Source organism: Ralstonia sp. Ralssp110, from assembly GCF_047325135.1.
GTDB lineage: Bacteria > Pseudomonadota > Gammaproteobacteria > Burkholderiales > Burkholderiaceae > Ralstonia > Ralstonia mojiangensis.
In genome coordinates this window covers 3,273,019-3,387,274 of record NZ_CP168610.1, presented here as the reverse complement: position 1 = coordinate 3,387,274, position 114,256 = coordinate 3,273,019, and the positions used below count along the sequence as shown (strand labels likewise).

The window sequence follows — 114,256 nt, the reverse complement described above, 5'->3', positions numbered from 1 at the left end:
CTTCGTGGAGCGCATGCTGAAGAAGACCTTCCGCTACATGGTGATCTACGCTGCGCTGATCGCTGCGGTGGTGCTCCTGTTCCTGCGCCTGCCGTCTTCGTTCCTGCCGACCGAAGACCAGGGCTACATCGTGACCAACATCCAGTTGCCGCCGGGTGCATCGGCCAACCGCACGCTGGAAGTGATCAAGCAGGTCGAGAACTACTACAAGCAGGAAAAGGCGGTCGAGAACATTGTGGCCGTGCAGGGTTTCAGCTTCTCGGGTAACGGCCCGAACGCCGGTATCGTGTTCACCCCGTTCAAGGACTGGAGCGAGCGTAAGGGCAAGGATCAAACTGCTGATGCCGTGGCCGGCCGTGCCTTTGGTGCGCTGTTTGGTGGTATTCGCGATGCGATCGTGTTCCCGCTGAACCCGCCGCCGATTCCGGAACTGGGCAATGCCACCGGCTTTACCTTCCGTCTGCAGGATCGTGCCGGCCTGGGGCATGACGCTCTGATGGCCGCTCGCAATCAACTGATGGGGATGGCGGCGAAAAGCAAGATCATTACTGGCATGCGCCCGGAAGGTCTGGAAGATTCGCCGCAGTACCAGGTGGATATCGACCGCGAGAAGGCCAACGCGCTGGGTGTCTCGTTCACCGACATCAACGCTGTGCTGTCGACAGCGCTGGGTTCGGCGTACGCCAACGACTTCCCGAACTACGGTCGTCAGCAGCGTGTGATCGTGCAAGCGGACAAGATCAACCGCATGCAGCCCGAAGACATCATGAACCTGTACGTGCGCAACGCGCAGGGCAACATGGTGCCGATGTCGACGTTCGCCAAGGGCCATTGGATCGTCGGCCCGGTGCAGCTCGTGCGCTACAACGGCTATCCGGCTGTTCGCCTTTCGGGTGCGGCCGCGCCGGGTGCCAGCTCGGGTGATGCCATGGCCGAGATGGAGCGCCTGGCTGCCAAGCTGCCGGCTGGTATCGGCTACGAATGGACGGGCCAGTCGCTGCAGGAAAAGGCCTCGGGCTCGCAGGCGCCGGCGCTGTATGCGCTGTCGCTGCTGGCGGTGTTCCTGGTGCTGGCGGCGCTGTATGAAAGCTGGTCGATCCCGGCGGCGGTGATTCTGGTGGTGCCGCTGGGTGTGCTTGGCGCACTGCTGGGCGTGACGCTGCGCGCGATGCCCGATGACGTTTACTTCAAGGTCGGCCTGATCGCGGTGGTGGGCTTGTCCGCCAAGAACGCAATTCTGATCATCGAGTTTGCGAAGGACTTGCAGGCGCAAGGCAAGGGCCTGATCGAGGCGACGCTGGAAGCCGTGCACCTGCGGTTCCGCCCGATCATCATGACGTCGTTCGCCTTCATCCTTGGCGTGCTGCCGCTGGCGATTGCCACCGGCGCCAGCTCTGCCAGCCAACGCGCCATCGGTACCGGCGTGATGGGCGGGATGATCACCGCGACGGTGCTGGCCGTGGTGCTGGTGCCTGTGTTCTTCGTGGTGGTCCGCCGCATCTTCAAGGGCAGCGAGCGCCAACGCCGCCTGGATGCCGCGCACCGTCCGCTGGACGAGGAAATCTGAACATGCAGAAAACGATGACCTTTCGAACCCCCGCGCTGCTGCCGGCGCTCCTGCTGGCTGCCGGCGTACTGTCCGGCTGCTCGCTGGCGCCGACGTACGAGCGCCCGGATGCTCCGGTAACGAGCACCTATCCGCAGGCACCGGCCGGCTATGCCGTGCCGGCAGACTCTGCCAAGCCCGGCGAGAACGCCCCGCGCGCGACCGAACTGGGCTGGCGCGAGTTCTTCCCCGATGCGCGCCTGCAGAAGCTGATCGGCCTTGCGCTTGAGAACAACCGCGACCTGCGCGTGGCCATGCTCAACGTCGAGGCGGCGCGTGCGCAGTACCGCCTGCAGATCGCCGACCTGCTGCCGCCGGTCAACGCATCTGCCACGTACACGCGCAGCCATACGCCGCCGTCGATCTCAACCACCGGCGGCGACATCTACACCAAGCAGTACCAGCTTGGCGTGGGTATCAGCAACTACCAGGTGAACCTGTTCAGCGTGGGCGACGTTACGTCGTCCGCGCGTGCGAGCTATCTGGCGACGGACGAAGGCAGGCGTGCCGCGCAGATCAGCCTGATCTCGCAGGTGGCGAAGGCCTACCTGAACGAGCGCGCCTACGCCGAGCAGCTGGACCTGGCACAGCAGACCCTGAAGGGCCGCGAGGATTACTACAAGCTCGCCAAGCAGCGGTTTGACGTCGGCGCTTCGTCGGCGCTGGACCTGCGCCAGACCGAGACGTTGGTGGAGTCGGCCCGCGTGTCGGTGGCTCAGCTCACGCGCCAGTACGCCCAGGCGACCAACGCCCTGGTGGTGCTGGTCGGCGCTCCCTTGCCGGCCGACCTGCCCACGCCGACCACGGTGTCGTCGGAAAAGATCGTCGCTGACATTCCGCCCGGTGTGCCCTCGGAACTGCTGGAGCAGCGCCCGGACATTCGCCAGGCCGAGCAGAAGCTGATTGCCGCCAACGCCAACATTGGCGTGGCGCGTGCGGCGTTCTTCCCGAGCATCGGGCTGACGTCGAATATCGGTACGGCCAGCACGGCGCTGCACGATCTCTTCAAGAGCGGAACGGGGCTTTGGTCGTTCGTGCCGAACTTGACGCTGCCGATCTTCAACTGGGGCACCAACATCTTCAACCTGGACTTGACCAAGACCAACCAGAAGATCGCGGTTGCCAACTACGAGAAGACGATCCAGACCGCGTTCCGCGAGGTGTCCGATGCCCTCGTGGCGCGCGGCACGCTGGAAGAGCAGGTAGCCGCGCAGAAGCGCTTCCGCGATGCGACGGCCGATCGCCTGACGCTGTCCGACCAGCGCTATCGCAACGGCGTGTCGAGCTTCCTCGACGTGCTCGACGCACAGCGCGATCTGTTCAGCGCCGACCAGACGCTGGTGCAGACGCGCCTGGCGCGCCTGACCAACGCCATCGATCTGTACACGGCGTTGGGTGGCGGTCTGCAGGAACACAGCACCACCGTGGCCGCACAGCAGGCTCAGCCGACGGCTGCGCCGGGCGTTGCGCCCGTCACACCGGACATGACGCCGCAGCAATCGAAGTAAATTCGCGTCTGTTCGCTCGAAAGCCCGCCTTGTTCAGGCGGGCTTTTTTTCGCCCGTGCCCTTTGCGCTGGCAGTGTGTTCGAGAAATCGAAGCAGGGCCACTTCTTCGCGTCGCAGGCCCTTGCGCGCGCGGGTCGGGGGCAGTGCTTCCAGCTCGCCGGCCAGGAAGGCGTCCACCACGGCCGGATGCACATAGCACTTGCGGCAGACGGCCGGCGTGTTCCCCAGGCGTTGGGCCACGGCAGCAACGGCTTCCACCACCTGCCGGCGCGCCTCGGTAACGCTCGCCGAGGTGCGCCCGCGCAACAGATCCAGCGCGAGCACGCTGCCGGCCCAGGTGCGGTAGTCCTTTGCCGTGAAATCCGCGCCGGTAATCTCTTGTAAGTATGTATTCACATCCGTGGAATCAACCACACGGCGCTCGCCAGCTTCGTCGACGTATTGGAACAACTCCTGCCCCGGAAGATCGACGCAGCGCCGAATGATGCGCGCCAGGCGCGGGTCCGATACCGACACGTCGTGCTCCACGCCACTCTTGCCGCGAAACTGAAAGCGCACCGTGTTGCCGTGCACCTCCACGTGGCGATTGCGCAGCGTCGTGAGCCCGTATGAGCGGTTGTCGCGCGCATACGCTGCGTTGCCCACGCGCACTAGCGTCACGTCCAGCAGAAAGACCACCGTCGCCAGCATCTTCTCGCGCGACAGGCCGGGCGCCGCCAGGTGGGCGGTGATCGCCTCACGCACGCGCGGCAGCGCTGCCCCGAAGGCCAGCAGCCGCCCATATTTGTCGGCATCGCGAAAAGCGCGCCAGTCGGCGTGATAGCGATATTGCTTGCGCCCACGCGCGTCGCGCCCTGTCGCCTGCAAATGGCCGCCCGCGTGGGGGCAGATCCATACGTCGGTATAGGCCGGCGGAATCGCCAGTTTGTTGATGCGCGCAATGACCGCCGGATCGCGGATGCGCTCGCCGCGCGTATCGAAATAGACGAAGCCGCCGCGCAGCCGGCGCCGGGTGTAGCCCGGGCGCGTGTCGTCCACATAGCGCAGCCGTTCGGGCAGCGCTTCGGCAGGGGGCGGTGCGCTTGTGGCAACCAACCCAGGCGCAGACTTGGGAACGCGTTCCACGATAGAAGTCAGGAGGGATGCTCGCGCTTGAGCAAGCGGCGTTCCTCTTCCGTTCGCATTCCGATGGTTGGCCGCCCCATGGCGTAGTATCGAGGCCACGCATCTGCACAAAATTGCGGCAGGAAATGGCCTTTCCGCCACAATCGGAAGTGCCTTGCATCGGTAAACAGATTCAACTACACTGCACGCCCTCTGGGCGGTATATAATCCGCTGTTTCGCCGTCCACCCGAATATTGAGCAAGGGACCCGATGACCACCATCCGTCTGAAAGAAAACGAGCCGGTCGAAGTTGCGCTGCGCCGCTTCCGCCGTGAAATCGAGCGCACTGGCCTGATCAAGGAACTGCGCGCCCGCACCGCTTACGAAAAGCCGACGACCGAGCGCAAGCGCAAGAAGGCTGCTGCCGTGTCGCGTACGCGTAAACGCCTGCGTTCGCAAATGCTGCCGAAGAAGCTCTACTAATCGCGCGATTGTTTCGGTAGCACCAATCGGGTGCTGCCGCTGGCGGTGTGAAGTCAATCGACCTCCGTTCCGCTGAGCTTGGTTTGTAGCGCCTAGCGCGTACCGGAAGCCTTTCCGGATTCAACCAACGCTCCACTCCCCGATACAGAAGCTAGCAAGATGCGGTTGATGGCCTGTGCGCCATTGTCCGCCGCTTCGGTGCGCTCAGCGCGCCCTTCTCTGTTGCAAACGACATCCGCCAGCGGTAATTGACCGGCTGGCTGTTGGCGTTTGTTGCGCCGATTCTGCGTGGGAGTACAGTGGCATGCGTCCTTTCACACGTGCTCTCAGACAACGATGCCTACCAATTCCAACGAATACTGGTTCCCTGCCAAACGCTACGGCTGGGGATGGGGCTTGCCTTCGCGTTGGCAGGGCTGGATGGTGCTCGCCATCTATGCCGTACTGCTGGTGGCGGGCATCGTCGGGCTGCACCCAGGGCGCACGCAGTCGAGCTTTGCGTTGTACGTGCTGGGCGTGACAGCGCTGCCGGTGCTGGTTTGCTGGTGGAAGGGCGAGCCACCGCGCTGGCGTTGGGGCAAGGATTGAACGGTTTGCTTACCAATCAACTGCGCAGATACGGGCCAACCCGTTTCTCCAGCAAGGCGACGAGTTCCGGCTGCATGAACGCGTAGTCGTCGAGAATACCCAGGCACACCACGCGCTTGCCGCGTAACCGCGAACCAAACCGTTGGGACAGGCGTCGCTGGTGGCTGCGTTCCATGACAAAAATCACCTCAGCCCAGTCGAGCTGATCGGCGTCGAGTTGCACGTCTGCGTCGGGAGCCAAGCCCGCTGAATCTGTCTCGACGTTTGGCCACTTGGCGAAGACCACTTCCGCCGTCGGGCTACGCAGCCGATTGCGGCTGCAGATGAAGAGCACACGCATCGGGCTAAACCGGTGCCTCCGGCGTTGCCGCAATCGATGCCCGATAGCCCTTCGGCAAATTCATCGGCAACGCGTCGGGCGCAAACAGCCCAAGGCGCTTGTGCTCATGACTGACGATGGGTTCAAACGGGCCCGCCAGCGCGCACGCATACGTGGCAACGAACACATGCTTGCCCGGCACGACTTCAAACAGATACGTGTCGATCGGAGCGCGCACCTCCACCTGCAGGTTCAGCTCTTCAGCAATCTCACGTGCAAGGCATTCGACGGGGGATTCGCCGAGTTCAATACGGCCGCCGGGCAACTCCCATTCTTCGCGCTCATTGAGCAGCAGGACGATCTCGCCGGTGGGCGCGTGCAGGACGCCCTTGATGGAGACGGGGTAAGCAGACATGGTGCTCACTTCGATGCAGAACCTAGTGATGTTCTGTAGATGGCTTGGTTAAGCTATTCTTGGCGCCATCAGCTTCTGTTGTGTACTAACTTGTGTACTAAAAATAAGGGGCTAGCGGCAGAGGCCGATGAAAAAAGCCCGACATGTTCGTCGGGCTTGGCGTGTTCGCTTTATGTAGCTTAGGCAGTCGCGAACCGGAGAATCTCTGCTTGTTCTGCGGACGGCACGACTCGAATGTTTTCCTGCTCAAGTTCCGCTACGACTTCCGCATATGCGCCATGCCGTGCAGCGAAGCTCTGGTTGGGCTCTTCGGCAGCAATCAGCAGTTCGCCGCGAAGAGCGCCAATTTTTCTCAGTTTTTTCACCTTGCCTAGCCAGTCCCACCCATGGTCATAGATCCGCATCGGCTCAGGCTGCGCTAGATCAAGCGGTTTGATCACGCGTAGCGGTCGGCCTCGAGCATCCATTTTCACAAACGGGAAGCGCGCGTGGTACGAATCATTCCCGAGACGCTGTTCGCGATAGACAGAAGTCAGATCGGCTGCCCGCAACATTGCATGCACGCGCTTCTCCACTTCGCGTTCTTGGTACGCTCGAGTCACAAAGGCGCGACCGATGTACCTAGCGTAGAGGTCATTCAGCGCCTCAGCCGGGTCCTCTGCCACGAATCCGCGGGAATCCGCGATTTGAATGATTGCTTCCCGAGTGCGTGTGAGTTCATTAAACGCGAAGTCAGCGAACGAGCGATTCGAAGCAGCGAGTCCTTCGCCCGCAAACGAGCGCTCCACTGCTTCCTTGATACGCTCAAGCTCGTCTAGAAAGGTCTTTCTGGCATTCTTGAAGATGTGAGCGTCCAACTCACCAAAGAACGTGGTGATTCTCGAGAGCCCTCGCTCCATCATCCGGAACCCGAAGTACTTAGCGCTCGGCGCGACAAGAACCACGCCAATGTTTGCGAACTCTTCAGTCTCAGCGTACGGGAGGAAACGGATGATAGCGTAACGACATGCGTGTTTCATGATCGCTATCCCCAAAAATCGGGACGTGTAAAGCGTGCCAAAGTGGTTTCAATAAAGGTGCGGTCAATATCTGCTGGAACGCCATCCCCAGCCCACCACCACTCGTCCGGCATCCGGTCCCAGGCGACATCTAGCGACCCATGCGCTTGCGCACACTTTTGCTCGATCCTCTGGCGGATGATCCAGTCGCTATATACCGTGTCCCATTGTGCCGCAAAAACGTGGTTCGAGCGAAATACCTCAACGTCGAAGGCGGTATCGAACGCTAGATTGTGATCTATGACTGACACGTCAGTGTCTCGTGCGCTCCACAATAGGTTGGGGTTGCCTCCGAACGCCGTTAGCTGTCGATCCTGGTTCAGAATCCACCAGTCGAACGCCAAAAGATCCTGCTGTAAGCCAAGCGGTACCTTTTCTATGTTGGACAGGGAGAACTCCAACGTAAAGGGAATTGCCGCGGAGCCAAACGCGAGGCCCGTCCCAAGCTCTCGCCACGCAGGGGGGGAGATGGCAATCAATGGCTCTGGTACATCAACGACTGCAAAGGGGGCTACCGGCAATCCGAATTCTCTAGCCAGCGTGCAGCCGATCCATTCGCAAATTTGAGCGCGACGACCTGCATGCCTTCCTTTGACGAAGTAAATGTTTCCGTCATCTCCTCGGCAGCGGAAAGGCATAGTTGCACCCTGTACGGCACGCCCTAAGATTTCCACAATTGTGACAACGGCCCCGTTGATCATCTGGCTGAGAGCGGGTTAGTCAGCTGGGAGCGCTACTGCAATTCGTCGGAAAGGTCGCTATCAGCGAAATTTCCGGAGGGCTTCATCAAGCATCGAGTTAACTTTCTCCTTCGCTGCATCAACGGCGGTTTTCTTCAACTCCCCGTACGTGCCGGCCTTCGCTCCGCACCCGCTACACGCGATTTCGAGAGAGTCTGCCGCGTCATCAGGCCATGACAGCTTTGTGCCGCAGGTTTTGCACGTGAACGAGATAGAGATATGGTCTTTGGCCATTTTGCGGAAGAGAAAATTAGCGGGTCACAAAGCTACTTGCTGCCTTTGTCGCAATGGGCAGGTGTTGTTGTGCAATCGGCCTGCTTCGCCACGCATACTGTCGCACAAATCTAGCCAACTATCTTTGTGGATAGACATCCGGGGGCCTCTATTTGTCGCAGTTAACGTTGTCCAACGACGTGCTCTCAACGACGCGACCACCCTTCTCGCCATCGGCCACCATCACCACCGCATCCTTTGTCATAAGCGCGATGAGCTTGTCGTTGCGCTCGATGACGTGGCCCTGCAGCGCAGCTCCGTCCCCCAATTTGATGGTGGTTGGCGCGGCCCCTGCGCGAACTTGGCACGCCTGTGTTTTGAATAGCTGTTCGCCCTCATAGTTGGCTCCGAGAATCCATAAAGCGGCGGGCGAGATCAGAACCGCGTAGTAGAACAACGCGGAGCTAAGCAGAATCACTCCCGGTGCAGCGGCGGGGCCATCCAACTCGAACCTCGCCCCGAACCAGCCTCTCACGCGTATTACCCAAAGATCGAAGCGACCTGGTTCGGGTGGTTCGAGACGCTTGATTCGCACGGAAGTCACGAACCAGAGACCCCCGTACGCGGCGATTGCTGCTGCCGCCCAAATCCAACATCGATATGCGCCGCAGAATCCGAGCAACGCCATGCTTTGAGCGGACAGGGAGGCGATTCCTCTGGGGTAGTGCGCTGCGTTCCAATACCCCATCATGAAGACTTCCCCGGCCATCCAGGCTTGGATTCCGAGAAAAGCCACAGCCCCCGCTACAAGCTTGAGCGGATCAAATGAGGCGGGCCATTTGCGTGTGGGTCGTCCTTGAGGGGCCGTCGCGATCTGCGCGGCGCTATCAGATGGAACGTCTTTCATTTACGAGCCGCTGGCCAATCGGACAGCGCAAACACCCAGATGGTGATGACGTTGACCAGGGGAACGAGCATCAGAAGCGCCCACCCGGACGAATAGCCCGCTTTCCTGGCGATCAATCCGGCCGGCAGCAAATAGACAAACAAAAGCACCAGCAGCACGATGAGCCAGTGCCAAATGCTGAATGAACCCATATATCCCTCACTCTAGTTGTTGGTGTGTCGGCATCTGTCCGTGCCTGCGATAGCCTGCGAAGACTGACGCAACCAGGCCACCCCACGATAGAAGGGAGCTACGCCGACGCCGCGATGCGAGATGTTGATGTAGCGCCGTTTCGTGGGTTTGACTCAGATCAGATGTAAAAAACTCTTCGCACGAAACTTCCACTGCATCCGGCAGGATTGCTCCTAGGCCGCACGGCCACATAAAAACATCCTGGGAGGAGTTCAATATGCGAGCCATCGCAGCAATCATCGCCTGCGCGTTTATCGCTTTCGCGCTGCCGGCAGAAGCCAGGGGCAAGGGTGGTAGCCGCCCGTCCTATTCAGGCAGCAAGCACACCAGCAGCCATGGCGGCTCCTACGCTGGTGGCAGTGGGTCATCGCACAAGGGGGGCTCATATCGGAATAGCCGTTCGGGCGACCGATATGGGAAGCACGGAGGGTGACCTCCTTTGTCCGGTACAACAACATTTAGCGACGGCGGCGAGCCCCTTTGCGGGTGAGCCGCATGACCACAAACGCTTCACCGCAACATGCAACTCGAAGAGTCCAACCAGTCCCCCTGGAAAAGCGCTGCGATCCTGATCCTACTGGCCGCAGCATTCATCCTTGCAACAGAGGGGTGGGAGAGGGTGCGCCAAAAGCAGCAAATTGCTCGCGGTGTCGAGCAAGCAAAAGCGAAAATTGATGCTCTGAGGGAAAAAGCGGCGCGAGAGCACCCGAACGAAGATCCTGTTACTGCGTTGCAGACTGTCGCTGCCGAAGAGGCAACAAAGCGCATCAACGGATTAAGCGGCGCAAACAAGGTGGCGTCTGCTGCCTCCAGTTTTCTCGGTTTCTATCTGATGAACGTAAAGGGGCGTGAGGAATACTGTTCGCAGTTTGCGGTGAACTTGTCTCGGTGGGTGGCTGCATTTCAAAGTGCAAACGCGGCTCCGTATCTGAAAGCGCGTGCCGTATATGAATCGTACAGATACCCCATATCTAAGGCCGAAGAGACGCTCTACACGTCGCTGCACTTGGAGATCATGAAATTCGTAGAGGAAGACATGAACTCCGTTGCTCATGCCAATGGTGTCCCCACGAAGGGCGCGTGTGAGCTGCTCAATAGTCATGCAGACGAGATCGCGAGCAACATTCAGTTCTCCAAGGTTTTGCCCGTAGCCAACGGTGCCCTCATGGAGGGCAAGTGACGAACCACGTCAGCGGCGGAGTTCCTATGCAAGCTCGACGCCACGTCAAAGCCATTCTCTGGTTCTTTCTGTACGGAGCCTTGTGTGCGACGGCCGCCGCGCAGAACGATCGGACCATCAGCGATCCAATCGAGTTGAGCAAGCTACTCCATTCGATCCCGGCCTACCGTAGCGATTTGGCCAGCAGGTTCACGGCTGGTGGAATGACGGTCAAGAGCGTATGGATAAACAAGCTGACGCGGGATGATGTTGCGGAAGACCCGCAACGCTATGCACTCGGAGATATTGAGTTGCACTTCTTCACGGACAAGCCTGACGTACGAGACTGCAGGATTTTGGGTTCGCCCGTGATCCTCAAGCGGGGTCGCCGCTATATTGCTCAGGATCGAACGGGCGGTTGGCTGCTCACTGGTAAGTGCGATTTCTAGCGAACCGCTCGATGTGAACACGCCGGATGGCCGCCATAGCGCGAATCACAAGGTGGTATCTCGCGTAGACGTGGGTTTGGCTTTCCTGTCTTGCGCCGGAACAGACAACGCGCCCCGCATCAGGGTAGAGATGGCTGTCGACGCCCCCTTCAGCGAAAAGCGATAGACCTTGAACTGTCCGTCCACAAGGCCAACGGCGATACCAACGATGGGCGAGCCGTTGGCGATGGAGTCCATCAAATCCGGATTGCTGATTTGCGCTCTGTACATTGGCTGCCCCTGAACCTGGACTCGCCCGCTGCATTGCAAAGTTAGCGAAGCCGTACCCTGGTTCGAATTCACAAGCGCTGCTGCACTTACTCCTTCATCGCAGCCAGTTTGGGTAACCAGGTACCAGTAGCAGACCGCGTTGGCAGGATCACACCCTTTGATGAGCATGCCGCCACTGTCGTTGAGCGTGCCTGCATAGAGTTGCCCATCGGCAGTGGAGCCCAGTGACCAATCACCGATAGTCGCCCCGGCTCCAGAGTAAGCTGGAGCACATGCCATACAAGTCAATGTCGCGGCGAGAAAACGGAAGAAGCGCACGAGCGTCTCCTCATCGATCCGGCAGCATTGCGTTAGTAACAGCCGTACGGACCACACTGGCGGCTGAAGCTTCGCCCCCTAGAGTCCGTTCCATACGTGTTGCTGTAGCCGTTCCCATAGCTCTGCGTGGTGCTGTTCCAGCTATTGCCGTTGGCGGCCTGCCCCTGCGTGTAGGTCGTGTTGCCGTAGTGTTGCGAGGTTTGATTCCAATTCGAGCCAGTTTGAGCGTTGTAGCCGTTGACGGTGGTCGTATTGCCGAACTTGTTCACGTTGTACGAGTTGCCGGTGTTGTCCGGGCATGTGTACATATTCGTCGAGCCGAAGCAAGCTGCCCATGTAGGCGCTCCAATCAAGCTAGTCGCCGCAGCGACGACGGTAAGCCACGTTTTCATATGCCCCTCCCTCCGCTCTTTTGTTTTACCCAAGCTAACAGACTGCCAGCCGGTTGTTAAGTCGTCGAATGTGGGAGGAATTGGTAAAAAAGCAGCTGCTGGGGCGATCTTTAGATCTACCGCGTTTTAGGTATGGTCAGTCGTACAAGGTGAACTGTGATGCGCGGTGCGGCGAATGCAATTGCAGCAGCTTCGTTGATGTGCTCAGCGAAGCGGTAATGCTGGTTCGGCGCGCAACCGGACGATGGCCTCACCACCCTTCACCGCGCAAGTGAAGCCGTCGCTAGGTATCAAATATGCATGTAAGGTAGTTGCGTCGGCGTCGGCGCGAATTTCACTGACGGATTGCCAAACGCGAAATGCGATACAGGATCGCCGCCCATCATTTGCTGCCCGCCATGACGTGATGCGAGATAGCCGAGCCCGGCACCCGCCGCAGCCAACGCATATGGCATGTACTTATCAAAGGCGCTCTGCTGGCCAAAGCCCAGATTGCCACTGGTGAAACCGAATTGGTTGTTCACCATGGGCGCGGCGCTTTGGCCTCCAAACATCGAGCCGGAAGCATTCGCACCGCCAAACAGCGCATCGGAGTTCGGTTGACCGCCGAACAACAAGCCTGGCGCGTTTGATCCAAACGAGCCACCGGGGCTACCAAACCCAAAGCCGCTAGGCGGGACGCCTCCACCCATGCCGGATGAGTCGCTGGGAGCAGGGTCAGAAGGGTAGTTTCCAAAGCCGAACATTGCCATTTCAAAGCACCTCACGAAAGTGCCGTAGCAGCTGCGCTGCAGCTCTCGGCGTAGATGAAAGAAAGTCCCCTGGGGTCGTCTAGGCGCAGATGGGCCGGGACCAAGTGGAAAGGACCGGGATCGCCCGTCTTGCAGATGAGATGCGGTCCATTGCCGCTGTCGTCGCCGAGGGGTGAAATGACGATGAAGTCCACAGCCTGCACGAGCGGGCGCCTGCCTTCAAGTCGCTCAATTCGCGACCGGATGTTGGTTGCCATCTTTCATTGCCTCCAGCGCAGCGATGCGCTTTTCAAGTTCATCGACCTCAACAACGCGCATTTGCGCCGTGAGGACCGCCATTACGGAGTTCGCTTCGTCCGGCGTCAGCGCACCCGTGGTTAGTGCATTCACCACTGCCTGAGCCTGTTCGGTAGGCGAGCCAGTCAAACCCTCCAGGCTGATAGGCGCGTCCTTCGCTTTCGCAGCCGGGATAATTCGGTCAATGCAGATCCGCAGCGCGGTGGTATCGCCGTCCAGCGCCAACTTCACGGCCTTCTGCACGAGCTGCTCGGCGTGTGGCTGCAGCAATTCCCTCAGCGCCGTGCGCTTGTCCTTGGCGCCTTTGGGTTTGCCTGCTGGATTGCCGCTTTGCCCTTTCTGAAATGCCATTACGTTGCTATTCCTCTGAAAAAATCAGCGTTACGCGTGGATCGCAGGCGGTTGGGTTGCGATGGCCGAAAAGTCGAAAGCTGGTCGCGCGTGCCAATTCGCCCGTTGGCTGAACTGCAGGCTGCCGGTGTCAAACCAGAGCCGTAACGCACCCTCGTAGCCGGTGGCGCGCTGCTTGTGGCAGTAGAGACGGGCGTCTTCCACATCGCCGTTCGCCTCTTCCCCGGCAAGTTCTTTGCGCTTGTTACGCCATACAGTGAAGACGTTGTCGGCCAAGTCTGTAATGGCTCCAGCGCCGCGAACGTCCAACTTGCCTGGTGCCTTGTCCTCGCTTTCTCCCTTGCGGGCGTGCGCCACAAGGTGGATGTGCGCGTTGAACTCGTTCTTGAAGTCGCACAAGCGATCCAGAAACGCCTTCTGCGCCTTGTAGTCGTCTTCTGCGATGCCACACTTCAGGAGCGAATCCACAACGAAATGGGTGACGCGATAACGCTTCGCTGCATAGCGGAACGCCTCCAGCAAGCTTTCTTGGCTGATCGTGCCGACGTGTGCGTAGAGCCAGAGAGCACCGCACATCCAGTCGTTGGCTGCACGCACAAACCTCTCGGTCGGCGTTGAGGTAGCGCAAGCCTGAATGGTCAGATGGCGTAGCACCGTGGCCGGCTTCATCTCGCCGGAGAAGATGCAAACCCGCTCGCCTTGGCGGATGAGATCCACGCAGACCTGCCCTAACAGGTCGCTCTTACCGTGACCATTGATGCCGGTCCAAACCGACAGCTCAGCGGGGCGGAGCCGTACCTTGTCGGACCATGCCGACCACGGAAGCGCGGCGCCAACAGTGTTGACCGGACCATCCCGGAACATCGCGAGCACGTCGTCCAAATACGCAGCAGGAGATCGCAGATCTGTAGGCTCAATGCGCTCCGCAGCATCCAACGCTTCGCCGATCTCTTCTGCCGTCACACCTTGCTGCAATGCCTCGTTGGCATCCTTCAGGCGGAATTTGACGATCCGGCAGCGATCCAAGCCCAGACGTTGCGCAACTTCACGTGCGCCCTTCTGTCCGGCCTCGTCGTTGTCAAACCAGAGGAAGATTTCCGGGAAGCGCTCCAGGCGATCAAAGTCGCTGTCGATCCATTGATGATTCCCGGCACCTTGGTTCACCGACAGGGCAGCGATGCCGTACTCGTAGAGACTCATGGCATCCAGTTCGCCCTCTACGATCAACACTGCCTTGGCGCTATCGGGGACCAAATCCCACCCGAACAGGCACGGCTCAGCCCCAGCCGATTGCCATGTCCGTTTCTTGCCCTTGCTGCCGCGCTCGAGTGCGAGATGCTTCAGGTTGATCAGCTCGGCATCCCGCAGGTATGGAAAGACAATCGCATCGTCCTCCTTGCTGGCGGCAACCTTGAACGCGCGGATCGTCTCCAGGGACAACTTTCGCTCTTCGGTCAGATACTTGAGCACTCGACCGGCAGGGCTTACCACTGCAGGGCGGCTTGGGCGCGAATAGACCCGGGTAGGAGCCACGAAAGACGGGTCGGGTATACCGAGGTAGCGGTGTGCTTCAAAAAACGCTTCCTTGAGCGTTATTCGCTTTGCGGCTGCCCACAGGTCTACGAGGTCGCCAGCGTCGCCGGTGGCGAAGTCCTTCCAAACCCCTGCCTTGTTGCCGGTGATGCGCACCTTGAGCGATTCACCTGCTTCGCCCTCAACGCTGCCAGCAACCCATTCGGGACCTTGACGCTTGCCGTTGGGCAGCAGCATGCCGGCAACAGCTTCAGCTTCCTGGGCGAGACGGTTTGAAACTTCATTCCAGTTCATGCCGTCACCTCAGTTCTCGAAGCGAGCCGCCGCGTCGGCATACCGGCCGCTGTACCGGCGATTGAGCCCGGCCCAGTCCTTTGCCACCGCCTTCTTGAACGCGGCATCCCAGTCGATGTAGCGATTGCCGTTTGCCTGCACCGTATCGACGAAGTATGCGAAGTGCGCTTCCAGGTTCTGGTGACCATTCGCCTTCGCCCACTTGCGGACGCCTTCCGAGATTGCGAAACCTTCCGGCAACGGAATTTTTCCGTTCGCAGATTTCGCTCGATTTTTCGACGTGTGCGTTTTCTTGACGGTTATTGACGGTTCAATGACGGTTTGGCTCTCACGCATGAGAGGGGTCTCCGATCGCCCATGAGAGTCGTCTCGATCTTGCATGGGAGTCCTATCACCAGCGATAGGGGTATCACTGGCGATATCCGTCAAGCGGTCGATTCTGAACAGATACCGACGGCTGGAGCCTGGGGCTCCGCCTGCGGCGTTGCCGATCACTTCCAGATAGCCGTCCTCAATGAGGTCGTGCACGATGCGCCTCGCCTGAACCGCAGACAGGCGGCATTTGGCGGCTACCTTCTTGATTGATGGGTACAGGGAGCGGCCGTCGTCATCGCACCAATCCGCCAAAGCGAGAGCAACGAGCATGTGCGAGCCGCCTCGCGGAAAGCGATCCCACACCTGGGTCATGGCACGTAGCGACATCACGCCTCCCGCAGATTGAAGAGGCGGAATGCAAAGGCCACTGTCCGCGCCCCGATCGAGCCGCGATTCCAGGCCAAGATGACTAGGCGCTTGATGAGCGTACGCATGGTCACACCCCCGCCAAACGTGCAAAGCGCACCATAGCCGCCTCATAGTCGGCAGGAGACGCATCGGGATGGGTGGGCAGCCACGCGGCCTTCAGCGTCTCGTACAGGGCGATGCCACCGTGCGGAATGCGGCGAAGGTGCCGCGAGGCCATTGGCGCTGTAGCAGGGCGAGTGAGTACGGCGGTCATACGCTCACCTCCGGCGTCGGCACATACCGGGCGACGCGATGAGGGAATCCGGACGCGCCGAAGTCCCAGGTCCACACGGTGGTGATGAGGTGGCCCTCTGCACGAAGTTCCTGAACGCGGGCGGCAGGGTGCAGCGTGTCCAATTCGCTGCGTGCTTGGAGCGTAGTCAGCGGCCCTTTTCGGAGGGCCGTAAGAATGCGATCCCGCTGCGCGGCGGTGGAATTTGGACTAGACTCAATTTGCTTTTGAGATTTAGCCGCTTCCTCGTTGGGAGCGGCTTTTGTTTTTTCCGACATGGCGCCCCCTTACGCAGCGATTGCTTGCGCTTGGTAGGCGGCCGGATTCTGCATCCAGCGATGTACCTCTGCATTGCTGTAGACGGTGCAACGCTCGGTCCAGCGTTGGGGCTGAGGTGCTCGCCCGTCCTTAACCAGCTTCCGCCATGTCTCGCGGCTTACGGGGATGAAATACTGGAGCTGGCTCCAGCGAGAGAACCCAACCGAGGGAAGGGTTTCCGGGACTTTGTGGATTTCGCTGACTGCACGCATGCTTTGTCGCTCCTGGGCGTCGTTTGCATGGTGGTCATCATGGGTGTAGATATTTGGCGCTCGGAATTAACCTACAGGTTTGTTTTTGGCGCGAGCAGCCATTCCCTCTCCTAGGGGCGGAGGTCCAGGACTGCGGCGTCCCACTCCGCGATAGTCCCCTCAAGAATATGTGTCTGGAAGGCATGTCGGAAAACGGTCGCCCATTTGTCTTTTCTCGTCGCCGTGTACTGCTGTCGCAACGTTTCTGCGACGTTGTCGCCACGAACAATGTCCTTCCACGGCGTACGCTTCGCTAAGATGGCGGCAGCGGATTTCACGCTAAGGTTCTTGTTCTGTTGCTGCAATCGCTCAAGCTCCACTACGAGGTACCCGCTGTAAATGGCCGTCCATTTTTCCGGCGCACCTGTTTTCGTGCCTTCGGCGGCTAACTGGAAGCCTGGAACAAGGTCCAGCGCCATCGACATTGCGAGCGCGTAAAAATTTCCGTAGTCCACTCCATAGTGGTCAAACAGAAGCCGCATCTTCTCCGTTCTCGCTTCCTCGATAGCGGTGGAATGGGCTGCAAGAGCTTTATCCGGCGACGCCATCAGTTCCAACAGACCTGGAGGCGGGACAACAATTGGCTTTCCTAGCTTTCCCTTGAACTTCTTGCTCATAAGTTCCCTAGTGAATCGATGGTTAAAAGGGCAGCCAAGACAGGTCGTTGCAGGTGCGAAGTCGCCGGGAAATCGCCGGAGCGCAGTCTTGTATGCATTGCGTCGCGGCTTGATCGCTTGGAGCATTTCGCATAGAGAGCGCAGCGCATGTCTGAGCGCAAGCAACGATTTTGCTGTCTGAGTTCAGCGTAGCTAAGTCCGCCTTGCCACGCTGTACCGCCGCTGCCAGAGCAACAGTGGCATCGTCGCCAGTCAACATTTTCGGCAATACGTAAGCGCGAAGGCGAGACACGCGTTCAGATAGCTCTGACACACCTTTGCGGGCGCTTTCTAGTTCTGTACCCGTGGTGCTGCGGACTGTTGACTGCAACTCACCTAGGATTGCATCCGAGACGCTCAAGCAATAAGCCGCATGCAGGTCTGCGTCAGTGGGCTGATATGTCTGTTGCGCGCTCGCGCTCGGTGAGCCGAAGGCAATGATGCCCCCACAAACGCAGGCTGCTGCTATCCAACTGTTCATAACGCCCCCGATTCGAAGCTGTGTCGCTTCAGCCCCTAGTAGTGTTGATCGTTCGCCGCCTCTCGATTTGCGAAACGGCGCAACTGCCAACTGCGGATCTGCACGAGCGCCCGAGCCCATTGCGCAGGGGTAAGCATCCGCCAGCGGCTCTCAGGACGAGGCCATAGCCGCTGTACCCGGAATGCCTCAATGTCGCACCAGTTTGGGTTTGTGGGATTGGCGTGCGCAGACGGCGTGTAGAGGGCAACGAAGGCGGGAACATCAGCCATCTCCGCCAGCTTACGGAGCACACCAGCGGGCTTGTCCTGTCCGATGTCGCGCGCGACCTCCACCAGCGCCAAAGGCAATTTGCTGCCGTTGTCGTACTCAGTGAACAGTACGGAATCCAAGTCCGCCATGGTCAGCGATTCTGCCTGTGCGCCCTTCAGGTAACGACCGATGGACGGCGCTCGATGCCATGCACCATAGGATCGGTCTCGCGTTTCGTACTGTTCGAGCCTCATGATGACTCCAGGTCCGACGTTTCGCGATGCGTTCCGTGAAAAGTCCTTTGGGTCTTGTTCGCGGCGTCATGTGCGAGCTGATACAGCCAGGCTTGGCTCTCTCGTCCCAAGTCCTCAAAGTTCTCCCCGCAAACAACGTCAAGTAGGGCAACAAGCTTGCCAAGTTCAGAGCTGACGTTGTTGTACCAATCGAATTCACTCATTCCTAAGTTCTGAGCGGCCTTGACGGCGGCGCTGCGGCGCGGCGTAGCCTCGGGTGGGGCGGTAAAATCTGCTTCAGCCATGATACGAACCTCCTATTTAGGTCGTGTTGTGGTCAGGCGGTCTCGGAGTTGCCGCTCCTTGACTGCCGCTTACTGCCTACTGCTCAACTGTTATGCCGCTTTGCGATGACCTTCGGCGTACCGGACGTCGCTAGCGTGGAGCCCGGCCTTCAACGCGTGCTCTCGGATGTTGTCAAGGTCGTTGGCCTGCAAGTCAGCCTGAAGTGCGCCGTGCTCACAGAGTGCCTTGATGTCCTTGTCGTCTGTCATGCGCCCAATGGCACGGAAGATGGCGCCCATTGCATTGGCTTGTTCCTCCGTGATATTTGCCGTGCACTCGATGTCGTTTACCGACACCGGCTCAAAGCCGTCGATGATCACGCGTTCGCTAGAATGGATGTCAGCCATGATCAAGCTCCTTATTAGCTTGGTTGTGGTCAGGCAGGTTCGATGCGCCAACATCGTTCCTGCTGCTTGCCTGATTCCGTCAGGCGCGGTCATGCAAACCCTAGGCAGCGTTGCCGAAGCGGCCAATCACCACCTTCTTTTCTGCCGAGATCTGCGCGTCTACAAAATCAGCCCAAAGCTGCAGGATGCGACGCCGCTCCTCTGCGTACTCGGCGCGGTTGTAGACGCCTTTGATTCCCTTGATGTTGTGAGCAAGTGCCTTCTCGATAGCGTCTGACGACTGGCCCATTTCGTGAAGGTGCGTGGATGCGGTGCGGCGGAAGTCATGCAGCACGAAGTGCTGAACCTTCATATCAAGCGCCCGCACTGCAGTGTTGAGCGTGCTTTTGGCAATCGGAACGTCCTTCCCGCCGCGACTGGTAGGGAACAGGAACGCGCTGCCCTCAGTGAGCGCGAAGATCTCGCGCAGCATGGCGACAGCCTGGGCCGACAGGTACACCCAGTGCTCTTTGTCCTTCTTCATGCGCTCGGCTGGGATGCGCCAGATCGCGGCATCCAGATCGAATTCCGACTTGCGCGCCTCGATCAGCTCCGACTTACGCACCATGGTGAGGATGAGGAGATGCAAGGCCAGCTTGTGCAGGCGGCGGATGTCGGAGGCGTAAATGCTCCGCAGAACGTTGCCGATCTCGTCCGGCGTCAGAACGCGGGTCCGGCTCTCTTGGGTGGCGATGAAGCGGGCAACGAGCGCTTGAGCGGGGTTTGTCGTGGCGACGTGGCGCGCAACAGCGTACTCATACATGCGCTTGAGCACGTTGCGCGTGAAGAGTGCCATCTTGGGTGCGCCGCGAGCCTTGATCTTGTCGCAAAGCTCCAGCACCTCGCCTGGCGTGACTTCCGTGAGCGGTTTCGAGCCGATGAGCGGCAGGACATCCTTGTCCAGGGCGCGTCGCACACCTCGACGGTATTCCTCTGACTTGTCGGCAATCGTCGCCTCAAACCACTGTGCCGAGAACTCGCGAATGGTGGTCGGCGCGGTATCGGCACCGCGATCCTTCTTGGATTGGGCAATGGGCGAGGAGCCAGCCGCAACGATCTCGGAATACCTGCGGGCTCGCTCACGCGCTGCAGTCAGGCTGACGGAAGGGTAGTCGCCGATTGTCACAAGGGGCTGCTGCTTGCCGTGCAGCGAGTAGCGGTACCGCCAGACCTTCGACCCAGACACCATGATCTCCAGCACCAAGCCGCCGCCATCCGCCACTTGATAACGGGCGGTCTTCGGCTTGAGGGCCTTGATGCGGGTGTCGGTGAGGGGAGGGACTGTCCGGGGCATCTTTAGTACACAGAAAATAACCAAGCAGGGCTTGTGTACTTTACTGTGTACTATAGATCGCTGGGTGTCAATGGGAATCGCTGGGCAACGTTAGCCAGTAATTCCTTGAAAAACAACGGTTTGTTGGGGTGTTCTTGGCAAACTTGGGCATCCCTGGGCAGCCAATCATTTTCCGATGCAAAACCGACTAAAAATCACGCCCAGCAAATCATCACTCGAAAACGCCCCCGTAATGCTGTTCAACGCCTCCTGCGCAAGCCGCAGTTCTTCGGCAAACAGGTCCAGCGATTGCGCTTGCTGATCTGCATGTTCCGCCGCTGTGGCCAGATGTTCACGGGCCGTGCGCAGCGCGGCGAGATGGCGCTCACGTGCGAGGTAAAGCCCCTCCCCGCCGCCCTGCCAGCCGGCAATTTCCAGTAACGCCGCCCGAAGCAATTCAACGCCCAGGCCATCGCGCGCCGACAGCCACACCTCGGGCGGCTCTGAATCCACGCGGCCCGGTACGGCCACGCCCGAGAGGTCGATCTTGTTGACGACGCGAAGGGTGGGCACGCCGGCGGGCACGTGTTCGGCGATGCGGGCGTCGATGGTGGCATCTTCGGGCGAGAGGCCGTTGGCGCGATAGTCCGCTGCGTCCAGCAGATGCAGGACGACATCAGCGCGGGCGATGGCAGCCCAGGTGCGCTCGATACCGATGCGCTCGACTTCGTCTTCCGTATCGCGCAGGCCCGCTGTGTCGACGATATTCAGCGGGATGCCTTCGATCTGGATGGTCTGCTGCACCTTGTCGCGCGTGGTGCCGGCAATGGGCGTGACGATGGCCAGCTCCGCGCCGGCCAGCGCATTGAGTAGCGACGACTTGCCCACGTTCGGCTGCCCCGCCAGCACCACGTGCAGGCCTTCGCGCAGCAGCGCACCCTGGCGCGCCTGCGCCAGCACGCCATCCACGGCCGCGCGAATGCCAGCGAGCTGGCCGCGCGCGTCGGAGGCTTCCAGAAAGTCGATTTCCTCCTCAGGAAAATCCAGCGTTGCTTCCACCAGCATGCGCAGATGGATCACGCGCTCGACCAGCGCATGCACCGCCTGCGAGAACGCACCATCGAGCGATCGCGCCGCCGAACGTGCGGCAGCTTCGGTGCTGGCCTCGATCAGGTCTGCGACGGCCTCAGCTTGCGCCAGATCCATCTTGTCGTTGAGAAAGGCGCGGCGCGTGAACTCGCCGGGTTCGGCCACGCGCAGGCCAACCTCGCGGCCGGCGACCAGGCAGCGTTGCAGCAGCAGTTGCATCACGACGGGGCCGCCGTGGCCCTGCAGCTCCAGCACGTCTTCGCCCGTGTACGAATGCGGCGCGGGAAACCACAGCGCGATGCCGCGGTCGATGGCGTTGCCGTCGGCGTCGAGGAAGGGTAGGTAGGTTGCCTGGCGCGGCGTCAGCAGGCGCCCGCAAACGGCTTGCATGACGGCGCGCACGTCGGGCCCCGATACGCGCACCACGCCGATGCCGCCCCGCCCGGGCGCGGTGGCAATCGCCGCGATGGGGATCGTGAGGATGGGCGTGCGCGGCGTGGTGGAAGCTTTCGGCAAGGCGGTAGGGTGGTCAGCAGCGGTCATGGGCGGTATTGTGCGGCAGCCGCGCCGTTGCGCGCCAGTTTCCAACCAAGGAGATTCGGATGATCGATCACACCGGCGTCGTCGTCAGCGACTTCGAAGCCAGCAAGCGGTTCTACGAACAGGCGCTCGGCGCCATTGGCCTGGCCAAGGTGCTGGAGTTTCCGGCGGCCGTCACGGGCCACACCGATGTGGCCGGTTTTGGCCCGCCCGGCAAGGCGGAGTTCTGGATTTCAGCAGCAATGGCTGGGCGGGGGCCGAACAAGCCGCCGCTGCACGTGGCCTTCCGCGTTGATACGCGTGCCGAGGTGGAGGCGTTCTACGCTGCGGCAACGGCCGCAGGCGGCACCGACAATGGTGCACCCGGCGTGCGCGCGCACTATCACCCGAACTACTACGGCGCTTTCGTGCGCGATCCGGATGGCCACAACATCGAGGCCGTCTGCCACGCTCCCGTTTGAAGCGCTTGAAGCGTTTCAGGCAGGCGTAAAAAAAGGGCACCCGGAGGTGCCCTTTTTGCTGAAGCGCATTCGCCTTACTTGGCGGGTGCCGCCTTCTTGTTGGTACCCAGCATGCGGTTGATCGACCATTGCTGCGCGATCGACAGGCAGTTGTTCACCACCCAGTACAGCACCAGGCCGGCCGGGAAGAAGAAGAACATCACCGAGAACGCGATCGGCATGAACATCATGACCTTGGCCTGCACCGGGTCCGGCGGGGTCGGGTTCAGCTTGGTCTGCACGAACATCGACACGGCCATCAGCACCGGCAGGATGTAGAACGGGTCAGGCGCGGACAGATCGTGCACCCAGCCGATCCAAGGCGCACCGCGCATTTCCACCGACGACAGCAACGCCCAGTACAACGCCATGAACACCGGAATCTGGATCACGATCGGCAGGCAGCCGCCGAGCGGATTGACCTTCTCGGTGCGGTACAGCGTCATCATTTCCTGGTTCATCTTCTGCGGATCGCCCTTGTGGCGTTCGCGGATGGCCGTCATGCGCGGCTGCAGGTCCTTCATCTTGGCCATCGACCGGTAGCTCGTGGCCGACAGCGGGAAGAACACCAGCTTGATCAGCACCGTGAGCGCGACAATCGACCAGCCCCAGTTGCCCAGCAGCCCGTGGATCTTTTCGAGCAGCCAGAACAGCGGCTTGGCCACGATGGTCAGCCAGCCATAGTCCTTCACCAGATCCAGGCCCGGCGTGATCGCCTCAAGCATGCGTGCTTGCTGCGGGCCGGCAAACAGGCGGGCCGTGGCCGACACACTGGCGCCGGGGGCGATCGTGCCCAGCGGCTCCTGGAGTCCGATGCGGTAGAAGTTGGTGTCGACGCGGTTGACGTAATACTCGCGCTTGACGTTGTCAGCCGGAATCCAGGCCGATGCAAAGTAGTGCTGCACCATCGCCACCCAGCCGCTGTCGGTCGGGGCCGGCACGTGCGCCTTGCCCTTGTCGATGTCGGCGAAGGTGATCTTGTGGAACTTGTCGCCGTCGGTGTACACGGCCGGGCCGGTGAACGTGCTGTAGAAGCGCGATTGCTCCACAGCGCCGCCGTCACGGGCCAGTTCCAGGTACAGCGTCGGGTTGATCGGCGCGGTGCCGTCGTTCGTCACGTCGAAACGCGTATCGATCACGTAGCTGCCGCGCTTGAAGACATACGTCTTGGCCAGCTTGGCGCCGCCCTTATCGGCCGTCAGCGTGATGGAGACATCGTTGCCCGTGCCCAGGTCACGCGGGCCGGCAGATGCCGTGAACACCGTCGTGTGGTTCGGGAAGTCGCCGCCGATGATGCCGGAGCGCGCCAGATACGTACGCTCGACGCTGCGGTCGAACAGCACCATCGGGTTGCCGTCGTGGTCCTTCTGGTCAAGCAGTTCGAGCTTGGTGACGATCGCGCCGTCGGTGTCGATGGTGGCGCGCAGCAGGTCGGTCGAGATGACGATCTTTTCCGAAGCCGGTGCCTGCGAAGCAGCGCCCGTGGCCGGGGCGGCCTGCGAGCCGGCGGCAGCTGCCGTGGTGGCACTGTTCGGCACGTCGCCTGCGGGCGTGCTGCCCGGCGCGGCGGCCGTCGTGGCCGTTTGCGGCGTCGGGAAGAACATCGACTGGTGGCCATTCGCGCGTTGCCAGTTGTCGAACAGCAGGACAACCGCCAGCGAGAAGATCACCCAGAGAATGGTGCGTTTGATATCCATGTCGGATTACGGTCTGGGAAGGTGAAGCCAGCGCCGAAAAACGGCTGCGCAGCCCGATCTTGAACCTGCGATGCTCTCCGTACCCTTGTACGGTTGCGCTTCTCGGTCCAACCTCGGGCTGCTTGCTACGTTTTCCGGCGCTGCCTGGATCGACGGCCGCGCAGGCTGGGCGTCAGCTGCGGTCGCGTCGGTCGATGCGGGATCGTTGGAGCGGGGCACAGCGTCGCCAGCGGCGGGCGGCACAGGATCATACCCGCCTTGTGCGAACGGATGGCAGCGGCATAGACGTTTTGCCGCAAGATAACTGCCGTAACCGGGCCCGTGAGTGAGTACGGCGTCGCGCGCGTAGTCAGAACAGGTCGGTAGGAAACGGCATTGCGCGCCCACAAACGGGCTGAACGCCACTTTGTAGATGCGCAGCAGAAACAGCAGCACGCGCGTCATGGCGTGCTCCCAGCGGTGGGCTGGGAAGGGGTGGCAGCAGGTGGAGCTGGCAGCGGTCGTGTGGCAATCTCAAAGAGATGCGCCAGCTCTTCACGGCAGATGCGCTTGAAGGCGGCCACGGTAGGCACGTCCTGGCGCGGAAACTTCGCCTGTAAGCGGATCAGCACGTCGCGCCCACCCAGCAAAGGCTGCCGCAGGCGAAACAACTCCCGGCACTGCCGTTTGATGAGATTGCGCTCGACAGCGCGCTTGGCGAATTTCTTGCCGATCACTACGCCCAGACGCGCTTGGGCGTTGCCGTTGGCGCGTACATACAGCACGAAGTGACGACTACGCCGGACCGGCCGCAAAGCAAAAACGGATGAAAACTCATCCGTTTTTGTCAGCCTTGCGGCCTTGGGGTAGGCGTGCAGGCCCATCGCCAGCGTGCCGCAAAGCCAGGGGCAACGGCCATGAGCCGCCACCCTCGGCGCGGCCGTCTTTAGATGGCCAGGCGCTTACGGCCCTTGGCGCGGCGTGCGTTCAGCACGGCACGGCCACCACGGGTCTTCATGCGGACACGGAAACCGTGGGTGCGCTTGCGACGGGTAACGGAAGGTTGATAGGTACGCTTCATGATGCACTCTCTTGTTAATGGGTGGTGCGGACATCGCCGCACGCGCCGGGCCTAGGGCTGCCCCTGCGGCCTGGTGTCGATTCAGTCAGAGAAATCGCCCACGCAGACCGCCGTGCGCTGTGTTGTTCAGGTCTAGGGTGTCACCGGAACATCGGGCACCGAGAGCATCGGGCCTAAGCCGGATCAGTCGCGACGAAGTGTTTCTCGCCCCGCATCTGACACGAACAAGCGTGCGCTCCCCTGCTGCGCATCGCAGAACCCGACATTTAAGCGGCATTTCCCACATCTGTCAAGCCTTGCTGACTGGGGATAACGTGGGCCCGGCACCCGAATTCCACCCGGCGACGAGTTGTCCCCATCGCCTTGTGCGGCTTGGTGTGCTCTGCGCAAAGCCTTGTCAGGGCTTGATTTGCGGCGAGTCAATAAAAGCGGTTGTCCACCGCTACTCACAGCGGGTCCACAGGTTATCCACAGACTTATCCTTTGTGGATAACTTTCCGCAGGGGGTACAATCCCGTTCCAATAACGAAAGCCACCCGGTTTCTGGCCTGCGCCAGACGCCCGGCGGCCGGCCCTCCCGGGGACGTCGACAGACGCGTGTGGCGCCGGTCAAACACCTAACGATAACGATGCAGGATTTCTGGCATGCGGCGTCTGCTCAGCTTGAAAGTGAGCTAACGCCGCAACAATTCAAGACGTGGATCAAGCCGCTGACGCCGCTGTCATTCGACGAGCAGGCGTGCACGCTGCGGATTGCCGCGCCCAACCGCTTCAAGCTCGACTGGGTCAAGAGCCAGTTCTCGGGCCGCATCCAGTCGCTTGCGTGCGACTACTGGGAGGCGACGGTCGACGTGCAGTTCGTGCTCGACCCGACCGCCGGCCAGCGCCAGGCGGCCTTGCAACCGTCGCTTGCGCCGGTGCCGATGCAGCCTCTGGGGGGGCAACAGATTCAACCGCGACAGGCCATGCCGGCCGGCAACGGTGCCGCGCATGATGCGACCAATCTGCGCCCCGCGCCGGCCGTGTATCGCGAAACCGCGCTCGCAACGGCCAGCCATACCGCTGCCGATATCGATGTGCCCGTGATGGATGCCGCCGAAGTCCGGGCCCAGTCGTACCGCATGCCGCAAGCGCCCGCCGTGGTCACAAACCCGGCCCCGCCCCCGCAAGCGCCGGTGGACGATTCCGTGCACGAGCGCTCGCGGTTGAACCAGATCCTGACGTTCGACAACTTCGTCACCGGTAAGGCGAACCAGTTGGCGCGCGCTGCGGCCATCCAGGTCGCCAACAACCCGGGCAAGTCGTACAACCCGCTGTACCTGTACGGCGGCGTGGGCCTGGGCAAGACGCACTTGATCCATGCCATCGGCAACTTCATGCTGATGGAGAACCCGCGCGCGCGCATCCGCTACATCCACGCAGAGCAATACGTGTCCGATGTGGTGAAGGCTTACCAACGCAAGGCGTTCGACGATTTCAAGCGCTATTACCACTCGCTCGATCTGCTGCTGATCGATGACATCCAGTTCTTCTCGGGCAAGAACCGCACGCAGGAAGAGTTCTTCTACGCGTTCGAGGCGCTGATCGCCAACCGCGCGCAGGTCATCATCACCAGCGATACGTATCCGAAAGAGATCACCGGCATCGATGACCGCCTGATCTCGCGCTTCGACTCCGGCCTGACCGTGGCCATCGAGCCGCCTGAGCTGGAGATGCGCGTCGCGATTCTGATGAAGAAGGCGCAGGCGGAGAACGTGACCGTGCCGGAAGAGGTGGCCTTCTTCGTGGCCAAGCACCTGCGCTCGAACGTGCGCGAGCTGGAAGGCGCGCTGCGCAAGATCCTGGCGTACTCCAACTTCCACGGCAAAGAGATCACGATCGAGGTCACGCGCGAGGCGCTGAAAGACCTGCTGACGGTGCAGAACCGCCAGATCTCGGTGGAAAACATCCAGAAGACCTGCGCGGATTTCTACAACATCAAGGTCGCGGATATGTATTCCAAGAAGCGGCCGGCCAACATCGCGCGCCCGCGCCAGATCGCCATGTATCTGGCCAAGGAACTCACGCAGAAGAGCCTGCCTGAGATTGGCGAATTGTTCGGCGGACGCGACCACACCACGGTGCTGCACGCCGTGCGAAAGATCGCCGACGAGCGCACCAAGGACGCCCAGCTCAACCACGAGTTGCACGTGCTGGAGCAAACGCTCAAGGGCTGACCGCGCGATGGTCAGCAGAGCGCATGGCAACGCCATTCGCCCTGAATCAAGCCTCGACAGACGCCCGCTCGAATGCGGGCGTCTTTTCATGCACAATAGACATATTTGCCGCGCGCGTGACGCTATCCAGCGCCCCCTTATTTGCGGTATAATTTGTGATTAACCCCTTGATTTACAACAACTTTGGGTTAATCGCGAATGCTCCTGCAGGCACCGGCCCACGTGGGCCCAGGCTGGGGCGCGCGCGGTGTCACCTCTCAAGCCAAGGATCGCCTTCATGCAATTGGTCAAAACCTCGCGAGACAACCTGCTGCGTCCGCTGCAAATCGTGAGCGGCATCGTGGAACGCCGACACACGCTGCCCATCCTGGCCAATCTGCTCATCACCAAGCAAGGTGAACGGGTTTCCTTCCTGTCCACCGACATCGAAATCCAGATCACCACGCACGCCGATTGCGGCGCCGGCACCGGCGATGTGGCCACCACCGTGGCCGCCCGCAAGCTGGTCGACATCCTGCGTGCCATGCCCGACGGCGAAGTCGCCCTCACGCTCAACGACAAGCGCATGACCGTGCAATCCGGCAAGAGCCGCTTTGCGCTGCAGACGCTGGCCGCCGAAGAATTCCCGACCGTCGCAGAGGCAACCGATTTCGGTGCCCGCATCACGGTGCCGCAGAAGACGCTCAAGCATCTGCTGGCGATGGTGCACTTCGCGATGGCCCAGCAAGATATCCGCTACTACCTCAACGGCATGCTGCTGGTGGTCGATGGCAAGCAAGTCATGGCAGTCGCCACCGACGGCCACCGCCTGGCCTATTGCGGCGTTGAAACCGGCGAGCAACCGGCAGGCGCCGGCGGCCGCCAGGAAGTCATCATCCCGCGCAAGACCATTCTCGAACTCCAACGCCTGCTGGAAGACGTGGACGATCCCGTCTCGGTGCAACTGGCGTCGAACCAAGTCAAGTTCACCTTCGGCAATATCGAACTGATCTCCAAGCTGGTCGAAGGCAAGTTCCCGGATTTCCAGCGCGTGATCCCGAAGGGTTACCGCAACAGCTTCACGATCGACCGCACGTTCCTGCAGAGCGCACTGCAACGCACGGCCATCCTGACGACTGACAAGTTCAAGGGCGTGCGCTGCATGCTCGACACCAACGTCCTGAAGATCAGCTCCACCAACGCTGACCAGGAAGAAGCGCAGGAAGAACTCGAAATCGACTACCAGGGCGACGCGCTGGATATCGGTTTCAACGTCACCTACCTGCTGGACGTGCTGGCCAACCTCAAGGCCGAAAAAGTGCAGGTGAGCCTGGGCGACTCCAACTCGAGCGCACTCATCACCCTGCCCGACGACGACACCTTCAAGTACGTCGTCATGCCGATGCGCATTTGACGCACCGCTGCACCCAGAGCAAGACGAGGGGCTGGATCGTGACGATCCGCCCCTTCGCCGTTTTTAAGCAACCCCGCTGTGTGCGCAAAACGCCCATGGCTGCGAGCAGAACGACATGACCGAAGAGCAGAAACCGCAATCCACCCCCGCCGAGGCCCATAGCTATGACGCCGCCTCGATCCAGATCCTGGAAGGCCTGGAGGCGGTACGCAAGCGGCCGGGCATGTACATCGGCGACACCTCGGATGGCACCGGCCTGCACCACCTCGTGTTCGAGGTGCTGGACAACTCCATCGATGAGGCGCTGGCCGGGCATTGCACCGAGATCCAGGTCACCATCCACACGGACAACTCCATCTCCGTGATCGACAACGGCCGCGGCATCCCGACCGGCATCAAGTTTGACGACAAGCACGAGCCCAAGCGCAGCGCGACCGAGATCGCCATGACCGAGCTGCACGCCGGTGGCAAGTTCAACCAGAACAGCTACAAGGTGTCGGGCGGCCTGCACGGCGTTGGCGTGTCTTGCGTGAACGGTCTGTCGAAGTGGATGAAGGTCACCGTCCGCCAGGGCGGCAAAGTGCATTACATCGAGTTTGCACAGGGCGTTCCGCAAAACCGCCTGATCGAAACGGTGCAAGCGCCGGACGGCCAGATGGTCGAAGTCTCGCCGCTGCGCGTGTCGGGCACCACCGATAAGCGCGGCACCGAAGTGCACTTCCTGGCCGACGAAGAAATCTTCACCAACGTCGAATACCACTACGAGATCCTCTCCAAGCGCATTCGCGAACTCTCGTTTCTGAACAACGGCGTGCACATCAAGCTGACCGACCAGCGCACCGGCAAGGAAGAAGACTTCGCCTTCTCGGGCGGCGTGAAGGGCTTTGTTGAGTACATCAACAAGAACAAGACCGTGCTGCACCCGACCGTCTTCTTTGCCGCCGGCGAGAAAGACGGCGTGGCCGTAGAAGTGTCGATGCAGTGGAACGACGCCTACAACGAACAGGTGCTCTGCTTCACCAACAACATCCCGCAGCGCGACGGCGGCACCCACCTCACGGGCCTGCGCGCCGCCATGACGCGCGTCATCAACAAGTACATCACCGACAACGAGATCGCCAAGAAAGCCAAGGTCGACACCTCGGGTGACGACATGCGCGAAGGCCTGACCTGCGTGCTGTCCGTCAAGGTGCCCGAGCCCAAGTTCAGCTCGCAGACCAAAGACAAGCTCGTCTCGTCTGAAGTGCGCCTGCCCGTGGAAGACGTTGTCGCCAAGGCGCTGAGCGACTTCCTGCTGGAGACGCCCGTAGACGCCAAGATCATCTGCGGCAAGATCGTTGAAGCCGCCCGCGCGCGTGAAGCTGCCCGCAAGGCCCGCGAAATGACCCGCCGCAAGGGCGTGCTCGACGGCATGGGCCTGCCCGGCAAACTGGCCGACTGCCAAGAGAAAGACCCCGCGCTGTCAGAACTCTTCATCGTCGAGGGTGACTCCGCAGGCGGCTCTGCCAAGCAAGGCCGCGACCGCAAGTTCCAGGCAATCCTGCCGCTCAAGGGCAAGATCCTGAACGTCGAGCGCGCACGCTTTGACAAGATGCTCTCCAGCCAGGAAGTGCTCACGCTCATCACCGCCATGGGCACCGGCATTGGCAAAGACGACTACAACCTCGACAAGCTGCGCTACCACCGCATCATCATCATGACCGATGCTGACGTGGACGGCTCGCACATCCGCACGCTGCTGCTCACGTTCTTCTACCGCCAGATGCCCGAGATCATCGAGCGCGGCCACGTGTACATCGCCCAGCCGCCGCTCTACAAGATCAAGCACGGCAAGGAAGAGCGCTACATCAAAGACGACGTCGAGATGGCCGCCTACCTCGTGCGCCAGGCGCTGGACACCGCCGTGCTCGTGCGTGCCGACGGCACCGAGATTGCCGGCGACGCCCTGGCCGAACTCGCACGCCAGTATCAGCTCAGCCGCGGCGTGATCGAGCGCCTGTCTCGCGTGATTGACGCCGACGCCCTGCGCGCCATTGCCGAAGGCGTGGCCCTGGACCTGAGCAGCGAAGCCGCAGCCGAAGCCAGCGCCCGCACGCTCAAGGCCCGCCTGCTGGAAATGCAAGGCAACGCCAGCAACGCCAACGGCGGCGCCACCGCAGACGCCTTCATGCAGTACGACGAGAAGAGCGAGAAGTACCGCGTCATGGTGGTACGCCGCCAGCACGGCAACCAGCGCCTGAGCCATATCGACGCAGACTTCGTGGCCGGCGCAGACTACGCCGCCCTGTCGGGCACCGCCGCCACCTTCCAGGGCCTGATTGGCGACGGCGCCAAGGTGCGCCGCGGCACCGGCGACAAGGTGCGCGAGCAGCACGTGACCGACTTCCACGCCGCCATGACGTGGCTGCTGACCGAAGCCGAGCGCGGCGTGAGCCGCCAGCGCTACAAGGGCCTGGGCGAAATGAACCCCGAGCAGCTGTGGGAAACCACCATGGACGTCACCCAGCGCCGCCTGCTGCGCGTGCAGATTGAAGACGCCATTGCCGCGGACCAGATCTTCACCACGCTAATGGGCGACGACGTGGAACCGCGCCGGAACTTCATTGAGAGCAATGCGTTGGTGGCGCGGAATATTGATGTTTGATTGCTAACTATGTCGTTAAAAAACGCCGAGAGAAAACCTCTCGGCGTTTTCTTTTCCGCGCGAAAAAGCGACGCTGATGCAGCGAGCGTTGCCGGAGATAGTGACCATCTTTCAGGCCCTCTGGCATCATTGCGGACTACGTTAAGGAGTTGCCTGTGTCCCGATTGACAGACCTGATTGCCCAAGCCAGAGCTAGAGACCAACAATTAGGGGCAGATCTTGATCGGGAGTTCAAGGTTCTGTCAGCGCGCTTGCCTTTCGGTTTGAATTTTGAGCGCCACCGTCCCGAAGTCGTGGAGTTGCCTCAGCGGATTGTCCGTAAAGGAGACAAGGTGCGTGTGCTGCCGCCGCGCGGCACGACAAAAAGGGGCGATCAGCGCTTATGGCAAGTAAAGAGGATCGACAAAACCACGAAGCAAGCCGACTTGGTTCTGCTACGTGTGGACAACATCGAGACGCAGACGGTTGCACTCGATGACCTAGTGGTAGTGGCAGAGTTCAGTGACACGATCCATCCTGGCCTTATTAGCACGGGTAAGGTGCAGTGGGGGGGTGACAAACCCTTCCATACCGTAATCAACGGTGAGAATTACCACGTCCTAGAGGCGTTGACCTATACGCATCGTGGCAAGATTGACGCTATCTATATAGACCCCCCGTACAACTCGGGAGCAAAGGACTGGAAGTACAACAACGACTACGTAGAGGCCGATGATCTGTACCGCCACAGCAAATGGCTGGCAATGATCGAGCGACGTTTACTGATTGCGAGGGAGCTTCTGAACCCGGCAAACTCGGTGCTTATCGTCACCATCGACGAAAAAGAGTATCTGCGGCTAGGCTTGCTGCTCGAACAGACATTTCCCGAAGCCCGGGTGCAAATGATCAGCAGCGTGATCAACCCCAAAGGAACTGCTCGAGCCAACGAGTTCTCTCGCATTGACGAATACATATTTTTTGTAGTCCTTGGCGAGGCGAAACTGACGCGTTGGAGTCGGGATATGCTGACCGAACGCGACTATTCCGACGATGAGGACGTGCGCTGGCGCGGCCTCGCACGCACGGGACGTAAAGGGTTGCGTCCGCACAACCCAGGATCGTGGTACCCCATCTACATCAAGGAGGATGGGTCGGGTATACATTCCGTCGGCAATACCGTACCACTTGGTAGCAACGATCCCGTCGATACGCCGGCTGGCACAATTGCGGTTTGGCCACCTTCTAGCGATGGGCAACAATACAGTTGGTCCGTTGTGCCAGACACGCTGCGCGAGTTAATGTCACGTGGTGCCGTAAAGACTGGTCGAGTTGATCTATCGCGAAACTCGGTCCCGATTTATTACCTGTCTTTTAACCAGCTTCAGCGGATTGAAGACGGTGACATTAAGGTGATTGGCCGGGCATCGGACGGCACATTGCAAATCGCCTATGCGAAGGGCAGTCGATCTACGGCGCCAAAAACTATATGGAACATGACCTCTCATGATGCAGGCAGTCATGGGACCAACATGATTCGCACATTTCTTCCCGGTAGACGTTTCCCGTTTCCGAAAGCGCTTTACGCCGTTGAAGACGCATTGCGCTTTTTTGTGGCCGACAAGCCGGAAGCAATCGTTCTCGATTTCTTCGCGGGTTCGGGTACGACGGCTCACGCTGTTATGCGCTTGAATCGCCAGGATGGCGGGCGTCGCCAGTGCATTTCCGTGACGAACAACGAAGTAGCGGCGGACGAGCAGAAGGCCCTACGAGAACAGGGATTGCGTCCCGGCGATCCAGCGTGGGAGCGACACGGCATTTGTGATTTCATTACGAAGCCGCGCGTTGAAGCCGCCATTACGGGTAGGACGCCTGATGGCCAACCGGTCAAGGGTGACTACAAGTTCACTGATGAATTTCCGATGTCTGATGGATTCCAGGAGAACGCTGAATTTTTCACGTTGACCTACGAAACGCCTCTGTCGGTTAATCACAACCTAGCCTTCGGCCGAATTGCGCCGCTGCTTTGGTTGCGGGCTGGTGCTCGTGGACAACGAATCGACAAGTTGCCTCCGGACGGTTGGGCTGTTGCGGATGCGTATGGTCTCCTGGCTGACGTGGATGCGGCGACGCCTTTCATCAAGGCGCTCAAAGCAGCCCCCGCAATTAAGGTGGCCTACATCGTCACGGACGATGACCGGCGTTACCAGGCGATTGCGCGCCGACTCCTCGATGGGGTGGAGGCTGTGCGCCTATATGAATCCTATTTGACCAATTTCAGTTTTGCTCACGGAGACTGATGGATGAAGTTCACTCTCAAGGATTACCAGCGCGATGCCGTGCGCGATGCCTTGACCAATCTCGGCAAAGCACGCAGGTATTGGCGCAGTGAGAGGGACAAAGCTGCCTTCTCCCTGACAGCAGTTACCGGCGCAGGTAAAACTGTCATGGCAGCCGCGGCGCTCGAGGCGCTGTTCCACGGAGATGATGAGTTCGGCTTTGAAGCTGACCCTGGCGCAGTTGTGATTTGGTTCAGTGACGATCCCTCCTTGAACGAACAAACGCGTTTCCGGCTGATGGAAGCTAGTGACCGCATCAACCATACCGACATGGTCGTGGTGGAGAACACCTTTAACCGGTCGAAGTTTGAGGCCGGAAAGATCTACTTCCTCAACACGCAAAAGCTGAGCAAGAACAGCCTGCTGGTACGCGGATTTGATCAGGAAGAGCTTGAAGCTAAGGCGGGCACCCTGTTGCCAGAGACCCGCCCGGACCTTCGTGCTTACACGATTTGGGACACCATTCAGAACACTATCGAAGACCCTGACTTGACCCTGTACTTAGTGCTCGACGAGGCGCACCGAGGCATGGGCGGTTCTAACGTTGCCAGCCAGAAGGCCAAGAGCACTATCGTCCTTCGTTTAATCAACGGCGCCAGCGGTGTGCCTGGTATTCCCGTGGTCCTGGGCATTTCCGCTACTGTAGATCGCTTTAACGATGCGATGGAAGGCGCAGTCAGTCGTCTCAAACTGAATAACGTGACCGTAGACACGTCCAAAGTGCAGGAGTCTGGTCTTATCAAGGACACGATACTGCTCGACATTCCGGACGAGGCTGGGGATTTCGATACAGTACTTGTGCGTCGTGCAACTGATAAGTTGAAGGATTCCACGCACGCCTGGGCCGAGTACGCTAAGCAGCAGGACGAATCGCACACAGTTGTCCCACTACTCGTGTTGCAGGTGCCGAACACACCAGATCCAAATGAGATTGGACGCGCTCTGGACACCGTCTTTGAGCAATATCCGGATTTGCCACAGGGCAGTGTGGCGCACGTTTTTGGTGAGCACACTACGCAGCGCTTCGGTAAGCGCGACGTGCCCTACATCGAGCCGCAGCGCGTTCAGGAGTCAACCTGGGTCCGCGTTCTGGTTGCTAAAGACGCCATCAGCACGGGGTGGGACTGTCCCCGTGCCGAGGTAATGGTGTCCTTCCGCGCCGCCACCGATCGCACGCACATCACACAGTTGCTTGGTCGCATGGTGCGCTCTCCGCTTGCACGCCGTATCCCTGGCAACGAGCGATTGAATACCGTCGATTGCCTGTTGCCCAAGTTCGATCGGAAGACAGCGATCAGCGTGGTCGATGCCCTGATAACAGGTGACGATACGCAGGGAGCAACGCCGGGTCGGATTCTGCTTGACTATGTTGAAGTCAGACCTAACCCCGACGTTCCCCGACCCGTGTGGGAAGCATTTGAGGCTCTACCATCGCAGACGCGTCCGCAACGTGGTGCTAAGCCGGCGAAGCGGCTGACCGCGTTAGCGCACGAGCTGGCATCGGATGGGATTTTGCCGAATGCGGGCAAAGTAGCGCACGCTACGTTGCATGAAGCGCTTGACCGGTTCCAACAGGACAACCATGCAGTGATCGCAGCGAGGCGGAAGGCAGTGTTGACTGTGGATGGTCGCACCGTTCGCGCCGATCTGCAGGGCAAGGGAAAGAGCTTCAATCAACTGTGGGAAGAGGATGCCGATGCAGCAGCAATCGCGGATGTCTATCGCCGCGCTGCGCATGTTCTCACACAGGATATTGCACGCACATACGTTGATCATCTCGCCTACAAGGTAGCTGACCCGGCCGAGGATGCCGAAGAGTTTCTGGATGCCATCGTTGAAGCGCGCGTTACCGTGGCCGGTCTCGGACTGGTGACTGACGTCCAGGCTTATTTTGACGGGGCGGCCAATAGTCTAGTGCGAGGCTGGATGAATCAATATGGAGCACAGATCAAGGCACTGAACGATGATCGCAAGGAGTCGTATCGGCAAATCATCGAGATGAGTGCAGAGCCGCAAGATGTCGAGTTGATTAAGCCGGAAGCACGTTATGAGCCGACCAAAGTGCGCGATGGCGACAGAGTGCTCGATTTGCCGACCTGGAAAAACCATTTGCTCTGCGACGAGAACGGCAACTACCCAGCCGAGCTGAACGCGTGGGAAGCAAAAGTGGTTGAGACGGAGTCCGAGCGCGCGGGATTCGCCTTCTGGTATCGCAACCCACAGCAGCCCGGACAATCGTCGCTAGGCATCGCCTACCTGTCCGATGAGCAATACCGGATGGTGCGCCCCGACTTCATTTTCTTTGCGAAGCTCGATGACGGAACCGTTGTTGCGGATTTGATTGATCCACACGGCACACACCTTAGCGATGCGATTCCAAAGCTGCGCGGACTTGCGCAGTATGCACAAACTCATGCGATGTCCTATCGTCGTATCGAGGCTGTGGCGGAAGTGAACGGCAAGTTGCGCGTGGTAGATCTGACCCGTGACGACGTGCGAGCGGCAATCGATGCGCTCCAGGGTGGCGATGTCACTGCGCGTAGCTTGTTTGCCGGGAGTTTGGCCGCCGACTATGAGTGATATCCAGAGGCGAAAACTCAGGTTTTCCACCTGAGTTGGTGTGTGCGTCATTTTCGTGCAAAACCTCCTGTGAGGGAGGCTTTGCACGAAACCGGCAATAGTTCCGCCTACTGCGATGCCTCATCGTACATTCTTGCCAGCCAGGAGCGAGATGCCTATATCGGCGTCGATAGAACATAAATCGGCATCCGCATTTTCTGCGTTCTCCTCATGGCGGTGAGTCCAACCCTTTTCCCTTATGTCAGTGCCTGAGTCCACCACCCAAGCCACTTCAGCACGCAGGGGCACTCCCGAAATCGTATCCAGCGACTCTCCATTGGCGCTTATCGTCGACATGCTCACCCACGAGAACGGCGAGGAGTCGCGCTCATCTTCGCTATACCATTGGACCTTCTGGCTAGGAACGGCATCGCTTGGAATTGGGCTTGGTGCGTTGGCACTGTCGGGGGTGTGGCACAGCGAGGTTCCCCTCTGGGTCGCGGCTATGGCGCTTGTTGTCGGCGCCATCGTGGCGCCTATCAACGTCTTCGTCGGCGTAAGGGAGACGTGGATTGATCTGAAAGGCCTTCAAATTGATCTCCTTCGCTCTGTATCAAAGCGGCTGGCTAAACGACGCAACCTCGTATTGGAAATTGGGATGGCGTTCAGCTATGAGGAAATCACTTTCGCGCGGGACTTCCTCAGATCCATTGCAACGCAAACGCGGTCCAGGATTGGGCTCATCGTGGGCGCAATAGACAAGATCGGTGTCCTTGCCATCATTGGGTCTGTCACTGTTGTGCTGATCAAATTGCCAGACCAAGGACGGCTTTCATACACGTTGTACGCTGGGACAGTTGTTGGCGTCTTCTTCTACATGGTCTTTGCTCACATGTGGGCGACGGTCAGTTCCTATGAGCATCACGTCGTTCTCTTGGAACATGCGGCACAGCACGCGCAAGGGCGCGCTAATTCGAAGGTATGACGCCACTCCATAGGAAACGCGCAACGCGTTGAACAAAAAAGGCCGCCCTCTGGGGCGGCCTTTTTTACATCAACCCATCAAGGCTCACCTCACTGCGCAGGCGCCTCCTCCACCTTCTTCCGCGCCCCCCGACTAAACCGCACCGACAACGCCGCCCGAGCCGTATCCAACGCCTCGCCCTTGCCGGCTACCTTCAGATACGCATACCCCTCGAGCGAAGCCGTCATCAAGTCGCTACCCAGTGCCATCTGCGAGTCATGCATCTTTTCGAGCAGCTTCTCCACACGAACGACTCGAGGGCGCAACGCATCAAACGCCGCCAAGTCGCGCTTCACTTCCGCCAGGCTGTAGTTCACCGAAAGCACGCCGGGGTTGTTACCCAGCACTTCAACGGCCTTGCGGCAAAACGCTTCTGACTTGTCGCCCATCTTCGTGATCGTCATGCGCTGGTCGATCGACAGATCGATTAGGCCCGCGAGCTTCTCTTCCAGCGTCTTCAATGCGGCATCCACGGCGCTCAGGTCTGCGGTGGTGAGTTGAAGCGAAATCAGGTTCTGTGACATTGCATTCCTTCTCTACGTAGTAACAAGGTCGCACCAATTAGCGCGACCGGGCGAGATTGGTTTGCTACGGGCCCGATATCAAGGCAGGTCACCACTTTTGACAGAAGCAGGGGCGGTGGCGTCCCGGCGCAGAGGTTCGAGGTCGGAGCGCAGGTCTCAAATCGCCGATCACGCATGTCTCTTGCCCGAGGACGGGGGCTTCGGATTCGATCTCGAACCGTTGCAGGCGGATCGCGAGCCCCAAACATTCGCATTCCGCTGTCGGGGCTCGAAATTTTCGAGCCCCGACAGCGGGCTTTGAACCTCGGGCAGTGGCGCGCCAGTCCGAACGCGTCGGCGTCGGGGCTTTGATGGCCAAGCACGGCTCTCGGAGCTCCGATGTATCGAATGTTTTTGAGCCGAGTTCGTGCCTCTGAGGGCCGTGGGTGGCGGTGTGATGGCGGAGCTCCGTTCCCAGGTTGCCGAAATCGAATGTTTGACATCGACGCACGCATCTAAAACTGCGTCGCTCGGCGCGCTGAAGGAAGGCGACGCGGCGCAACAGCCCAAGCTTGCTTCGCGCAGGCTCGATCCCCGCACGTATTGGGCCGAAATGCGGGGTGCGCTCTCGGCCCTTGGGGCGCGGGGCCCCGGGGCAGAGAATCGGAACTTGGAAGGTGCCCCCATCGCTATAATTGCCCCGCTGCCGCACCAACGGCAGCCGGGTCTGGCGATCCGTCTGAAGTACTTCCTGTGAATGCATGTCGCCTTGCGCGACGTGCTGCGTTCGCTCGCGCAAGCCAGTTCATGGCGGGCCGGGCGGGGAGACCTTCGGGTCTGCCGGCGCCACAGGGAGCCGGTTCGCCAGCCCCGCCGTCAGGCCCGCCACCCCTCATCTGGCGATGAGCGGCAGGCCTCTTCAATCCCTGTGGAGGCTTCATGCCAAGTTCTCAAAGCGGGAATCGCCCTGCGTCGTATCCATCTCCGCCAACATCGCAACCGCCGCCGGCCACGTCATCCGACACAGGCAGGCTCACCAAAAACCGCACCTACCTGAACGGCGCAATCGCAGCGCAGGCGTATCTCAAGCGCACACGCACCGCCATGTGCACACACGGCCAATGCCGGCCAGGGATGCTGCGCGAGCAACTGCAGCAGTTTTCGGCACACGCCTTCCCGCCGGCCTTCATCAAAGGCTTTGTGGATGCGATTGATGCTTACGTATCGATGTCGCTCGGGGGACGCGAAGTCGATCCGCAGACGTGGGACGTGTTAGCCGCCATAGAGCGGCGGGGCTACAGCCAATAAAAACAGATTGACGCATTCCCGAGACGGGCGGGAATGCCAACAGAGGCAGCGCTTCAGGCCCGCTCGTGCCAAGCCAGTCTCCGCCTCTTCAACAGCTCAACGCACTCGACTTGCAGGTCGGTTTTCCTGACCGCGTCTGCAGCTCGTGCGTTCACGTCGGCCGCTTCAAGAATACGGCTTCAATATGAGCGCGGTCGGGCGTACCGAACTGATCGGTAAAGAATTTGGCCGTGTCGCGAAACTCAACGGCCGTGCCGTGAAACGGGTCGCGTATCGAAAGATGAAACTGTCCGTTCGCTTCCCGAATGCCGTCCAGCATCACCATGTGCCCGGCTTTTCGGAGCATGCATGGCCCCATGTCATTGATCTTGCTCGCAAGATCCCGCCACGCCTGTTTGCGGCTCGGGTGCGCGGCGCCAAACAGGCCCGTCTTGTAGTTGAGGTCGTGCTCCACCAGGATCGGGGTCCATCCAGTCTGGTGGTGTAGCGAAGCCATCAGGTTGGCGGTTTCACGGGTTTTGCCAAGGGCCGCTTCGTAACCGTGGGCGGTATCGCGGTTGATGTGCCCGTGGTCAAACATCATCATCAGTTCGCAGGCGCCCGTGCAATCACGAAAACCCGGCTGCGGCACCATCACCTTGCCGTTCCCAAGCGGATAGGCCTTGAATTGCCAGCCGACTTGAATGGGGCTGACCGTATTGCCGTTCACCTCAAACGCTGCGTGCTTGGCATCGGCGGCTAGCTTGATGCCTCCAATGCGCTTGGTGACGTATTTGGCCGGAATGTCGTAGATCTGCCCCTTCCCCAACTGCGAGAAGTAGCGGTCGTTGTCACCCTCCGCGCGCGGGAACCGCCGGACGGCACCATCGCTGCAACGGACCATGGGCTCCGCCATCGGCGCGTACTTGATATCGGGCGGGATGCCATAGGCAGCGGGCGGGCGCTCATACATGGCCCCGACCACCGTTGAGATGCCCCTGAAGTGCGAGAACTCAGCGGCCGGATACACCGACCGATGTGGCCCTTCTGGCAACGCCGGAGAACCGGGCGGGCTCTGCCGTGACGACGATGCTTCGCCAACGGTCGCATGGCTGCTGCTGGGCGCCGTGGCGCTGATCGGACGTCTCGGCAAGGGTGCGCGGCGGCGCATGGGCCCATCGGCGTGTGAACTGATTCCCGCGCGCCGCGCAGCCGGCATGCCGTCCGGGCGCTGCAGCACGCGCGTAGAACGTTGCGGTGAATCCGTTGAGGCAGGCTGCCTTGCGGCAGTCGCGTCCTGTTCCAACTGAAGGCCGCTGACTCTCTGATGCAGCTCTGCGTACGCAGCTGGATCGTGCGGCACATTGTTGAACTTGGTGTCCATACGGGGGTTCGCAAAGCATGATTGGCAGTCGATGCTGCCACGCAGGCAAGACACCCGCCCCGCCCGCTGGCGAAGCAACGAAGTCGTGTGCGAAGCAAGAGGTTCTCCATACCTGCCCAGTCGCAACGCAGAGCGACTGGCGCCAACAGGCCTTCTCAAATAGCGGGTCGACTCACTTCGCGCTGGTCCATTCGAACGGCCCGTAAACGGCGCGATTCCGACCTTCAACTTTCCTCATGGTCATCTTTAAGCGCGCGCACGGATGCTAGTTTGATTCAGCGTGATAGCACGCATGTAGGCAAAAGGCACCGGCCTAAGCGGATTGCTTTGCCGGGCCGCAATGCCCCTCAGCGCGAAGGTGCCGCTGAGTCGGGTGCTTTCTCAAATAAGCATGAAAATTGACGAGGTCGGGAAATGACAAACGGTAGTGTGGCAGCGGACACGCGTCGGCAAGAAATGTACGCGCGCGCAAATCGCAGTCTGTTCTCTCATCGGCATGTGGCAGCAGCTTTGATGGCACTTGCCTTATTCGGCTGCGGCGGCGGAAACGATGATGCATCCACCAGCGGCGCGACGACGCAAAGCAGCAGTGGCAGCGCACCAGGCTCGGCACAAACAGGCACCGGCACCGGCGCTGGCGACGTTAAGCGGGTCATGGGTACGGACACCAACGCTTCCGCCGCGATTCTCAGCAAGATGGGCAGAACGGGGCGTGTGCAGATCGGCCTGGGTTCGGGGCAGTCGATTGCCGATATGCAGGCCCAGGGCATTCGTCCTGACATTGTCGACGTCTACCTCGTAGGCGTTGGGTCAGGCGCCTGGACTTCGTGGAACAGCCCCACCGGCGCATACGTGACCTATCAGGCCAAAAACGCCATCAGCTATGGCGCGACCCCGATGTTCACGCTCTACCAGATGGCCCAACGGGGCGACGGTAACCTGAGCGGCATCAACGATGCGAGCTTCATGAATGACTACTGGTCGCAAGTGCGGACGATGTATGACCGCATCAACGAGCTCGACACCGCGGTGCTGGTCAACCTGGAGCCGGACTTTTGGCCTTACGTCTACGCGCAGGCGCCTAACCACGACATGACCCAAATGCCTGCCGTGCTCAATAACCAGCCGGAATGCAGTTGGATGGCGAACACCGCCGCCAACATCGGCAGCTGTCTGGTGTCGATGGCGCGTTGGCATGCGCCCAAGGCGCTGATTGGCTTTCCCCCGGCATTCTGGAATGCCACGCCAGACGTCTTCGCAAAGCAAATGCAGCTCATTGGCGCGGATCGTGCCGATTTCATCGTGGCGCAGACAAGCGACCGCGACGCCGGCTGCCTCGAAGCCGCGGCCGTTGGGGAATGCATGGGCCGCAGTGGTCCGTTCTACCTGGACGAGAACAACGTCAACACGCCCAATTTCCACCAACAGCAGAACTCGTATTCAGCCTATCGTGACGCGCTGGGCAACGGGCTGCCGATTCTCTGGTGGCAAACGCCGTTGGGTGTGCCTTCCGACACCCCTGGCGGCACGCCCGGGCACTACCGAGACAACCACGTTGACTACATGCTGCGCAACACGTGGGAGTACGGCGGCATGCACACCTTTGCCATTGTGTTTGGCGGCGGCGGTACCTATTCGACGAACATCAACACCGACGGAGGCCAGTTTGCGCGCCTCTTCGGTCAGTATCTGACATCGGGTGGCGTTGCAGCGATGTAACTGTGGGTCGGAGGGGCGCATTGGCGCCCCTTTTGATTACCGAGGAATATGGCCAACAAGCCGGCGCCAGTGATGGAACTGCCGGCGCCAACCGTGCCAACGGTGAGGCATCGGCAGCCTCATCCGTCCTCATCTTGTGATGGGTTTGGGACGCATGCTTCCGGGTGCCGCATGGTCTTTGGCGGGTGTGGGCTCTAAACAATCCATCTGCGAATTGCTGGGGCTCGATCCGGCCGCCATCAAGACTGCTTGTTGAAATGAGGCTGTAAAGTCTCAATTAATCTGAATTCAATATCGTCGAATTCAGATCTAAGTATCTATAAACGTCGCGCAATTGCATCGATTTTGCAGTTCGTGATCTTCGCGGCGGCCGCTTCGATTATCATCCGCGCAAACACAAAAAAGGCAATCGCTCTGCAACAGACAGGGCGAGGCCGGTCGGGGTGTCGTTCCATTTCACGATGGGGCAGGGAGTGCTTTCGCATGAGATTCCATCTCAGGCGCGCTGTCGCGCGTCGCCACCTTGTTGTGCCATTCGGCCCAGCACTCCTCTAGCCAGCGTCCTGCGCTGACCCGCCCCTTCGCCTGACTCGGAACCGCCCCCTCGGCTGCTGTTTCAGGCGCACGCCTGTTGTCTGCGTCGCCCCTTCGTGCCATTTCCCAGCCTGCTTTGCGAACGTTCACGCGAGCGCTAGCACGCTGTTGCCGTCTGCCGTGTCAGTAGAGAAGCATCATGAACGCCAAGTGTTATCGAACTGTCTTCAACGCCGTGCGCGGCATGCTGGTTGCCGTGGAGGAAACGGCTTCCAGCACCGGTAAGGGGCGCAACGCGGGCCGCCGGGCATCCGCCCTGACGTTGAGTGCGGTGGCCGCGCTGGTGGCGCCGGGCTTGAACGCGCAATCGCTAACACCAGATCGCAATGTTCCAGGTCCCCACCCCGTGGTGGGGGTTGCGGCGAACGGCACACCAGTGGTGAACATCAACGCGCCTTCGGCCGGTGGTGTCAGCTCCAACGCGTTCACGAACTACAATGTCGGCCAAGCTGGCGTTGTGCTCAACAACAGCGGTCAGAATTCCCAGACGCAAATCGCTGGCTGGGTGCAGGGCAACCCCTTCCTGGGCAATACCGCTGCGCGCGTCATCCTGAACCAGGTCACCAGCGGTAATCCTTCTACGCTGGCTGGTCCCACGGAAATCGCGGGCAACCAAGCCAGCCTCATCGTCGCCAACCCGGCGGGTATCACCTGCGCGGGCTGCTCGTTCATCCAGGCGCCTCGCGTCACGCTGACCACCGGCACGCCAAACTTTGATGCGCTGGGCAACATCTCCAGCATCTCTGTCCAGCAAGGGCAAATCACCGTCAACGGCGCGGGCCTCGATGCGCGTGGCGCGCAGCTCGACTTGCTGTCGCGGGCCATGGCCATCAACGGCCAAGTATGGGCTGAGCGTCTCAATGCGGTGGCGGGTGCCAACAACGTTGACTACGGCAGCGTCACGCCCATGGCAATTGCAGGCGTGGGCCCGGCGCCGCAGGTCGCTATTGACGTCGGCCAACTGGGCAGCATGTACGGCGGTGGTGCCACGCGGCTGATTGGTACCGAGCAAGGGCTGGGCGTCAACATCGGCGGCAACCTGGCTGCGCTCACTGGCAGCCTGAGCCTGGCTGCCAACGGCGATGTCACCATCACGCCGACAGGGCGTGTGCAGAGCGCGGCGGACGCCAGCATTTCTGCGCCCAATGTCAGCAACCAAGGCGTTATCACCAGCCCTGGCAACGTGACGGTGTCTGGAAGCACGACCAACACGGGCACCTTGGTTGCCGGCGGTAACGCAACACTCAGCGGGCCGCAAGTCATCAACAGCGGCACCATTGGCGCGGGCGTGGATACGAACGGCAATGTCACGCAGCCGGGCACCGTGGCATTGAACGCAACGGGTGCAGTGCGCAACAGCGGCAATCTGCTGGCGGGTCAGAGCATCGGCGTGACTGGTGCAAGCATTGACGCGAGCAACGGTAACGTCGCGACACAAGGCACAGTCTCGCTGTCCGCCACGGGTGATGTGGCCACGCGCAGCGCGACCATTTCCGGGGGCAACGTCACCGTCCAGGCCGGCGGCACGCTGGACAACACAGCGGGCAGCCTCTCGTCAAACACCACGCTGCAGGTGGGTGCCCAGCGGGTCGTCAACCAGAGCGGTCTTCTGGCTTCGACCGGCAACACCAGCATCAACACTGGCTCGCTCGACAACACCTCCGGTGCACTGGGCTCCAACAGCGGCAGCCTCACCATTAATGGTACGGGTGACATCACCAATGCCAAGGGCAAACTGGTTGCTGCGCAAGATGTCTCCATCACGGGCGGCAGCTTGGGTAATCAGGGCGGTACGGTGTCCGCCCAGAACCTCTCCTTGAACACCGGGACTGGCGCGGTCGACAACACCGGCGGCACCGTTTCCGCTGCTGGCACGGCAAACGTAACGGCCGGCAGCCTCGTCAACCAGGGCGGCACGCTTGCCGCTGCGGGGAATGTCGCTGCAAGCGTGGCCAGCCTGGATAACACCTCGGGCGTGCTCGGCTCCAGCAGCGGCACGTTGAATGTCAACAGCAGCGGCGCCATCACGAACGCAGGCGGCAAGTTGGTTGCCGCGCAAGATGTGGCGCTCGCGGGCGCGAGCCTTGGCAATCAGGCCGGCGCAATTTCAGCGCGCAATCTGGCGCTCAACACGGGTGCGGGTGCTGTAGACAACACGGGCGGTTCGATGGCCGCCTCGGGTACGGCCAACATCCAGGCTGGCAACCTCGTCAACCGTGGCGGCACACTCGCCGCTACCGGCGATGTGACCACGACGGTCGCCAGTGTGGACAACACGGGTGGTGCGCTGGGCTCCAATACCGGCAACCTGACCGTCAACAGCACGGGTTCGATTGGCAACGCGAGCGGTGGCAAGCTCATCGCTGCGCAGGATGTCACGCTGAATGCCGCAGCGATTGGCAATCAGGCGGGTACCGTTTCTGGCCGCAATCTGTTGCTCAATGCTGGAACAGGGGCCATCGACAATACCAACGGCACGGTGTCGGCATCGGGCGTGGCAAACGTTCAAGCGGGCAGCTTGGTCAATAAGGGCGGCACACTTGCCGCCAATGGCAATGTGCATGCCACCGTCGTGATCCTGGACAACACCTCGGGCGTGCTGGGCTCCAGCACCGGCAACCTCAAGGTGGACAGCAGCGGCGCCATCACGAGCACGAGCGGCAAGCTGATTGCCGCACAGGACGCGACATTCAACGCCGCCAGCTTGAGCAACCAAGGTGGTGCCATTTCGGCGCGCAACCTGTTGGTGAGCACAGGCGCCGGCACGGTGGACAACACCAATGGCCAAGTCTCCGCCTCCGGCACGGCAGATTTGACGGCAGGTAGCCTCGTCAACCGGGGCGGTACGCTCGCTTCTGCTGGGGACATGACGGCCACCGTGGCGAGTGTGGACAACACCGGCGGCGCACTCGGTTCCAGCGCGAACAACCTCATCATCAACAGCACCGGCAACATCGCCAGCGCAAACGGCAAGCTCATTGCCGGCCTGGATGCGACCTTCAACGCTGCAGCCGTGGGTAACCAGGGCGGCACCATCTCCGCACGCAATCTCACGCTCAACACCGGCACGGGGACGGTCGACAACACCAGCGGTACGGTGTCAGCGTCCGGCGTAGCCAATGTCACCGCTGGCAGCTTGGTGAACCAACTGGGCACGCTGGCTGGCGCAGGCAATGTCACCGCAAATGTGGCGAGCCTGGATAACGCCTCCGGCGTGTTGGGTTCCAGCACTGGCACCCTGAACGTGACCAGCACGGGCAACATCGGCAACGCGGGCGGCAAGCTGCTCGCGGCCCAAGACGCCACGCTGGCGGCAGCCAGCATGGGCAACCAGGCTGGCACGGTCTCTGGTCAGAACGTCACCCTCAACACGGGCACAGGCGCGCTCGACAACACATCAGGCAAGGTTTCCGCCGCGAACGCGCTGCAATTGACCGCTGGCGCGGTAACCAACCAAGGCGGTACGCTGGCCGCGACTGGCGATGTGCACGCCACGGTAGCGAGTCTGGACAACACCGCCGGTGGCATTCTCGGCTCCGGTCAAGGTGGGCTGACGCTCACCAGCACCGGCAACGTCGCCAATGCCGGCGGCAAGCTCCTTGCCACGCAAGACATCCAGCTTCAGGCGGCAAGCCTGGGTAATCAGGCCGGTACGGTGTCCGGTCGCAATGTGACCGTCAACACCGGCACAGGGGCGCTGGACAACACCGGTGGTGCTATTGCCTCCTCGGCCGCGCTCGATGCAACGGCGGGCGCTATCACGAACGCCAACGGCGGCGTGATGCAGGCGGGCACGACGCTGAACACCCACAGCCAATCGCTGGCCAATACCAAAGGCGCGATGATTGGCAACGCAGTCTCGGTCAGCGCCAACGCGCTGACAAACCAGCAAGGCACGATTTCATCGAACACCGCGCTCGACGTGCAAAGCCAGACCTTGGCCAATGACCAAGGCAAGCTGGTGTCCAACGGTGTGTTGACGGTCAATACCGGCACGCTCACCAACGCCGGCGGTCAGGTCGCATCCAACAGCGATGTGACGGTGAATGGCGCGACGGTCGACAACTCCGCCGGCCTGATGCACTCCGGCGGCACGCTGACGGTATCCGGTGCCAACCTGCTCAACAAGAACACCAATACGGCCACGACCGGCATGGAAGGTGCGAATGTGGCGCTCACCGCCACGACGTCGCTCGACAACACGGCCGGTGTCATCCGCTCAGACCTGAACACCCAGCTCACGGCGCCGTCCATCAACAACACGCAGGGCTCGATTCAATCGGCAGGCACGGTGGGTGCCAAGGCGACCGCTGCATTGACCAACACCCAGGGCAACCTGAACGGCACCAAGAGCGTGGGCGTAACGGCTGGCCGGATGAGCGGTGACGGCACCGTGCAGTCGCAAGGCAGTGTGTCTCTGAACCTGCAGTCCGACTACAACAACAGCGGCACGCTGGCTGCTGGGCAAGACGTGTCCGTTACGACCACGGGCAACGTCACCAACTCGGGCACGATGTCCGCAGGCCGCAACCTGGCGGTGTCGGCCAACAACATCACAAACACGCAAAGCGGCCAACTGATTGGCACGGTATCGAACACGCTGACCGCGCAGGGCACGCTGTCCAACGACGGCCTTATCGACGGTGGCGCAACCGTCGTGCGTGCCAACAACGTCGTCAACACGGGCCGCCTGTATGGGGATTCGGTCTCGATTGCGGCCAACACGCTGACGAACACCGTCAACGGCAGTGGCGTGGCGGGCGTCATCGCCAGCCGTGGCGACATGGACCTGGGTGTGCAGACGCTCAACAACCAGGAACATGCGCTGATCTATGCGATTGGCAACATGCGTGTTGGCGGGGCGCTCGACGCGAGCAACCACGCGACTGGTTCGGCTCAGAACGTGACCAATGGCTCGGCCACCATCAACGCCGATGGCAACCTGACCATTGCAGCCGCGCAAATCAACAACCAAAACAACCACTTTGCGACGACAGACCAGACGTCGCCCGGCCAACACGTCGTGTCGTATCGGCTCAACGGGTCGACGCAGGACATCGACCCGACAACGGTCATGTTCATGCAGACGAACACGGGCAGCAGCGCACCCGGTACGGATTGGCAGTGGCTTGGTGATGCACGTGTGGGCGTCATGGTGTTGCCATCCACACAATATCCGTTCAGCCGCTTCGGCCCGCCGTTCACCTACAGCAACGGCACGGGCGGTGGTGGCGTCGGTATGGCCTATGTGCCGGAGACACCGTGCTGGCAGGATGCCTGCACGCAGCCGACCAATCCCGAGCAGTTTCTCTATAAGACCACGGACGCCATCTGGGGTGTATTTGGCATCGCGCCGCCTCAAGAGATTGGCACACAGCCAGACCCGAGCACCTATCAGCAGTATTGGCAGTATCAAGCGGACCTGGCGGCTTGGCAGCAGCGGCATGACGCCGCCGTTGCGCAATACCAGGTGCTGAACAACGCCATCACGGCATTCAACACCGACCTTCGCAATCGCCAGGTCGAGAGCTTCACCATCTACGACGGCACTCAGCAGGTGACCCGCACTGTGGTCACGCAAAGCGACCCGGGGATGATTACGTCCGGCGGCAACATGACGTTGAATGCCGGCGTAGTGAACAACGTGGCCAGCCAGATGGTGGCGGGCGGCGACCTGACCGGCAGCAACGTGATTGGCACTCGGCCGGTCAACGTTGGGATGCAGGGTACGCAAACCGTCACGACGACCGGAACCGCGCAATACACCTATGTTGGCGGGGGCGGCTCATTCTCGTCCGACCACCGGCAGTACGACAGCTCGCCGTGGCAAGGGCAAACCATCCAGACCAACTATCAACTGGATGTGAGCCCCACCAACGGCAGTGGGCCGAACAGCCAACCTACGGTTAAGTCCGTCGCGGTGACGACCAAGGCGGGCGTCGGCAGCGGCAATGGCACGAGCGTTGCGGACCATATGACCATCGCAACCGACCCGATTCAGCCGGGAGCTGCCTCGGTGACGGTGCCCAACAGCGGCATCCTGCGCATCCAGACATCGTCGATTGCCACACCCGCTGCCGGCTCCGTCAGTGCCGCGACGACTTCCGTGACGCTGCCCGGCAACGTGGTTATCCGCACCGTGGTGCCGAACCTGACGCTGCCGAACAACGCCCTCTACCGCATCATCAGCGATCCAGGCAGCAGCGTGCTGGTGGAAACCGACCCGCGCTTCACCAACTTCCGCCAGTGGACATCGAGCGACACCATGCTGTCGCAGTTCCGCAATGACCCGGGTACCACGCTCAAGCGCATCGGCGATGGCTTCTACGAGCAGCAACTGATTCAGCAGCAAATCATCCGCGCGACGGGTCAGCGCTTCATTGGCGACTACACCAGCAACGAAGACGAGTACAAGGCGCTGCTGGCCAACGGCGCTGCAGCCGGCAAGGCCTTTGGCTTGAACGTCGGCACGGCGTTGACCGAAGCCCAGATGGCGCAGCTCACCAGCGACATCGTCTGGATGGTCAAGCAGACCGTGACGCTGGCGGATGGCAGCAAGCAGGAGGTGCTGGTACCCCAGGTCTACCTGCGCGCCAAGGACACAGACATCACCGGTGGCGGTACGTTGATGGCAGGCAACAACGTCAGCTTCAACGCCAAGGGCGACGCGACGAACAGCGGCACCATCGCCAGCCGCAACGTGACGGTGGTCACGGCTGACAACATCGTCAACACCGGCACGCTGGCGGGCAGCACGCTGCTGGCGCAGGCTACGCAAGACATCAACAACCTCGGTGGCCATATCCAGGGCGACCAGGTGCTGCTGTCTGCCGGCCGTGACGTGAACCTGACCAGCACGACGGTTCAAACGAAGAACATCACGACCACCGGCACGAACATCAACCAAGTGGCGAGCATCGACGCCGGTGCACTGTCCATCCAGGCTGGTCGTGACGCCAACCTGGCGGCCGTTGCCGTCAACACGGCGGGCAATGCCACCATCACGGCCAACCGCGATGTCAATCTGACTGCGGTGCGCCAGTCGAACGAAGAGCACGTCGTCTGGGGTGACAAGAACCGCTCGGACCGCTCGTCGTATGCGGATGCTGGCACGCAAATTCAGACCGGTGGCAACCTCGCCATTGGTGCGGGCCAAGATGTGAACGCCACGGCCGCGTATGCAAACGCGACTGGCGGTATTCAGGTGGCTGCAGGTCGGGACGTGAACCTCAACGCAGGCCAGAGCCATCAGGACGTGCGCGACGAGCACTTCCAGACGGAGAAGGGCTTCCTATCGACGAAGACCACGCACACCATCGACTCTGCAGGCCAGACGAATGCGGTTGGCACCACGCTGTCTGGCGACACGGTGACCGTGGCGGCGGGCCGCGACCTGACGGCAAGGGCCGCCACCATTGCCGGCACGGGCGACGTGAATCTCGCCGCCGGCAACAACCTGACCATCACGACTGCGGACACCGCCACCAATGAGTCGCACTTCAAGGACGTCAAGAAGAGCGGCCTGGGTAGTGCGGGCGCGGGCATTTCGTACGGTACCAACCAAGTCACCGATACCAGCAACGACACGGTGCGCGGCTCGCAAGGCAGCCTGATTGGTAGCACGGACGGCAGCGTCCACATGCAGGCTGGCAAAGACTTGCACATCACGGGCTCTGATGTGGTGGCTGGCCAGAACGTGACGGGCATCGCGCAGAACGTGACCATCGATGCGGCGACTACTGACCGTCACCACGATGAGACGCATGAAACCAAGAGTTCGGGCTTTACGCTCGCGGTGAAGTCGCCGATTCTGGACGCTATCCAGAACGTCCAGCAGCAGGCCGAAGCGGCCGGCAACAGCCAGGACAAGCGCGCAGCGGCACTGCATGGGATTGCCGCCGCCAGCGCGGTTGCGGACCTTGGCGCGACGGCTGGCGCTATGGCGGCTAAGCCGGAAGCCAAGATTGAACTGAGCTGGGGCTCGCAGTCGAGCAAGACCACCCAGACCGAAGACAGCACCCAGCACAACGGCAGCAACATCAAGGCGGGTGGCACGGCGGCGTTCGTGGCGACCGGCGACGGCACGCCGGGCAGCGGTAACGTGAACATCGTCGGCTCCGACGTCAACGCAAAGAATGTGCTGCTGCAGGCCAACAATCAGGTCAACCTGACGGGCAGTACGGACACGGACAGCACGCGCAGCACGAACGAATCCAAGAGCGCAAGCTTTGGTGTCTCGTACGGTACGGGCGGCTTTGGTGTGTCGGCATCGATGTCGAAGGCACACGGTGATGCGAATTCGGATGCCCAGACACAGAACAACACCCACATCAACGCGAGCGACACCGTCACCATCGTCAGTGGTGGGGACACCAACATCGTGGGCGCCAACGTCAATGCCAACAAGGTGCTGGCCGACATTGGCGGCAACTTGAATGTCGCCAGCACACAGGACACCAGCCATAGCACGTCGCATCAGGAAAGCACAAGCGGTGGCTTTAGCGCGAGCATGGGCGGCGGCAGCGCAAGCTTTAGCCACAGCAGTGGCAATGCAAGTGGCAACTACGCCGGCGTCAATGAGCAATCCGGTATCCAGGCGGGTGCAGGCGGGTTCGATATCAACGTCAAGGGCAATACGGACCTCAAAGGCGCAGTCATCGCCAGCACAGCAACGCCTGACAAGAACCAGCTGACCACGGGCACGCTGACCTTCTCGGACGTCCAGAACCATTCGGACTACAGCGCGTCCAGTGGCGGTTTCAGCCTGAGCGGCTCGCTGGGCAACGGTGGTGACAACTACAAGAAGCCCGGAGAGACGAAGAGCAGAAATGTCGGCGGGGGTGCGCCGATGCTCAGCCAGAACGACAGCGGCAGCGAGAGTGCCACGACGCGCAGCGCTATCTCGCAGGGCACCATCAACATCACCGATAAGGCGAACCAAAAGCAGGACGTGGCCAGCCTGAGCCGCGATACGACTGGTACGAATGGTACGGTGAGCAAGACGCCGGACCTGCAAAACCTGCTGAATAACCAGGCTGACATGATGTCGGCTGCGCAGGCGGCGGGCCAGGCAGTGGCGCAGCGCATCGGTGACTACGCTGACGGCAAGAAGAAGGAAGCCGAGGGTCGTCTGGCTCAGGCCCAGGAAGCCTACAAAAACGACCCATCCGATGCGAATCAGGCGGCAATCAATGCAGCGCAGGCGGACATCAACGGTTGGAAGGAGGGTGGCCTAACTCGTGCAGGTATGCAGGCGGCTGGCGCTGCTGCCGTGGCTGGGCTGGGCGGAGGCAATGCACTTGGCGCTGGAGCGGGCGCCGGATTGAGCTCACTCGCGGCAGGCAAGCTCAACGAATTGTCGAGCGCAATTGCAGGCTCCAGCCCAACTGGCAACAAGAACGTCGACGAAGCGCTGGGCAATATTCTTTCCAACGCCTTGGCGACTGCCGTGGGTGGGGCGGTAGGCGGGAATGCCGGCGCGTTCTCGGGCTACAACGTGGACCGCTACAACCGCCAATTGCATCAACAAGATAAGGACCTTGCCAAGAAGGTCGTGGCTGCGAGCGGTGGCAGGTACACCCTTGCCCAAGTAGAGGATCAGATGCGGCTGTCTGATTTGGTCGACATGAACGGACGAGTAGTAGAGTCGGGCAAAGGAGACCTAATAAATACCGCAACGACAAAGATTCAAGATGATGGTGCCAAGTGGGAACCTGTGCCGGGTACCACGTACATCGTTCAGAAGCTTCCCCAAGCTGACCCAGACATCATCTCGCTGATTGCGACGGTCCAGAAGCAAACGATAGGAGATGTACCTTACTCAGCGCGGCAAGACTATGGCAGCGTTCCTGGCGCTACGACGCCAGTCGCGCGAACGGTTACGGCGCGTTGCGGCGGGCTGCAAGCGGATTGCCTCGCCGGATTGCCACCGCCGATGACTGATGCTGAGTTCAATGCGCGGCGTACGGGTATTGCCGACGTTGCGAACAACTTTGGGACGCAGGCCGGTCGCGTAAGCGCAACCGCAGGTGCAGTGGCCTACGCAAATTCTGCGAATCCTGTAATCGGTGTTCCTGCGGCGGCAATATCGTTTGGCTTTGGCGTCGTCAACTTTGCAGCTGGCGGTATCGAGCAAATCGCGCGACCCGACATTGGGCAGTACAGCTATGAAAATGCTTTGGGCCTTGGCGTCAAGGTTGCAAGTGACCGATTCCCGGTATTCTCGCCGGCTATTAATGAGGCTGGTGAGGCGATTAAATCATTGCAAACCTCTTCGGACATCAAGAATTGGATAAATAATCAGTGGAACTCGAGGTTTAGTGACAGTAGGAAGGGAGCAAGGCAATGAAGCTAATTCGCGACGGAAATTTTTCGGGAGCCGTTAGGGTTCTGTTGTTTCTTCTTGGTATCGGTATTGGGTATGTGGCGCTTGCTTGGGAAGTCGCACCAAGTGCACTGCGAATCCTTCTTTTCATGACTGCTGTAGTGCTGTGCGCCTTAGGGGGGTACAGCTCGTGGGCGCATATGCTCGGGGTGCAGCCATTTGGAGAGTCCTCTTGGCGAAAAGCGAAGAAGACATATAAGGACGATGCGTAAAGTTTTCTGCCGCAAACGATACTTTCAGCACCCTGGTCTCATCACCGTATGGCGGTGAGACCTCAGCAAGATACATATGCACGCTAGATTTCACCTCATGGTTTGGGCAACGCTCCTGACCTCCGCCTGCACCGTTCTCCCGCAGCCGACTCACGATGTCACGGTCGAGAACCCAACCTACGACCCAGCCGCCTCCGCCCGTGTCCGCTTTCTGTCGAGTAACGGCGGCGCTGGCGCATCGTTTCGCCCTGGCGAAGGTTGCTACAAAGAGGTCTATACCCAAGACGAGAAGCGCGTGAGCGTCATCGACGGTTTTTGGGCCGCCTGGAAATACTCGTCCCGCAGCGTGACGATCGGCATGCCCCAAAGCCCGCGCCCCGACATGCGCGTGGAAGGTTTGCAGTTCAAAGATTTCATCAAGGAATATGTCGTCCCCGCAGCGAAGCCAATTACCGTCACGATGTTGGCTTCCAACTGTACGCCGCCTGCGGTCACGTTCGTGCCTGAGCCTGGCAAGGACTACGACATCTTCGTGCAATTCGGCAACAGGCAGTGCTGGGTTTCGGTAAAACGCATTGATGACAAGGGCACGGACGAGACCGTTCCACTGGCACGTGCGCCGAAATGTCCGGCGTCTTGAGGGCTTGTTGCCGGCCACACGACTGACGCAAGCCCTTGGTTGCCACTGGCCGCTTGGAACGAGAAGCCAACAGGCCGAAATCCCACCGACCCCGTATCCATTTACATCGGCATTCGCTCCCGAGAAACGAGCGCGATGCCGTGCGAAGCATTTCTAGTAGAGGGAACTGAAGAAGATGCAAGAGAAATTCCGAACCTACCTGTTGGCAGCTGCGGCGGCGGCAATGACCGTCGCCTGCGGTGGCGGTGGAGACGACGCCGGCACTAGCAACAGCGCGACTTCGCAAGGATCTGCAACCACGACCGATGCATCCTGCTTCGTGCTCCCCGCTACCGGCAAGACCGCGACCGTGACAGCAACCTCGACAATCCCGGTTCAGGTTGAGATCGCCACGCTGACCGGGCTGGGTACGCAAACGTTCGAGGGCCAGTCTTACCCTGCGCTGGACGAGCGCAACCGCATCGATCAAGTGATCGGCAGCGACGAGCACCATACCCTTTACATGCTGCCCGGCGCCCCGTTCCTGCCGGCAGGGGCCGTGAGCTTTCCGTCCGCTGGCGATACCGACCCGTCGTATCGCTATGCCTACACCTATACGCGGATGACCCTGGAGCAGTTGCGCAACGCCGTGCTCAGCCGCATGGCGACCTACAACTTCTCGCAGGGGCTGACCTATTCGGGCCTGACTTCGATAGTCCCAACGGTGTCCGACTTCCAGTTGAACACGCCCGTCACGCTGCTGATGCTCGAGCAACGCGCCGGGGGCACCGATCCGCTACCGTCATCCTTCTCGCCACGGTATCTGAAGGAGCTGACCATCACCTACGCCGGCCGCGAAGACGTCACGGTAGGCAGCACGACGTATGCACAGGCATGCAAGCTCAATGTCACCGTGCGCCGGTCCAACTTCAGTACTGTTGGCCTGCCGTTCGACATTGACAACGTCGTAACGGGCTCGACATGGTTCGCCCCAGGTGTTGGCTTGGTGAAGACATCCGTACCCGCGCCGATCCTGGGCAGCGCTGGTTCGCTTTCCGCAACCGTAGCGCCAGCACAGTAAAGGCCTCGCTAAACAGCTTCGTGCGACGGCAACGGGCGGTATTGCTGCCATTCCTTGCCGCGCACGAAGCCGCGCTCATTGAGGCATTTTCTCTCTCAACACGTCCACATCATGCTGTCTGCTGTTTCCCGCGCTGCCGTCCTGTTCGTCGGCTCGCTGAGTTCGATTGCGCTTGCGCAGGTCGCAGCTCAGCCCCCCACCGGCCCTGGCCCGGAAGTCCAACGTCTGCAGGAGCAGCAAGCCGAGCAAGCGCGTGAGCGTGCCAATGCCCGCCCAGACGTCTTCACGCCACCCGCGCCCGCCCAGGCTATCTCTCTGTCCGCGCTGCCGAAGGAAACGCCATGCTTCCAAATCCACGGCATCACACTGGAAGACAACGTCTTCTCGTGGTTGCCCGACCTGCTCAAGCCCATCAATGGCCAGTGTGTTGGCAAGCAAGGGCTGGAGGCGATCGAGCTGCAGGCAAACAACGCCCTGATTGAACGGGGCTATGTCACCTCGCGGGTACTCATCCCGAAGCAGAACCTGGCCAACGGTACGTTGCGGCTCAAAGTGTTGGCAGGGCGCATTGGTGCCATCCGCAATGCATCGGAAGACAACATCGGCTGGGCACGGATGGTGTTGCTCGCCGGCCCTGGAGACCTGTTGAACCAGCGCGACTTGGACCAGGCGCTGGAAAGCATTCGACGCCTGCCGGGCCAGTCGCAGACGAGCTTTGACATCGTTCCTGGTGAGCGTGTTGGCGAATCGGACATCGTGCTCAAGCCGGGTACTGACAAGCGTTGGCACGCGTCGCTGTCTGCGGACAACACGGGCTTGAAGTCGACGGGCAAGTACCAGATGAGCGGCTCGCTGGTCATCGACTCGCCGCTGCACCTCTATGATCAACTGTCGATTTCCGCATCGTCCAATACGGACCGAGGTTCGACCGCCGCGGGCACGCGTTCCTACTCCATCAACTGGAGCGTGCCGGTGGGCTACGCCACGCTATTCGTCGGTGCCAATCGCTCGCGCTACAACCAGACGGTGGCGGGGTTCGAGGAGCCCATCGTCTACAGCGGCAATAGCTCTGAAGTGAATGCCGGTATCAGCGGAGTGCTGCATCGCGATGCAACGTCGCGCACCGGCGCGCAGTTCAAGCTCTTCCGCAAAATCAATCGCAACTATCTGCAAGACACTGAGATTGCCGTCCAGCGTCGCGACGTTGTCGGCTACGAGGCCTCGATGTCGCACCGTCACTATCTTGGCCCGGTGGTGCTCGATGGTGGCGTTGCTTGGCGAGAAACATTGCCCGACCACTCCAACGTGCCAGGCGTGGTCGTTGGTGACCCCGGCTACGGCGGGCGCTCACAAGTTGAGACAGCCAACGCGAGCCTGTATTGGCCGTTCAAGCTGGCCAGCCAGATGTTCGAGTACACGAGCAACTGGTCTATCCAGCACGCCCGCACGCGTGTGCTGCCCAGCGACTACTTCACCATCGGTAACCGCTACACCGTGCGCGGCTTCGACGGCCAACTAACGCTGGCGGCCGAAGATGGATGGTTCTGGCGCAACGAGTTGGCGTGGCGTGTGGCCGGCCAAGCTGTCTATGCCGGCGTCGATATGGGCAAGGTGCATGGCCCCAGTGCGGAATTCCTGCTTGGCGACAAGTTGGTGGGCGCCGTTGTTGGTGTGCGCGGACGCGTGCCGTCGGGGCCCTACATGGCCTTCAACTACGACGTGTCGTTTGGTTGGCCACTGTACAAACCGGCGGGCTTCCGCAGCCAACAGCCGGCAGTGATGGCGCAAGTTGGCGTGGAGTTTTAGCGTCCAGCGTCATTGATTAGTCATCAATGAGTTGCGGCCGCCCACCGCATAAGGGCGAGGGCCGCAACAAATCGAGTAGCGCAAGCGTCGGTGGGGAATCAGATGTACCGTGATATCAAAGTCAAAAGAATCAGCGCCGGCTCAATGCTCAAGCTCATTGCGATCGGCTTGTACCTGTCGATCGTGCCGCTCAGCTTGCTGGTCGGGGTTCTGTCGCTGTTCGGTATTGGCCGCGTGATGTGGAATGGCAGGCCGCTCTACGGCCTCACGGCATTAATCGCCAGTCCGTTCGTCGGTGTATTTCTAGCGACAATACTCACTGCGATTGTCTGGGCCGGCTGCTGCTTTGGCCTTTGGGTCTTTTCCAAGTATCGACCGATCGTCTTGGAACTCCAGGAGGTCGACCCGGCCACTCCGGAGAGATAGACCCTCGGCAAAGCTGCACAACAAGATCAATTTCGTTCTTGTGCTGACGCGGCCAGCTACAGGAGCCGCCGCGTCCCTGCCTAGCATCCCCAGTTGCGTGCGAATGAGCTAACGCCCATGACGCCCATCTATCCGGTACCCGGGCAACCAAGTCACCGTTGCTGGCGCTAGCTCCTGCGCGATCGACGCTTTGTGCTTCTCTCCCAGGTAGTCGTCCTCAATCAAAAACGCGATGGCGGCCGGAAACAATTCCCGCAGCCGTTGGCATGCGTGCTTTTCGAAGAACCACGCTCGCGCCTCTTCGGCGTCGATTGCCAGTTTGATGACATCCCGCGCGACGGGCGCTGACTGTGCGATGCCGCGATGCGGCTCAGGGCTGTAGGGGTAGAAGGTCGGAGTTGTCGCCATGCGCTCAAGTTGGAGGCCACGTTTGTGGTGAAGCAATATAGCGCCACCCCTGTGCCTTCGGCGTATGGCGAGGTGGCCGCCAACCCAACCCCCGCCCCCTCAATCCCCCTAATTCACCAACGTAGTAACACTCTTAGCCGGCAGCGTAACGGTGAACATATTCCCGCTCACGCTTAGCGGCTGCTGCTGCTCAAACGTAGCAGTCGCCGTCGTCCGGTACGGCGTCAGGCTGGTCACCGTGCGCCCCGCCGGGTTGATCGACGTCGTCAAGGTGACGTCCGTGGCGTTCTCGTTCACCAGCACCACCACAGCCTTGTTGACGCTCGCACCTGCGGGCGTGCCGAACGCAGAAACACGCACGCCCTTCTGCGGCAACGCGGTGGTGTCGTAGCGCGCGTAGCCGGGGCGGATGAAGTACGCAAAGTGCTTCAGGCCAATGCCGAAGTAGGTGGGCTTGTTGTCCGAGCCGATCAGGCCGGTGGGCTGGGCGTCGTTGGAGTTGACCAGCCACCAGTAGACGTACGCGTTGTACTGCCCCAGCGTAAAGCCGTCGTGGATCTCCTTCGCAATGGCAATGGCATCGTCAATGCTGGTCTGCCAGGCCGTCTTGTTGTCGGCCTTGTTGACGGAGTCCAGGAAGTGTTCGGTCATCCATACGTCTTTGCCCAGCTTCCGGGCAGAGGCCGGGTAGGCGGGCACGCCGCCGTACAGGTGCCCGCCAATGATCGAGATGTTGCTGGCTGCATTGGTATCGCCCAGCAGTGTGTCCACCGTCGCCTGAGAAAAGTAGAAGGATTCCGGCGCCATCAGCTTGGCTGTGGTGCCGGCAACGGCCTCGGCGCCATGGCCGGCGGCCCACGCTCGCATTTCGTCGGGGCTCCACAGGCAGGATTCGTAGGTCGCCGGGTCCCAATCCGGCTCGTTCTGCAGTGACACGGCGTAGAGGTTCACGTTGCGCGTGGCGGCATACCGGATGTAGCTGTTCAGGTACTTGGCGTAGTCGGCGTACCGCGCCGGGTCCAGGCGGCCGCTATAGAGCGGGTTCGTGCGGTCTGTGTTGACGATCTTCATGCTGGCCGGCGGCGTCCACGGCGATGCAAAGACGCGTGCACCGCGTGCCTGGGCGGCGGCGCCGTTCGCAAGCTCCGCCGTCCATTGGGTGGTGTCGGCCGTCTGGGTCGTGGTGTTCCAATCGGCGGGCGCAATGCGCAGCCGCAGGATGGACAGCCCCAGGCTGTCGGTCAGGCTGGTGCCGAACAGCGCGTTCACGCGGTCGTCGGCCATCTTGCTGTAGTACCAGGCCGCCGAGCCGCCGAACCCCTGGATGGTTTGTTTCGCACTACCAAAGTTGATGGCCGCGGCCGTGGCGGCGGGTTTGATGCTCAGCGTCGTGCTGACCATGGCCGTGCGGTAGTGCGCGCTGTCCCTCGGCGCGAACGTGGCCTGCAGGGTCACGCTGCCGGCGGTGCTGGTGGTGGCGGCACTCAGCGGTGCGCCGTCCGCTGTGGTGTACGAAGCCGGGTCCACCGTGCCCCCAATGCCGTACAGCGCATAGGGCGCGGTAGAGACCTGCGCAGGCGTCAGCGCAGAGCCCTGCAGCACGGCAGCGGGCAGATCCCACCTTACCGGCGGCTCGGCCTTGTTGACGGTCAGCGTTCGAACGGCGGTGGTGGTGGCGTATTTGGTCGTGTCCTGCGGCGTGAATGTCACCGACAGGGTTTGCGTGCCGACCTCCGGCTTGGTGCCAACCGCGGGTGAATAGGCGAAGGTGCCGGGCACGTTGGCAGTCGCGTTCAACTGCGCTGTGCTGAGCGCCGTTCCCCATGCAATCGATGCGGGGTTGAGCCAGGTGATCGTTGGCGTTGGCGTTGGCGTGGGTGTTGGCGTAGGGCTCGGCGCAGGAGTGGGCGTTGGCGCAGGTGTCGGTGTCGTGGTCGGCGCGGGCGTCGGCGCTGGGCTGGCTCCAGGGGTTGACGCAGACACGGGCGCAGTCGTCCCCGTAGTGGACGAGTCGGCAGGCGTGTCGGCCGAGCCGCCACCACACGCCGCCAGCCACAGGCTCAGCAAACCGACCGCCATGCTCCGCGCGAGGGGGTGATGCCGGTCTTGCGGCGCGCTCGTTCTTCTCAACGTCAACAACATGTCTGGGCTCTTCTTTTAGATGGGTTACGCGCGGCAGCCACCCCCTACCAAAGTGGGGTGCTCCGTTTGGCACACGCGGTATCCCACGTCGCCTCGGCGCGCGTCAAGGCAATGGCGGGGTTGGTGAGAGTTCTTGAACATCTCCATGGCTTGTCGTCCTGACCAAGCCGGCCGGACGCACCAAACCTGCGCTGTCCGCAAGATGGCCTTGGCGGTGCGCAATGCCTGCGTATGCGTCTGACTTACGACCTGCGCGGTTGCGCTTGGCACGGGTGCGCAGGGCGGGGCGTTCCAAATCGGTGCGCTCCGCACCAAGTCCAAGCGGCAATGCGCTCATTCGCCAGCGCACGCCCCGCACAAGGGCAGCGCCCAGGCAATCAACCACCCGTAGTGCGGCTCAACACGCCACTTCATGCTGCATGGCACAAAACTCGCATAAGCCGTGGGCGACCGGTCAGACCACGACCGTGTCTTTCTCCAATTTCGACCCATGCACAGCATTCCTTCCTCCGTCGCACAAACGCTGCAGCAACGCATCCTGAGCGGCGATTACCCCAGTGGCAGCCGCCTGCCGCCGCAGCGTGAGCTGGCGGAAACGCTGGGCGTGAGCCGCGCGTCGTTGCGCGAGGCGCTGACGGTGCTTGAGACGCTGGGCCTGGTCGACATCCTCCCCAGCCGGGGCGTGGTGGTGCGCGGCCAGAAGTTTGGCGCAGACCGGGCCAGCGCCGAGCGCATGCATCGACCGTTTGCCACGCCGGCGCTGGGCACGCTGTCGCCGCGTCAGTTGATTGAGCTGCGTCTGGTGCTGGAGCCAGGCTGGACGGCGCTGGCCGCCGCGCGCATGCATGCCGCCGGCCTGCGCCACCTGCAATGGCTGCAGCAGCAGTTGGCCCACGCGCTGGAGCGCAATGATTTGCTGAGCGCGGCAGAGGCGGACCTGCACTTCCACGTGCTGCTCGCGCAGTTGTCCGGCAACCCGGGCCTGATGGCGATGGCCGGCCAGTTGGAGCACGCCATTGGCCACAGCCTGCGCCTGCCCTTTGCCCGCAACGGCGCAGACGACCACCCCGCGCACGAGCACGACGCCATCGTGCAGGCCGTTGCCGCGGGTGATGCCGCCGCCAGCGCAGAGGCCATGCGCGCACATTTGTTGTCGGCCGCGCGCCGCAGCGGCATCGACTTGAGCGCGCCGCCCGCCACGCCCGAACCCATGCAGCACGAACCGGTTTCCTTTCGCCTCGCCTCGATTTCCTGAATTTTCTGAAGGAGTTTTTGAATGTTCCGCCCCCTTGCTCTGCAGCTGTCGCGTCACACCTCGCGCCGCATCTTCTTCCACGCCGTCATGGCCGCCAGCGCGCTCGTCGCGTTGTTGCCGGGGCGCCCGGCCCATGCCGATACGCTGGCCAACATCCAGAAAGCGGGCGTGATCCGCGTGGCCATCCCGAATGACTTTCCGCCGTTCGGCTCGCTCGGTCCGGACCTGAAGCTGCAGGGCTATGACATCGACATGGCCGGCCTCATCGCCAAGGAACTCGGCGTCAAGGCAGAACTGGTGCCCGTGACGAGCACCAACCGCATTCCGTTCCTGACGACGGGCAAGGTGGATGTCGTGATCTCCAGCCTGGGTAAGAACGCCGAGCGCGCCAAGGTGATCGACTTCTCGCAGGCGTATGCACCGTTCCCCAAAAGCGTGTACGGTCCGAAGGACGCGTCGATCAAGGGTCCGGCAGATCTGGCCGGCAAGACGATTGGCGTCACGCGCGGCTCGACTGAAGATCTGGCGCTCTCGGCCGTTGCGCCCGCGTCGGCCACCATCAAGCGCTATGAAGACAACAACGCCACCGCGCAGAGCTACCTGATCGGCCAGGTGCAGCTGGTGACGGTGGGCAACATCGTGGCCAATGCGGTGAACGAGCGCACGAAGCTGCGCCAGCTCGACATGAAGTTCCCCGTGGAAGACACGCCTTGCTACGTGGGTGTGGCCAAGGGCGAGCCCGCGCTGCTGGACAAGGTGAACGCCATCATCACCAAACTGAAGACGGATGGCCGCCTGAACGATCTATCGCAGCGCTGGATCAAGATGCCGCTGCCCGCAAAGATGTAAGAACCGCGCACGCCTTCGCAACACAGGCCCGGCGCGCGCTTAGGTGTGCCGGGTCACGGATGACCTCCATGGCTTATCAATTCGACTTTGGCGCTGTCTTGAGTTACAGCGGCCAGCTCGCGCAGGGCGCGGCCTTCACGCTGGCGCTCACGGCGGCGGGCGCGTTGCTCGGTGGCGCCATCGGCGTTGCCGGGGGCGTGTGCCGCGCCTGGCGCATCGCCCCGTTCAATGCGCTGTTCAAGGTGTATGTGGAGGGCATCCGCAACACGCCGTTCCTGGTGCAGTTGATGTTCGTGTTTTTCGGCTTGCCCTCGCTGGGTGTGCAGATCAACGAATGGCAGGCGGCGTTGCTCACGGCGGTGGTCAACCTGGGCGCGTACATCACAGAGATCGTGCGTGCGGGCATTCAAGAAACGCCGCGCGGCCAGTTGGAAGCAGCCAATGCGCTGGCAATGAGCCGCTGGGCCATCTTCCGGCATGTGGTGCTGCGCCCGGCGCTGCAGAAAGTGTGGCCGGCGCTGAGCAGCCAGATCGTGATCGTGATGCTGGGCACATCGGTTGTCTCGCAGATTGCCGCGCAGGATCTGACCTTTGCCGCCAACTTCATCCAGTCGCGCAACTTCCGCGCGTTTGAAACCTACCTGGTGGTGACGGCGCTGTACTTTGCGCTGGCGCTGTTGCTGCGTCAGTTGCTGGCCTGGATCGGGCAGCGCTTTGTCGTGGGGCGCCGCGCGCCTGCGGTGTCCGCTGCACCGCTTGCTGCCACCACCGCAGCCGCCTCCATTGGAGACGCCGCATGATCTCCGACATCCCTCTGTTGCCCATTCTTCTCAAGTTGGGGGAAGGGCTGCTCGCCACGCTCATGCTGTCGCTCATGGCCTTTGCACTGGGCGGCACGGCTGGCCTCGTGGTTCTGTTTGCCCGCGTGGGGCGCAACGCCACGCTGCGGCGCGTGAGCAAGGCGTACATCCAGCTCTTCCAGAACACGCCGCTGCTCATGCAGATGTTCATCGTGTTCTTTGGTGCGTCCATGGCGGGATTCGAGATGTCGCCCTGGACTGCCGCCGCCATCGGCCTGACGCTATACACCAGCGCCTATCTGGCCGAGGTCTGGCGCGGTTGTGTGGAGGCCATCCCGCGCGGCCAGTGGGAAGCGTCTTCCAGCCTGGCGATGGGCTACTTCCAGCAGATGCGGCACGTGGTGCTGCCGCAGGCGGTGCGCCTGTCGATTGCGCCCACGGTCGGGTTCTCCGTGCAGATCGTCAAGGGCACGGCGGTGGCCTCCATCATCGGGTTTGAAGACTTGTCCAAGCTGGGTTCGGTGCTGGCCAATGCCACCTTCCAGCCGTTCCTCATCTACGGGCTGGTGGCCGTTGCGTACTTTGCGCTGTGCTGGCCGCTGTCTCTTTACGCCTCTCATCTGGAAAAGAAGCTCTATGCCGCTCGTTGATCTCTGCGCCGTACACAAGCATTACGGCAACAACCACGTTCTCAAGGGCGTCGACCTGCGCGTGGAAAGCGGCCAGGTGGTCGCCATTATCGGGCGCAGCGGCTCGGGCAAGAGCACGCTGCTGCGGTCCATCAACGGGCTGGAGGCCATCGACGACGGGCAGATCGTGGTCGACAACGCGGTGCTCAAGGGCTCACAGGCCACGCCGGCGCAACTGCGCGCGCTGCGTCTGAACGTGGGCATGGTGTTCCAGCAGTTCAACCTGTTTCCGCACCTCACCGCGGGCGAGAACGTGGCGCTGTCGCCCGTGGTGGTCAAGGGCATGAAAAAGTCTGACGCCCAAGACCTTGCGCGCCAGATGCTGGTCAAGGTGGGCCTGGCCGATAAGTTTGACGCGTACCCCGATCAGCTCAGCGGCGGTCAGCAGCAGCGCGTGGCCATTGCGCGGGCGCTGGCCATGCAGCCGAAGGTGCTGCTGTGCGACGAGATCACCTCCGCGCTGGACCCTGAACTGGTGAACGAGGTGCTGGCCGTGGTCAAGCAACTGGCGGCCGAAGGCATGACGCTCATCATGGTCACGCACGAGATGCGCTTTGCGCGTGACGTTGGTGATCAGCTCGTCTTCATGCACCAAGGGCTGATCCATGAAAGCGGTCCGGCCAAGGAGGTGTTTGCCAGCCCCAAGACGGCGGAGCTGGCGGCGTTCATTGGCGCGGTGCAGTAGGCGGGGCCTATGCCATCTCTTTCAGCCATTTTGGATTAGATATTTTCTAATCCCCACGCCCGGTACTTGTGACTATTTTGATGGTGCGCTCAACATAATGGTTAGGCGCGCCAAATGGGTAACCTGTTCAGTAAGTTTTCTCTCCATCTGTGCATCTTATCTCTCAGGGGCGAGCGGATCTTTATTTGCTTATGCTACCGAAGCCCTGAAATCGGGCCGAAGTAAATGCCGTGAATATCTCGCTGCATTTGCCTGATGAATATTGAAATCACATTCTGGAGATAGAACATGTCGAACGTTCAGACCGCTGCCACTTCGTGGGGGACAGTACCGTCGATCCGTGTGTACACGGCCAATGGTGGCAAGATCACCGAGCGTTGCTATGACGGGAAGGGGTGGTACACGGGCGCTTTCAGCGAGCCCGGCGATAACGTCTCCGTCACCAGCTGGCTGGTCGGCAGCGCTGTCCATATCCGCGTGTATGCAACCAGCGGCAGCAACACCACGGAGTGGTGCTGGGATGGCAACAGCTGGACCAAGGGCGGCTACACCGCCACCAACTGATTTACCGCAGGCTTGATCGTGCGGAATCTGAAAAAGGGTTCCGCCTAGGTCGGCGTAAAGCGAGTGCGTTCGCTTTACGCCGATTTATGTTTTGCTTTTTATTTTTGGTTTTTATTTTCTTGGTTTTTGCCAGGTCAGGGTCGGCCGGTATTTGAAAATAATCTGCTTATCAGTCTTGCCGCCTACTGCGCGGCATGGCCCTGCTTGCCGGCAATTCACCCGCCGTGATGCCAGCGTGCGCCTGCGCAGCAGTGCGCAGCGGCGCTCAGCACCGCGCCAAGAAGGGTGTCGGACGCCCGGGGTGCTCTGCGATAATCGCTGCACTCCAGCTCCCGCCTCACCCTCCCCATGGTTGTCCGCCCCCATCTGCACTGGTTCCGCATGCTTCTGGCATGGCGCGGTTCGGTGCTGCCGCAGCTTCTGCCGCGCCTGTTCCTGATCTTCTTCGTGTCGCTGGTGGCCATTGCGGTGCATGCGCACCTGCTGCCCATCTCGGTCAACCTGAGCACGACCCCGTTCTCGCTCGTCGGCATCGCGCTGGCGGTGTTCCTGGGTTTTCGCAACAACGCGAGCTACGACCGCTATTGGGAGGCGCGCAAGCTCTGGGGCCAGTTGCTCAATACGTCGCGTTCGCTCATGCGTCAGGCGCTCACCCTGCCGCGTGGCGATGGCCCGAATGGCATGAACGGTGCCGTGGCCGATGCCGACGTGCGCGAGTTCGCGCAGGTGCTCGGTGCGCTGCCGCACGCGCTGCGCCATCAGTTGCGCCACACCGATGCGCGCGAAGACCTCGCCGCGCGCCTGCCCGCGCCGTTGCTCGAACGGGTGATGGGCTCGCGCTACCGGCCCATCGTCATTGTGCAGTGGTTGAGTGAATGGGTGCAGCGTCGCGCGCAAGCCGGCGCACTCGATGGGTATGCCGCCCTGGCGTTCGATCGCAACCTGAACGAGCTGTCGAACAGCATCGGCGGGTGCGAGCGCATTGCCGGCACGCCGCTGCCGTTTGCGTACTCGGTCATGATCCACCGCACGGTGTACTTCTTCTGCGCCGCACTGCCGTTCGGGCTGGTGGAAAGCATCGGCAGCTTCACGCCCGTGTTTGCGGTGTTCGTGGCGTACACCTTCATGGCGCATGAAGCCATCGCCTCGCAGCTTGAAGATCCGTTCGGCACGGAAGACAACGATCTCGCGCTCAACGCGCTGTCCAACACGATTGAAGATGCGGTGCGCGACATCATGGACGAGCCCAGCCTGCCGCCGCGTGCGGGCGTGCGAGGCGGGGTGATCTTGGATTGATGCGGCGGCTGCCGCGCAACGCCTAAACGGCCATCACCAGCGGCTGCGCCCACCGCTCCAATGTGGCGGCGCTGCCGTGTGCCGCACCGCCAGCCGAATCTGCGTTGCCCGCCAGCAGGGCGCTCAGTTCCACACCGAACAGGCTTGCGCATGTGTCGTTCAGCGTGCGCACGTTGCGCATGCCGGCCCGCCGGGCCAGCGCGTGCGGCGCTTCGCCATCGGGCTCGGCACTGCCGCACATCTGCGCCAGCTGGTACAGCGCCCACGCGGCGCGTTGTTCGCGCACCAGGGCGTGCAGCGCTTCGCCTTCTGCAAACAGACGCGCCCGCACCTGGCGCGGGCAGGCCTGCCAGCAGTCACTGAGCAAGGTCGCGTTCCACGCCTGCGCGGGGTGTTCGAACACCAGCGTGGCCGCTGCGCGCGCCCAGGGCTTGTCATGCTGAATGGCGGCCATGCGCGGGCAGCCTGCGTCGGGCATAGCCTTGAAGCTGATGGCGCATGGCTGCCATACCGTGCCCGGTATCTCGCAGCCGAAATGCGCGAAGGCGGGTACGACAAACGGGTCACCCGGGCGCACTTCGCGCCGCCCGTTTGCATCGCGCAGGCACGCGCTGCCCCGCTCGGCCTGCACGCGCACCGCAAACGGAAAGCGCAGGCGCGAGAGACGGACATGGGCACGGCTGATGAGTGGCATGGCTGACCGATAAGGCGGCGGGTGAAGCGCGACTGTCGCAGGATTCTAAGTCTGCGTGCAACAGGGGCAATGTCGCTCGGGTGACAGAGTGGGGTGCCGCTTACAGCTCCGACAGGCCGAAGAGCCGCAGCCGCTCAAGGTCGGTCACGCGGATGGTCTGATATGACAGCGCGATCATTCCGCCTTCGGCCAGCCGTTGCAGCGCGCGGTTGACGCGCTGGCGCGACAGCCCCGTCAGCAGCCCGATCTCTTCCTGCGATAGTTCCAACACGGTGCTTGTGCGCGGGTACAGGGCCGGGTGGAACAACTGCGCGATCGCTTGCGCCACGCGTGCATCGGCGCTCAGCAGGCGGTCGTTCTGCACGGTGGCAATGAACTGGCCCATGCGTTCGTTGAGCTGCCGCACCACAAAGCTGGCAAACGGCAGGCTCTGCGCGAGCAGCGTGTTGAACACGGGTTCGGGCACCAGCAGCACCTGCGAGGCGCGGATGGCGATCACGTCATAGCGGCGGTCTTCGCGCTTGATGACGCTGCCCTCGCCGCACCAGCCGCCAGCGGGCACGCCGGAGAACGTGCAGCCGCGCCCGTCGGATGTGTACACGGCCAGCTTGATGAGGCCGGTGTCGACGCCGATCCAGTAGCGCGACGGTTCACCGCGCCGGGCAATGAAGGCGCCGGGCTCGAATGCATGCAGCACGGTTTCTCTCGCGGCCAGGGCCTGGTGTTCAGGCGCTAGCGCGGTGAACCACGCATGGCCTTCCAGTTGCATGGCGGGCGTGGCAGGCGTGGGGGCGCGGGTGGCGTTCATGGCAGGCGTGGCACTCGGTCAAAGGGTGGCGGGGGCGCGTGGGGCTCTGCCGTCGCTTTGTAAGAAACCCGTCAGCCTTGGTGTGGCGCGGGTTTCCGGGCGGTTTGTCATTCAGGTGACAGAGTGCGGGAGCCGGCAGATGATAGCGTTGCCCAACAAAAAGCAACAGCGCCCGGCGCACGGAGACACAGCAATGCCCACGGATTTTGATAGCGGTCTGGCCCGCAACGCGGCCAACTTCGTCCCGCTCACCCCGATCGAATTTCTTGCCCGCGCGGCAGACGTCTATGGCGACCGCCTGGCGATCGTGCACGGCCCCGTGCGTCAGAACTGGCGCGACACCTACACCCGTGCGCGGCGCCTAGCCAGTGCGCTGGCGCTGGCCGGCGTCGGCCGTGGCGACACGGTGGCGGCGCTCTTGCCGAACACACCGGCCATGGTGGAAGCCCATTTTGGGGTGCCGATGGCGGGCGGCGTGCTCAACGCGCTCAACATCCGCCTGGATGCCGCCAACCTCGTCTTCATGCTGCGCCATGGCGAAGCCCGCGTGCTGCTGGCCGATACCGAGTTTGCCGACGTGGCCCGCCAGATGGCGCTGGAAATTCCTGGCCTGAAAGTGATTGCCGTGAACGATGCCCTGGGCCCGCAGTCCGAGCCGTTTGGCGACACCGATTACGAATCCTTCCTGGCCTCGGGCGATCCGCACTACGACTGGCAGATGCCGGCGGATGAGTGGGATGCGATTGCGCTCAACTACACCTCGGGCACCACGGGTGACCCGAAGGGCGTGGTCTATCACCACCGTGGCGCCACCATCAACGCGGTCTCGAACATCCTGGAGTGGGATCTGCCCAAGCACCCGGTCTACCTCTGGACGCTGCCGATGTTCCACTGCAACGGCTGGTGCTTTCCGTGGACGATCGCGGCGCGCGCGGGGGTCAACGTCTGCCTGCGCAAGTTCGAGCCGAAGCTGGTGTTCGACCTCATGCGCGACGAGGGCGTGACGCACTACTGCGCAGCGCCCATCGTGCACACCGCGCTGGTGAACGCACCGCCGTCCTGGCGCGAGGGCCTGCGTGGGCCGGTGCGCGGCATGGTGGCAGGCGCACCGCCGCCGGCGGCCGTGCTGGCGCAGATGGAAGCCATGGGCTTCGAGCTGACGCACGTCTACGGCCTGACCGAGGTGTACGGCCCCGCCGCCGTCTGTGCCGAGCAGGACGAATGGCGCACGCTGCCCGAGCACGACCGCGCCACGATGAAGGCGCGCCAGGGCGTGCGTTACCACCTGCAATCGCAGGTGGCGGTACTCAACCCGGAAACCATGCAGCCCGTGCCAGCCGATGGCGAGACCATCGGCGAGATCATGTTCCGCGGCAACATCTGCATGAAGGGCTACCTCAAGAACGAGAAGGCCACGCGCGAGGCCTTTGCCGGCGGCTGGTTCCACACCGGCGACCTGGGCGTCTGCATGCCCGACGGCTACATCAAGATCAAGGACCGCAGCAAGGACATCATCATCTCCGGCGGCGAGAACATCTCCAGCGTGGAGGTGGAAGACGCGCTGTATCGCCACCCCGCCGTGCTCGCTGCCGCCGTGGTCGCCCAGCCCGATGCCAAGTGGGGCGAAACACCGTGCGCCTTCGTTGAGCTCAAGGACGGCGCCACCGCCACCGCAGAAGACCTCATCGCGCATTGCAAGACATTGCTCGCGGGCTTCAAGGTGCCCAAGGCCGTGTTCTTCGGGCCGCTACCCAAGACGTCGACAGGCAAGATCCAGAAGTACGAGCTGCGCCGCAAGGTGAACTCCACCTCGGCGATCGACGTGTGAGCCTGGTGCGGGCCGCTGCATGGGCCCGCAACAAGATGGCCACGGCCAGCGGCTGCACCCACCGCGGCTGGGATGGCGCTACTGGGCGCGCCCGAGCGGGTTGCATTCCGGCCGGGCGGCCGCCTCTGCCGTGTCCCGCACGTTGGACAGACGCAGTACCGAAAACGGGCCGAAGTAGCGCTGCGTCCGTACCAGGCATTCATAGCCCTGCGCTTGGGCATCGTCCGGGGCGTAGGCTTCAAACGTGTCCAGCGTGCCCAGCAGGGCGGTGTGATCGCCGCGCCAGACAACGCGGCTCGGCCTGCCCTCAACGGACTCAACCGGTGCGGAAGCCGCATTCCGCTCGATGCGGGGGCCGGGCAGGGACCGGAATCCGTGGAACGCGTACGTAGTCTCTTGCGTGGTGCCAACCGGCTCCGGTTCGCCGCTCGTGTTGGTTGCAGCGTCTCTCAGGTGAACGTGCTCAATGCTCACGTTGTCCGGCGCGATGGCCAGTACCAGCAGCGCCACTGCGGCAGCAAGCGCAACACCAACCTGCCGGTACATCCCGCCGCGCACTCCCGGCCCGCGCGTCACCCATAGCGAGTAAGCGAGTTGCGGCAGCATCAGCAACCCGCCCAGCCACAGCAACGCAGTGCCCGCAGCGTCATAACCCAGATGCCAGTTCAGCGCGGCCAGCCAGCCGATGTCTTTGGACTGGCCCAGCGCGAGGCACAGACCGCCGGTGATGAGCAGCAGGGCGACAACGGCGCTGTACCGGCGAAGGGGTTGGCGGGAGGGTGGGTTGGAAAGCGCGTCCATGGTGCTGTGTCGGGTGTGTTCTTAGAGTTTGCGAAAGAGTTCGCCCCAGATGTCGATCAGAAACGACTGGAAGGCAATGTGGAATGCGAATGCCCAAGCGCTCGCGCCCAGCGCGATGCACACGGTGCATACGATGCCGATGATCCAGGTCGCTTTGCGGCGTCCCGCGCGCTCGTTAGGCGCCTTGCTGCGGATGCGGTATGGATTGGCGTCATCGGCGGTGGGCGCTTCATCGGCTATCCACGCTGTGGGTAACTGTGCTTCGCGACGGAATCGCTCGTACAGAATGGTCGACAGCGGTCCGGGCCAGAAGATGATCCACCACAAGATGCGGAATGGTCCGATGGCCGGCCACCAGTTACGCTTGCGCAGGCGACCGATGACGCCTGCTGCAATGTCTTCTGACGAGTCGGTGGGGCTGATTTCCCGCATCGGCCCGAAGTCCAGCAAGGCGTTCTGCCACGTGCGTCCGCCGGGCACGACCTCAAGTTCGGGGAGCGCCTCGGGCGCCTCGTCCATGTAGCAGCGAATGAGTTCCCATAGGCGCTGGCATGCATCCCGGCTGGGGAGGATGCCCTGCACACGCATGCGTTGTATCGGCCGGGGGGATGGCCCGGTACTGAATTCCACCAACACCAACGCCCAGGCGGGGGTTGCACCCATGGTCAACGGGCCGGGCATGACTGATGCAAATGGGCGCACTTGGTTCCAGTCGAGCCGGACGGCCGCCTTGCCTTCCTGTGTGTAGATGCTGTGCGTCCTGCGGTTGAAATGCAGATTTGCATATCGGCTGAACAGGCTGATCTTGAGCAGGTACACGATGCCGACAAGGCACGCCGGAATCAGTACGGCCGATATCACGCCCGTGATGATCTGCCCGGACAGCGGCTGGTTTTTTTCAAAGAACCCAAGCACCGTCATCGGCACAAGAACGGACAGCCCGAACAACAGCGCAAGCGCCATGAACGGGCTGAGCGCTTCAACATCGGACGCGATCTCGTCATAGGCCCACACCATGGAGCGCATATCAAGCTTGATGACGCTGCGCGGGGGCGGCTCGGGCGCCGCATCGCTATGCCGGGGCAACTCACCTTGCAGCAACGCTTCGGCGCCGCCTGCTGCGCTGGAGGGCGACGGCTGATGCGGCGACAGGTGAGACGGGTTACGCATGCCACCTCTCAATCATGGGCGGGCTCCTTCTCCTGGGCTTCAGCGACCTCGTCAGCGGAACGGCCGTCCACAACGAAATCTTTGTATGCGGCACGATTGGGCCAGTACTGTACCTCCGCGTCGGGCACGCCCTGGATGAGTGCCTTGCCTGTCCGGAAGAGGCCGGCACCGGGCACCAGCACGTCTGTGATGGCATTCTTCCATCGGCCGGCTTCATAGTTGTCGCCTCCACCAAACCAGATCAGGATCGAGAGCCCCTCGCCTTCCACACTGGCGCGGGCATGCACCTGCTTGGAGGCTTCAGTGTGGATCACGTTTTCCAGATGGAATTCCTTGGCGGTCACTTTGGAACGCCCTGTGCCATTGAGCAGGTATCGGGCAATCACGCCGTGCCCGGAAGACTTCGGTGCCTTGATCTGAATGTCCATTTCGGTGGCATCGCCAAACACCGGAATCTCGATCTTGATGGCGTCGGGGTTTCCAAATGCCGAGGCCTTCTCAAGTTTGACCGAGTAGAACAGGCGTAGCAGCGCGTCCAGTTGCTGGCGCGTACTGGAATACGGGCGCCCCCAGTCGTGCGAACGGACGCCGAGCAAACTACGGTCGGCCCATTTTGCAAACGGGCTGGTGACAAGGTGGTCCGACCAGAAGCCGAAGCCCCACGACGCTACGGTCAACACGCCGGAGGCGATGCCGATCCACATGGCAACCGGGGGCACTTCAGCAGAGACTTCCGCGCCCACTGCCGCGGTTTCTCCCGCCACAGCCAAGCCGGCGGCAACTTCGCCTGCGGCCGTAGTTGCTGCGCGCTTGGCCAAGCCCTCCAACGCCGCTTTGGCCACCATGCGTGTGTAGGCGTAGTAGGCAACGCCGCTGGCGATGCCGGCCACGCCGGAAGCGGTCTTCGCCCTAGCGGCGCCGTGGTCGCCTTCTTTCCAAAGCTTGGTCGCATCCCAAATGCCCAGGCTGCCTTCGATGATGGAAACCGCCATCACCAGCCGGCCTGCGGCGGCGGTCAGTCGATAGAACTCCGCCGTCTTGACCCCTTTGTTGGCGATCTGGCTGGCCACATATCGGAGTTCATAGCTCGCCTGCCAGATGGCAACCGCAGATGCCGAAGCTTCCGATATGTCTTTGACGAGACGTCCCCAGTTGGCATCTCCATGCTGAGCCTCGCTGATATCCACGCCAAGCTCATTCAGGCTCTGACCCAGCGAAGAGATCCGCAACGCCGCAAGGCCCGCAGAGAATGCCCCGTAACCCTTGACGCCTTTCAACGAGGGCGCTTCCTCAAACTTCAGGATTTCACTCTCGGGTATTGCATGCGTTGCGTCTGCCAGTTCGGCTACCTTGCCAAACTGCGCCGGCATGGGTTTGCCCTTGGGCCACTGTTCTCCAAGCACCTCCAGGTACTCGTCGAGTTGCTTGGCCGTTTTGGGTACCGTCGTCATCACCTTGCCGCCGGGTTTGCCCTTCAGGTTGTCGGGCAGTGTTTCTGCGGGAAGAGGACGGTTGTAGGCCGATTTGGTCGTGCCGACGCTCAGGCCTTTGCCGTCGCCATTGGCGCGTCGCAAGTGGGCAAGGAAACCCGCTGCACCGCCTTTGACCTTGACCTGCAGGATGGCCACGTCTTCCGCAGTCAATGCGGCGGCCTGAATACGCCGGAATGTCTGCCGATACAGCTTGGGGTCCGCCTTGAGCAACTGGCGCATGCGACCACTGACGACTTGCATCAGGCGCTTTGCGTTTTCCGAGTTCAGATGTGCGGCTTCGTTCTTGAGCTCGCGTATTTCCTTGAGATAGGCAATCTGATCGCGCGCCTCAATGTACATCTTGCTGCCTTCACCAACCTTTCCCTTGTGAGGCAGCAGCTTGTCGAGCAGGTCTTCCTGATTAGCGGCGACGCCTCTCCAGAAAAGCCGCTTGCTGTCGACGGTGTCGAGCTTGAGTTGCGGCAGCAAAATTTTCTGAAATTCGTCGTTGTTGATGCCGCAGCCTTCAAACATGTTGGCAACGCAATGGCCCAGGTGCGCGGCCATCGTCGTGTCCTTGGCGTCGAATACCTCCGGGTGGCGCCGTGCCGGCAGGAACTGCATCCAGGCAACGTAGTCGGCGGATCGCTTGTCGAAGTCGGCAGCGGCGTCGGTGCAACGGCGATACTTGGAGAGGTAGTTGGCGTAGTTGTCCTTGTTCAGCTTGCTCTCGACTTTTTCTTTCTGTTCGCCAAACGGTGTGCTTTCAATCAATCCCGCCGTTGCCATCAGATCGCGCTCGGCATCGGTGTACGGTTTTCCTTTCCCGTCCGTATTCCCCATGATGTCGGCCAGCGCGCAGTTGCGGTAGTAGTTCAACTGCGTGGCGATGCCAATGTCATCTTCCAGCGGCAACAGAAGCCCCTCAATCTTGTACGGAGCGTTGTTGCGCTTCATGACGTTCAAGAGCGAGGCTTCCGTGCACGGCGCGGGCCGGCTGTAAGCCTCTACCAGCAAGGTGCGACGGTCAACGCGCTGCTGGAACCCCATCACCTGATTCTTCAGTAGGCCATCGCCAATCAGGCTCAACGGTCCCATGTTGGCCATCACGGTCGACTCGCACACCTTCTTCGGCATGATCTTCTTCATGTGGAAGGCGGCCGGGTCCTTGGCCACGTCGTCACGCACGCGCTTCGTCCAGCGTGCGTCCGAGAAGCCGATCCAGGCGGTAGGGCGCTTCGTTGGCTCGGCGATGGTGAGCAGCAGTGCATCCGGGGTGTTGGCCAAGCGCGAGCATGTTGCGGGATGACCGCCCATTGCCCCGGCCAAGTCCGGCGCCATGCGTTGCATACGCCCGTCGGGCTGCACGGTGTAGATTTCCCACGAGGGGTCTTCCGGATAGTAGACATAGAGCCACCCGGCGCGCATGCGGCGCAGCACATATTGCGATGCTTGCAACGGCCGGCCAGCGAGGTAGCCCTGCTGATCGAGCATGTCGGCCAACTGTATCCAGTCGGATTCTCCTGGCCGAAAGTACTGTGGCGGCAGGGCAGCGTACAGCGTCACGAGCATCGTCAGGCCCGACTTGTCGCAACTCGGGCACTTGGGCGGCTGCACCGGCAGATTGTTCTCTTTGGCCGCTGCGACGGCCTTTTGCAGCTTGGCGTGGTCAGGCATGGCTGTGTCGCTCCCAGAACGCTGCGTCGAAGCCGGCGAGTGCCGCAATGGGTGAGTCACCCTGGGCACGCGCGGCGAGCATGGCCTCGCGCACGGTGGTGTCTTGATCGAACTGCGGGGAAATCAGAACGCCGTACAAGGCGTAGATGATGCGGTCGAGCTCGTTGGTGAGGCTCCACGCGCTGCTTGCGCGTTCGACCAACGAGAGAATGGCGGCGGCCAATGGAGGCTGCACGACGTTGTGTTCGGCGTCCTGTAATGCGTTCAGTACGGCGTTGATGGTGCTGCTGTTGCGCAGCATCGCCTTGGCGGTTTCCGGCCATGTTGCGTCGGCCAAGGGCGTAGTCGTTGCCGGCGCTGGGTAGCGCTGCAATGCGCCTGCACGGTTCAGCCACCACACGCCGTTGGTGCTGGGTGCGTAGCGCACCGGCGGTTCGGCATCGCCCAAGTCAGTGAGCAGTTCAAATACGCGCGGATCCCACAGACGCAGATAGCGTGCGTGTGATCCGGGCCAGCGGTGCCTGGCCTGCATCGCCATCTCGTGCGCAACGTGTCGGGCCTGCTCTGCAGGAAAGACCAGCCATGCGCAAACCGATGAGCCGCGCGTCTCTCTGTCGGGATGGCGGGTGGCTTCGGCCCAGGCGAGGTCGAGCGTGAAATCGATCGTGTCATCGCGGCCGAAGTCGCCGAGCGGAAGCAGGTAAGGGCGCTGCGCGGGCTGGATGATGTCAGGCTCGATGGGTAGCGGCACGGCTTCGCTGCGACACCGTGCGTTGGCAAGCGGGTCCGTGATCTGCGGGCTGATCAGTACCCACAGTGACGATGGCGGCGGGCCGTCTAGCAGCGGGTCGACTTGCGCAAACAGGTGGTCCCGCAGGTGTTGGAGCGTGGCGGTATCGGCCAGGGCAGTGCGCTCAGGGCTCGGGCGCGCTGCCATGCTTTGTGCCAGTTCCTGGAGGATGCTGTTGGCCACGTTACGGCTCCTTGGGCGGCGTCACGCCCATGTCGTCGAGTGGGTCAACACGATGGGCAGCGGTATCGCGAACGCACTCTGCCGGTGTTCTCGCATCACTCAAATGAAGCGTCATTCGAGGCGCCGCCGGCCTGGGCTAGGCGATGGTATTGGAATCGCGCCCCGGGCTGGATTAAGAGGTGTTAATAAACTGCAGAAATGGCACCTTTCAGGCACTGCAGGGCCCGATGGGTGAACGCCGGAATACAAAAAAGCCCCTCGCCGTGGCGAGGGGCTTTGCATTCGCGCAAACCGATTCAGTCCAGCCTCAAGGCACCGCCACAATCGCCATCCCGCGCGGGATGTTGCCGGTGGCGGCAGACCCGCTTGCCACCGCGGTCAGCTTGCCGGTGGTGCTGTTGATGCTGTACGCGCTGACGCTGTTGTCCACGGCGTTGACCACATAGGCAAAGGTGCCGGCGGGGTTGACGAGCACGGTCACGGGCGCGTTGCCGGTGGGCGTGGTGTCGATCAGCGTGAGCGCGCCATTGGCGGAGTTGATGCTGAAGACGCTCACGGTGTTGGCCAGCACGTTGGTCACATACATGAAGCCGCCTGACGGTGCGATCGCGATGTAGTACGGGTTGGTGCCCGCTGCCACCGGTGTGCCCGATGCGGTGAGTGCACCGGTGTTGCTGATGCTGTAGACGTTGATGGTGTTGTCTGCGGCGTTGGTCACGTAGGCGACGGTGCCTGCCGGGTTGACCGCGATGAACTGCGGCGTGTTGCCGGTGTTGACCGCGGTGCCCACCTGCGTGAGCGCGCCGGTGGTGTTGTTGACGGCAAACGCCATGGCCGTGCCCGGCGTGGCGCCGCTGTTGGCATTCACCACGTAGGCGAAGGTGCCTGCGCTGTTGATGGTGACGGTGTACGGATTGGCCCCTGCGGTGATGGGGGCGAGCGCGGTAAGCGCACCCGTGCCCGTATTGACCGAGAACGCTGAGAGCGTGTTGTCTCCATAGTTGGCCGTGTACGCAAACTTGCCGTTGGGCGTGCGCGCAATGCTGTACGGCTGCATGCCCGTGGGCGTGGCCGAGCCCACTACCGTGAGCAAGCCGGTATCGGCATTGATGGAGAGCGTGGTGACGGTGTTGTCGTTTGCGTTGGCCACGTAGACGTACTTGCCCGCCGGGTCGATGGTCAGTGAAAGCGGCCCTTGCCCCACGGGCACCGATGCGCCGATAGCCGTGGGCATGCCGGTGGTCAGGTCCAGCGTGAAGGCGGAGATCGTGCCGTCGTTCGAGTTGACCGCGTAGCCGAACAGCGGCCGCGGTGCGCAGGCCACCGCAATGGTGGTCACGTTGCTGGTGCCCACGTTGCCGCTGCCGTTGGTGACGGTGCAGTTCTCGCCCAAGGGGCGCGTGCCCACCGTGGCCGCATAGGGCTTGCCTTGCGCGAGCTTGGTCGGAAAGTGGAAGCTGCCGTTGGCGCTGACGACGACAGCATCGCCGCCGTTGTCCAGCAGCGTGACGGACGTGCCCGTGGCTAGGCCGCTGACGGTGCCGCCCACGGAGTAGGTTGCCGGGGCGGGTACGGGCGCCGGCGTTGGCGACGGTGTGGGCGCGGGTGATGGCGTTGGCGCTGGCGTGTTGTTGCTCGTCGGCGGGGGCGTGGTAGCAGCATCTTCGCCGCCACCGCAGGCGGTGAGCCCCAGCGACAGCGCGGCGGCCATTACCAGCGCGGCGCCGTGCATGCCGCGTGCGTGCCGTGGAGCATCGGGTGGGATCGGTGCCGGTGTCGGCTGTGCGTGGGCGCTGCTGCTGCGTTGCGCTTGGGCGATCAAAAGCTCGGCCATGGCTTCCCCCCCGGTTTTTCGTTGTCGCGGTTTGTTGACTCGCGTTTCCCCGAAGCATAGGTACCCGGCCTTGCACGCCGACATAGGCCAATTGACGGACAAAGCCCTCGGCTTCATGGACGGAGGCGCCGCTGTAGGTCGAGTGCATGTGATTGGCGCGATACTGGCGGCTCTCGCCCGCTTCTCGCCCGCTTTTTGCCTACACGCGCTGTCAGCCATGTCCAACGCCAACCTGAGCAACAACGCCGTCGTGATCCGCCAGCTCTCGTCCGCCAATGCGGCCGATGTGGCGGACTACCGCGCTATTCGTCTGGCAGCGCTCAAGGATTCGCCCGATGCATTCGGTTCAACGTACGAGGCCGAGGTCGGGCTCTCGATGGAAGCGTTTGCTGAGCGGTTAGCTACCACCATCGTGCTGGGCGCCTATGCGGGAACCGGTAGCGACGCGCGCATCATCGGCATGGTCGGCTTCAGGCAGCAAACGATAGCGAAGCTCGCACACAAGGGTTTTGTGTGGGGCTTTTACGTGGCGCCGGCAGCGCGAGGGCGCGGTGTGGGCGTGGCGCTGGTGGAGCGCATCGTGGCGGCAGCAACGGGGTTGGTTCAGCAGCTCACGCTGTCGGTGGTGCAGGGCAACGATGCGGCGCTGGCGTTGTACGAGCGTTGCGGGTTTGAAACCTACGGCGTGGAGCCGCGCGCGCTCAAGTCCACCACCGGCTATGCAGATGAAGTGCTGATGGTGCGCTTTCTGCGCGACTGAGCCTGTAGGTGCAGCGCCTACGCGGGCACGCAGGCGCTGCTGTACAGCGATCGTTGTACTGGCGCCAGAGTTGTTACGCCGCTGCAACGTAGGGCGCCTTCAGCGGCACCGGGTTGCGCAGGCTCACGTTCAGCAGGTTCCAGCTGTTGATGGTGACGATCACAAAGCTCAGCTCGGCGATCTCTTCATCGCTGAAGTGCTCGCGCAGTTTGGCGAATTCTTCGTCGCTGGCATCGCTGTGTGGGGTGTTGGTGACCACTTCGGCCCAGCGCAATGCGGTGCGCTCGCGCTCGGTAAAGAACGGGGCCTCGCGCCAGCCGGCCACGGCGTTCAGGTGGCGCGGATCTTCGCCCATCTTGATGAGGTCGCTCCAGTGCATGTCGATGCAGAAGGCGCAACCGTTGATTTGCGACACGCGCAGCAGCACGAGGTCGACCAGCCTTGCGCCCAGCAAGTCGCGGCGCAGGCCGTTCGACAGGTTCAGCAGGTTGTTGAACGCCTTCGGTGCGAGTTGGAAGTAAGCGATGCGGGGGGCTTGCGACATGAGCGGCTCCTAAAGGGTTGGGATTGGTGACCAGGAGCAATGGCAGGCGTTGCGTTGGTGCCGTGCGTCGCTCCATACCTTTAAGACGCCCCGCGCGGCCGGGTTGTGACAGCCCGGCCAAAAAATGTTTCGCTTTTTATGTGCGGGTGCCGATGTGCGCCAGCTTGTCCGGATTGCGTACCACGTAGATGGCCACGATGCGGCCGTTTTCGATGACGAACGACTGGGCCGATTCCAGCGTGCCGTTGACGTAGCGCAGCAGGCCGGGTTCGCCATTCACGCGGGCATGCACGTAGCGGACTTCGCCCATGGCGCGCACCAGTTCGCAGTAGATCTTGGTGATCTGGCCGGCGTCTTGAATGATGCGCATGAACGAAGGCACCTTGCCGCCGCCATCGCCCACCAGTTGCGCGTCGTCTGCAAGCAGGGCGCGGATGGCGTCGCGCTGGCCCGTGCGTGAGGCTTCGGCAAAGCGCTCCAGCAAATCCCGATGCGCATCGGGCGCGACATCAAAGCGCGGGCGCTCCTGCTGCACGCGGTCAGATGCGCGGTGGACCATCTGCCGGCATGCGGCTTCGGTCTTGCCCAGCAGGGCGGCAATCTCTGCGTAGTCCTGATCGAACACCTGGCGCATCAGAAACGCCGCGCGCTCCTCGGGCGACAGGCGCTCCAGCACCCACAGCAGGGCCATCGACAAGTCGCCGGCCAGTTCCACGGCGGCCTCGGGCGTGGGCGCGGCGGAATCCGGTTCGACCAGGGGCTCGGGCAGCCACCAGCCGACGTACGCTTCGCGCTCGGTCTTGACGGCGCGCAGGCGATCGATCGACAGGCGCGTGACGACGGTCACGAGCCACGCCTCGGCCGATTGCAGCGCGTTCTGATCGGTCTGGTGCCAGCGCATCCAGGCGTCCTGCAGCACGTCTTCCGCGTCAGCCCGGCTGCCGAGCATGCGATAGGCAATCGCAAAGAGACGGGGCCGCGCGGCGGTGAAGGCCTTGTCTTCGCTGTCGGTGCGGAGGGTGTGGTCAGGGTTGGGCTGGGTCATGGCGGGGCGTCGTCTAGGGATGATGCTCCCTAGACGGGCGAGCGCGATCGTTTGTGACAGGATGCCGTGATTGGCGATTATGCGGCGTTCGTCACATCCTGCGTGTCGGCCGCACCTATGTTGGCACTGAGCCACGGCATCAGCGCCTGCCGCAGCGTCAACAGGTCGATGGGTTTGCCGAGCAGGTGTGCGCCGGCAATGGGCTCGCCAATCTCGGCCTCCGTGCCGTAGCCGGACATCAGCAGCACGTCCACCTGCGGCTGCAGGCGCAGCAGCGTGCGGGCAAGGTCCGCGCCGGATTGGCCGGGCAGGGTGAGGTCAGTCAGCAGCACCTGAACGGGGTGTGCGCGGGCCAGTGCAAGCGCGTCCTCGGCATTGGCGGCGGCCACGCATTGCAAGCCGAAGGTGGTGAGCACCTCCTGCATGGCTTCGCGCGAGGCGGTGTCGTCTTCCACCAGCAGCACCGTAGGCGGCTGTGACGCGTCTGTCGCCACGGCATGGTCTACCGATGGCGACGCCGATTGCGCGTGGGCCTGCGCGGTGCGGCTCGCGGTGAGCACGTTGCGCACCATGCGCGCCAGGTCGTCACGCCGGTAGGGTTTGCCGAGCAGCGTCACGCCGGGCGGTAGCCGGCCGTCGTGCTGCACCTCGTCACGCGTGTAGCCCGAAACGAGCAGCACCGGCAGGGGCGGCACGCGTTGCGCAGCGCGTATCGACAGTTCGCCGCCCTTGATGGAGCCCGGCATGATCACGTCGGTAAACAGCAGGTCGATGGGCGTGTCGCTGTTCATGAGTTCGAGCGCGGCCTCGCCGTTGGCGGCCGTGAGCACGCGGTAACCGAGCTGGGTCAGCATGTCGACGGCGGTCAGGCGCACGTCGGTATCGTCTTCCACCACGAGGATGGTTTCGCGCCCGCCCATGGGCGTGACGATGGTGTCGCGCAGCTCGACGGCATCGTCCGGGGCTGCCTCCGTGCAGCGCGGGAAGTAGAGCTGCACCGTGGTGCCCTGGCCGACCGTGCTGTCAATGGCAACATGTCCGCCGCTCTGCTTGACGAAGCCAAACACCATGCTCAGCCCCAGGCCTGTGCCGTGGCCGTCGGGCTTGGTGGTGAAAAAGGGCTCGAAGACGTGTTCGACCACTTCGGGCGGCATGCCCACGCCGGTGTCGGTGACAGAGAAGACGAGGTAGTCGCCGGGGGCGGGCTGGTCGCGCCCTTGCGCTTGTGTGTTGCCGAGCGAGACGTTGTTGGCGGCGATGGTCAGCATGCCGCCACCGCGCATGGCATCGCGCGCGTTGATGGCGAGGTTCAGCAGCGCGTTCTCGAGCTGGTTGCGGTCGGCCTGCACGTTCCACAGGTCGTCGGCCAAGCGCGTTTCCACCTTGATGGCTTCGCCCAGCGCACGGTGCAGCATCTCGCTCATGCCTTGGACCAGCCGCGTCGGGTTGACGACCGCCGGAGAGAGCTGCTGGCGCCGCGCAAAGGCAAGCAGTTGCGCTGCCAGTGTGGCGCCACGCTGCACGGCCCGGGTGGCAGCGGCAATCCGATGCTGCACGCGCGTGTTGCCCGGCGCTTCGACTGACAGCAACTGCAGGTTGCCGGCAATCACCTGGAGGACGTTGTTGAAGTCGTGTGCCACGCCGCCGGTCAGGTTGCCGATGGCTTCCATCTTTTGAGCCTGTCGCAATTGCGCTTCCACTTCAGCGCGGGCAGACAGCGCATCGGCCACGCGCTGCTCCAGCGTTTCGGTCAACTGGCGCAGGGCCTGCTCGGCGGCCTGCCGTTCGCGCTCGGTCTGCACGCGCTCGGTGGTTTCCACCACGATGGCGAGCACGCCGGCTGGGCTGCCGGTGTCATCGGGCAGCGGGCTGTAGTAAAGGTCCATCCACACGTCTTCGGGGCGGCCATTGCGCAGCAGGACGAGTTCCTTGTCGCGGTACGACAGCGTGCCGCCACCCAGGCAGACATCCATGACGTGCCGGTTGAAGTCGGCCACTTCGGGCCAGCCGAGTTCCACCGGGCAACCAAGAAGATACGGATGACGCCCGCCGGCAAATTCGGCGTAGGCATCGTTGTAGATCATGTAGCCATGGCGGCCCCACAGCATGACCAGCGGCACCGGGCATGCCAGTACCATCTGCACCGCAGCGTGGAGACTGCGCGGCCAGTCCATGATCGGCCCCAGTTCTGTGGAAGCCCAATCGAACGCCAGCACGCGCTGCGCCATCTCACCCTTCCACCCGAGGCAGTCATGGTGATGCGCGAGAAACGGCATAAGGTCTCCTCTGGGGCGGGCCGCACAGTGCACCCGCGTTGCGGTCATTCTAGAAAACGGGGAGGCCGGCCGGCGTCGGCATCAGACGGCTCAAAGCGACATTGCGCACGCAGAAAACGTGCCCGAGGCGGCCGGCACGCTTTGCGCTGGCTGTCTATCATGTGCATCCGTGCCCGCGCAGCCGCGCGCTTCGCACCGGAGTTTTCTACCCACCACACGCCCACACTCGCCAGGAGTTTTCATGAAGTTGATCGGCATGCTTGATTCCCCGTACGTGCGCCGCACGGCCATTTCGCTCAAGCTGCTCGGGCTGCCGTTCGAGCACGCGTCGGTGTCCGTCTTCCGGCATTTCGACCAGTTCAGCGCCATCAACCCGGTCGTCAAGGCGCCCACCCTGGTGTGCGACGACGGCACCGTGCTGATCGACTCAACGCTCATCATCGATTACGCAGAAACGCTGGCGGGCCGCAGCCTGATGCCGGCCACCATTGCCGAACGCCAGCACGCGTTGCGCGTGATCGGCCTGGCGCTGGCCGCGTGTGAAAAAGCGGTGCAGATCGTGTATGAACACAACCTGCGCCCGACCGAGAAAGTGCACGGGCCCTGGGTCGAGCGCGTGCACAGCCAATTGCTGGCAGCGTTGGAAGCGCTGGAAGCGGAGTGGAAGGACGCGCCGCTGCCTGTGCAGGCAGGTGAGCTGACGCAGGCCGGTGTGACGGTGGCCGTGGCCTGGGCCTTTATCCAGTTGATGGTGCCGGACCGCGTGCCGGCGGCGGATTATCCGCGCCTGGTGGCGTATTCGGCGGCGGCGGAACAGTTGGGCGTTTTTCGTGAGTTGCCGATGGATGCGGTTTGATAGGCCGGCCGATGCGGACTCGCGCCGCGTCCGCATCGGCGGCATGCACAACTGGGCTCAGGACGGGCGGCCCCGACGTGCGTACGCGAGCGTCAGCGCCCCGGCGAGCATGGCGCATGCGCCCAGCAGCCCCACGCCTGCGGTTGCCGTGTGTGTCAAGTCCGTCAGCCACCCGATGGCGAACGGGCTGACGAAGCCCGACAGGTTGCCAATCGCGTTGATGAAGCCGATGCCGGCAGCGGCCGCTACGCCGTGCAGGCGTGCCGTGGGCAAGTTCCAGAACAGCGGCAGCGCTGACAGGATGCCGGCCGAGGCCACCGTCAATGCGGCCATGGCTGGCGCAAGCTGGTCCACGGTGAACGCACTCACACAAAAGCCCGCACCTGCCACCAGAGCGCAGGCGCCCACCAGCGTGCCCCAGTTACGCCGCTTGTCGGCTTGCCGTGCCACCACATTCATGGCCACCATGGCAACCGCGTAAGGTATGGCGCTCAACCAGCCGACCGTGACGGTACTGGCGATGCCGGCAGTGCGAATCACGCTCGGTAGCCAGAAGCTCACGCCATACAGCCCTGCCAGCAGCAGGAAGTAGATCAGCGCAAACAGCATGACCGTGCCGTTGAGGATGTCCGACGCGCGATGCAGCCGCGCCTGCGCCGGTGCAGCCTTGGCGAGATCGGCTTCCAGAAGGGCCAGCGCATCGGCACTGAGCCAGCGCACTTCGCGCGGTCGGCTCGGCAAGAGAAAGAACACCAGCACACCCACCAGCGCCGAAGGCAGCCCCTCCAGCGCAAACATCCAGCGCCAGCCGGCGTGCCCGAGCTGCCCGTCGAACGCAGCCAGGATCCATCCGGACAACGGGCCGCCCACAATGCCCGCCACGGCCGTGGCACTCATGAACAACGTGGTCATGCGGCCACGCCGGTGCGCGGGAAACCAGTACGTCAAATACAGCACGATGCCGGGAAAGAACCCCGCTTCGGCCACGCCAAGCAGGAAGCGCAGCACGTAAAACCCCGTCGTGCTCTGCACCCAGCCCATGGCCGCCGACAGCAGCCCCCACGACACCATGATCCGTGCGATCCAGGCGCGCGCGCCCAGCCGATGCAGCAGCAGGTTGCTTGGTACCTCGAAGAAGAAATAGCCGAGGAAGAAGATGCCTGCGCCGAGTCCGTAGGCGGTGGCGCTCAGGCTCAGGTCCGCCGCCATCTGGAGCTTGGCGGTGCCGATATTGACGCGGTCGAGGTAGGCCAACACCTGGGCCACCAACAGGATCGGCATCAGCCGCCAGGCGATGCGGCGGTAGAGGGCATCGAGGGCAGGGTCGTCAGGCACGGCGTGTGGCAGTGCGGGCGAGGTGGGAGGAACGGGGGAAGCGGGCGCGGGCTGGGCCAGCGCACCGGCGTGCGGGTGCGTGTTCATGCGGTCTCCTGGTTTGTTGTTGTGGGCGGTATGGAATGGACAGGCGGGCTAGCCAGGGGCGCGCGAGTCGGTCTTCTGGTACAGCGTGCGGTCGAGCGTTTCGACCAGCACGCAGCATTGCCACCAGGCGCCGGCGTCTGGGCTGGCGGCAATGGCGTCGCGCAGCACGACGTGGATGACTGCAGCCATGTCGCGCTGCATCTGGGCAGGGCGCGGGTTGGTCAGCCCCAGACGGGCGACGACGAATTGCGCTTGTGCGTCGTCGCCGGCGAGATACGTTTCGGCGATATGCACGCGGCTCTTGAGGTCGGTCAGCCGCGCGCTGCCGCTGTCGGCCAACTGCTGGTGGATCGTGCGCAATAGCGCGGGAAAGTCCAGGCGACGTGCCAGCGGCTCCGTCGCTTCGATCACGATATGCGGCATGGCTATGCGTGCAGGGGGGGTGAGTAGCCGGGCCGGCGTCAGATGGTTTCGGGCTCGCGCACGCTCAGCGGGCTCCCGGCCGTGTAGCGGGCGATCTCGTCCTTGCGCAGGAAGGCCACGCCGGGGTGCTGCTTGGCGTAGCGCAGGAAGGCGTCCCACGCGCGCACCATCTGCGGCGTGCCGCTGATGCGGTCGTGCGCACTGATCGACATCATGCGGCGGCGCGAGCCAGCTTCTTCGTAGAGCTGGTCGAAGTCGAGCTTGATCTGCTCAAGGAATGCTGAGGGCGAATAGTTGCGGCCTTCGACCAGCAGGATGTCGTTGTTGCGCAGCGTGTAGGGCACGACCACGAAGTCGCGGCCGTTGACCTGTTCGATGAAGGGCTCGTCGCGGCTGAGGTCATCGATGTGATACAGGTAGCCCAGCTCTTGCAGCAGCGACAGCGTATTAGGGCCGCGTCGCAACCAGTTGCAGTTGTAGCCCACGGGGCGCTGGCCCGTCACTGCTTCGACCATCGTCATGGCTTCGCTCAGGAAGGCGCGTTCCTGGGCGCGCGTCATGGCGTATTGCGAACTCCAGCGCGGGCCGTGTCCGGCGGCCTCGTGGCCGCGAGCGACGATCTCACGCGCCAGTTCAGGGTGGCGCAGCGCAGCCTCGCCGATCATGTGCGAGGTCACCTTCACACCGTGTCGGTCCCACAGGTCGAGCATGCGCGGAATGCCCTCGCGGTAACCGTAGGCAAACCACGTGTTGGTGGCCGGGTCGGACGGCATGCTGGCCGGAAAGTCGATCTTGGGGAACGGGCTGTCGGTGCCCTTGGGTGGCTGGCCGCCGGCCTCGAACTGCATTGAGATGGAGATGACAAGGCGGATGCCGTCGGGCCAGAACTGGCCTGCACCTGGCGCGCCCGCCGTCGCAGGGGCGTTGGCTCGCGGTGTCTGCGCGGTGGCGTTGCCGGCCAGCAGCGCGCCGGCAGCCAGGGCGCTTGCCCCGGCGCCTGCACGGCTGAGAAACGTGCGGCGGCCGGCGTGCGGCGGGGCGACAGCGATGTCGACGTGGGCGTCGGTGGAGGGCGGGGTATCAAGCAGTCGGGTCATGGCGCAAGCGCAAACGTGAAAGACCGGGGCATGCTAGCCTTCGCGAAATCGCTGAAATACCGCTGAAAATAGGAAACATCCTTTCCGAAACGCGAAGAATTACCCCATGCTCGACAACCTGCCCGCGCTCATTTCGTTTGCCCGTATCGTTTCCGCCGGCAGCCTGTCCGGCGCGGCGCGCGAGATGGATTTGCCGCTGTCGGTGGTCAGCAAACGCCTGGCGCAGCTCGAAGCGGCCTTGGGCGTACGCCTGATCCAGCGCACCACGCGCCGTCAGACGCTGACTGAAGAGGGCGCGTTGTTCCACAGCCGCGTGGTGCGCATCCTTGATGAAATCGAACAAGCAGAGTCGCTGTTGATGCAGCGTCGCCAGGCTGTGAGCGGCCTGCTGCGCGTGACCGCGCCGGGCCAGCTCGGGCGTCGACGCATTGCGCCCATCGTGGCGGCGTTTCAGCGGGAGCATCCGCAACTGAGCGTGCAGCTTGAGCTGACCGACGCCGTGGTCGACCTGATCGACAGCGGTTACGACATGGCCATCCGCTTTGGCGCGCTGACCGATTCGACGCTGATCGCGCGGCCGCTGGCGCCAAATTTTCGGGTGCTATGCGCCTCGCCGGACTATCTGGCCGAGCATGGCGCGCCGGTGCATCCGGCAGACCTGGTGCGGCATCGGTGCATCCTCATCGGTGACCAGCGCCGTGCCGACTGGCGCTTCAGCGGCGGCGGCGAAGAGCACACCGTGCGCGTGACCGCATCCATCGTCACCAACGACGGCGAAGCCGCGCATGCGCTGGCGGCCGAAGGCGCGGGCATTGCCGTCAAATCCATCTGGGACGTGGGCGACGATCTGCTGGCCGGGCGTCTGGTGCGCGTGCTGCCGGGGCATTCGGTGTCGGCGGCACCGCTGCACGCGATCTATCCGCATAGCCAGCACCTTGCGCCCCGCGTGCGCGTGTTTGTCGATTACGTACGGGATCGGCTGCAGCAGGATTGGCGTTGGGATGCGCTGTGACGGCGGGGCAGCCGCACTCGGGCGCCTGAGGTGCTGAAGCGTCAGGCCACCTGCGGCTCGATGTTGGCCTGACGGTACAGCCCGCCCACCAGGTCCGATTCCGTGACGATGCCGGCCAGCCGGCCGTCGGTATCCAGCACCGGAATGTGGTGGTGGCCGGCGCTGGCAAACATCGGCACCAGATTCGACATGGGCGCAGTGGCAGCGATGGTCTGCACGCGCGTCTTCATATGATCGGCCACGCGCGGCGGTGTGAGGGCGCCGATGCTGAACCAGCGGCGTAACGTCTGGCGCATGTCTGCCGGCGCCAGGCCGAGCAGGTCGACGCGCGTGACGATGCCCACCACGCGCCGCGCTTCGTCCACTACCGGCAACGCCTTGAAGCCATGCTGACGCAGCAGTTGCAGCGCGCGCGGGATCGACGTGCTGGCCGAAACCGTGACCACCGGCGTGGTCATGATGTCGGCGCAGGTGAGCGCCTGGAACGTGCGGGTGTAGGCCTGGAGCTGCATCTCGCGCAGCACGGCTTCAATGTCTTCGGGATCGATGTCGAGCAGCTCGCTTTGACGGCGGAGCGCGGCGACGATGTCGGCGCGGGTGAAGCCGGCTGCGGTGGGCGGACGCTCGGCGGCGGGCAGGCGTTGCGCGTGCGGATACCGGTGGCCCGTGGCCGCGTGGTACGCCAGCGCGCCCACCAGCAGCAGCGCTGACTGGACCAGGATCGGCTCCAGCACGAAGCGATAGCCCAGCGCATGCACGGCCGGGCCGCCGATCACTGCGGTGAGGGCCACCGCGCCAGAAGGCGGGTGCACGCAGCGCAGGGCAAACATGCCGGCGATCGCTACCGAGATGGCCAGCGCCGACGCAATCACCGGATCATCCACCAGCAGCGCGAACGTTACGCCCACGGTGGCCGCCACCAGGTTGCCGCCGATGATCGACCACGGCTGCGCGAGCGGACTGGCCGGCACCGCAAACAGCAGCACGGCCGAGGCGCCCATGGGCGCGACCAGCAGCGGGATCAGCGTGGCAGCGCCCGGCACCATCTTCATCATCGTGCCGGTAAAGAGGATGCCGACAAGTGCGCCGACGGCGGAGCGGACGCGTTCGCTCCACCGCACCGTCACGGGTGCAGGAATGAAGCTGTGGAGCCAGCGGCGCAGGGCAGGATGCAGAGGTGAAGCGGACATGGTCGACGGGACGGCGATTGCCCGGACCAGGCTTCACCAAAGTCAAAGAGTGCAGCCGGCGATTGTATCACTCTGTGACATAACGCACTGTCAGCGCTGTCATGACGCGGAATGCCCCAATGTAGGGCGAAGATCACGCAGATTTGTCAACGAAACGTCACCGTTATTTCACGGCGCGTGCTGAGACTGCTGGGCTTTCCAGCGCTCTGTGCGGGTTGCAAGCCCGCCGCACCATGTCCTTCACTGTCCGCCCCGTGTTTTCCCGTCTGCGTCTTTGCTCCAGCCTCGTTGCGCTTTTCGGCGCCCTCGCGCTCACCGCGTGCGGCGGCGGCGATGACAACACCAGCAGCACGTCCGTTGCCACCACGCAGGCCGTTCCGGCGCCGCCGGCAGACCCGGGCTTTGTCGACACGGCTGCCGTGGCCACCGGCGTGCCGGCCTTCGTCGACAACATCGCCACCAACCAGCGCGGCGATGCGCGCTACGCCACGCTCGGCACCAACGCCGGTGTGCGCTTGTTCACGCGCTTTCTCGACCTGTGGCAGCCGCTGACGGAAATCGTGGATGCAGGGGTGAGCGCGCCGGCCAACGGGTCGTTCCCGGCGGTGGTCGCGTCCACGTGGACGGGCCTGCCCAATGACGGCACGGCCGGCGGCACGCAGCTCAATCTGCCGGTCTTGAACGCAAACGTTCAATACGTGGTGAATGCGACCACCAACCGCACGCAGGCCCAGGCCGACGCGGCGTACTTTGACGACCGCCGCGGCAAGGGCTACAGCGTGACCGACGGCATGGGGCCGCTGACCACCGCGTGGCGCACGCTGGCGCAGCAGACCACGTCCATCACCACCGTGCCGGCCGATGCCACGACCGTGCTCTACAACGACAGCGGCAACAACACGGGCGTGGGCACCTCGGGTGGCAATACCGCCTTCGGCAAGGTCGTGGACCTGATCAACACGGTGGGCAACAACGCGTCCACCGAGCCGGCCAAGCGCTTCTACAAATACGCGCGCCCGTACCGCTGGAGCAGCAGCGTGGTGGTGGTGCCGACGCTGGTGCCGGCCGAGAGCCCTACGCCTGCCACCGACGGCGGCTTCATCAGCGGCCACTCGGCCGAGGCGACGCGCGATGCGGTAGCCATGGCGTACTTGGTACCCGAGCGCTTCCAGCAGATGCTGGCGCGCGGCCTGGAACTGGGCGAGAACCGCATCCTGGCCGGCATGCATTCGCCGCTGGACGTGATGGCGGGCCGCATGATCGGCATCGCTGCGGCCGCGGCCAACCTGGTCGACCCGGCCAACGCCACGCTCAAGGCGGCCGCCTTCACGCAGGCGCACACCGCGCTGATGGCGCAGACCGGCACGGATGCCACGACCTTCCCGACGCTGGCCCAGTCCGGCACGCCGGCCACTGACCGCTTTGCCGACTACGCCACCAACCAGGCCAATTTCACGCGCCGCATGACGTTTGGCTTCACGCAGATTGGCGCGACGACGCTTGCGCCGGTAGTGCCCAAGGGCGCCGAGGTGCTGCTGGAAACGCGCTTCCCATATCTGAGCGCTGATCAGCGCCGCGTGGTGCTGAAGACGACGGAGCTGGCTTCCGGGTACCCCGTGCTCGACGATGCCGAAGGTTGGGGCCGCCTGAACCTGTTTGCTGCCGCGGATGGCTACGGCGTGTTCAATGGCAACGTGATCGTGTCGATGGATGCAACGCAGGGCGGCTTCAACGCGGCCGACACGTGGCGCAACGCCATCTCCGGCGCGGGCAAGCTCACGCTGCAAGGCAGCGGCACATTGCGTCTGGCCGGCGCCAACACCTACACCGGCGGCACGCAGGTCGCAGGCGGCGTGCTGGAAGCCGATTCGGCCAACGCGTTCGGTGCGGGCGATGTGTATGTGGGCGCCGGCACGCTGGCCGTCAAGGCGCCGGCAGCGGTGGCCATTGCGGGCAAGTTCACGCAACTGCAGGGCACCACGCTGGATCTGGCCATCGGCCCGAACGGTCAGGGCAAGCTGAGCGTGGCGGGCCTCACCACGATTGCCGGCGGCACGCTGCACGTGAAATTCGTGAACGGCTACGCGCCCAAGGTGGGCGACACCATCGCCGTGGTGGATGGCGCGGGCAGCAACCGCCAGTTCGCGTCGGTGGTCGTTGACGGCTTCAAGGCCACGGCCATCTACACGGCCACCGGCATCCAGATCCACCTGGACGCCTGACCGTCTGAACGCTCACCGGAGCGGCAGAAGCACGTCGGTCACGGCTTCGTGTTCGGGCACATCGGGGTAGAAGCGCACGCGCTGGAACAGCAACGGCGCGTCGCGCAATTCCTCGCCGCTGGCGGGCAGCCAATCGACATACAGGTACGCCACGCTCTGACCGAGCGTGTCGTCGGAGCCCGTGTGGCGCAGCACGGCGTAGCGCCCGCCTGCCAGCGTCTTGGCCATCACGCCCGCTTCATTGGGCGCTACCGGTGTGGGCGTGGCCGCGCAGATGTCCATACGGAACGCCTCGGGCGGCACGTCGTCGGGGTTGTCGTAGACGACGTTGTATGTGGCCGAAACGCTGGGGTGCAGGCGATGCTCGCGGCGCCAGGCGATGAACGCGCGAAGGGTCTCGCCCAGGCGTGCTGGGTCGCCGCGGTGCGCGATGGCCGCGACGGGCACGGCTTCGCGTTCGACGATCTCGACGGAATGGGGTTGCGGTTGTGCGGGCATGTGTTGGCTCCTGAGGGCGCGCAGCGCCTGTAGATCGGTGGCCCAGGACGCCCACTGCGGCGCCGCCCGAAATGCCGACGGCGATTGTCCCGCCTGCCTGCGGAACGCCCGCGCAAATGCTTCCGGCCCTTCGTATCCGCACGCCAGCGCGATGTCGGTGATACGCGCATCGTCGCGATAGGCGAGTTGATGCGCGGCGCGCTTCAGGCGCAGCAACTGCACATAGCGCCGGACGTTCATGCCGAACAGCAACGAGAACTGGCGGTGAAAGTGGTACCTGGAAAACGCCGCCACGTCGGCCAACCCATCCACGTCCAGCGTGTCTTCCAGATGCGCGTCGATGTGTGCGAGCACGGCGCGGAAGCGGGCGAGGTAGCGGTCGGTGGCGGTGGTCAATGCGATAGCTCCTGGGTGGCGATACGGTATCGCCAGCAGGCTTGCTGCGCCTGATCGAAATTGCGCAATTGCCTGCCGTGATGTTTGGCCCGGGCCGCCCGCCATGGGGCGTGGTTGGGCACATGCGGCGCATATCGGCGCCGCCTTGGCGTCCCTAGAGTGGGTTGTGCCGTGAGGACGGTTCCTTGCGGTGCGCCGGCATACAGGCCGGTGGCTCACGCTCATGGATGACGAGGCCACATCATGGCAGAACAGACGCTCTACACATCGCACAACAACTATTCGAGCCTGCAGACGCAGGGCGGCGGGACCGACACCGAACGCCGCCTCGGCTGGTGCGCCGCCGCCAGCGCGCTCTGGTGCAAGAACACGCTGGACGCGTCGATCGCGCCCAAGGATTCCGACCCGAGCAAGCTGCGCGCCGGCATCTTGCAGGTCAAATATCGTTGGGATCCGAATGGCAATGGGCAGGACGTGCTGAACCTGCTGCACAACTTGGAGCTGAACGGCACGCGCGTGGCCGACGATGTGGCGCTGGCCGCCATGCTGGATACGGTGGTCGGCACGCCCGATGTGTATTGGATTGCCGATGAAACGCATGCAATGGCAGTCGACACGCGCGCCGGCCGGCAATTGTTCTACGACATCGAGAACGGACTTTTCCAGTACGCCAGCGGCGCTGAATTGCGCCAGGGCATTCAGTCGCGCTACGGCAAATCGCAGGAGTGGACGGCTTTCCGCGTCACGCATCAGTGAGCGAGCGTAGCGCCCAAGAAAAAACCGCCCCGAAGGGCGGTTTTCTCTGATGCGAGCGCTGGCTCAGGCAAACGCCTTGGCCGGCTCGCCCGCCAGGCCAGCCGCTTCGCGCAGCAGCAGGGCCTTGTCGGTGGCCTCCCAGCTGAACTCCGGCTCTTCGCGGCCGAAGTGGCCGTACGCGGCGGTCTTTTCGTAGACCGGGCGCAGCAGGTCCAGCATCTGCACGATGCCCTTCGGGCGCAGGTCGAAATGCTCGTGCACGAGCTTGGCGATCTGGTCGTCCGGGATCACGCCCGTACCTTCCGTGTACACCGTGATGTTGATCGGGCGTGCCACGCCAATCGCGTAGCTCACTTGCACCTGGCACTGGCGCGCCAGGCCGGCGGCCACCACGTTCTTGGCCACGTAGCGCGCGGCGTAGGCGGCCGAACGGTCGACCTTCGATGGGTCCTTGCCCGAGAACGCACCGCCGCCGTGAGGGGCTGCGCCACCGTACGTGTCGACGATGATCTTGCGGCCGGTCAGGCCGCAGTCGCCTTGCGGGCCGCCGATGACGAAGCGGCCGGTCGGGTTCACCAGATACTTGGTGTCGGCCAGCATGTGCGAAGGCAGCACCGGCTTGATGATCTCTTCGATCACGGCTTCGCGGATGGCCTCTTGCGACATCTCCGGCGCGTGCTGGGTGGACAGCACCACGGTATCCACGCTGTGCGGCTTGCCATCCACATAGCGCACGGTCACCTGCGACTTGGCGTCCGGGCGCAGCCAGGGCAGGCGGCCGTCGCGACGCAGTTGCGACTGGCGCTCGACCAGGCGGTGTGCATAGTAGATCGGGAAGGGCATCAGTTCGGGCGTTTCATCGCACGCGTAGCCGAACATCAGGCCCTGGTCGCCGGCGCCCTGGTTCAGGTAGTCGTCCGATGCGCGGTCCACGCCCTGCGCGATGTCCGGCGATTGCTTGTCGTAAGCGACGAGGACGGCACAGCCCTTGTAGTCGATGCCGTAGTCGGTGTTGTCGTAGCCGATGCGCTTGATGGTCTCGCGCGCAACGTGGATGTAGTCGACGTTGGCCGTCGTGGTGATTTCACCCGCGAGCACCACCAGGCCGGTGTTGCACAGCGTTTCTGCTGCGACGCGCGCATATTTGTCCTGGGCGAGGATGGCGTCCAGGATGGCGTCGGAAATCTGGTCGGCGACCTTGTCGGGATGGCCCTCGGAGACCGACTCCGAGGTGAAGAGGAAGTCGTTTGACACGGCTGTTAGCTCCAGATTGGCTATCACGTTGCCAATCCGTTAAGCCACGGCCGGCGACGCTTTAGCGGTATTTAGCAACCTTGCCGAGGTTTGTGGCCAAGCAAGGATTCGCCCCGCAAGTTGTCAGTTAACTCGGCGAATCGCGCTATTATACGCGGCACTTTTCTGGGCCGCAGCAAGGCCTGCCAAGACCCTGCTCCCCTGTCGACTGCGACCAACACATTGCAGCGTACGCACGCATGACCTTCCTCTACTGGCTGTTTTCACGCCTGCCCCTGCCAGTGCTGCAGGCGCTGGGCGGCTGGCTGGGAGCGTTGGCCGCCAAGGTGCCCGGCCGCTATCACGACCGGCTCATCGCCAACTTCCGCCACGCCTATCCCGACGTCACGCCCGCCATGCTCAAAGAGGCCGGGCGCTCCGCCGGCCGGATGGTGTTCGAGATGCCGTACTTCTGGGTGCGCAAGAACGGGGCGCAGGTCGCTCCGCACCTGTTCGACGTCTGCCGGTCTGTGATCGAACGGGCGCTTGCCGACGGGCGCGGCCTGATCTTCCTCACGCCGCATCTGGGCTGCTTCGAGGTCTTGCCGCAGGCCTACGCGAACGAGCATCCGGTCACATCGCTGTTCAAGCCGCCGCGCAAGGAAAGCCTGCGCACCTGGATCGAGAACATGCGCAAGGGGCCTAACATGCACATGGCGCCGGCGGACCCGCGCGGTGTGCGCATGCTCGTGCGCGCACTCAAGCGCGGTGAGGCTATTGGCATCCTGCCCGACCAGACGCCCACCGGCGGCGAGGGCGTATGGGCGCCGTTCTTCGGCAAGCCGGCCTATACGATGACGCTGGTGCACCGTTTGCACCGGCTGACAGGTGCGCCGGTCGTGGCCTTGTTTGCCGAGCGACTGCCGCGCGGCGCGGGCTACCGCCTGCACGTGGAAGAGATCGGCGATCTGCCTGAAGATGCCACGCAGGCCGCCACCCGCATCAATGCCGCCATTGAACGGTTGATTGCCGTGGCGCCGACGCAATATCTCTGGGGCTATAACCGCTACAAGCATCCCAAGGGCGCGGACGCTCCGCCTGCTGCCTGACACTGCTGCCTTTATGGAACGTTTCTCTGCCAAACTCGGACTCGGCTTTTTGTGGCTGTTGTCCTTCCTGCCGTACGGTTTTGTCGCGCGTTTTGGCGAAGGCCTGGGCGGGCTGCTGTACCGCATTCCCAATGGCCGCCGCCGCGTGGTGCTGGCCAACCTGCGCGCCTGTTTTCCCGAGAAGTCCGACGCCGAGCGTGAAGCCATGGCGCACGACGTCTTCCGCAAGGTCTTCCGCAGCTTTGCCGAGCGCTCGTTTGCGTGGTTCGCATCAGAAAAGCGCCTGATGCGCGTGGTGAAGATCGACGACCAGGCCAATCTGCCGGCGCTCCACGGCCAGCCGCACATTCTCGTCACCCTGCATCTGTCAGGTGTGGAGATCGGCGCGCTGGCACTGACGGACTACCTGCGCACGCACGTCGGCAACGCGGGCTGCTCGCTGTACACGCGCATGGCCAATCCGGTGCTCGATGACGCCATCAAGGCGCTGCGCAGCCGCTTTGGCGCGACCATGGTGTCGCGCAACGAAAACATCCGCCAGATCATGCGCACCATCAAGCGCGGCGAGGCGCTGCAGCTCATCTCCGACATGGATTTCGGCGAGCGCGACTCCGAGTTCGTGCCGTTCTTCGGCGTGCCGGCGCTCACGCTCAACGCCATTCCGCGCATGGCGTCGATGACGGGCGCCAAGGTCGTGCCGATGTACACCGAGATCCTGCCGAACTACGAGGGCTATGCGCTGCGCATCCTGCCCGCGTGGGAGAACTACCCCACCGGCGACCTGACCGCCGATACGCGCCGGATGAACGCCTTCTTTGAAGACGCGATCCGCCCGCGCATCACCGAGTATTACTGGGTGCACAAGCGCTTCAAGCACCGCCCAGAAGGCATGCCGGGCATTTATTGATGCCTGCAGCCGGCCCAGGGCAACCGGGGCCGGCTCGCTTTAGAATGGGCGTTTTCCGAACGCTCATCGCCGCATCTGTGCGGCCCGCCATGAAACTGCACTTCACCAAGATGCACGGCGCGGGCAACGACTTTGTCGTGCTCGACGGCATCCAGACCCCCATCGACTTCACGCCCGAGCAATGGGCTGCCATTGCTGACCGCCACTTTGGCGTGGGGGCGGACCAACTCCTGCTGGTCGAGCGTTCGACACGGCCCGACGTCGATTTTCGCTACCGCATCTTCAATCACGACGGCGGCGAGGTGGAGCACTGCGGCAACGGTGCCCGCTGCTTCGTCAAGTTCGTCACCGACCGGGGTTTGACCGATAAGCGCACCGTGCGCGTGGAAGTCATGAACGGCATTGCCACGCTGACGATGCAGGACGACGGCCAGGTCACAGTTGACATGGGCGCACCGGTGTTCGAGGCGGCGCGCCTGCCGTTCCTGCCCGAGGGCCTGCCCACCCGCGTCGAAGGCGACGACACGCAGCACGCGCTGCAGATCAACGGCCGCACTGAATGGCTGTCGACCGTGTCGATGGGCAATCCGCACGCCGTGCAGATCGTCGACGATACGGAGGCCTTTCCCGTACTGGAAGACGGCCCGTTGATCGAATCGCATGCCGTGTTTCCGCGTCGCGTGAATGCGGGTTTCATGCAGATCGTCGATCGCCATTCCGTGCGTCTGCGCGTGTACGAGCGCGGCGCGGGCGAGACGCTCGCCTGTGGAACCGGCGCGTGCGCAGCGGTGGTGGCCGGCATCCGCCGTGGCCTGATCGATTCGCCCGTCAAGGTGGCCACACATGGCGGCGATCTGACCATCGCGTGGGCGGGCGTTGGCCAGCCGGTCATGATGACGGGGCCCGCCACAACCGTCTTTGAAGGCACGTTGGACCTGGATGCGCTCAAGCTGACCGCCGCCGCGCATTGATACCTCGGATAGCGCACGGCGGCCTGCCGCCTACCTCAGAACAACAAGCCAACAAGGAGATACCGTGGCATCCAGCGGCAAGAACCCGATTGACTCCTGGTATTTCGACGGCAGCAGCAAGTTCAAGATTGCCAAGTTCGATCCTGCCGCCAAGCCGTGCACCACAGGCAGTAAGGCCGGTGACCTGGCGCAGCTGGCCGAACTGTCTGCGCGCATTGAGGCACTCCAGGACATTTTCTATGCTGAGCATCGGCGCAAGTTGTTGGTCGTGCTGCAAGGCATGGATACCGCGGGCAAGGATGGCACGGTACGCACCGTGTTCCGTGCGCTCGACCCGCTCGGTCTGCGCGTAAAGGGCTTCAAGGTGCCGACGCCCCTGGAGCTGGCGCACGACTTTCTCTGGCGCATCCATGCGGAGGTGCCGGCCGCTGGCGAGATCGTCATCTTCAATCGCAGCCATTACGAAGATGTGCTGGTCACTCGCGTGCATGGAGACATCGACGCCGCCGAGTGCAAGCGCCGCTACGCTCACATCAACGCTTTCGAGCAGATGCTGGCCGAGACCGGTACCACCATCGTCAAGTGCTTTTTGCATATCTCCAAGGATGAGCAGCGCGACCGGCTGCAGGAGCGCATCGACGATCCGCAGAAGCACTGGAAGCTCGGGATGGCGGACATTGAAGAACGCAAGCTCTGGGATGCCTACATGGCCGCCTACGAAGACGCGGTCAATGCCACAGCCACCCCGCACGCGCCGTGGCACATCATTCCGGCCAACTCCAAGTCGCATCGCAGCCTGATGGTGGCGGAGATTCTGCTGCAGGTGATGGAGCGGCTGAAGCCGGAGTATCCGGCGGGGAATCCGGCGTTTAAGGGGTTGAAGATCGAGTAGGGTGTTGGGTTGTGGGTTTATGAACCACAAAAAACAAAACCCCGGCGAAGTCCATCAACCGGGGTTTCCCAACAGCACAGCAAAAAGCGTCAGATCGCGCTAACGCCGTATTTGTCCCGATAGGCCGCAGCCTTTTCACGATACCCAGCCAGCGCCGGATCACCAGCCCCATCCAGATACCCCAGCAGATCATCCAGGTTGGCAATCGACACAACGGGCATCCCATACTGAGCCTGCACATCCTGCACCGCAGAGCGCTCGCCGATATCCACAGCATTGCCGCTGCGCTCCATCCGATCCATCAGGATCAGCACGGCAGCCGGCGTCGCGCCAGCGGCGCGAATCAGCTCAACCGACTCGCGCACCGAAGTGCCAGCGGAAATCACGTCATCGACGATCACCACGCGCCCTTGCAGCTTCGCGCCGACCAGGCTGCCGCCTTCGCCGTGGTCCTTGGCTTCCTTGCGGTTGTACGCAAAGCCCACATTGCGGCCCAGGCCCGCGAGCGCCACGGCGGTGGCCGATGCCAGGGTGATGCCCTTGTAGGCCGGCCCGAACAGCATGTCGAACTCGACACCCGAGTCCAGCAAGGTTTTCGCATAGAATTGCGCGACTTGGCCCAGCAGGGCGCCGTCTGCAAACTTGCCGGCGTTGAAGAAATAGGGCGACGTCCGCCCCGCCTTGGTCACGAATTCCCCGAACGACAGCACGCCGGCTTCCACCGCAAAGCGGATGAAGGATTGGCGCAACTCGCTGTTTTGGCTCATCTTTTTTCTCTGGTCTGCAAAAAAGTCCCGCCATGTTACGCATCATTTCCGCCAACCTCAACGGCGTTCGCTCCGCTGCCAGCAAAGGCTTTTTTGAATGGATGGGCAAGCAGGACGCCGATTTCGTCTGCGTGCAGGAACTGAAATGCGCGCAAGACGACATGACGCCTGAATTCCTGGCGCCGCACGGCTACCACGGCGTGTTCCAGCACGCGGTGAAAAAGGGCTACAGCGGCGCGGGCATCTACACGCGCCACAAGCCCGACGAGGTCATCATCGGCTTCGATAACGGCGAGTTCGACGCCGAAGGCCGTTACGTCGAAGCCCGCTACGGCAAGCTGTCGATCATCTCGGTCTACGTGCCGTCGGGCTCCAGCGGCGAAGAGCGCCAGCAGGCCAAGTTCCGCTTCATGGACCTGTTCATGGAGCACCTCAAAGACCTGCGCCACGAAAAGGGCCGCGAGGTCGTGCTGTGCGGCGACGTCAACATCGTCCACAAGGAAATCGACATCAAGAACTGGAAGGGCAACCAGAAGAACTCCGGCTGCTTGCCTGAAGAGCGCGCGTGGCTGACCAAGCTGTTCGACGAGGTCGGCTATGTGGATGTGTTCCGCACGCTCGACCAGCGCCCCGAGCAGTACACCTGGTGGAGCAACCGCGGCCAGGCGTACGCAAAGAACGTCGGGTGGCGTATCGATTACCAGATCGCCACGCCAGGCATTGCCGCCACGGCGCGCCGCACGTCGATCTTCAAGGACATCAAGTTCTCCGATCACGCGCCGCTGACGATCGATTACGACACCAAGGTGCATTGGTAAGCACTTTATTGCGCTGCCGCAGACATTTCTTCGTCAGCCGCTACAATGCAAAACTCACGCGCCGGCATGGGGCCGGCGTTGTGCTTTTTGCTCCTCTGTTTTTAGCGAGATCGCCATGGCATTCAAGGTTTTCGTCGACGGTCAGGAAGGCACCACGGGCCTTCGCTTGCTCGACTATCTGTCGCAACGTGACGATATCGAGCTGCTGCGCATCGCCGAAGACAAGCGCAAGGATTCCGCCGAGCGCGCCAAGTTCCTGAATGCCGCCGATGTCGCATTCCTGTGCCTGCCGGACGTCGCCTCGCGCGAGGCCGTCTCGCTGGTCAACAATCCGAACACCTGCATCATTGACGCCAGCACCGCGTTCCGCACGTCGGATGACTGGGTCTACGGCCTGCCCGAACTGGCTCAGGGCCAGCGCGAGCGCCTGCGCAACACCAAGCGCATCGCCGTGCCGGGCTGCCACGCCAGCGCCTTCGTGCTGCTGATGCGCCCGCTGGTGGAAGCGGGCATCGTGCCGGCCGACTACCCGGTCACCGCGTTCTCGCTCACCGGCTACAGCGGCGGCGGCAAGGCGATGATCGCCGACTACCTCGCCGCCAATAATCCGAAGCTCGACAGCCCGCGCCCGTACGCGCTGGCACTGGCACACAAGCACCTGCCGGAGATGCGCGTGCAGAGCAAGCTGTCGCTCGCCCCGATTTTCACGCCGGTGGTCGGTAACTTCCTCAAGGGCCTGGCCGTGACGATCGGCCTGCACCCGCAGCATCTGGCACGCAAGGCGAGCCCGGCAGACATCGCCAAGGTGTTTGCCGATTATTACCAGGGCGAGCAGTTCATCCGCGTGGCGCCGGCTGACAACGTTACGACGCTCGACAACGGCTTCTTCGATGTGCAGGGCGCCAACGACACCAACCGCGCCGACCTGTTCGTGTTCGGCTCCGACGAGCGCATGGTCGTCACCGCGCGTCTGGACAACCTGGGCAAGGGCGCGGCCGGCGCCGCGGTGCAATGCATGAACGTGCATCTGGGCGTGGACGAAGCGACCAGCCTGCACGTGGAAGCGCCGATTCCTGCAGCCGGCGCCGAGCACGCCGTGCGCGAAGCCGCTCCAGGTTTTGCGAGCTGATTGCCGCCTGAGCTGAAACGAAAAACGCGCCTTCGGGCGCGTTTTTCTTTGCCGGCGCGACTTACTTGCTTTGCGCGCCTGCCGGAATGTTGAACAGCATGCCGCCGCCGTTGCCGCCCGCCATCACGCTCGGCGTCACGCCGTTCCATTTCTCGATGGCGGCGCGTTCGAGTTTCAGGCGTTCCCACGCAAGCAGGCGGTCATCCAGCGATGAGGCGAGCGCATGGTTGGCCGCGGCTTCGCCTTCCGCAATCGCCACCTTCTTCTTGGCTTCGGCCTGGGCGGAACGCACTTCGTTCTCGGTGCGGATCGCGTCCTGGATGGCCTTGGTCTTTGCGCTCACCGCATCGAGCAACGCACGCGGCGGACGCAGCGAGCCGACAATGCCGAACTGCTTGATCGACACGCCCAGCGGTGCAAGCCGCGCGTCCAGCTCGTTGGTCAGCCGCGCGACGAACTCTTCCTTCTTGCCGCCGTTCACGTCATCAAAGTTGTATTCGGAGCCGATGGCGACGATCACGTTGCGTGCCGTGTCGCGCAGGTAGCCGTGCGTGAAGGTCTCGATGCGATCGGCGCGGAAGTTGGTGTAGAACGCCGGCACCTTGTCGCGGTCGAGCTGGTACGAGACGGCCACGTCCACATTCACGGGCACGGCGTCCTTGGTATTGAACGTCAGCTCTTCGTTGAGCGCGTGGCCTTCGTTCACATCCTGCGTCCAGATCACGCGCTGCACGTAGGTCGGGTACTGGATGATCGCCGTCTGCACAGGGTTGTAGAAGACGAACCCGGTGACGACGTTTTCATGTGTGATGCCGCGATCGACGAGCCGGTTGATCTTGATGCCCGTGTAGCCGGGCGGAATGATCTGCCAGTTCAGCAGGAAAGTCCGCCCGATGGCCAGCGCCGCAATGGCGCCAAAGACGAGCGCGAGCAGTTTGACCGGCAGCTTGCTTGCCGTGACTTGAGGTATGAGGGTTCCCCTTGTTTGTTGGTTTGCTTCTGAGGTGTGGCTGGCGGGGCGGGCGCGTTGCTTACGCAACGGCCCACTTGCTGGCGCAGGAATCGTCAGCGATTCCCGTCAGGGATGGCCGCGCCCGGTGGGCGGGTGGTGGCAAGCAAGCTTGCCAATGGTGATGAGGCGGTGAGCTTCAATACGGCCGAGATGGCGCATTGCGATGCCCGGATGTTGCGATGCACAAAGTATAGGCCGGCGCCGGATTTTTGCTTCCCTCCGGAAGCACTAGAGCGCGGCTTCGAATGCGCGGGCGTTGTGGAGTCGAATCAGGCGTCGCCGGGGTTGATGCGCGCAGGGTTCCAGCCCAGTGCGTTGTAGACGTGATAGCGCGCGATGCCGATCCATTCGTGCAGCGCGAAATCCGTCAGCGCGAAGTTGTACGCCATCGGCAAGGGCGAGGCCGCGGCCTGCAGATCGTCGGCGCGCACGGGAACCGGCGCCATGCCGAAGTGCGTGAAATACAGCAGGCTGCGTCGTAGGTGGATGGCCGACGAGACGAGCACCGTGCGATCAGCCGCATATTGCGCAAGCACCGTGCGCGAGAACTGGGCGTTCTGCCACGTATTCATGCTCTTGGGCTCCATCAGCACGTCGGCCTTGTCGACGCCGAGGGCAACGAGTTCGCGGCCATACACCGTGGCTTCCGGCTCGCCGTGATGGCGGGCATCGCCACCGCTGACAAGGATCTTGCAATCGCCGTCGGCCTTGCGGCACGCCTGGTACAACTGCGCGGCTTCGACCAGGCGCGGATACGAGAACAGCCCCGGCTCGACCGCGTCGCCCACGCGGAACGTGCCCGCGCCCAGCAGCACGATGGCGTTGCGCGCGCCCCATTGGACGTGCGGCTCGTTCTCGAAGGGCTTTTCCAGTGAATCCAGCAGCCACGCCGGCGCAGGCCCGCACCCGATCACCATCACCAGCACACCCGAGAACACCGCCAACCCGCGCGCAGCCCGACGTCGGCCGCGTGCTGCACACACCGCTGCCACGATCACCAGCACACACAGGATGGTCAGGCTCACAGGTTCCTCCAGGTTGGCGCTCACGCGCGTACGTGAGGCGCCATCGTAAAGAGGAATGGCGGGTTGCGCGACCCGTCTTCTTACGGGGTTGTTGCTGCAGGCTGGGGATTCGCTGAGGGCGCTGGCATGTTCGCGGCCATCACGCTGGTCGCTCTAGCCAATGCGCGGCAAGATGGCGAACTTGTCGCTCGATGCAAAACCACAGGCCGTGCAAGGCAATGCCACGGCTCCAAAAAGGATCAGTGCCCAATGCAAATGAAGGTTGTTCCCCCGGTAAGGGTGCTTTGCGCGCCGCATCGCATCACGCTCGCAGAAGTCGGCAAGACGGCGTCTGCGGTTTGTGCGGCGGTTGAAGCCGATGCGGCTGCGCAGGGCATGACGGTCAGCGGTCCGTGGATGTTCATCTACCGCAATCTGCCGCATGACCCCGATACACCGTGCGAGATCGAATTTTGCCTGCCCGTGCAGTCGGTGCCGGTGTACCACGGCCGACATGTGCTGAAGACGCTGCCGGGCGCAACCTGCGCGGCGCACGTCCACGAAGGGCCGCTCGATCGACTTTTCGATAGCTATGCGACGCTGTTGCGGGCGGCGGCAGCGCAGGGTTGTCGTCTCTCAGGCGAGAGTCGCGAGATCTATCACTGCTGGCAGGGCCCGCAGGCAGCAGAGAACCGCGTGGAGATTCTGTTCGCGCTGGAATCCGAGCCGGCATGATGGGACTGGACGGCGGCCCGACGCTTTCGTGTGGCGATGACCGACGATAACGGGCGCCTGTCGGCTGCCCCTTTCACTGCGCGGCGCCAATCTTTCCGAGCAACGTGCGCAACATCGACCGCTCGGCCGGGCCCAGCGCCGCGAGCATGCGCTCCTCCGTCTCGACATGCGAGGCGACGAGCCCATCGATGAGCGCAAAGCCTGCATCGGTGAGCGCGATCTGCAGGCCTCGCCGGTCTTCGGGATCGGTTCTGCGGACGATGAGACCGCGTGTTTCCAGCCGGTCAAGCCGGTTGGTCATGGCCGACGTAGACAGCATCATGTCCTTGGCCAGCGCTGATGGCGACAACGCCTGCTTGCGGCCATTGCGGCGTAGGGTGAGCAGGACATCAAAGCCCGCCATGTCGAGCTCCGCCTCCGCCACGTTCGCGACGACCGCCTGCCGCAGACGTTCACCTGCGCGCCAGATTTCGCCGCAGACCGCCATCGGGCTCGGGTCGATGTCCGGGCGCTCCCGGCGCCATTGCGCGAGAATGCCGTCCATCGGCCCGCCTTGCGCCGATGCCGAATTGCCTTGACCCATCGAACACCTCATCCTAGTATTTCGACGTCAAACTACTTGATGTCGAATTTGCAAAATCCTACCGGGTTTGTTTGCCCCCAGCAATTAGCTTGATAGGGGCGAGTTCGTGCGTCTTTTTACCGGCATTTATTTCGACATCAAATTACGTTACGTGGAGATTTCTCATGCGGTTTAATCGTCTGGCCACAATGATGGCAACAGCGTTGGCGCCCATGCTGTGGGGCACCACGTATCTCGTTTTCACGCAGATGCTTCCTGTCGGCCACCCGTTGCTGGTTGGCGCGTTGCGCGCGCTGCCGGCCGGGATGCTGCTCATGCTGCTCGGTCCTGGCCTGCCGCCGCGAGACAAGCTGTTGCGTCTGCTGGCGCTTGGCTTGGCCAACATCGGCGTATTTTTCGCGCTGTTGTTCGTGGCGGCACAGCGCCTGCCGGGCGGCGTGGCGGCGACGATCATGTCTGCGCAGCCGCTGGTGGTCGCGCTGCTGGCGTGGCCGTTGCTGGCTCGCAAGCCGCGCCCGGCGCAACTGGCGGCTGCGCTGGCCGGCTCGTTGGGGGTGGGGCTGCTGATTCTCGGCCCAGCGGCCAAGCTCGACGCAGTTGGCGTGGCGGCAGCGCTGGCCGCTGCGTTCTCGATGGCGATGGGGACTGTGCTCATTGAGCGCTGGGGCCGTATCGGCACGCCGCTGGCCGTTGCGGCATGGCAGCTCGCGCTCGGCGGACTGGTCTTGCTGCCGGTGGCGTTGTTCGTGGAAGGCCTGCGGCCCGCGGTCACGGCGCGTAACGCGGTGGGCTTTGCGTACCTCATCGTCATCGGCACAGCGTTGGGCTACTGGCTGTGGGTGCGCGGCATCGGCGTGCTGGGCGCAGACGTGACGTTCCTGTCGCTGCTCAGCCCGCTGACGGCAACGGTGCTCGGCGCGCTGGTCCTGGGCGAGTGGTTCAGCCCGATGCAGACAGGCGGCGCGGTGCTGATCCTGGGCGCGACGGTGGCGGGGATGGCGTTGTCGCGGCGGGCACGGCGAGAGCTCGCAGTGCAGGCGAATACAGTGCAGTGTTCCCGCTCAAGCGAGCAGCCGCAACCGCATTGATTTGCACACTACCGCCGCACCATTGGCCGCATCGGCGCCTCATCGCCATTATCAACAGGCGCGGCGCCCAGATATTGCATGTTCGACCGATATTCCGGCAGCTTCGCCATCGTCATATGCCGGGCGTCGGCAAACAGCGTGAGCGTTTCAGGCAAATGGCGCGACAGCACGGCCATGCGCGTGCGCCCCGAGGGGTGCGTCGACAGAAACTGCTTTTGCTCCGTCCCGCCGATCGAACCCATCTTTTGCCACAGCGTGAGCGCGGCGCGCGGGTCGTAGCCGGCGCGGGAGGCGATGTCCATGCCGACCAGGTCGGCCTCGGTTTCCTCCGCACGCGAGAAGGCCAGCAGGTGCATCTTGGCGCCTTCGCCCAGGTCCGTATCGCCCCGGTTGCCGAAGCCGAACAATTGCGAGATGACGTTGGCGCCCAGGTTGGTGATCTCGCGCTGGCCGGCGCGGGCGCGAGCGTGCTCGCGCAATGCGTGGGCGATCTCGTGGCCGAGTGCCATGGCGAGTTCGTCGTCCGTCAGCTTGAACTGTTCGAGCAGCCCCGAGAACACGGCGATCTTTCCGCCGGGCATGCAGAACGCATTCACCTGCGACGAGCCGATCAGGTTGACCTCCCACTGCCAGTGCGCCGCGTCGGGGTTCCAGCGCGGGGCCTGGGGCGTCAGGCGCCTGACGATGCCGCGAATGCGGATCAGATCCGGCACGTTGTCGGGCGCAAGTGCGCCTTCGTGGGCGGCGTTGTCGATGATTCCCTGGTATTCGGCCAGTGCGCGCTTATCGATTTCCTCGGCGGGAATGACGAGCCGGATGTTGGGCGACGTGGTGGTCGCCGCTTCCAGCTTCACGCCGTCGGCGGGCACCGGCAGCGGGCCGTCCATGGCGACAGCCCATGCAGATAGCGCGAGGCCAATTGCAGTCAGCAGGAAGCGTGTTATGCGGGGCATATGGGTGAGGGGCCGAATCCGTGCGACATAATATCGGCCAACGCACCGTGCCACGCTACGTGGCAACCCGCATTCGCATCGCCTTCGCCTCTGGCCCGCCGCATGACCTTCCACGATTACCTCGATATTTTCCGCAACCGCCGCATCGGCGCGATGCTGTTGCTGGGCTTTGCCTCCGGCCTGCCGCTGGCGCTCACCTCGGGCACGCTGCAGGCCTGGATGACGGTGGAAGGGCTGGATATCCGCACCATCGGGCTGTTCTCGCTGGTGGGGCAGGCGTACATCTTCAAATTCCTCTGGGCGCCCCTGATGGACCGCTTCACGCCGCCGCTGATGGGGCGCCGGCGCGGCTGGCTGGTGCTGACGCAGGCGGGGCTCGTGGCGTCGATTGCCGCCATGGCGTTCACGCCGCCGCACGCCGCGCTCTGGGCACTGGCAGGGCTGGCGGTGCTCGTGGCGTTTTTGTCGGCGTCGCAGGACATCGTCTTCGATGCCTACAGCACCGATGTGCTGCATTCGAGCGAGCGCGGCGTCGGCGCGGCCGTGAAGGTGCTCGGCTACCGGCTGGCGATGCTGGTGTCGGGCGGCCTGGCGCTGTATCTGGCCGATCGCGTGATGGGCTGGAGCAACATGTACCTGCTGATGGCCGGGCTGATGGCGCTTGGCATCATCACGACGCTGTGGTCGCCGGAGCCTGAGGTGTCCGCGCGCGCGCCGCGCAGCCTGCAGGAAGCGGTGGTCGGCCCGCTGCAGGACTTTTTCTCGCGCCGTGGCGCCTGGGCGCTGCTGGCGCTGATCGTGCTCTACAAGCTGGGCGATGCGTTTGCTGGCAGCCTGTCCACCACGTTCCTGATCCGGGGCGTCGGCTTTTCCGCCGGCGAGGTCGGCATCGTCAACAAGACGCTCGGCTTGGCGGCCACCATCGTGGGTGCGTTGTACGGCGGCACGCTGATGGTGCGGCTGGGGCTGGTGCGCGCACTGCTGCTTTTTGGCGTGCTGCAGGCGGTGTCCAACCTGGGCTACTGGGTGCTGGCTGTCACGCCGCAGCATCTGTGGACGATGGCGGTGGCCATCGGCATCGAGAACATCTGCGGTGGCATGGGCACGGCGGCCTTTGTTGCATTGCTGATGGCGCTGTGCAACCGGTCGTTCTCGGCGACGCAGTATGCGTTGCTGTCAGCGCTGGCTTCCATCGGCCGCGTGTACGTCGGGCCCACTTCGGGCTACCTCGTTGAAGCCTACGGCTGGCCCGCGTTCTATCTGATGACCGTGGTATTCGCCTTCCCAGGCCTGGCGCTGCTGTGGTGGATGCGCGGCACGATCGGCCGCTACGAAGCTGAGCAGAACGAACGCGCCCTGGAAGCCAAAGCGGCCAAGGCCGCCTCAGCCTGATCGGCTAACCCAAGCGGTTCGAGCGGTCGGCATCGGCAAAGCCGGCCAGCGGCAGCGCCGCATCGATGCCTTTGCCCAGCGCGATGGCCTTGAATAGCTCGCCCATTTCTGCCTCCGACAGCAGCTTCTGCACGGCATTGGCCGCCGGCAGAAACTGCATCGGGTCGGACGGATCAAGCGTCATCAACAGCTCGCCGACGCCGGCGCTCAACAGAAAGCGCGCCTGGCTCGTATAGCCGAGCAGTTCTAGCCCGGCTTCCTGCCCCGCCTGGGCGATCCCCGAAAAATCGACGTGCGCGGTGATGTCCTGCAGGCCCGGCAGCCAGAACGGATCGTCATGCGCGTGCTGGCGGTAGTGGCACATGAGCGTGCCGTTGGTGCGGTGCGCGTGGTAGTACTCCGCAGCCGGGAAACCGTAGTCGATCAGCAGCAGCAAGCCGCGCTCGAGTGCCGTGCCGGCGCTGCGGATAAAGCCCTCGGCGGCTTCGTGCGATTCGGTGACGAGATCGTCCGCGCCCGGCAGTGCGGCCAGCTTGGCGGGCACCTCCGACGGAGCAACAAGCCGGTCTTCCCATTGCAGGCCGTTGTCGGCATCGAGCATCACGCCGCGCTGGCGCCACACGCCGCCGCGCCGCGCCCACAGCGACACGGGCATCGCATCAAGCACTTCGTTGCCGACCATCACGCCGGTGAACGGCGCAGGCAACGTGTCGTGCCACTGCGCAAGGGCGCCCAGCTCGGGGCCGAGCGCAGTCAGGTGTTCCTGTTGGCGCTGGCGCAGCTCGCCGGAGAGTTCGACGATGCCGTAGCTGTCAGGGCGCGCGCCCACCGCATCGAGTTCGGTGAGGATGTCGGCGGCCAGCTTGCCGGTGCCGGCGCCAAACTCCAGCACGTGGCGCTGGCCCTCGGGCAATGCCTGCAGCACCTGCGCGATCTGGTGCGCCACGGTGCGGCCGAAGAACGGTGTCAATTCGGGCGCGGTGATGAAGTCGCCGCCGTCTTCCACGCGGCGGCCGAACTTGGCCGCGCCGCCGCTGTAGTAGCCCAGGCCCGGCGCGTAGAGCGCCAGTTCCATGTAGCGGTCGAACGGGAGCCAGCCGCCGGCGGCCGCAATGGCGTCGGCGATCACGGCGAACAGGTGCGCGGACTGCGCCTGCGCCGCCTCGTTGGGAAGCGGTAAACTCACGGTTTTGCTCATCGCCCGGATTGTAAACAATGGCGCAGACGCCCATCCAGTCAGCTGCGGAATCGACCGCAGAATCCGCTACACAGCGGCGCATCGCCCTCGTCACAGGCGCAGGCCGCCGCGTGGGGCGCGTCATTGCCCTGGCGCTGGCCCGGCACGGCTGGGATGTTGCCGTGCATTGCCACCGCTCGCGCACCGAGGCCGACGCCGTCGCCGCCGAGATCATCGCCATGGGGCGTCGCGCCGCCGTGCTGCAGGCCGACCTGTCGGACGAAGTTGCCGCCGGTCGCCTGATTGCCGATTGCAGCGCTGCACTGGGTACGCCCACCTGCCTGGTCAACAACGCGTCGCTGTTCCAGTACGACGTGGCGACCAGCTTCAGCTATGCATCGCTCGATACGCATATGCGCACCAATGTGGCGGCGCCGCTGCTGCTGTCGCGCGAGCTGCACCGTGCGCTGACTGCCGATGGCGCCGAAGGCCGCGGCGTGGTCGTCAATCTGCTCGACCAGAAGCTCGATAACCTGAACCCGGATTTCCTCTCCTACACGTTGTCGAAGTCGGCGCTGTCGACGGCCACCATGCAGCTTGCGCAGGCCCTGGCGCCCGCGCTGCGCGTGGTCGGCGTGGCGCCGGGCATCACGATGGTGTCGGGCGACCAGTCGCAAGGCGGGTTCGCGCGCGCGCACCAGATGACGCCGCTGGGCCAGTCGTCCACGCCGGAAGACATCGCCGAAGCGGTGTGCTACCTGGCTACCGCACGCGCCGTCACCGGCACCACGCTGTTCGTCGATGGAGGCCAGCATCTGATGCCGCTGGCCCGCGACGTGATGTTCCTCACTGAATAACTCCTCCCCCGGACGCTCCCATGCTTTCCCTGCTATCCCACCCGCGCCTGTCGCACTGCCGTCGTATGTTTCTGCGCAACTACGAAGTGCAGATCAACATCGGCGTGCATGAATTCGAGAAGAAGGGCGAGCAGCGCGTCCTGATCAACATCGAGCTGTACGTGCCGCTGGAGCATTCGTCGCCCACGGAAGACAAGCTGCATGAAGTGGTGGATTACGACTTCATGCGCGACACCGTGGCACGCCGCATGGCGCAAGGCCATATTCACCTGCAGGAGACGCTGTGCGATGACGTGCTGACGGCGATGCTCAAGCACCCGCATGTGCTGGCCGCTCGGGTGTCGACGGAGAAGCCGGATGTGTATCCGGATTGTGAGTCGGTGGGGGTGGAAGTGTTTCGGATTAAAGAGTCGGGCTGACGGCTGTGTTTTTGATGCGGTGGTGCATCCCTCGTTTCATCCCCTGCCGGGGCTGAGTCACCTTCTTTGTCTTGCCAAAGAAAGTAAGCAAAGAAAGGCGCGCCCGAGATGGCGAAAGATTCCTTGAATTTATGTCGCAGGGAGGGAAGGGAAAAACTCGCTGCGCTCAGACAGTTTCCCTTCCTTTTTCCTCCTTGCAACAGAAATTCAAGGCGCCGCATAGGGCAGGGTACGGCCACACCGTCTGTGCGCGGGTGTTGGCGGTGCGCTTTTTTTTTGATGGCGATTCAAGCCGCCGTCGCGTATTCGCGGCGCTGGGCGTGCAATGCGCCTGCGACGCTGGCCAGCAGGTCCAGGGCCAGATGCGCTGTAATCCCGCCCTTGTCGTGGCGCGGGTTGTATTCCACCAGTTCGAATGCGGCAAAACGTGCATCGCGGGCGCAAGCGGCGAGCGCCTGCGCCATGCCCTGCGCGGTGAGCCCGTCTGTTTCCGGCGTGCCGACGCCGGGTGCGACGGCGGGGTCGAAAGCATCCAGATCGAGTGTCACGCCAAAGGCCGCCGTGCCCGTTTTGACTTGGCGGATGGCGTCGGCCATGACGGCGCGCAAGCCGGCGCGTGCCACTTCGGCTGCGTCGATCACGCGCACACCCAGCAGGTCGAGCAACGCGCGTTCAGCGGGCTCATAACTGCGCGCGCCGATCACCACGACGTGTTCGGGCAATACCTTCGGCGCGGCATCCCGAACTTGTGTGAGAGCCGCGGCGCCGTGGCCGAGCAGCGCCGCCAGCGGCATGCCGTGGATGGCACCGGAATCGCTCGTCTGCGGTGTGTGGCTGTCGAGATGGGCGTCGATCCAGATCAGCCCAAGCGGACCCTTCGGTCGCAAGGCGTTTGCCACGCCAGACCACGTGCCGATGGCGGACGAGTGATCTCCACCGATGACGACCGGCACATGCCCCTGGCGCACGCCGTGCGCTGTCGCATCGGCAAGCGCGCGCGAGAAACCGGCCACGCCCGGCAGCGCCGCCAAGCGTGCCGAACGGCTGTGCCCCGCCGACATCGCCAATTCGATGTCGTGCACGAGCGCGGCGTGCGTGTCCGGCGTCTGCAATCGCGCCAGCGCGCCGGCTTCCAGCAGCGCACGCGGGCCGTCCTTGCAGCCATCGTCTTGCGCGCCGCAGCCGATGGCCGCGCCGATCAGATCAATCATGGTCATGTCACTCCCCTAGCGAGTTCTTCCTCAAGCCGCCTTGCGGCGCGGCCAGCCAGCCAGCGTCTGGCGGATGGCGTCCAACGCCAGCGCCAGTTCGGCCTCACCGATCACCAGCGGCGGTGTCAGGCGGACCACGTTGCCGTAGGTGTCCTTGGTCAGCACGCCGCGCTCGGCCACCGCGAAGGCGAAGTCGTGCGCGTCGATGTCGGCATCGAGTTGCAGGCCGATCATCAGGCCGCGCCCGCGCACCTGCCGCACGCCGTGGCCGACGAGCGTCTTCAGTTCATTGATGAACGCCGCGCCCACGCGGGCGGCACGCTGTGGCAGTTGTTCTTCGATCAGCAAGGCGAGTGCCGCGCGTCCGATGTGCGCTGCGAGCGGGTTGCCGCCAAACGTGGAGCCGTGGTCGCCCGGCTGGAACACGCCCATGACCGCCTCGCGCCCCGCGATGGTCGAAACCGGCATCATGCCGCCCCCGAGCGCCTTGCCCAGCACCACCAGATCGGCGTCAACGCCCTCATGCCAGCTCGCCAGCACATCCCCGGTTCGGCCCAGGCCCGTCTGCACCTCGTCGCAGACGAGCAGCACGTTGTGCTGGGTGGCAAGTTCGCGCGCGAGCTTCAAGTAGCCAGCAGGCGGTTCGACGATGCCGCCTTCGCCTTGCACCGGCTCCATTAGGATTGCACCTGTGTTGGGCCCGATGGCTGCGCGCAGCGCATCGGCGTCGCCAAACGGAATGCGCCGGAAGCCCGCCGCGAACGGGCCGAAACCGTAGCGGTATTGATCGTGCGAGGAGAACCCGACGATGGTCGTCGTGCGGCCGTGGAAGTTGTTTTCGAAGACGATGATTTCGGCCGCCTCGGGCGCCAGGCCCTTCACGTCGCGCGCCCACTTGCGCGCAGCCTTGATGGCGGTTTCGACGGCTTCGGCGCCGGTGTTCATCGGCAGCGCGCGGTCCATGCGCGTGATGCGGCAGACGTCGGCCAGGAAGGGGCCCAGCTCGGTATTGTGGAATGCGCGCGACGTGAGCGTCAGCCGGCCGGCCTGCTCCGTCAGTGCGGCAACGAGTTTCGGATGCGAATGCCCGAAGCTGACGGCCGAATACGCCGACATCATGTCGAGGTAGCGCCGGCCGTCGGTATCGAAGAGCCACACGCCTTCGCCGCGTTCCAGCATGACCGGCAAGGGCGCGTAGTTGCGTGCGCCGTAACGGTCTTCCAATGCATAGCTCGGATGTTGCATTGCGGTCGTCATGATGGCCTCCTGCCTGGATCGGTCGTTCACTTGCGGCGGATTGTGCGATCTGACAGACTTGAAATCAAATCGAATGTTTTTCGTTTTTCGATCCAAAAATTTGATGAATTAAGGCATTCGTGTTTTGCCATGTCGCACTCGCCGCTGCGCTATCTGCATAGCTTCCTGACCGTCGCCAACGAAGGCAGCTTCGTGCGCGCGGCAGATCGCCTGGCCGTGTCGCAGCCGGCGCTGTCGTACCAGATGCGGCAGTTGGAGCAGTGGCTTGGCGTGCCCTTGTTCGAGCGCTCGGGGCGCAAGCTCGTGCTCACGCGTGCCGGCACGTCGGTGCGGGCGTGGTGCCGCGATGCGTTTGCCGGGCTGGATGAGCTGCGCGCCGCTTTGCATAGCGGCGAGATGGAGCGCGTGTCGCTCAAGCTGGCGAGCGGCTCCAGCTTCGGGCGCTATGTGCTGATGCCAGCACTGCTGAAGCCATCGCCCGAATCCGATGCGCCGCTTCTCGACGACGTGCGCCTCGAACTGGCCTTCGGCAGCGACGAAGAGGTCTTCAGCCATGTCGAGTCCGGCCGTGCCGATCTCGGCTTTGTCTACACGCCGCGCACGTCACGCCTGTTTGAACACCACGCTGTCTACACCGAAGAATTCGTGCTCGCCTGCAGCGCCCGCGCATTGCGTGAGCACGGTGCGCCACGCACGCTGGCTGATTGCGCGGCGCTGCCCTTCGTCACCTATGACGAATCCGATGCGGTCTACGGGCTGTGGTTCAAAGCGCTGTTCCGGCGTATGCCGGAGACGACCGTCAGCGCACATCACGTGTCCGACCTGGAAGAGGTCAGCACGCTGGTGGAGGCCGGCATGGGCTGGTCGGTGCTGCCGCTGCATGCCATTCAGGATGCCGTGGAGCGAGGGCGCCTGCAGGTCGTGCGCCCGATCGTGGCGCGGCGCTGCCTGAATACCGTGTTTGCCGTGCGCCGCACATCGAGCTTTCCGAGCGAAGCCCAAGACCGCTTGCTGGTGCGGCTTGCACAGCTGGATGCAGCGGCGCGCGGTTAGCCGCGCAGTCGTCCCGGTCCTGGCTGATCTGCGAGACGCAAATTGCCGCCTTGAAATTAATTAATTCGACAATTAATATTCGCAGCATGGCAACCCGCAAGCCTTCCCCTCGCGGCCCCGGCCGCCCTCGTCGCCAGGATGGCGCAACGCAGGACGACCTCCGTGACCGCCTGCTCGACATTGCCGTCACGTTATTTGCGCGCGACGGCGTCGGCCCGACCACGCTCGCCGCCATCGCCCGCGAAGCCGGGGTGACGGCGCCGATGGTGCATTACCACTTCAAGACGCGCGATCAATTGCTCGATGCCGTGGTGGAGGGGCGCATCCGCCCGTTGATCGATCAGGTGACGGGCCCGGCGCTGGCGATCATTGCCGATGACGCGCATCTGCCCGACCTTGCGCAGACCGTGGCCGGCGTGGCGCAGCGCATGGTGGCGGTGGCCACGGCCACGCCGTGGTTTCCAACGCTGTGGATTCGCGAGATCGCCAGCGAGGGTGGCCAGTTGCGCGAGCGTGTGTTCGCGCGCATCGCGCTGGAGCGTGCCACGTTGCTGGTCGACCGCATTGCCCGCGCACAAGCGGCGGGCGCGGTGAACGCGGCACTGCAGCCGCCGCTGGTGATGGTCTCGGTGATCGGCCTGGCGATGCTGCCGCTGGCGACGCGCGCCCTCTGGGGCCGCCTGCCCCTGGCGGATCAGGTCAGCGACGAGGACATCGGGCGGCACGTGGCCGCGTTGCTGCTGCACGGCATCGGCCCAGTCGCTACGCCCGAGCAAGCAGATGGGAAATCAGCGAAGCGGAAGTCGAAGCCCAAGCCCAAGCCAAAGGGCAAGCGACACGAGTAGGCGAACACGGCAGGTCAATCGCATCAATCGGATCCCGCGGAGGGCGGTATGCGGCAAGCGTTGTGCATGGGTAGGGCAGGGTGGTTTGCGGTGGCATTGGCCGCAGCGATGGCCCTGGCGGGTTGCGCCAAACAAGACAATCACACCTACCAGGGCTATGTGGAAGGCGAGTTCGTCTACGTGGCATCGCCCGTGGGTGGGCGGCTCGAACATCTTGGCGTGCAGCGTGGGCAGACCGTCAACGCGGGTGCGCCGCTCTTCGCGCTGGAATCGGTGGATGAGACGGCAGCCCGCCAGCAGGCAGCCGCGCAACTGCAAGGCGCCGAAGCCCAACTCGCCGATCTGAATGTCGGCAAGCGTGTGCCGGAAGTGGATGCGGTGCGCGCGCAACTGGCCCAGGCGGTGGCGGCGGACAAGCTCTCATCGACGCAGCTGGTGCGAGACGAGGCGCAGTTCCGTGCTGGTGGCATCGCGCAATCGCAGCTCGATGCAAGCCGCTCGACCGCGCAGTCGAACGCGCAGCGCGTGCGTGAATTGACCAACCAGCTGCGCATTGCCCAGTTGCCGGCGCGCAATGACCAGATTCGCGCGCAATCCGCGCAAGTGGAAGCGGCGCGCGCCGCAGTGGCGCAAGCGCAGTGGCGGCTCGATCAGAAAGCGCAGAAGGCGACGCAGGGCGGCCTCGTGTTCGACACGCTGTATCGCGAAGGCGAGTGGGTCGGGGCCGGCAGCCCCGTGGTGCGCATGCTGCCGCCGGGCAACGTGAAAGTGCGCTTCTTCGTGCCGCAAGGCGTGGTCGGCGCGCTCAAGCCGGGGCAAGCGGCGCGCCTGCACTGCGATGGCTGCGCGGCCGACATCAACGCTACGGTTGCGTACATTGCAACCGAAGCCGAATACACCCCACCCGTCATCTACAGCAACACGACGCGCGACAAGCTCGTCTTCATGGTGGAAGCGCGGCCCGCCGCGGCCGATGGCCCGAAGCTGCGCCCGGGCCAACCCGTGGAGGTGACACTGCCATGAGCGCTGCCAGCCACGACAGCCAGCCGCACACACGCAACGGCGACTATGCCATCGACGTGCATGGCCTGAACAAGCACTTCGGTGACAAGCACGTTGTGAAAGACCTCTCCATGCAAGTCGCGCGCGGCGAGA

Annotated in this window: 101 protein-coding genes and 1 pseudogene (2 of these 102 running past the window's edge); 48 read left to right on the top strand and 54 right to left on the bottom strand. The window is 62.9% G+C overall.

Annotated elements, in window-relative coordinates; genetic code table 11:
• Both ACEN9T_RS24820 and ACEN9T_RS24815 read left to right on the top strand, forming a co-directional pair.
• Positions 1-1,567, top strand: partial view of an efflux RND transporter permease subunit gene (locus ACEN9T_RS24820; protein ID WP_092974168.1) — the final stretch only. The gene continues 1,586 nt to the left of window position 1, outside the view; only the last 1,567 of its 3,153 coding nucleotides appear in the window; its start codon lies off the left edge, out of view; it ends in the stop codon at positions 1,565-1,567.
• Positions 1,568-1,569: 2 nt separating this feature from the next.
• The gene (locus tag ACEN9T_RS24815) at positions 1,570-3,114 is read left to right on the top strand and encodes an efflux transporter outer membrane subunit (RefSeq protein WP_092974171.1); all 1,545 of its coding nucleotides are present in this window, start codon (positions 1,570-1,572) and stop codon (positions 3,112-3,114) included.
• A 33-nt stretch (positions 3,115-3,147) separates the two neighbouring features.
• Here ACEN9T_RS24815 and ACEN9T_RS24810 read toward each other — a convergent pair whose 3' ends face one another.
• Positions 3,148-4,239: a DNA topoisomerase IB gene (locus ACEN9T_RS24810; RefSeq protein ID WP_413707368.1), complete on the bottom strand. Its 1,092-nt coding sequence runs from the start codon at positions 4,237-4,239 to the stop codon at positions 3,148-3,150.
• A gap of 250 nt (positions 4,240-4,489) precedes the next feature.
• Between ACEN9T_RS24810 and rpsU the strand changes: the two genes are divergently transcribed.
• Both rpsU and ACEN9T_RS24800 read left to right on the top strand, forming a co-directional pair.
• Positions 4,490-4,702 (top strand): 30S ribosomal protein S21, encoded by a 213-nt coding sequence (gene rpsU / locus ACEN9T_RS24805; protein ID WP_003262970.1) that lies wholly within the window; start codon positions 4,490-4,492, stop codon positions 4,700-4,702.
• A gap of 336 nt (positions 4,703-5,038) precedes the next feature.
• Entirely contained in the window at positions 5,039-5,290 is a 252-nt protein-coding gene (locus ACEN9T_RS24800) for a hypothetical protein (RefSeq protein ID WP_413707367.1), read from the top strand.
• Positions 5,291-5,306: 16 nt separating this feature from the next.
• Here the strand turns inward: ACEN9T_RS24800 and ACEN9T_RS24795 are convergent, their stop codons facing one another.
• From ACEN9T_RS24795 to ACEN9T_RS24765, 7 genes are all read right to left on the bottom strand, one after another.
• The gene (locus ACEN9T_RS24795; RefSeq protein ID WP_092974180.1) at positions 5,307-5,630 is read right to left on the bottom strand and encodes a low molecular weight protein tyrosine phosphatase family protein; all 324 of its coding nucleotides are present in this window, start codon (positions 5,628-5,630) and stop codon (positions 5,307-5,309) included.
• A gap of 4 nt (positions 5,631-5,634) precedes the next feature.
• On the bottom strand, positions 5,635-6,024 hold the full coding sequence (locus tag ACEN9T_RS24790; RefSeq protein WP_413707366.1) for an NUDIX hydrolase: 390 nt from the start codon (positions 6,022-6,024) through the stop codon (positions 5,635-5,637).
• Positions 6,025-6,203: 179 nt separating this feature from the next.
• A complete protein-coding gene (locus ACEN9T_RS24785; protein WP_413707365.1) occupies positions 6,204-7,043 on the bottom strand; it encodes a DUF3037 domain-containing protein in 840 nt (279 codons plus the stop codon).
• 5 nt (positions 7,044-7,048) lie between these two features.
• Positions 7,049-7,783, bottom strand: coding sequence for a HipA family kinase (locus ACEN9T_RS24780; protein ID WP_413707364.1), 735 nt, complete (start codon positions 7,781-7,783; stop codon positions 7,049-7,051).
• A gap of 60 nt (positions 7,784-7,843) precedes the next feature.
• Positions 7,844-8,056 (bottom strand): ECs_2282 family putative zinc-binding protein, encoded by a 213-nt coding sequence (locus ACEN9T_RS24775; RefSeq protein ID WP_413707363.1) that lies wholly within the window; start codon positions 8,054-8,056, stop codon positions 7,844-7,846.
• A 148-nt stretch (positions 8,057-8,204) separates the two neighbouring features.
• Positions 8,205-8,942, bottom strand: coding sequence for a hypothetical protein (locus ACEN9T_RS24770; protein WP_413707362.1), 738 nt, complete (start codon positions 8,940-8,942; stop codon positions 8,205-8,207).
• Positions 8,939-9,133 (bottom strand): hypothetical protein, encoded by a 195-nt coding sequence (locus ACEN9T_RS24765; protein WP_316883357.1) that lies wholly within the window; start codon positions 9,131-9,133, stop codon positions 8,939-8,941. Before ACEN9T_RS24765 ends, ACEN9T_RS24770 begins: the two co-directional genes overlap by 4 nt.
• Before the next feature lie 560 nt (positions 9,134-9,693).
• Here ACEN9T_RS24765 and ACEN9T_RS24760 point away from each other — a divergent pair.
• Together ACEN9T_RS24760 and ACEN9T_RS24755 are read left to right on the top strand one after the other, a co-directional pair.
• Positions 9,694-10,353, top strand: a complete 660-nt coding sequence (locus ACEN9T_RS24760; protein WP_413707361.1) for a hypothetical protein — start codon at positions 9,694-9,696, stop codon at positions 10,351-10,353.
• Between the two features lie 26 nt (positions 10,354-10,379).
• Complete coding sequence (locus ACEN9T_RS24755; RefSeq protein WP_413707360.1) at positions 10,380-10,781, top strand: hypothetical protein; 402 nt, start codon at positions 10,380-10,382, stop codon at positions 10,779-10,781.
• Positions 10,782-10,826: 45 nt separating this feature from the next.
• Here the strand turns inward: ACEN9T_RS24755 and ACEN9T_RS24750 are convergent, their stop codons facing one another.
• From ACEN9T_RS24750 to mnmE, 14 genes are all read right to left on the bottom strand, one after another.
• Positions 10,827-11,369 (bottom strand): hypothetical protein, encoded by a 543-nt coding sequence (locus ACEN9T_RS24750; RefSeq protein WP_316870335.1) that lies wholly within the window; start codon positions 11,367-11,369, stop codon positions 10,827-10,829.
• Between the two features lie 32 nt (positions 11,370-11,401).
• On the bottom strand, positions 11,402-11,677 hold the full coding sequence (locus ACEN9T_RS24745) for a hypothetical protein (RefSeq protein WP_413707359.1): 276 nt from the start codon (positions 11,675-11,677) through the stop codon (positions 11,402-11,404).
• Between the two features lie 374 nt (positions 11,678-12,051).
• Positions 12,052-12,513 carry a hypothetical protein gene (locus ACEN9T_RS24740; RefSeq protein WP_413707358.1) on the bottom strand — a complete coding sequence of 154 codons (462 nt, stop codon included), beginning with the start codon at positions 12,511-12,513 and terminating at the stop codon, positions 12,052-12,054.
• Between the two features lie 228 nt (positions 12,514-12,741).
• On the bottom strand, positions 12,742-13,161 hold the full coding sequence (locus ACEN9T_RS24735) for a DUF5681 domain-containing protein (RefSeq protein WP_316883362.1): 420 nt from the start codon (positions 13,159-13,161) through the stop codon (positions 12,742-12,744).
• A gap of 30 nt (positions 13,162-13,191) precedes the next feature.
• Positions 13,192-14,988, bottom strand: coding sequence for a toprim domain-containing protein (locus ACEN9T_RS24730; protein WP_413707357.1), 1,797 nt, complete (start codon positions 14,986-14,988; stop codon positions 13,192-13,194).
• A 9-nt stretch (positions 14,989-14,997) separates the two neighbouring features.
• Positions 14,998-15,690, bottom strand: coding sequence for a hypothetical protein (locus ACEN9T_RS24725; RefSeq protein ID WP_413707356.1), 693 nt, complete (start codon positions 15,688-15,690; stop codon positions 14,998-15,000).
• A gap of 109 nt (positions 15,691-15,799) precedes the next feature.
• Positions 15,800-15,985, bottom strand: a complete 186-nt coding sequence (locus ACEN9T_RS24720; RefSeq protein WP_413707355.1) for a hypothetical protein — start codon at positions 15,983-15,985, stop codon at positions 15,800-15,802.
• Positions 15,982-16,281 (bottom strand): helix-turn-helix domain-containing protein, encoded by a 300-nt coding sequence (locus ACEN9T_RS24715; protein ID WP_413707354.1) that lies wholly within the window; start codon positions 16,279-16,281, stop codon positions 15,982-15,984. Before ACEN9T_RS24715 ends, ACEN9T_RS24720 begins: the two co-directional genes overlap by 4 nt.
• Before the next feature lie 362 nt (positions 16,282-16,643).
• Entirely contained in the window at positions 16,644-17,189 is a 546-nt protein-coding gene (locus ACEN9T_RS24710) for a hypothetical protein (protein WP_413707353.1), read from the bottom strand.
• A 555-nt stretch (positions 17,190-17,744) separates the two neighbouring features.
• On the bottom strand, positions 17,745-18,212 hold the full coding sequence (locus tag ACEN9T_RS24705; RefSeq protein WP_413707352.1) for a hypothetical protein: 468 nt from the start codon (positions 18,210-18,212) through the stop codon (positions 17,745-17,747).
• A complete protein-coding gene (locus ACEN9T_RS24700) occupies positions 18,209-18,496 on the bottom strand; it encodes a hypothetical protein (protein WP_413707351.1) in 288 nt (95 codons plus the stop codon). Before ACEN9T_RS24700 ends, ACEN9T_RS24705 begins: the two co-directional genes overlap by 4 nt.
• A gap of 90 nt (positions 18,497-18,586) precedes the next feature.
• Positions 18,587-18,883 carry a hypothetical protein gene (locus tag ACEN9T_RS24695; RefSeq protein WP_413707350.1) on the bottom strand — a complete coding sequence of 99 codons (297 nt, stop codon included), beginning with the start codon at positions 18,881-18,883 and terminating at the stop codon, positions 18,587-18,589.
• Positions 18,884-18,983: 100 nt separating this feature from the next.
• Positions 18,984-20,216, bottom strand: coding sequence for a tyrosine-type recombinase/integrase (locus tag ACEN9T_RS24690; protein WP_413707349.1), 1,233 nt, complete (start codon positions 20,214-20,216; stop codon positions 18,984-18,986).
• A gap of 165 nt (positions 20,217-20,381) precedes the next feature.
• A complete protein-coding gene (mnmE, locus tag ACEN9T_RS24685; protein ID WP_413708508.1) occupies positions 20,382-21,767 on the bottom strand; it encodes a tRNA uridine-5-carboxymethylaminomethyl(34) synthesis GTPase MnmE in 1,386 nt (461 codons plus the stop codon).
• 119 nt (positions 21,768-21,886) lie between these two features.
• On the opposite strand from mnmE, the gene ACEN9T_RS24680 reads away from it, so the two are divergent.
• Positions 21,887-22,285: a VOC family protein gene (locus tag ACEN9T_RS24680; protein ID WP_092974189.1), complete on the top strand. Its 399-nt coding sequence runs from the start codon at positions 21,887-21,889 to the stop codon at positions 22,283-22,285.
• Positions 22,286-22,359: 74 nt separating this feature from the next.
• Here ACEN9T_RS24680 and yidC read toward each other — a convergent pair whose 3' ends face one another.
• From yidC to rpmH, 4 genes and pseudogenes are all read right to left on the bottom strand, one after another.
• A complete protein-coding gene (gene yidC, locus ACEN9T_RS24675; RefSeq protein WP_092974192.1) occupies positions 22,360-24,021 on the bottom strand; it encodes a membrane protein insertase YidC in 1,662 nt (553 codons plus the stop codon).
• A 147-nt stretch (positions 24,022-24,168) separates the two neighbouring features.
• Positions 24,169-24,465 (bottom strand): annotated as a pseudogene (yidD, locus tag ACEN9T_RS24670) (membrane protein insertion efficiency factor YidD); the annotation flags it as partial.
• Positions 24,462-24,884, bottom strand: coding sequence for a ribonuclease P protein component (rnpA, locus tag ACEN9T_RS24665; protein WP_092974198.1), 423 nt, complete (start codon positions 24,882-24,884; stop codon positions 24,462-24,464). The gene rnpA and the pseudogene yidD, both read right to left, overlap by 4 nt.
• Before the next feature lie 62 nt (positions 24,885-24,946).
• On the bottom strand, positions 24,947-25,081 hold the full coding sequence (rpmH, locus tag ACEN9T_RS24660; RefSeq protein WP_003262958.1) for a 50S ribosomal protein L34: 135 nt from the start codon (positions 25,079-25,081) through the stop codon (positions 24,947-24,949).
• Positions 25,082-25,710: 629 nt separating this feature from the next.
• Between rpmH and dnaA the strand changes: the two genes are divergently transcribed.
• The 6 genes from dnaA (at position 25,711) to ACEN9T_RS24630 (ending at position 37,193) form a co-directional block, all read left to right on the top strand.
• Entirely contained in the window at positions 25,711-27,297 is a 1,587-nt protein-coding gene (gene dnaA, locus ACEN9T_RS24655) for a chromosomal replication initiator protein DnaA (RefSeq protein WP_413707348.1), read from the top strand.
• 277 nt (positions 27,298-27,574) lie between these two features.
• On the top strand, positions 27,575-28,690 hold the full coding sequence (dnaN, locus tag ACEN9T_RS24650; RefSeq protein WP_092974203.1) for a DNA polymerase III subunit beta: 1,116 nt from the start codon (positions 27,575-27,577) through the stop codon (positions 28,688-28,690).
• 115 nt (positions 28,691-28,805) lie between these two features.
• On the top strand, positions 28,806-31,334 hold the full coding sequence (gyrB, locus tag ACEN9T_RS24645) for a DNA topoisomerase (ATP-hydrolyzing) subunit B (RefSeq protein ID WP_092974206.1): 2,529 nt from the start codon (positions 28,806-28,808) through the stop codon (positions 31,332-31,334).
• 155 nt (positions 31,335-31,489) lie between these two features.
• The gene (locus ACEN9T_RS24640; RefSeq protein WP_413707347.1) at positions 31,490-33,610 is read left to right on the top strand and encodes a site-specific DNA-methyltransferase; all 2,121 of its coding nucleotides are present in this window, start codon (positions 31,490-31,492) and stop codon (positions 33,608-33,610) included.
• A gap of 3 nt (positions 33,611-33,613) precedes the next feature.
• Entirely contained in the window at positions 33,614-36,229 is a 2,616-nt protein-coding gene (locus tag ACEN9T_RS24635) for a DEAD/DEAH box helicase (RefSeq protein ID WP_413707346.1), read from the top strand.
• A gap of 334 nt (positions 36,230-36,563) precedes the next feature.
• Positions 36,564-37,193, top strand: coding sequence for a hypothetical protein (locus ACEN9T_RS24630; RefSeq protein WP_413707345.1), 630 nt, complete (start codon positions 36,564-36,566; stop codon positions 37,191-37,193).
• A gap of 89 nt (positions 37,194-37,282) precedes the next feature.
• Here the strand turns inward: ACEN9T_RS24630 and ACEN9T_RS24625 are convergent, their stop codons facing one another.
• Positions 37,283-37,756: a hypothetical protein gene (locus ACEN9T_RS24625; protein ID WP_413707344.1), complete on the bottom strand. Its 474-nt coding sequence runs from the start codon at positions 37,754-37,756 to the stop codon at positions 37,283-37,285.
• A 918-nt stretch (positions 37,757-38,674) separates the two neighbouring features.
• Between ACEN9T_RS24625 and ACEN9T_RS24620 the strand changes: the two genes are divergently transcribed.
• Complete coding sequence (locus ACEN9T_RS24620; protein WP_413707343.1) at positions 38,675-39,043, top strand: hypothetical protein; 369 nt, start codon at positions 38,675-38,677, stop codon at positions 39,041-39,043.
• 151 nt (positions 39,044-39,194) lie between these two features.
• Here the strand turns inward: ACEN9T_RS24620 and ACEN9T_RS24615 are convergent, their stop codons facing one another.
• The gene (locus ACEN9T_RS24615; protein ID WP_413707342.1) at positions 39,195-40,175 is read right to left on the bottom strand and encodes a hypothetical protein; all 981 of its coding nucleotides are present in this window, start codon (positions 40,173-40,175) and stop codon (positions 39,195-39,197) included.
• Positions 40,176-40,919: 744 nt separating this feature from the next.
• Between ACEN9T_RS24615 and ACEN9T_RS24610 the strand changes: the two genes are divergently transcribed.
• From ACEN9T_RS24610 to ACEN9T_RS24585, 6 genes are all read left to right on the top strand, one after another.
• Complete coding sequence (locus ACEN9T_RS24610; RefSeq protein ID WP_413707341.1) at positions 40,920-42,125, top strand: hypothetical protein; 1,206 nt, start codon at positions 40,920-40,922, stop codon at positions 42,123-42,125.
• A 733-nt stretch (positions 42,126-42,858) separates the two neighbouring features.
• Complete coding sequence (locus tag ACEN9T_RS24605) at positions 42,859-53,067, top strand: hemagglutinin repeat-containing protein (RefSeq protein WP_413707340.1); 10,209 nt, start codon at positions 42,859-42,861, stop codon at positions 53,065-53,067.
• A gap of 543 nt (positions 53,068-53,610) precedes the next feature.
• Positions 53,611-53,955, top strand: coding sequence for a hypothetical protein (locus ACEN9T_RS24600; protein WP_413707339.1), 345 nt, complete (start codon positions 53,611-53,613; stop codon positions 53,953-53,955).
• Positions 53,956-54,130: 175 nt separating this feature from the next.
• The gene (locus ACEN9T_RS24595) at positions 54,131-55,015 is read left to right on the top strand and encodes a hypothetical protein (protein ID WP_413707338.1); all 885 of its coding nucleotides are present in this window, start codon (positions 54,131-54,133) and stop codon (positions 55,013-55,015) included.
• Between the two features lie 111 nt (positions 55,016-55,126).
• Positions 55,127-56,821, top strand: a complete 1,695-nt coding sequence (locus ACEN9T_RS24590) for a ShlB/FhaC/HecB family hemolysin secretion/activation protein (protein WP_413707337.1) — start codon at positions 55,127-55,129, stop codon at positions 56,819-56,821.
• Between the two features lie 102 nt (positions 56,822-56,923).
• On the top strand, positions 56,924-57,247 hold the full coding sequence (locus tag ACEN9T_RS24585) for a hypothetical protein (RefSeq protein WP_413707336.1): 324 nt from the start codon (positions 56,924-56,926) through the stop codon (positions 57,245-57,247).
• Positions 57,248-57,355: 108 nt separating this feature from the next.
• Here ACEN9T_RS24585 and ACEN9T_RS24580 read toward each other — a convergent pair whose 3' ends face one another.
• Positions 57,356-57,655 carry a hypothetical protein gene (locus tag ACEN9T_RS24580; RefSeq protein WP_413707335.1) on the bottom strand — a complete coding sequence of 100 codons (300 nt, stop codon included), beginning with the start codon at positions 57,653-57,655 and terminating at the stop codon, positions 57,356-57,358.
• A 108-nt stretch (positions 57,656-57,763) separates the two neighbouring features.
• Positions 57,764-59,452, bottom strand: coding sequence for a hypothetical protein (locus ACEN9T_RS24575; protein WP_413707334.1), 1,689 nt, complete (start codon positions 59,450-59,452; stop codon positions 57,764-57,766).
• An 835-nt stretch (positions 59,453-60,287) separates the two neighbouring features.
• On the opposite strand from ACEN9T_RS24575, the gene ACEN9T_RS24570 reads away from it, so the two are divergent.
• The 7 genes from ACEN9T_RS24570 (at position 60,288) to ACEN9T_RS24540 (ending at position 65,935) form a co-directional block, all read left to right on the top strand.
• A complete protein-coding gene (locus tag ACEN9T_RS24570; protein ID WP_413707333.1) occupies positions 60,288-61,052 on the top strand; it encodes a FadR/GntR family transcriptional regulator in 765 nt (254 codons plus the stop codon).
• A 21-nt stretch (positions 61,053-61,073) separates the two neighbouring features.
• On the top strand, positions 61,074-61,901 hold the full coding sequence (locus tag ACEN9T_RS24565) for a transporter substrate-binding domain-containing protein (RefSeq protein WP_413707332.1): 828 nt from the start codon (positions 61,074-61,076) through the stop codon (positions 61,899-61,901).
• A gap of 68 nt (positions 61,902-61,969) precedes the next feature.
• A complete protein-coding gene (locus ACEN9T_RS24560) occupies positions 61,970-62,701 on the top strand; it encodes an amino acid ABC transporter permease (protein ID WP_092974505.1) in 732 nt (243 codons plus the stop codon).
• Positions 62,698-63,351, top strand: coding sequence for an amino acid ABC transporter permease (locus tag ACEN9T_RS24555; protein WP_092974255.1), 654 nt, complete (start codon positions 62,698-62,700; stop codon positions 63,349-63,351). Before ACEN9T_RS24560 ends, ACEN9T_RS24555 begins: the two co-directional genes overlap by 4 nt.
• A complete protein-coding gene (locus ACEN9T_RS24550; protein WP_092974258.1) occupies positions 63,338-64,075 on the top strand; it encodes an amino acid ABC transporter ATP-binding protein in 738 nt (245 codons plus the stop codon). Before ACEN9T_RS24555 ends, ACEN9T_RS24550 begins: the two co-directional genes overlap by 14 nt.
• Positions 64,076-64,363: 288 nt before the next feature.
• Entirely contained in the window at positions 64,364-64,639 is a 276-nt protein-coding gene (locus ACEN9T_RS24545; protein ID WP_092974261.1) for a fucose-binding lectin protein, read from the top strand.
• 348 nt (positions 64,640-64,987) lie between these two features.
• The gene (locus ACEN9T_RS24540; protein WP_413707331.1) at positions 64,988-65,935 is read left to right on the top strand and encodes a bestrophin family protein; all 948 of its coding nucleotides are present in this window, start codon (positions 64,988-64,990) and stop codon (positions 65,933-65,935) included.
• Positions 65,936-65,957: 22 nt separating this feature from the next.
• Here ACEN9T_RS24540 and ACEN9T_RS24535 read toward each other — a convergent pair whose 3' ends face one another.
• Both ACEN9T_RS24535 and ACEN9T_RS24530 read right to left on the bottom strand, forming a co-directional pair.
• The gene (locus ACEN9T_RS24535) at positions 65,958-66,629 is read right to left on the bottom strand and encodes an AraC family transcriptional regulator (protein ID WP_413707330.1); all 672 of its coding nucleotides are present in this window, start codon (positions 66,627-66,629) and stop codon (positions 65,958-65,960) included.
• 100 nt (positions 66,630-66,729) lie between these two features.
• A complete protein-coding gene (locus tag ACEN9T_RS24530; protein WP_413707329.1) occupies positions 66,730-67,437 on the bottom strand; it encodes a Crp/Fnr family transcriptional regulator in 708 nt (235 codons plus the stop codon).
• A gap of 193 nt (positions 67,438-67,630) precedes the next feature.
• Between ACEN9T_RS24530 and ACEN9T_RS24525 the strand changes: the two genes are divergently transcribed.
• On the top strand, positions 67,631-69,265 hold the full coding sequence (locus ACEN9T_RS24525; RefSeq protein WP_413707328.1) for an acyl-CoA synthetase: 1,635 nt from the start codon (positions 67,631-67,633) through the stop codon (positions 69,263-69,265).
• Positions 69,266-69,343: 78 nt separating this feature from the next.
• On the opposite strand, the gene ACEN9T_RS24520 is transcribed toward ACEN9T_RS24525, so the two are convergent.
• From ACEN9T_RS24520 to ACEN9T_RS24500, 5 genes are all read right to left on the bottom strand, one after another.
• Positions 69,344-70,066 (bottom strand): hypothetical protein, encoded by a 723-nt coding sequence (locus ACEN9T_RS24520; protein ID WP_413707327.1) that lies wholly within the window; start codon positions 70,064-70,066, stop codon positions 69,344-69,346.
• 21 nt (positions 70,067-70,087) lie between these two features.
• Positions 70,088-71,236 carry a hypothetical protein gene (locus ACEN9T_RS24515; protein WP_413707326.1) on the bottom strand — a complete coding sequence of 383 codons (1,149 nt, stop codon included), beginning with the start codon at positions 71,234-71,236 and terminating at the stop codon, positions 70,088-70,090.
• A gap of 8 nt (positions 71,237-71,244) precedes the next feature.
• Positions 71,245-74,385: a toxin VasX gene (locus ACEN9T_RS24510; protein WP_413707325.1), complete on the bottom strand. Its 3,141-nt coding sequence runs from the start codon at positions 74,383-74,385 to the stop codon at positions 71,245-71,247.
• Complete coding sequence (locus ACEN9T_RS24505; RefSeq protein ID WP_092974289.1) at positions 74,378-75,358, bottom strand: hypothetical protein; 981 nt, start codon at positions 75,356-75,358, stop codon at positions 74,378-74,380. Before ACEN9T_RS24505 ends, ACEN9T_RS24510 begins: the two co-directional genes overlap by 8 nt.
• A gap of 307 nt (positions 75,359-75,665) precedes the next feature.
• Positions 75,666-77,192: a lactonase family protein gene (locus tag ACEN9T_RS24500; protein ID WP_413707324.1), complete on the bottom strand. Its 1,527-nt coding sequence runs from the start codon at positions 77,190-77,192 to the stop codon at positions 75,666-75,668.
• A 217-nt stretch (positions 77,193-77,409) separates the two neighbouring features.
• Between ACEN9T_RS24500 and ACEN9T_RS24495 the strand changes: the two genes are divergently transcribed.
• Entirely contained in the window at positions 77,410-77,952 is a 543-nt protein-coding gene (locus ACEN9T_RS24495) for an N-acetyltransferase family protein (RefSeq protein ID WP_413707323.1), read from the top strand.
• Between the two features lie 73 nt (positions 77,953-78,025).
• On the opposite strand, the gene ACEN9T_RS24490 is transcribed toward ACEN9T_RS24495, so the two are convergent.
• The 3 genes from ACEN9T_RS24490 to ACEN9T_RS24480 form a co-directional block, all read right to left on the bottom strand.
• The gene (locus tag ACEN9T_RS24490) at positions 78,026-78,496 is read right to left on the bottom strand and encodes a carboxymuconolactone decarboxylase family protein (protein WP_413707322.1); all 471 of its coding nucleotides are present in this window, start codon (positions 78,494-78,496) and stop codon (positions 78,026-78,028) included.
• Between the two features lie 136 nt (positions 78,497-78,632).
• Positions 78,633-79,541 (bottom strand): RNA polymerase sigma-70 factor, encoded by a 909-nt coding sequence (locus ACEN9T_RS24485; RefSeq protein ID WP_413707321.1) that lies wholly within the window; start codon positions 79,539-79,541, stop codon positions 78,633-78,635.
• Positions 79,542-79,618: 77 nt separating this feature from the next.
• On the bottom strand, positions 79,619-81,817 hold the full coding sequence (locus ACEN9T_RS24480) for a response regulator (RefSeq protein ID WP_413707320.1): 2,199 nt from the start codon (positions 81,815-81,817) through the stop codon (positions 79,619-79,621).
• Between the two features lie 241 nt (positions 81,818-82,058).
• Between ACEN9T_RS24480 and ACEN9T_RS24475 the strand changes: the two genes are divergently transcribed.
• On the top strand, positions 82,059-82,673 hold the full coding sequence (locus tag ACEN9T_RS24475) for a glutathione S-transferase (protein ID WP_092974307.1): 615 nt from the start codon (positions 82,059-82,061) through the stop codon (positions 82,671-82,673).
• A 57-nt stretch (positions 82,674-82,730) separates the two neighbouring features.
• Here the strand turns inward: ACEN9T_RS24475 and ACEN9T_RS24470 are convergent, their stop codons facing one another.
• The 3 genes from ACEN9T_RS24470 to ACEN9T_RS24460 are packed head-to-tail and all read right to left on the bottom strand — an operon-like array spanning position 82,731 to position 85,615.
• Positions 82,731-84,095 (bottom strand): MFS transporter, encoded by a 1,365-nt coding sequence (locus ACEN9T_RS24470; RefSeq protein ID WP_413707319.1) that lies wholly within the window; start codon positions 84,093-84,095, stop codon positions 82,731-82,733.
• Positions 84,096-84,143: 48 nt separating this feature from the next.
• Complete coding sequence (locus ACEN9T_RS24465; protein ID WP_413707318.1) at positions 84,144-84,518, bottom strand: 5-carboxymethyl-2-hydroxymuconate Delta-isomerase; 375 nt, start codon at positions 84,516-84,518, stop codon at positions 84,144-84,146.
• 38 nt (positions 84,519-84,556) lie between these two features.
• Positions 84,557-85,615: a polysaccharide deacetylase family protein gene (locus tag ACEN9T_RS24460; RefSeq protein WP_413707317.1), complete on the bottom strand. Its 1,059-nt coding sequence runs from the start codon at positions 85,613-85,615 to the stop codon at positions 84,557-84,559.
• A gap of 106 nt (positions 85,616-85,721) precedes the next feature.
• On the opposite strand from ACEN9T_RS24460, the gene ACEN9T_RS24455 reads away from it, so the two are divergent.
• The gene (locus ACEN9T_RS24455; protein ID WP_092974319.1) at positions 85,722-86,627 is read left to right on the top strand and encodes a LysR family transcriptional regulator; all 906 of its coding nucleotides are present in this window, start codon (positions 85,722-85,724) and stop codon (positions 86,625-86,627) included.
• Between the two features lie 41 nt (positions 86,628-86,668).
• Here the strand turns inward: ACEN9T_RS24455 and ACEN9T_RS24450 are convergent, their stop codons facing one another.
• Positions 86,669-87,817, bottom strand: a complete 1,149-nt coding sequence (locus tag ACEN9T_RS24450; RefSeq protein WP_092974322.1) for an HPP family protein — start codon at positions 87,815-87,817, stop codon at positions 86,669-86,671.
• 233 nt (positions 87,818-88,050) lie between these two features.
• On the opposite strand from ACEN9T_RS24450, the gene ACEN9T_RS24445 reads away from it, so the two are divergent.
• Positions 88,051-90,039 carry a phosphatase PAP2 family protein gene (locus tag ACEN9T_RS24445; protein WP_413707316.1) on the top strand — a complete coding sequence of 663 codons (1,989 nt, stop codon included), beginning with the start codon at positions 88,051-88,053 and terminating at the stop codon, positions 90,037-90,039.
• 12 nt (positions 90,040-90,051) lie between these two features.
• Here ACEN9T_RS24445 and ACEN9T_RS24440 read toward each other — a convergent pair whose 3' ends face one another.
• Positions 90,052-90,933: an AraC family transcriptional regulator gene (locus tag ACEN9T_RS24440; RefSeq protein ID WP_413707315.1), complete on the bottom strand. Its 882-nt coding sequence runs from the start codon at positions 90,931-90,933 to the stop codon at positions 90,052-90,054.
• A gap of 243 nt (positions 90,934-91,176) precedes the next feature.
• Here ACEN9T_RS24440 and ACEN9T_RS24435 point away from each other — a divergent pair, with 243 nt between their 5' ends.
• Positions 91,177-91,689, top strand: coding sequence for a hypothetical protein (locus ACEN9T_RS24435; protein WP_413707314.1), 513 nt, complete (start codon positions 91,177-91,179; stop codon positions 91,687-91,689).
• 63 nt (positions 91,690-91,752) lie between these two features.
• On the opposite strand, the gene metK is transcribed toward ACEN9T_RS24435, so the two are convergent.
• Positions 91,753-92,943 carry a methionine adenosyltransferase gene (gene metK, locus ACEN9T_RS24430; RefSeq protein WP_092974328.1) on the bottom strand — a complete coding sequence of 397 codons (1,191 nt, stop codon included), beginning with the start codon at positions 92,941-92,943 and terminating at the stop codon, positions 91,753-91,755.
• A gap of 239 nt (positions 92,944-93,182) precedes the next feature.
• Here metK and ACEN9T_RS24425 point away from each other — a divergent pair, with 239 nt between their 5' ends.
• From ACEN9T_RS24425 to ACEN9T_RS24410, 4 genes are all read left to right on the top strand, one after another.
• On the top strand, positions 93,183-94,031 hold the full coding sequence (locus ACEN9T_RS24425; protein ID WP_092974331.1) for a lysophospholipid acyltransferase family protein: 849 nt from the start codon (positions 93,183-93,185) through the stop codon (positions 94,029-94,031).
• Positions 94,032-94,044: 13 nt separating this feature from the next.
• Positions 94,045-94,938 (top strand): lipid A biosynthesis lauroyl acyltransferase, encoded by an 894-nt coding sequence (locus ACEN9T_RS24420; RefSeq protein WP_252692030.1) that lies wholly within the window; start codon positions 94,045-94,047, stop codon positions 94,936-94,938.
• An 89-nt stretch (positions 94,939-95,027) separates the two neighbouring features.
• On the top strand, positions 95,028-95,909 hold the full coding sequence (gene dapF, locus ACEN9T_RS24415) for a diaminopimelate epimerase (RefSeq protein ID WP_260803789.1): 882 nt from the start codon (positions 95,028-95,030) through the stop codon (positions 95,907-95,909).
• Between the two features lie 64 nt (positions 95,910-95,973).
• A complete protein-coding gene (locus tag ACEN9T_RS24410; RefSeq protein ID WP_092974337.1) occupies positions 95,974-96,801 on the top strand; it encodes a polyphosphate kinase 2 family protein in 828 nt (275 codons plus the stop codon).
• Between the two features lie 89 nt (positions 96,802-96,890).
• On the opposite strand, the gene pyrE is transcribed toward ACEN9T_RS24410, so the two are convergent.
• The gene (gene pyrE, locus ACEN9T_RS24405) at positions 96,891-97,568 is read right to left on the bottom strand and encodes an orotate phosphoribosyltransferase (protein WP_045205038.1); all 678 of its coding nucleotides are present in this window, start codon (positions 97,566-97,568) and stop codon (positions 96,891-96,893) included.
• Positions 97,569-97,600: 32 nt separating this feature from the next.
• On the opposite strand from pyrE, the gene ACEN9T_RS24400 reads away from it, so the two are divergent.
• The gene (locus ACEN9T_RS24400; RefSeq protein WP_413707313.1) at positions 97,601-98,386 is read left to right on the top strand and encodes an exodeoxyribonuclease III; all 786 of its coding nucleotides are present in this window, start codon (positions 97,601-97,603) and stop codon (positions 98,384-98,386) included.
• 115 nt (positions 98,387-98,501) lie between these two features.
• Positions 98,502-99,515 (top strand): N-acetyl-gamma-glutamyl-phosphate reductase, encoded by a 1,014-nt coding sequence (gene argC, locus ACEN9T_RS24395; RefSeq protein WP_092974346.1) that lies wholly within the window; start codon positions 98,502-98,504, stop codon positions 99,513-99,515.
• 61 nt (positions 99,516-99,576) lie between these two features.
• Here the strand turns inward: argC and ACEN9T_RS24390 are convergent, their stop codons facing one another.
• Positions 99,577-100,485: a prohibitin family protein gene (locus ACEN9T_RS24390; RefSeq protein WP_092974349.1), complete on the bottom strand. Its 909-nt coding sequence runs from the start codon at positions 100,483-100,485 to the stop codon at positions 99,577-99,579.
• Between the two features lie 311 nt (positions 100,486-100,796).
• On the bottom strand, positions 100,797-101,552 hold the full coding sequence (locus ACEN9T_RS24385) for a YdcF family protein (RefSeq protein WP_413707312.1): 756 nt from the start codon (positions 101,550-101,552) through the stop codon (positions 100,797-100,799).
• Between the two features lie 255 nt (positions 101,553-101,807).
• Between ACEN9T_RS24385 and ACEN9T_RS24380 the strand changes: the two genes are divergently transcribed.
• Positions 101,808-102,266: a GyrI-like domain-containing protein gene (locus tag ACEN9T_RS24380; protein ID WP_413707311.1), complete on the top strand. Its 459-nt coding sequence runs from the start codon at positions 101,808-101,810 to the stop codon at positions 102,264-102,266.
• 73 nt (positions 102,267-102,339) lie between these two features.
• Here ACEN9T_RS24380 and ACEN9T_RS24375 read toward each other — a convergent pair whose 3' ends face one another.
• Positions 102,340-102,810 (bottom strand): MarR family winged helix-turn-helix transcriptional regulator, encoded by a 471-nt coding sequence (locus ACEN9T_RS24375; RefSeq protein ID WP_413707310.1) that lies wholly within the window; start codon positions 102,808-102,810, stop codon positions 102,340-102,342.
• A gap of 203 nt (positions 102,811-103,013) precedes the next feature.
• On the opposite strand from ACEN9T_RS24375, the gene ACEN9T_RS24370 reads away from it, so the two are divergent.
• Positions 103,014-103,937 carry a DMT family transporter gene (locus ACEN9T_RS24370; RefSeq protein WP_413707309.1) on the top strand — a complete coding sequence of 308 codons (924 nt, stop codon included), beginning with the start codon at positions 103,014-103,016 and terminating at the stop codon, positions 103,935-103,937.
• 8 nt (positions 103,938-103,945) lie between these two features.
• Here the strand turns inward: ACEN9T_RS24370 and ACEN9T_RS24365 are convergent, their stop codons facing one another.
• Positions 103,946-104,890 carry a M48 family metallopeptidase gene (locus ACEN9T_RS24365; protein ID WP_413707308.1) on the bottom strand — a complete coding sequence of 315 codons (945 nt, stop codon included), beginning with the start codon at positions 104,888-104,890 and terminating at the stop codon, positions 103,946-103,948.
• A 102-nt stretch (positions 104,891-104,992) separates the two neighbouring features.
• On the opposite strand from ACEN9T_RS24365, the gene ACEN9T_RS24360 reads away from it, so the two are divergent.
• Complete coding sequence (locus ACEN9T_RS24360) at positions 104,993-106,282, top strand: muropeptide transporter (protein ID WP_092974364.1); 1,290 nt, start codon at positions 104,993-104,995, stop codon at positions 106,280-106,282.
• A 4-nt stretch (positions 106,283-106,286) separates the two neighbouring features.
• Here the strand turns inward: ACEN9T_RS24360 and ACEN9T_RS24355 are convergent, their stop codons facing one another.
• Entirely contained in the window at positions 106,287-107,480 is a 1,194-nt protein-coding gene (locus ACEN9T_RS24355) for a class I SAM-dependent methyltransferase (RefSeq protein ID WP_413707307.1), read from the bottom strand.
• Between the two features lie 17 nt (positions 107,481-107,497).
• On the opposite strand from ACEN9T_RS24355, the gene ACEN9T_RS24350 reads away from it, so the two are divergent.
• Both ACEN9T_RS24350 and ACEN9T_RS24345 read left to right on the top strand, forming a co-directional pair.
• On the top strand, positions 107,498-108,316 hold the full coding sequence (locus ACEN9T_RS24350; protein ID WP_092974369.1) for an SDR family oxidoreductase: 819 nt from the start codon (positions 107,498-107,500) through the stop codon (positions 108,314-108,316).
• Between the two features lie 20 nt (positions 108,317-108,336).
• The gene (locus tag ACEN9T_RS24345) at positions 108,337-108,735 is read left to right on the top strand and encodes a dihydroneopterin aldolase (RefSeq protein WP_024976941.1); all 399 of its coding nucleotides are present in this window, start codon (positions 108,337-108,339) and stop codon (positions 108,733-108,735) included.
• Between the two features lie 287 nt (positions 108,736-109,022).
• Here ACEN9T_RS24345 and ACEN9T_RS24340 read toward each other — a convergent pair whose 3' ends face one another.
• Entirely contained in the window at positions 109,023-109,952 is a 930-nt protein-coding gene (locus ACEN9T_RS24340) for an arginase (RefSeq protein WP_092974372.1), read from the bottom strand.
• A 24-nt stretch (positions 109,953-109,976) separates the two neighbouring features.
• Positions 109,977-111,203, bottom strand: coding sequence for an ornithine--oxo-acid transaminase (gene rocD, locus ACEN9T_RS24335; RefSeq protein ID WP_413707306.1), 1,227 nt, complete (start codon positions 111,201-111,203; stop codon positions 109,977-109,979).
• Positions 111,204-111,332: 129 nt separating this feature from the next.
• Between rocD and ACEN9T_RS24330 the strand changes: the two genes are divergently transcribed.
• The 4 genes from ACEN9T_RS24330 to ACEN9T_RS24315 all read left to right on the top strand — a co-directional run.
• Positions 111,333-112,256 (top strand): LysR family transcriptional regulator, encoded by a 924-nt coding sequence (locus tag ACEN9T_RS24330; protein WP_413707305.1) that lies wholly within the window; start codon positions 111,333-111,335, stop codon positions 112,254-112,256.
• Positions 112,257-112,342: 86 nt separating this feature from the next.
• On the top strand, positions 112,343-113,101 hold the full coding sequence (locus ACEN9T_RS24325) for a TetR/AcrR family transcriptional regulator (RefSeq protein ID WP_413707304.1): 759 nt from the start codon (positions 112,343-112,345) through the stop codon (positions 113,099-113,101).
• A gap of 48 nt (positions 113,102-113,149) precedes the next feature.
• On the top strand, positions 113,150-114,124 hold the full coding sequence (locus ACEN9T_RS24320) for an HlyD family secretion protein (protein WP_413707303.1): 975 nt from the start codon (positions 113,150-113,152) through the stop codon (positions 114,122-114,124).
• Positions 114,121-114,256: the start of an ABC transporter ATP-binding protein gene (locus ACEN9T_RS24315; protein ID WP_413707302.1), read on the top strand. Its footprint extends 836 nt past the window's final position; the window shows 136 of its 972 coding nt (coding positions 1-136); the start codon lies at positions 114,121-114,123; its stop codon lies off the right edge, out of view. The genes ACEN9T_RS24320 and ACEN9T_RS24315 overlap by 4 nt, the downstream gene beginning before the upstream one ends.

What these genes read in the sequence shown, in the direction of transcription:
- ACEN9T_RS24480 (WP_413707320.1), bottom strand. Translation starts at nt 81,817, where the DNA reads ATGCCGTTTCTCGCGCATCACCATGACTGCCTCGGGTGGAAGGGTGAG.
- ACEN9T_RS24420 (WP_252692030.1), top strand. Translation starts at nt 94,045, where the DNA reads ATGGAACGTTTCTCTGCCAAACTCGGACTCGGCTTTTTGTGGCTGTTG.
- ACEN9T_RS24375 (WP_413707310.1), bottom strand. Translation starts at nt 102,810, where the DNA reads ATGGACGGCATTCTCGCGCAATGGCGCCGGGAGCGCCCGGACATCGAC.
- ACEN9T_RS24775 (WP_413707363.1), bottom strand. Translation starts at nt 8,056, where the DNA reads ATGGCCAAAGACCATATCTCTATCTCGTTCACGTGCAAAACCTGCGGC.
- ACEN9T_RS24470 (WP_413707319.1), bottom strand. Translation starts at nt 84,095, where the DNA reads ATGAACACGCACCCGCACGCCGGTGCGCTGGCCCAGCCCGCGCCCGCT.
- ACEN9T_RS24605 (WP_413707340.1), top strand. Translation starts at nt 42,859, where the DNA reads ATGAACGCCAAGTGTTATCGAACTGTCTTCAACGCCGTGCGCGGCATG.
- ACEN9T_RS24535 (WP_413707330.1), bottom strand. Translation starts at nt 66,629, where the DNA reads ATGCCACTCATCAGCCGTGCCCATGTCCGTCTCTCGCGCCTGCGCTTT.
- ACEN9T_RS24320 (WP_413707303.1), top strand. Translation starts at nt 113,150, where the DNA reads ATGCGGCAAGCGTTGTGCATGGGTAGGGCAGGGTGGTTTGCGGTGGCA.
- ACEN9T_RS24755 (WP_413707360.1), top strand. Translation starts at nt 10,380, where the DNA reads ATGCAAGCTCGACGCCACGTCAAAGCCATTCTCTGGTTCTTTCTGTAC.
- ACEN9T_RS24525 (WP_413707328.1), top strand. Translation starts at nt 67,631, where the DNA reads ATGCCCACGGATTTTGATAGCGGTCTGGCCCGCAACGCGGCCAACTTC.
- ACEN9T_RS24565 (WP_413707332.1), top strand. Translation starts at nt 61,074, where the DNA reads ATGTTCCGCCCCCTTGCTCTGCAGCTGTCGCGTCACACCTCGCGCCGC.
- ACEN9T_RS24550 (WP_092974258.1), top strand. Translation starts at nt 63,338, where the DNA reads ATGCCGCTCGTTGATCTCTGCGCCGTACACAAGCATTACGGCAACAAC.
- ACEN9T_RS24330 (WP_413707305.1), top strand. Translation starts at nt 111,333, where the DNA reads ATGTCGCACTCGCCGCTGCGCTATCTGCATAGCTTCCTGACCGTCGCC.
- ACEN9T_RS24630 (WP_413707345.1), top strand. Translation starts at nt 36,564, where the DNA reads ATGCTCACCCACGAGAACGGCGAGGAGTCGCGCTCATCTTCGCTATAC.
- ACEN9T_RS24595 (WP_413707338.1), top strand. Translation starts at nt 54,131, where the DNA reads ATGCAAGAGAAATTCCGAACCTACCTGTTGGCAGCTGCGGCGGCGGCA.
- gyrB (WP_092974206.1), top strand. Translation starts at nt 28,806, where the DNA reads ATGACCGAAGAGCAGAAACCGCAATCCACCCCCGCCGAGGCCCATAGC.
- ACEN9T_RS24780 (WP_413707364.1), bottom strand. Translation starts at nt 7,783, where the DNA reads ATGATCAACGGGGCCGTTGTCACAATTGTGGAAATCTTAGGGCGTGCC.
- argC (WP_092974346.1), top strand. Translation starts at nt 98,502, where the DNA reads ATGGCATTCAAGGTTTTCGTCGACGGTCAGGAAGGCACCACGGGCCTT.
- ACEN9T_RS24560 (WP_092974505.1), top strand. Translation starts at nt 61,970, where the DNA reads ATGGCTTATCAATTCGACTTTGGCGCTGTCTTGAGTTACAGCGGCCAG.
- ACEN9T_RS24730 (WP_413707357.1), bottom strand. Translation starts at nt 14,988, where the DNA reads ATGAACTGGAATGAAGTTTCAAACCGTCTCGCCCAGGAAGCTGAAGCT.
- ACEN9T_RS24590 (WP_413707337.1), top strand. Translation starts at nt 55,127, where the DNA reads ATGCTGTCTGCTGTTTCCCGCGCTGCCGTCCTGTTCGTCGGCTCGCTG.
- ACEN9T_RS24400 (WP_413707313.1), top strand. Translation starts at nt 97,601, where the DNA reads ATGTTACGCATCATTTCCGCCAACCTCAACGGCGTTCGCTCCGCTGCC.
- ACEN9T_RS24325 (WP_413707304.1), top strand. Translation starts at nt 112,343, where the DNA reads ATGGCAACCCGCAAGCCTTCCCCTCGCGGCCCCGGCCGCCCTCGTCGC.
- ACEN9T_RS24785 (WP_413707365.1), bottom strand. Translation starts at nt 7,043, where the DNA reads ATGAAACACGCATGTCGTTACGCTATCATCCGTTTCCTCCCGTACGCT.
- ACEN9T_RS24700 (WP_413707351.1), bottom strand. Translation starts at nt 18,496, where the DNA reads ATGGCTGAAGCAGATTTTACCGCCCCACCCGAGGCTACGCCGCGCCGC.
- ACEN9T_RS24465 (WP_413707318.1), bottom strand. Translation starts at nt 84,518, where the DNA reads ATGCCGCATATCGTGATCGAAGCGACGGAGCCGCTGGCACGTCGCCTG.
- ACEN9T_RS24620 (WP_413707343.1), top strand. Translation starts at nt 38,675, where the DNA reads ATGCCAAGTTCTCAAAGCGGGAATCGCCCTGCGTCGTATCCATCTCCG.
- ACEN9T_RS24705 (WP_413707352.1), bottom strand. Translation starts at nt 18,212, where the DNA reads ATGAGGCTCGAACAGTACGAAACGCGAGACCGATCCTATGGTGCATGG.
- ACEN9T_RS24610 (WP_413707341.1), top strand. Translation starts at nt 40,920, where the DNA reads ATGGCACTTGCCTTATTCGGCTGCGGCGGCGGAAACGATGATGCATCC.
- ACEN9T_RS24760 (WP_413707361.1), top strand. Translation starts at nt 9,694, where the DNA reads ATGCAACTCGAAGAGTCCAACCAGTCCCCCTGGAAAAGCGCTGCGATC.
- ACEN9T_RS24680 (WP_092974189.1), top strand. Translation starts at nt 21,887, where the DNA reads ATGATCGATCACACCGGCGTCGTCGTCAGCGACTTCGAAGCCAGCAAG.
- ACEN9T_RS24585 (WP_413707336.1), top strand. Translation starts at nt 56,924, where the DNA reads ATGTACCGTGATATCAAAGTCAAAAGAATCAGCGCCGGCTCAATGCTC.
- ACEN9T_RS24770 (WP_413707362.1), bottom strand. Translation starts at nt 8,942, where the DNA reads ATGAAAGACGTTCCATCTGATAGCGCCGCGCAGATCGCGACGGCCCCT.
- ACEN9T_RS24745 (WP_413707359.1), bottom strand. Translation starts at nt 11,677, where the DNA reads ATGTACACATGCCCGGACAACACCGGCAACTCGTACAACGTGAACAAG.
- ACEN9T_RS24380 (WP_413707311.1), top strand. Translation starts at nt 101,808, where the DNA reads ATGAAGGTTGTTCCCCCGGTAAGGGTGCTTTGCGCGCCGCATCGCATC.
- ACEN9T_RS24710 (WP_413707353.1), bottom strand. Translation starts at nt 17,189, where the DNA reads ATGAGCAAGAAGTTCAAGGGAAAGCTAGGAAAGCCAATTGTTGTCCCG.
- ACEN9T_RS24425 (WP_092974331.1), top strand. Translation starts at nt 93,183, where the DNA reads ATGACCTTCCTCTACTGGCTGTTTTCACGCCTGCCCCTGCCAGTGCTG.
- ACEN9T_RS24540 (WP_413707331.1), top strand. Translation starts at nt 64,988, where the DNA reads ATGGTTGTCCGCCCCCATCTGCACTGGTTCCGCATGCTTCTGGCATGG.
- dnaN (WP_092974203.1), top strand. Translation starts at nt 27,575, where the DNA reads ATGCAATTGGTCAAAACCTCGCGAGACAACCTGCTGCGTCCGCTGCAA.
- ACEN9T_RS24490 (WP_413707322.1), bottom strand. Translation starts at nt 78,496, where the DNA reads ATGTCGCAAGCCCCCCGCATCGCTTACTTCCAACTCGCACCGAAGGCG.
- ACEN9T_RS24455 (WP_092974319.1), top strand. Translation starts at nt 85,722, where the DNA reads ATGCTCGACAACCTGCCCGCGCTCATTTCGTTTGCCCGTATCGTTTCC.
- ACEN9T_RS24690 (WP_413707349.1), bottom strand. Translation starts at nt 20,216, where the DNA reads ATGCCCCGGACAGTCCCTCCCCTCACCGACACCCGCATCAAGGCCCTC.
- ACEN9T_RS24800 (WP_413707367.1), top strand. Translation starts at nt 5,039, where the DNA reads ATGCCTACCAATTCCAACGAATACTGGTTCCCTGCCAAACGCTACGGC.
- ACEN9T_RS24530 (WP_413707329.1), bottom strand. Translation starts at nt 67,437, where the DNA reads ATGAACGCCACCCGCGCCCCCACGCCTGCCACGCCCGCCATGCAACTG.
- ACEN9T_RS24475 (WP_092974307.1), top strand. Translation starts at nt 82,059, where the DNA reads ATGAAGTTGATCGGCATGCTTGATTCCCCGTACGTGCGCCGCACGGCC.
- ACEN9T_RS24350 (WP_092974369.1), top strand. Translation starts at nt 107,498, where the DNA reads ATGGCGCAGACGCCCATCCAGTCAGCTGCGGAATCGACCGCAGAATCC.
- ACEN9T_RS24765 (WP_316883357.1), bottom strand. Translation starts at nt 9,133, where the DNA reads ATGGGTTCATTCAGCATTTGGCACTGGCTCATCGTGCTGCTGGTGCTT.
- ACEN9T_RS24790 (WP_413707366.1), bottom strand. Translation starts at nt 6,024, where the DNA reads ATGTCTGCTTACCCCGTCTCCATCAAGGGCGTCCTGCACGCGCCCACC.
- ACEN9T_RS24795 (WP_092974180.1), bottom strand. Translation starts at nt 5,630, where the DNA reads ATGCGTGTGCTCTTCATCTGCAGCCGCAATCGGCTGCGTAGCCCGACG.
- rocD (WP_413707306.1), bottom strand. Translation starts at nt 111,203, where the DNA reads ATGACGACCGCAATGCAACATCCGAGCTATGCATTGGAAGACCGTTAC.
- dapF (WP_260803789.1), top strand. Translation starts at nt 95,028, where the DNA reads ATGAAACTGCACTTCACCAAGATGCACGGCGCGGGCAACGACTTTGTC.
- ACEN9T_RS24355 (WP_413707307.1), bottom strand. Translation starts at nt 107,480, where the DNA reads ATGAGCAAAACCGTGAGTTTACCGCTTCCCAACGAGGCGGCGCAGGCG.
- yidC (WP_092974192.1), bottom strand. Translation starts at nt 24,021, where the DNA reads ATGGATATCAAACGCACCATTCTCTGGGTGATCTTCTCGCTGGCGGTT.
- ACEN9T_RS24555 (WP_092974255.1), top strand. Translation starts at nt 62,698, where the DNA reads ATGATCTCCGACATCCCTCTGTTGCCCATTCTTCTCAAGTTGGGGGAA.
- ACEN9T_RS24815 (WP_092974171.1), top strand. Translation starts at nt 1,570, where the DNA reads ATGCAGAAAACGATGACCTTTCGAACCCCCGCGCTGCTGCCGGCGCTC.
- ACEN9T_RS24345 (WP_024976941.1), top strand. Translation starts at nt 108,337, where the DNA reads ATGCTTTCCCTGCTATCCCACCCGCGCCTGTCGCACTGCCGTCGTATG.
- ACEN9T_RS24500 (WP_413707324.1), bottom strand. Translation starts at nt 77,192, where the DNA reads ATGGCCGAGCTTTTGATCGCCCAAGCGCAACGCAGCAGCAGCGCCCAC.
- ACEN9T_RS24695 (WP_413707350.1), bottom strand. Translation starts at nt 18,883, where the DNA reads ATGGCTGACATCCATTCTAGCGAACGCGTGATCATCGACGGCTTTGAG.
- ACEN9T_RS24450 (WP_092974322.1), bottom strand. Translation starts at nt 87,817, where the DNA reads ATGTCCGCTTCACCTCTGCATCCTGCCCTGCGCCGCTGGCTCCACAGC.
- ACEN9T_RS24720 (WP_413707355.1), bottom strand. Translation starts at nt 15,985, where the DNA reads ATGACCGCCGTACTCACTCGCCCTGCTACAGCGCCAATGGCCTCGCGG.
- ACEN9T_RS24435 (WP_413707314.1), top strand. Translation starts at nt 91,177, where the DNA reads ATGGCAGAACAGACGCTCTACACATCGCACAACAACTATTCGAGCCTG.
- ACEN9T_RS24460 (WP_413707317.1), bottom strand. Translation starts at nt 85,615, where the DNA reads ATGACCCGACTGCTTGATACCCCGCCCTCCACCGACGCCCACGTCGAC.
- ACEN9T_RS24625 (WP_413707344.1), bottom strand. Translation starts at nt 37,756, where the DNA reads ATGTCACAGAACCTGATTTCGCTTCAACTCACCACCGCAGACCTGAGC.
- ACEN9T_RS24360 (WP_092974364.1), top strand. Translation starts at nt 104,993, where the DNA reads ATGACCTTCCACGATTACCTCGATATTTTCCGCAACCGCCGCATCGGC.
- ACEN9T_RS24370 (WP_413707309.1), top strand. Translation starts at nt 103,014, where the DNA reads ATGCGGTTTAATCGTCTGGCCACAATGATGGCAACAGCGTTGGCGCCC.
- rpmH (WP_003262958.1), bottom strand. Translation starts at nt 25,081, where the DNA reads ATGAAGCGTACCTATCAACCTTCCGTTACCCGTCGCAAGCGCACCCAC.
- ACEN9T_RS24715 (WP_413707354.1), bottom strand. Translation starts at nt 16,281, where the DNA reads ATGTCGGAAAAAACAAAAGCCGCTCCCAACGAGGAAGCGGCTAAATCT.
- ACEN9T_RS24340 (WP_092974372.1), bottom strand. Translation starts at nt 109,952, where the DNA reads ATGACCATGATTGATCTGATCGGCGCGGCCATCGGCTGCGGCGCGCAA.
- ACEN9T_RS24485 (WP_413707321.1), bottom strand. Translation starts at nt 79,541, where the DNA reads ATGACCCAGCCCAACCCTGACCACACCCTCCGCACCGACAGCGAAGAC.
- ACEN9T_RS24580 (WP_413707335.1), bottom strand. Translation starts at nt 57,655, where the DNA reads ATGGCGACAACTCCGACCTTCTACCCCTACAGCCCTGAGCCGCATCGC.
- rpsU (WP_003262970.1), top strand. Translation starts at nt 4,490, where the DNA reads ATGACCACCATCCGTCTGAAAGAAAACGAGCCGGTCGAAGTTGCGCTG.
- ACEN9T_RS24545 (WP_092974261.1), top strand. Translation starts at nt 64,364, where the DNA reads ATGTCGAACGTTCAGACCGCTGCCACTTCGTGGGGGACAGTACCGTCG.
- ACEN9T_RS24520 (WP_413707327.1), bottom strand. Translation starts at nt 70,066, where the DNA reads ATGGACGCGCTTTCCAACCCACCCTCCCGCCAACCCCTTCGCCGGTAC.
- ACEN9T_RS24740 (WP_413707358.1), bottom strand. Translation starts at nt 12,513, where the DNA reads ATGGCAATGTTCGGCTTTGGAAACTACCCTTCTGACCCTGCTCCCAGC.
- ACEN9T_RS24725 (WP_413707356.1), bottom strand. Translation starts at nt 15,690, where the DNA reads ATGTCGCTACGTGCCATGACCCAGGTGTGGGATCGCTTTCCGCGAGGC.
- ACEN9T_RS24365 (WP_413707308.1), bottom strand. Translation starts at nt 104,890, where the DNA reads ATGCCCCGCATAACACGCTTCCTGCTGACTGCAATTGGCCTCGCGCTA.
- ACEN9T_RS24570 (WP_413707333.1), top strand. Translation starts at nt 60,288, where the DNA reads ATGCACAGCATTCCTTCCTCCGTCGCACAAACGCTGCAGCAACGCATC.
- ACEN9T_RS24510 (WP_413707325.1), bottom strand. Translation starts at nt 74,385, where the DNA reads ATGCCTGACCACGCCAAGCTGCAAAAGGCCGTCGCAGCGGCCAAAGAG.
- ACEN9T_RS24635 (WP_413707346.1), top strand. Translation starts at nt 33,614, where the DNA reads ATGAAGTTCACTCTCAAGGATTACCAGCGCGATGCCGTGCGCGATGCC.
- rnpA (WP_092974198.1), bottom strand. Translation starts at nt 24,884, where the DNA reads ATGGGCCTGCACGCCTACCCCAAGGCCGCAAGGCTGACAAAAACGGAT.
- dnaA (WP_413707348.1), top strand. Translation starts at nt 25,711, where the DNA reads ATGCAGGATTTCTGGCATGCGGCGTCTGCTCAGCTTGAAAGTGAGCTA.
- ACEN9T_RS24495 (WP_413707323.1), top strand. Translation starts at nt 77,410, where the DNA reads ATGTCCAACGCCAACCTGAGCAACAACGCCGTCGTGATCCGCCAGCTC.
- ACEN9T_RS24445 (WP_413707316.1), top strand. Translation starts at nt 88,051, where the DNA reads ATGTCCTTCACTGTCCGCCCCGTGTTTTCCCGTCTGCGTCTTTGCTCC.
- pyrE (WP_045205038.1), bottom strand. Translation starts at nt 97,568, where the DNA reads ATGAGCCAAAACAGCGAGTTGCGCCAATCCTTCATCCGCTTTGCGGTG.
- ACEN9T_RS24515 (WP_413707326.1), bottom strand. Translation starts at nt 71,236, where the DNA reads ATGCGTAACCCGTCTCACCTGTCGCCGCATCAGCCGTCGCCCTCCAGC.
- ACEN9T_RS24735 (WP_316883362.1), bottom strand. Translation starts at nt 13,161, where the DNA reads ATGGCATTTCAGAAAGGGCAAAGCGGCAATCCAGCAGGCAAACCCAAA.